This window comes from Hymenobacter montanus, from assembly GCF_014699115.1.
GTDB lineage: Bacteria > Bacteroidota > Bacteroidia > Cytophagales > Hymenobacteraceae > Hymenobacter > Hymenobacter montanus.
In genome coordinates this window covers 56,614-152,290 of record NZ_JACXAD010000012.1, presented here as the reverse complement: position 1 = coordinate 152,290, position 95,677 = coordinate 56,614, and the positions used below count along the sequence as shown (strand labels likewise).

General features: G+C 61.2%; 93 protein-coding genes, 1 pseudogene and 1 riboswitch (1 of these 95 cut by a window edge). Of the genes and pseudogenes, 55 read left to right on the top strand and 39 right to left on the bottom strand.

Features of this window, described 5'->3' with window-relative positions:
- Positions 1–74: 74 nt before the first annotated feature.
- Entirely contained in the window at positions 75–512 is a 438-nt protein-coding gene (locus IC235_RS12480) for a PaaI family thioesterase (protein WP_317173569.1), read from the bottom strand.
- Between the two features lie 546 nt (positions 513–1,058).
- On the opposite strand from IC235_RS12480, the gene IC235_RS12475 reads away from it, so the two are divergent.
- The 16 genes from IC235_RS12475 (at position 1,059) to coaD (ending at position 17,706) form a co-directional block, all read left to right on the top strand.
- Entirely contained in the window at positions 1,059–1,577 is a 519-nt protein-coding gene (locus IC235_RS12475) for an NUDIX domain-containing protein (protein WP_191005504.1), read from the top strand.
- A 322-nt stretch (positions 1,578–1,899) separates the two neighbouring features.
- Positions 1,900–3,372, top strand: a complete 1,473-nt coding sequence (locus IC235_RS12470) for a cobyric acid synthase (RefSeq protein WP_223847254.1) — start codon at positions 1,900–1,902, stop codon at positions 3,370–3,372.
- Between the two features lie 19 nt (positions 3,373–3,391).
- Positions 3,392–4,420 (top strand): pyridoxal phosphate-dependent aminotransferase, encoded by a 1,029-nt coding sequence (locus tag IC235_RS12465; RefSeq protein ID WP_191005503.1) that lies wholly within the window; start codon positions 3,392–3,394, stop codon positions 4,418–4,420.
- Entirely contained in the window at positions 4,399–5,358 is a 960-nt protein-coding gene (cbiB, locus tag IC235_RS12460) for an adenosylcobinamide-phosphate synthase CbiB (protein ID WP_191005502.1), read from the top strand. Before IC235_RS12465 ends, cbiB begins: the two co-directional genes overlap by 22 nt.
- A 253-nt stretch (positions 5,359–5,611) precedes the next feature.
- Positions 5,612–6,145 (top strand): AAA family ATPase, encoded by a 534-nt coding sequence (locus IC235_RS12455; RefSeq protein ID WP_191005501.1) that lies wholly within the window; start codon positions 5,612–5,614, stop codon positions 6,143–6,145.
- 41 nt (positions 6,146–6,186) lie between these two features.
- Positions 6,187–6,387, top strand: a riboswitch (cobalamin riboswitch).
- A 30-nt stretch (positions 6,388–6,417) separates the two neighbouring features.
- Positions 6,418–7,632 carry an ABC transporter substrate-binding protein gene (locus IC235_RS12450; RefSeq protein ID WP_191005500.1) on the top strand — a complete coding sequence of 405 codons (1,215 nt, stop codon included), beginning with the start codon at positions 6,418–6,420 and terminating at the stop codon, positions 7,630–7,632.
- Positions 7,629–8,720, top strand: a complete 1,092-nt coding sequence (locus tag IC235_RS12445) for an iron ABC transporter permease (protein ID WP_223847253.1) — start codon at positions 7,629–7,631, stop codon at positions 8,718–8,720. The genes IC235_RS12450 and IC235_RS12445 overlap by 4 nt, the downstream gene beginning before the upstream one ends.
- Positions 8,721–8,726: 6 nt before the next feature.
- Positions 8,727–9,758, top strand: coding sequence for an ABC transporter ATP-binding protein (locus IC235_RS12440; protein ID WP_191005499.1), 1,032 nt, complete (start codon positions 8,727–8,729; stop codon positions 9,756–9,758).
- Between the two features lie 61 nt (positions 9,759–9,819).
- Entirely contained in the window at positions 9,820–12,036 is a 2,217-nt protein-coding gene (locus IC235_RS12435) for a TonB-dependent receptor (protein WP_191005498.1), read from the top strand.
- Between the two features lie 90 nt (positions 12,037–12,126).
- A complete protein-coding gene (locus tag IC235_RS12430; protein ID WP_191005497.1) occupies positions 12,127–12,630 on the top strand; it encodes a bifunctional adenosylcobinamide kinase/adenosylcobinamide-phosphate guanylyltransferase in 504 nt (167 codons plus the stop codon).
- 92 nt (positions 12,631–12,722) lie between these two features.
- Positions 12,723–13,331 carry a cob(I)yrinic acid a,c-diamide adenosyltransferase gene (locus tag IC235_RS12425; RefSeq protein WP_191005496.1) on the top strand — a complete coding sequence of 203 codons (609 nt, stop codon included), beginning with the start codon at positions 12,723–12,725 and terminating at the stop codon, positions 13,329–13,331.
- Positions 13,331–14,380, top strand: a complete 1,050-nt coding sequence (gene cobT, locus IC235_RS12420) for a nicotinate-nucleotide--dimethylbenzimidazole phosphoribosyltransferase (RefSeq protein ID WP_191005495.1) — start codon at positions 13,331–13,333, stop codon at positions 14,378–14,380. Before IC235_RS12425 ends, cobT begins: the two co-directional genes overlap by 1 nt.
- A 213-nt stretch (positions 14,381–14,593) precedes the next feature.
- Positions 14,594–15,397 (top strand): adenosylcobinamide-GDP ribazoletransferase, encoded by an 804-nt coding sequence (locus IC235_RS12415; protein WP_191005494.1) that lies wholly within the window; start codon positions 14,594–14,596, stop codon positions 15,395–15,397.
- Positions 15,394–15,966 carry an alpha-ribazole phosphatase family protein gene (cobC, locus tag IC235_RS12410; RefSeq protein WP_191005493.1) on the top strand — a complete coding sequence of 191 codons (573 nt, stop codon included), beginning with the start codon at positions 15,394–15,396 and terminating at the stop codon, positions 15,964–15,966. The genes IC235_RS12415 and cobC overlap by 4 nt, the downstream gene beginning before the upstream one ends.
- 341 nt (positions 15,967–16,307) lie before the next feature.
- Positions 16,308–17,174, top strand: a complete 867-nt coding sequence (locus IC235_RS12405) for a DUF3822 family protein (protein WP_191005492.1) — start codon at positions 16,308–16,310, stop codon at positions 17,172–17,174.
- Between the two features lie 64 nt (positions 17,175–17,238).
- Positions 17,239–17,706 (top strand): pantetheine-phosphate adenylyltransferase, encoded by a 468-nt coding sequence (gene coaD, locus IC235_RS12400; protein ID WP_191005491.1) that lies wholly within the window; start codon positions 17,239–17,241, stop codon positions 17,704–17,706.
- 46 nt (positions 17,707–17,752) lie between these two features.
- Here the strand turns inward: coaD and IC235_RS12395 are convergent, their stop codons facing one another.
- Both IC235_RS12395 and IC235_RS12390 read right to left on the bottom strand, forming a co-directional pair.
- A complete protein-coding gene (locus tag IC235_RS12395) occupies positions 17,753–18,490 on the bottom strand; it encodes a LytR/AlgR family response regulator transcription factor (RefSeq protein WP_191005490.1) in 738 nt (245 codons plus the stop codon).
- Positions 18,487–19,605 (bottom strand): sensor histidine kinase, encoded by a 1,119-nt coding sequence (locus IC235_RS12390; RefSeq protein ID WP_191005489.1) that lies wholly within the window; start codon positions 19,603–19,605, stop codon positions 18,487–18,489. The genes IC235_RS12395 and IC235_RS12390 overlap by 4 nt, the downstream gene beginning before the upstream one ends.
- A 274-nt stretch (positions 19,606–19,879) precedes the next feature.
- On the opposite strand from IC235_RS12390, the gene IC235_RS12385 reads away from it, so the two are divergent.
- Together IC235_RS12385 and IC235_RS12380 are read left to right on the top strand one after the other, a co-directional pair.
- Entirely contained in the window at positions 19,880–20,518 is a 639-nt protein-coding gene (locus tag IC235_RS12385; protein WP_191005488.1) for a YceI family protein, read from the top strand.
- A gap of 13 nt (positions 20,519–20,531) precedes the next feature.
- Entirely contained in the window at positions 20,532–23,006 is a 2,475-nt protein-coding gene (locus IC235_RS12380; RefSeq protein ID WP_191005487.1) for a TonB-dependent receptor, read from the top strand.
- Positions 23,007–23,212: 206 nt separating this feature from the next.
- Here the strand turns inward: IC235_RS12380 and IC235_RS12375 are convergent, their stop codons facing one another.
- From IC235_RS12375 to IC235_RS12365, 3 genes are all read right to left on the bottom strand, one after another.
- The gene (locus IC235_RS12375) at positions 23,213–23,857 is read right to left on the bottom strand and encodes an FMN-binding negative transcriptional regulator (protein WP_191005486.1); all 645 of its coding nucleotides are present in this window, start codon (positions 23,855–23,857) and stop codon (positions 23,213–23,215) included.
- A 3-nt stretch (positions 23,858–23,860) separates the two neighbouring features.
- The gene (locus IC235_RS12370) at positions 23,861–24,340 is read right to left on the bottom strand and encodes a DUF1203 domain-containing protein (RefSeq protein WP_191005485.1); all 480 of its coding nucleotides are present in this window, start codon (positions 24,338–24,340) and stop codon (positions 23,861–23,863) included.
- Positions 24,341–25,153: 813 nt separating this feature from the next.
- Entirely contained in the window at positions 25,154–25,858 is a 705-nt protein-coding gene (locus IC235_RS12365) for an NUDIX hydrolase (RefSeq protein ID WP_191005484.1), read from the bottom strand.
- 134 nt (positions 25,859–25,992) lie between these two features.
- On the opposite strand from IC235_RS12365, the gene IC235_RS12360 reads away from it, so the two are divergent.
- On the top strand, positions 25,993–26,496 hold the full coding sequence (locus IC235_RS12360; RefSeq protein ID WP_191005483.1) for a metallophosphoesterase family protein: 504 nt from the start codon (positions 25,993–25,995) through the stop codon (positions 26,494–26,496).
- 162 nt (positions 26,497–26,658) lie between these two features.
- Here the strand turns inward: IC235_RS12360 and IC235_RS12355 are convergent, their stop codons facing one another.
- Positions 26,659–27,090, bottom strand: coding sequence for a hypothetical protein (locus IC235_RS12355; RefSeq protein WP_191005517.1), 432 nt, complete (start codon positions 27,088–27,090; stop codon positions 26,659–26,661).
- Positions 27,091–27,323: 233 nt separating this feature from the next.
- Here IC235_RS12355 and IC235_RS12350 point away from each other — a divergent pair, with 233 nt between their 5' ends.
- The 3 genes from IC235_RS12350 to IC235_RS12340 all read left to right on the top strand — a co-directional run bounded on the left by IC235_RS12350 (position 27,324) and on the right by IC235_RS12340 (position 29,776).
- A complete protein-coding gene (locus IC235_RS12350; RefSeq protein WP_191005482.1) occupies positions 27,324–28,397 on the top strand; it encodes a threonine aldolase family protein in 1,074 nt (357 codons plus the stop codon).
- Between the two features lie 64 nt (positions 28,398–28,461).
- Complete coding sequence (locus IC235_RS12345; protein ID WP_191005481.1) at positions 28,462–29,151, top strand: metallophosphoesterase; 690 nt, start codon at positions 28,462–28,464, stop codon at positions 29,149–29,151.
- Complete coding sequence (locus tag IC235_RS12340) at positions 29,144–29,776, top strand: DNA-3-methyladenine glycosylase family protein (RefSeq protein ID WP_191005480.1); 633 nt, start codon at positions 29,144–29,146, stop codon at positions 29,774–29,776. Before IC235_RS12345 ends, IC235_RS12340 begins: the two co-directional genes overlap by 8 nt.
- A gap of 214 nt (positions 29,777–29,990) precedes the next feature.
- Here the strand turns inward: IC235_RS12340 and IC235_RS12335 are convergent, their stop codons facing one another.
- The gene (locus tag IC235_RS12335; protein ID WP_191005479.1) at positions 29,991–30,623 is read right to left on the bottom strand and encodes a 2'-5' RNA ligase family protein; all 633 of its coding nucleotides are present in this window, start codon (positions 30,621–30,623) and stop codon (positions 29,991–29,993) included.
- Between the two features lie 2 nt (positions 30,624–30,625).
- Complete coding sequence (locus IC235_RS12330; RefSeq protein WP_191005478.1) at positions 30,626–31,183, bottom strand: DUF1572 family protein; 558 nt, start codon at positions 31,181–31,183, stop codon at positions 30,626–30,628.
- Between the two features lie 525 nt (positions 31,184–31,708).
- Between IC235_RS12330 and IC235_RS12325 the strand changes: the two genes are divergently transcribed.
- Complete coding sequence (locus IC235_RS12325; RefSeq protein ID WP_191005477.1) at positions 31,709–33,604, top strand: ABC-F family ATP-binding cassette domain-containing protein; 1,896 nt, start codon at positions 31,709–31,711, stop codon at positions 33,602–33,604.
- 35 nt (positions 33,605–33,639) lie between these two features.
- On the opposite strand, the gene IC235_RS12320 is transcribed toward IC235_RS12325, so the two are convergent.
- From IC235_RS12320 to IC235_RS12305, 4 genes are all read right to left on the bottom strand, one after another.
- Positions 33,640–35,469 carry a cytochrome c peroxidase gene (locus IC235_RS12320; protein WP_191005476.1) on the bottom strand — a complete coding sequence of 610 codons (1,830 nt, stop codon included), beginning with the start codon at positions 35,467–35,469 and terminating at the stop codon, positions 33,640–33,642.
- Between the two features lie 2 nt (positions 35,470–35,471).
- Positions 35,472–36,380, bottom strand: coding sequence for a leucine-rich repeat domain-containing protein (locus IC235_RS12315; protein WP_191005475.1), 909 nt, complete (start codon positions 36,378–36,380; stop codon positions 35,472–35,474).
- A gap of 20 nt (positions 36,381–36,400) precedes the next feature.
- Entirely contained in the window at positions 36,401–38,077 is a 1,677-nt protein-coding gene (locus IC235_RS12310) for an alkaline phosphatase PhoX (protein ID WP_191005474.1), read from the bottom strand.
- 385 nt (positions 38,078–38,462) lie between these two features.
- Positions 38,463–39,434, bottom strand: coding sequence for an SRPBCC family protein (locus tag IC235_RS12305; RefSeq protein ID WP_191005473.1), 972 nt, complete (start codon positions 39,432–39,434; stop codon positions 38,463–38,465).
- Positions 39,435–39,557: 123 nt separating this feature from the next.
- Here IC235_RS12305 and IC235_RS12300 point away from each other — a divergent pair, with 123 nt between their 5' ends.
- The 3 genes from IC235_RS12300 (at position 39,558) to IC235_RS12290 (ending at position 43,052) form a co-directional block, all read left to right on the top strand.
- Positions 39,558–40,889, top strand: coding sequence for a type IX secretion system plug protein (locus IC235_RS12300; RefSeq protein ID WP_191005472.1), 1,332 nt, complete (start codon positions 39,558–39,560; stop codon positions 40,887–40,889).
- Positions 40,890–41,084: 195 nt separating this feature from the next.
- Complete coding sequence (locus tag IC235_RS12295; protein ID WP_191005471.1) at positions 41,085–42,509, top strand: M48 family metalloprotease; 1,425 nt, start codon at positions 41,085–41,087, stop codon at positions 42,507–42,509.
- Positions 42,510–42,656: 147 nt separating this feature from the next.
- Positions 42,657–43,052: a GxxExxY protein gene (locus tag IC235_RS12290; RefSeq protein ID WP_191005470.1), complete on the top strand. Its 396-nt coding sequence runs from the start codon at positions 42,657–42,659 to the stop codon at positions 43,050–43,052.
- Between the two features lie 106 nt (positions 43,053–43,158).
- On the opposite strand, the gene ychF is transcribed toward IC235_RS12290, so the two are convergent.
- Positions 43,159–44,259: a redox-regulated ATPase YchF gene (ychF, locus tag IC235_RS12285; protein ID WP_191005469.1), complete on the bottom strand. Its 1,101-nt coding sequence runs from the start codon at positions 44,257–44,259 to the stop codon at positions 43,159–43,161.
- 101 nt (positions 44,260–44,360) lie between these two features.
- Between ychF and IC235_RS12280 the strand changes: the two genes are divergently transcribed.
- Positions 44,361–44,516 (top strand): hypothetical protein, encoded by a 156-nt coding sequence (locus tag IC235_RS12280; protein WP_191005468.1) that lies wholly within the window; start codon positions 44,361–44,363, stop codon positions 44,514–44,516.
- Positions 44,517–44,525: 9 nt separating this feature from the next.
- Here the strand turns inward: IC235_RS12280 and IC235_RS12275 are convergent, their stop codons facing one another.
- The gene (locus tag IC235_RS12275; RefSeq protein WP_317173568.1) at positions 44,526–44,894 is read right to left on the bottom strand and encodes a DUF3276 family protein; all 369 of its coding nucleotides are present in this window, start codon (positions 44,892–44,894) and stop codon (positions 44,526–44,528) included.
- Between the two features lie 307 nt (positions 44,895–45,201).
- Here IC235_RS12275 and IC235_RS12270 point away from each other — a divergent pair, with 307 nt between their 5' ends.
- The 4 genes from IC235_RS12270 to IC235_RS12255 all read left to right on the top strand — a co-directional run bounded on the left by IC235_RS12270 (position 45,202) and on the right by IC235_RS12255 (position 48,073).
- Entirely contained in the window at positions 45,202–46,122 is a 921-nt protein-coding gene (locus IC235_RS12270) for a DUF58 domain-containing protein (RefSeq protein WP_191005467.1), read from the top strand.
- Between the two features lie 365 nt (positions 46,123–46,487).
- The gene (locus IC235_RS12265) at positions 46,488–47,153 is read left to right on the top strand and encodes a hypothetical protein (RefSeq protein WP_191005466.1); all 666 of its coding nucleotides are present in this window, start codon (positions 46,488–46,490) and stop codon (positions 47,151–47,153) included.
- Positions 47,154–47,361: 208 nt separating this feature from the next.
- Positions 47,362–47,826 (top strand): hypothetical protein, encoded by a 465-nt coding sequence (locus tag IC235_RS12260; RefSeq protein WP_191005465.1) that lies wholly within the window; start codon positions 47,362–47,364, stop codon positions 47,824–47,826.
- A 76-nt stretch (positions 47,827–47,902) separates the two neighbouring features.
- On the top strand, positions 47,903–48,073 hold the full coding sequence (locus IC235_RS12255) for a hypothetical protein (RefSeq protein WP_191005464.1): 171 nt from the start codon (positions 47,903–47,905) through the stop codon (positions 48,071–48,073).
- Between the two features lie 97 nt (positions 48,074–48,170).
- On the opposite strand, the gene IC235_RS12250 is transcribed toward IC235_RS12255, so the two are convergent.
- The 4 genes from IC235_RS12250 to IC235_RS12235 form a co-directional block, all read right to left on the bottom strand.
- Positions 48,171–49,142, bottom strand: coding sequence for a deoxyhypusine synthase family protein (locus IC235_RS12250; protein WP_191005463.1), 972 nt, complete (start codon positions 49,140–49,142; stop codon positions 48,171–48,173).
- 158 nt (positions 49,143–49,300) lie between these two features.
- The gene (hslV, locus tag IC235_RS12245; protein ID WP_191005462.1) at positions 49,301–49,840 is read right to left on the bottom strand and encodes an ATP-dependent protease subunit HslV; all 540 of its coding nucleotides are present in this window, start codon (positions 49,838–49,840) and stop codon (positions 49,301–49,303) included.
- Between the two features lie 390 nt (positions 49,841–50,230).
- Complete coding sequence (locus IC235_RS12240) at positions 50,231–51,952, bottom strand: pyruvate dehydrogenase complex dihydrolipoamide acetyltransferase (protein WP_191005461.1); 1,722 nt, start codon at positions 51,950–51,952, stop codon at positions 50,231–50,233.
- A 112-nt stretch (positions 51,953–52,064) separates the two neighbouring features.
- Complete coding sequence (locus IC235_RS12235) at positions 52,065–52,784, bottom strand: histidine phosphatase family protein (RefSeq protein WP_223847252.1); 720 nt, start codon at positions 52,782–52,784, stop codon at positions 52,065–52,067.
- Positions 52,785–52,883: 99 nt separating this feature from the next.
- Here IC235_RS12235 and IC235_RS12230 point away from each other — a divergent pair, with 99 nt between their 5' ends.
- The 18 genes from IC235_RS12230 to IC235_RS12145 all read left to right on the top strand — a co-directional run bounded on the left by IC235_RS12230 (position 52,884) and on the right by IC235_RS12145 (position 68,637).
- Positions 52,884–53,315, top strand: coding sequence for a hotdog fold thioesterase (locus tag IC235_RS12230; protein ID WP_191005460.1), 432 nt, complete (start codon positions 52,884–52,886; stop codon positions 53,313–53,315).
- A complete protein-coding gene (locus tag IC235_RS12225; RefSeq protein WP_191005459.1) occupies positions 53,315–54,544 on the top strand; it encodes a chorismate-binding protein in 1,230 nt (409 codons plus the stop codon). Before IC235_RS12230 ends, IC235_RS12225 begins: the two co-directional genes overlap by 1 nt.
- Before the next feature lie 111 nt (positions 54,545–54,655).
- Positions 54,656–56,374, top strand: coding sequence for a 2-succinyl-5-enolpyruvyl-6-hydroxy-3-cyclohexene-1-carboxylic-acid synthase (menD, locus tag IC235_RS12220; protein ID WP_223847251.1), 1,719 nt, complete (start codon positions 54,656–54,658; stop codon positions 56,372–56,374).
- A 100-nt stretch (positions 56,375–56,474) separates the two neighbouring features.
- Positions 56,475–57,299, top strand: coding sequence for a 1,4-dihydroxy-2-naphthoyl-CoA synthase (gene menB / locus IC235_RS12215; RefSeq protein ID WP_191005457.1), 825 nt, complete (start codon positions 56,475–56,477; stop codon positions 57,297–57,299).
- Between the two features lie 313 nt (positions 57,300–57,612).
- Entirely contained in the window at positions 57,613–58,479 is an 867-nt protein-coding gene (locus IC235_RS22645; RefSeq protein WP_317173567.1) for an AraC family transcriptional regulator, read from the top strand.
- Positions 58,480–58,546: 67 nt separating this feature from the next.
- Complete coding sequence (locus IC235_RS12205) at positions 58,547–58,828, top strand: SRPBCC family protein (RefSeq protein ID WP_191005455.1); 282 nt, start codon at positions 58,547–58,549, stop codon at positions 58,826–58,828.
- Between the two features lie 212 nt (positions 58,829–59,040).
- Positions 59,041–59,241 carry a hypothetical protein gene (locus tag IC235_RS22140; protein ID WP_223847250.1) on the top strand — a complete coding sequence of 67 codons (201 nt, stop codon included), beginning with the start codon at positions 59,041–59,043 and terminating at the stop codon, positions 59,239–59,241.
- Between the two features lie 507 nt (positions 59,242–59,748).
- A complete protein-coding gene (locus tag IC235_RS12195) occupies positions 59,749–60,720 on the top strand; it encodes a sodium-dependent bicarbonate transport family permease (RefSeq protein WP_191005454.1) in 972 nt (323 codons plus the stop codon).
- Positions 60,721–60,962: 242 nt separating this feature from the next.
- Positions 60,963–61,154 (top strand): hypothetical protein, encoded by a 192-nt coding sequence (locus tag IC235_RS22835; protein WP_394355267.1) that lies wholly within the window; start codon positions 60,963–60,965, stop codon positions 61,152–61,154.
- 55 nt (positions 61,155–61,209) lie between these two features.
- Positions 61,210–61,905: a hypothetical protein gene (locus IC235_RS12185; RefSeq protein WP_191005453.1), complete on the top strand. Its 696-nt coding sequence runs from the start codon at positions 61,210–61,212 to the stop codon at positions 61,903–61,905.
- Between the two features lie 130 nt (positions 61,906–62,035).
- On the top strand, positions 62,036–62,491 hold the full coding sequence (locus IC235_RS12180; RefSeq protein WP_191005452.1) for a hypothetical protein: 456 nt from the start codon (positions 62,036–62,038) through the stop codon (positions 62,489–62,491).
- A gap of 61 nt (positions 62,492–62,552) precedes the next feature.
- A complete protein-coding gene (locus IC235_RS12175; RefSeq protein ID WP_191005451.1) occupies positions 62,553–63,659 on the top strand; it encodes an AMP-binding protein in 1,107 nt (368 codons plus the stop codon).
- Between the two features lie 360 nt (positions 63,660–64,019).
- A complete protein-coding gene (locus IC235_RS12170) occupies positions 64,020–64,463 on the top strand; it encodes an ABA4-like family protein (protein WP_191005450.1) in 444 nt (147 codons plus the stop codon).
- Positions 64,464–64,561: 98 nt separating this feature from the next.
- Positions 64,562–65,410, top strand: coding sequence for a hypothetical protein (locus tag IC235_RS12165; protein WP_191005449.1), 849 nt, complete (start codon positions 64,562–64,564; stop codon positions 65,408–65,410).
- A 159-nt stretch (positions 65,411–65,569) separates the two neighbouring features.
- The gene (locus IC235_RS12160; protein WP_191005448.1) at positions 65,570–66,589 is read left to right on the top strand and encodes a sensor histidine kinase; all 1,020 of its coding nucleotides are present in this window, start codon (positions 65,570–65,572) and stop codon (positions 66,587–66,589) included.
- A gap of 112 nt (positions 66,590–66,701) precedes the next feature.
- Positions 66,702–67,166: a DoxX family protein gene (locus IC235_RS12155; RefSeq protein ID WP_191005447.1), complete on the top strand. Its 465-nt coding sequence runs from the start codon at positions 66,702–66,704 to the stop codon at positions 67,164–67,166.
- A 15-nt stretch (positions 67,167–67,181) separates the two neighbouring features.
- Positions 67,182–68,012 carry a LytR/AlgR family response regulator transcription factor gene (locus IC235_RS12150; protein ID WP_191005446.1) on the top strand — a complete coding sequence of 277 codons (831 nt, stop codon included), beginning with the start codon at positions 67,182–67,184 and terminating at the stop codon, positions 68,010–68,012.
- 40 nt (positions 68,013–68,052) lie between these two features.
- Positions 68,053–68,637 carry a Uma2 family endonuclease gene (locus tag IC235_RS12145; RefSeq protein WP_191005445.1) on the top strand — a complete coding sequence of 195 codons (585 nt, stop codon included), beginning with the start codon at positions 68,053–68,055 and terminating at the stop codon, positions 68,635–68,637.
- A 31-nt stretch (positions 68,638–68,668) separates the two neighbouring features.
- Here IC235_RS12145 and IC235_RS12140 read toward each other — a convergent pair whose 3' ends face one another.
- The 7 genes from IC235_RS12140 to IC235_RS12110 form a co-directional block, all read right to left on the bottom strand.
- On the bottom strand, positions 68,669–69,466 hold the full coding sequence (locus tag IC235_RS12140) for a LytR/AlgR family response regulator transcription factor (protein ID WP_191005444.1): 798 nt from the start codon (positions 69,464–69,466) through the stop codon (positions 68,669–68,671).
- 213 nt (positions 69,467–69,679) lie between these two features.
- On the bottom strand, positions 69,680–70,810 hold the full coding sequence (locus IC235_RS22640) for a sensor histidine kinase (protein ID WP_191005443.1): 1,131 nt from the start codon (positions 70,808–70,810) through the stop codon (positions 69,680–69,682).
- A gap of 90 nt (positions 70,811–70,900) precedes the next feature.
- Entirely contained in the window at positions 70,901–71,599 is a 699-nt protein-coding gene (locus IC235_RS12130) for a hypothetical protein (RefSeq protein ID WP_191005442.1), read from the bottom strand.
- A gap of 52 nt (positions 71,600–71,651) precedes the next feature.
- Positions 71,652–71,984: a hypothetical protein gene (locus IC235_RS12125; protein ID WP_191005441.1), complete on the bottom strand. Its 333-nt coding sequence runs from the start codon at positions 71,982–71,984 to the stop codon at positions 71,652–71,654.
- A gap of 247 nt (positions 71,985–72,231) precedes the next feature.
- A complete protein-coding gene (locus IC235_RS12120) occupies positions 72,232–72,864 on the bottom strand; it encodes an HNH endonuclease family protein (protein WP_191005440.1) in 633 nt (210 codons plus the stop codon).
- 12 nt (positions 72,865–72,876) lie between these two features.
- The gene (locus tag IC235_RS12115; RefSeq protein WP_191005439.1) at positions 72,877–74,115 is read right to left on the bottom strand and encodes an AAA family ATPase; all 1,239 of its coding nucleotides are present in this window, start codon (positions 74,113–74,115) and stop codon (positions 72,877–72,879) included.
- A gap of 132 nt (positions 74,116–74,247) precedes the next feature.
- Positions 74,248–76,455 carry a TonB-dependent receptor gene (locus tag IC235_RS12110; protein WP_191005438.1) on the bottom strand — a complete coding sequence of 736 codons (2,208 nt, stop codon included), beginning with the start codon at positions 76,453–76,455 and terminating at the stop codon, positions 74,248–74,250.
- A 369-nt stretch (positions 76,456–76,824) separates the two neighbouring features.
- On the opposite strand from IC235_RS12110, the gene IC235_RS12105 reads away from it, so the two are divergent.
- A complete protein-coding gene (locus IC235_RS12105; RefSeq protein ID WP_191005437.1) occupies positions 76,825–77,793 on the top strand; it encodes a quinone oxidoreductase family protein in 969 nt (322 codons plus the stop codon).
- A 166-nt stretch (positions 77,794–77,959) separates the two neighbouring features.
- On the opposite strand, the gene IC235_RS12100 is transcribed toward IC235_RS12105, so the two are convergent.
- From IC235_RS12100 to IC235_RS12075, 6 genes are all read right to left on the bottom strand, one after another.
- The gene (locus tag IC235_RS12100; RefSeq protein ID WP_191005436.1) at positions 77,960–78,727 is read right to left on the bottom strand and encodes a TatD family hydrolase; all 768 of its coding nucleotides are present in this window, start codon (positions 78,725–78,727) and stop codon (positions 77,960–77,962) included.
- A gap of 398 nt (positions 78,728–79,125) precedes the next feature.
- Positions 79,126–80,232, bottom strand: coding sequence for a glycosyltransferase (locus IC235_RS12095; RefSeq protein ID WP_191005435.1), 1,107 nt, complete (start codon positions 80,230–80,232; stop codon positions 79,126–79,128).
- Positions 80,229–80,909 carry a polysaccharide deacetylase family protein gene (locus IC235_RS12090; RefSeq protein ID WP_223847249.1) on the bottom strand — a complete coding sequence of 227 codons (681 nt, stop codon included), beginning with the start codon at positions 80,907–80,909 and terminating at the stop codon, positions 80,229–80,231. The genes IC235_RS12095 and IC235_RS12090 overlap by 4 nt, the downstream gene beginning before the upstream one ends.
- Before the next feature lie 5 nt (positions 80,910–80,914).
- On the bottom strand, positions 80,915–81,457 hold the full coding sequence (locus IC235_RS12085; protein ID WP_191005434.1) for a hypothetical protein: 543 nt from the start codon (positions 81,455–81,457) through the stop codon (positions 80,915–80,917).
- Between the two features lie 76 nt (positions 81,458–81,533).
- A complete protein-coding gene (locus IC235_RS12080) occupies positions 81,534–82,682 on the bottom strand; it encodes a glycosyltransferase family 4 protein (protein WP_191005433.1) in 1,149 nt (382 codons plus the stop codon).
- 107 nt (positions 82,683–82,789) lie between these two features.
- Positions 82,790–84,292 (bottom strand): oligosaccharide flippase family protein, encoded by a 1,503-nt coding sequence (locus tag IC235_RS12075; protein WP_191005432.1) that lies wholly within the window; start codon positions 84,290–84,292, stop codon positions 82,790–82,792.
- Between the two features lie 110 nt (positions 84,293–84,402).
- Here IC235_RS12075 and IC235_RS12070 point away from each other — a divergent pair, with 110 nt between their 5' ends.
- The 3 genes and pseudogenes from IC235_RS12070 to IC235_RS22830 form a co-directional block, all read left to right on the top strand.
- Positions 84,403–85,485, top strand: coding sequence for a GumC domain-containing protein (locus IC235_RS12070; protein WP_191005431.1), 1,083 nt, complete (start codon positions 84,403–84,405; stop codon positions 85,483–85,485).
- A complete protein-coding gene (locus IC235_RS22635) occupies positions 85,482–86,966 on the top strand; it encodes an O-antigen ligase family protein (protein WP_191005430.1) in 1,485 nt (494 codons plus the stop codon). The genes IC235_RS12070 and IC235_RS22635 overlap by 4 nt, the downstream gene beginning before the upstream one ends.
- Before the next feature lie 175 nt (positions 86,967–87,141).
- Positions 87,142–87,273: pseudogene (locus tag IC235_RS22830) on the top strand (DUF1877 family protein); the annotation flags it as partial.
- Between the two features lie 694 nt (positions 87,274–87,967).
- Here the strand turns inward: IC235_RS22830 and IC235_RS12055 are convergent.
- Genes IC235_RS12055 through IC235_RS12040 form a run of 4 tightly spaced genes read right to left on the bottom strand, consistent with a single transcriptional unit; the run spans position 87,968 to position 91,352 of the window.
- On the bottom strand, positions 87,968–88,537 hold the full coding sequence (locus tag IC235_RS12055; RefSeq protein WP_191005429.1) for a DinB family protein: 570 nt from the start codon (positions 88,535–88,537) through the stop codon (positions 87,968–87,970).
- A complete protein-coding gene (locus IC235_RS12050; RefSeq protein WP_191005428.1) occupies positions 88,537–89,838 on the bottom strand; it encodes a PP2C family protein-serine/threonine phosphatase in 1,302 nt (433 codons plus the stop codon). The genes IC235_RS12055 and IC235_RS12050 overlap by 1 nt, the downstream gene beginning before the upstream one ends.
- A 48-nt stretch (positions 89,839–89,886) precedes the next feature.
- Positions 89,887–91,086: an ABC transporter permease gene (locus tag IC235_RS12045; RefSeq protein WP_223847248.1), complete on the bottom strand. Its 1,200-nt coding sequence runs from the start codon at positions 91,084–91,086 to the stop codon at positions 89,887–89,889.
- Between the two features lie 8 nt (positions 91,087–91,094).
- Positions 91,095–91,352 carry a hypothetical protein gene (locus IC235_RS12040; protein WP_191005426.1) on the bottom strand — a complete coding sequence of 86 codons (258 nt, stop codon included), beginning with the start codon at positions 91,350–91,352 and terminating at the stop codon, positions 91,095–91,097.
- A gap of 98 nt (positions 91,353–91,450) precedes the next feature.
- Between IC235_RS12040 and IC235_RS12035 the strand changes: the two genes are divergently transcribed.
- The gene (locus IC235_RS12035) at positions 91,451–92,203 is read left to right on the top strand and encodes a phosphodiester glycosidase family protein (protein ID WP_223847247.1); all 753 of its coding nucleotides are present in this window, start codon (positions 91,451–91,453) and stop codon (positions 92,201–92,203) included.
- On the opposite strand, the gene IC235_RS12030 is transcribed toward IC235_RS12035, so the two are convergent.
- The 3 genes from IC235_RS12030 to IC235_RS12020 all read right to left on the bottom strand — a co-directional run bounded on the left by IC235_RS12030 (position 92,163) and on the right by IC235_RS12020 (position 94,995).
- The gene (locus IC235_RS12030) at positions 92,163–92,684 is read right to left on the bottom strand and encodes a c-type cytochrome (protein ID WP_223847246.1); all 522 of its coding nucleotides are present in this window, start codon (positions 92,682–92,684) and stop codon (positions 92,163–92,165) included. The genes IC235_RS12035 and IC235_RS12030 overlap by 41 nt on opposite strands.
- A 101-nt stretch (positions 92,685–92,785) precedes the next feature.
- Entirely contained in the window at positions 92,786–94,054 is a 1,269-nt protein-coding gene (locus IC235_RS12025) for a glycosyltransferase (RefSeq protein WP_191005425.1), read from the bottom strand.
- Positions 94,051–94,995: a lysylphosphatidylglycerol synthase domain-containing protein gene (locus IC235_RS12020; protein ID WP_191005424.1), complete on the bottom strand. Its 945-nt coding sequence runs from the start codon at positions 94,993–94,995 to the stop codon at positions 94,051–94,053. The genes IC235_RS12025 and IC235_RS12020 overlap by 4 nt, the downstream gene beginning before the upstream one ends.
- Positions 94,996–95,253: 258 nt before the next feature.
- Here IC235_RS12020 and ruvC point away from each other — a divergent pair, with 258 nt between their 5' ends.
- On the top strand, positions 95,254–95,677 hold the 5' portion of the coding sequence (gene ruvC, locus IC235_RS12015) for a crossover junction endodeoxyribonuclease RuvC (protein ID WP_191005508.1). 158 nt of this gene lie beyond the right edge of the window; 424 of the gene's 582 nt are visible here — the first part of the coding sequence; it begins with the start codon at positions 95,254–95,256; the stop codon falls past the right edge of the window.

Below are 95,677 nucleotides of genomic sequence, written 5' to 3'. Positions count from 1 at the left end.
GCCAACGCCGCCCATGCCCGGTCACTGATTTCATCCAGATTGCTCACGAACCCAAAGATAATTGTCCGTACAGCCTAACTCACTGGTTCAACCACCGCCATCGTAGCGCTGGCCTTGGCAATGAGCAAGTCGTCGCACCATACTTCGGCTTCGCAGAAGTGCAGGCGCCGGCCGGCTTTCAACACCCAACCGAGGGCTTTTAATTTCTGCCCGACGCCGGGGTGCAGGTAAGACACTCGCAGATCGGCCGTTACCACTCCAAAATTGTCGGGCACGAGAGTGACGGCGGCAAACCCGGCCACCAAGTCCGCCATGGTTGCGATGAGCCCGCCGTGGGCAAAGCCGCGCTGCTGCTGGTGCTGCTCCCCCATAACTAGTTCCGCCTCGATGCGACCGGGTGTGATGATGGTCAAATCAGCCCCCACCAAGTGCATAAACCGCTGGCCGGCAAGCTTGGCGCGAATTCGGGCTTCAAGATCAGGGAAAGCAGAAACAGCAGGATTAGGGTTCACAGACACAGTAAATGCAGGGTTACTTAAAGCGAGCCAGTGGCTACACCGTATTTTGTACTAGTTTATACTCTGGGCCAGGATCTAGAACTCTGGAGTGCTTAAAAACTGCCCTGACTGCCAATAACAAGCGGGTTGTTGGTTTACCAGCCAAAGGTAATGGCTTCGCGACAGCCCGGCTTTTTGGCTCCGTTACTCGCTCCTTGCCAAACTAACTACCAGCCCAGCCTGGTCAGCATCGCATACACCGAGCAAGCCGGCCTTGACCCGCAAACTATTGAGTTTGTGAAAGTCGAAAACCAACCAATGACAATTCCGAGAACAAAGCCCAAAAGCAGCCAGAGCCGGGCTCGCTCCACAGAAAATGCGCAAAGCAAAGCGCCGGAGCTGAGCCTCGGGAGCTGCATCCACGCGGCTGGAAACTTCCCTCCTGCCAGCCAGATTTGGCCTGTTGTTAATAATTTAGAAACAATGTTGAGAGCTCGTCGTTAGGCGTACGACAATGCCCTTTAACCTGCTAGAGCGATCACGCTCTTAGCATAGTACGCCATGCTCGATTTATCAACTGTTCCTTCCGAACCCTTGCTTGCAGAACCCTTGCTCGAGGCATATTCCGGCAAAGTGCGGGTGCGGGTCGGGGGGCTGCTGCTTCGCAACGGTGCCATGTTGCTGGCTGCCCACCGCGGTCTGCTTCCCCAGAATGCCGCTTTTTGGTCGCCTCCGGGGGGCGGCTGGCAATTTGGTGAGAGCATCCGGGCGGCGTTGGTGCGGGAGTTTCAGGAAGAAACCGGCCTGACCGTACGCGTAGGCCGCTTTCTGCACCTGCACGAGTTCAGCAGCGGGAAACTCCAGGCGCTGGAGCTTTTCTTCGAAGTGCTGGCCGACGAAGCCGACCAACCGCGTTTGGGCCACGACCCGGAGCATGCGCCTAACGAGCAACTCCTCACCGAGCTGGCGTGGCTTACCCCGCGTCAGCTACTGCAATTGCCCCCGGCCACCGTGCACCCCGTACTGCACCTGATGCTCAGCCCCGATGATGTGTACGTGCCGCAAACGCGCTTCGTGTGAGCGAATGCGGGGTGGTTTAGCTCAACTGCACCCGCTTAGCCTTCTTGAATTAAGTGTTCTTCCTGGGCATCTGGCTAGTAGGGCTATCCTACACACGCGCCACACGCCCCATCATCCTAGCGCCTTATTTTAATCCATATGCCTACTAGCTGGCTCCCCTCTCCCAGAGGAGAGGGGTCGGGGGTGAGGTTAAACGGATTCGCCCTTTTCGTTGCTCCTGGAATGGCTCCAGGCAGGCTCGGAACGAATAAGGGCCGCGGCCTGAATTTAGCGGCGGGGCCCGGGAGCGCGTAGTTTTGTGCTTCGCAACCATCCGCTCCATATGCTCCGTTCCATCATGTTTGTCGGCACTGCTTCCGACGTGGGCAAGAGCATTATCGCGGCGGGGTTCTGCCGACTTTTCCGGCAGGATGGGCACCGGCCCGCACCGTTCAAGGCCCAGAACATGTCGTTGAACAGCTACGCCACGCCCGAGGGGCTGGAAATCGGCCGGGCGCAGGCTGTGCAGGCGGAAGCGGCCGGTATTCCCTGCCACGTCGACATGAACCCCGTGCTGCTCAAGCCGACTTCCGACCAGGCCTCGCAGGTGGTCCTCAACGGCCGGCCCATAGGTACGCAGTCGGCTTACGAGTACTTCCGCGAAAACGACCGACACGAGCTATTCACCGCCGCTACCCGGGCCTACGACCGCCTGGCGACGCGTTTCGCACCCATTGTCCTGGAAGGGGCAGGCAGCATCTCGGAGCTGAACCTGAAGCGCCGCGATATTGCCAACCTGCGTATGGCCCGCCACGCCGGGGCCGCCACCTACCTGGTTGCCGACATCGACCGGGGCGGCGTATTTGGTAGCGTCTACGGCACGCTGGCCCTACTGGAGCCCGAGGAGAAAGCCTGCATCAAGGGCACCATCATCAACAAGTTCCGGGGCGACGCCCGCCTGTTTGAGGACGGACGCCAGCAGCTGGCGGCGCTAACCGGGGTACCCGTGGTGGGCGTGCTGCCTTATTTCAACGACATCTTTTTAGAAGAAGAAGATTCCGTAGCCCTGGCCCGCAAGCCGCGCGGCCCCGGCGCGGCCGGCCTCGTGCGGGTGGCCGTGGTGCTGCTGGCCCGCCTCTCAAACTTCACCGATTTCGATGCCCTTGGTCAGGACCCGCGGGTGCAGCTGTACTTCACCCACGATGCGGCCGAAGTCGAGGCCGCCGACATCGTCATCCTGCCCGGCAGCAAAAATACCATTGGCGACCTGCTGACCTTGAAAAATAACGGGCTGGCTGCCGCCATCGTGCGAGCCCACCGCGCCGGCAAAACCGTGGTGGGCATCTGCGGCGGCTACCAGATGCTGGGCCGCTCGGTAGAAGATCCGGACGGCGTGGAAAGCCCCGTAGCGGCCATCGCCGGCCTGGGTCTGCTGCCCGTCCGCACGGTTTTACGGGGCGAGAAAACCACCCGCCAGCGGCGCTTTGCCTTTCGCGATGGCACGGAGCCCGATTGCCGGGGCTACGAAATCCACCTGGGCCAGACCACCGTTGAAGGGCCGCAGCAGCCCGTGGCCACGCTCGCCGATGGCACGCCCGACGGCTACTTCGCCGGCCCCCGCTGCTGGGGCACGTACTTGCACGGCATCCTCGACAACCCGGTGGTTATCGACTACCTGCTGGCCCCCTACACCGCTCAGCAGGCCGACGTCCCGTTTGATTTCGCCACCTTCAAAGACCAGCAGTTCGACCGCCTGGCGGCACTTATCCGCGAGCACGTGGACGTGGCGCAGATTTACGCCGCTTTGCACCGCTGATTCACCCCTCCCCTCTCCCATGCTACACGGACACGGCGACGACGGCTACCGCCACTCCCGACCTATCGTCGCCGATTTCAGTACCAACGTTTGGCACGGCGGCGAGCCGGCGGGCCTGAGAGCGTACGTTTTCGAGCAGTGGCCCACGGTGAACCGCTACCCCGAAGTGCTGGCCGAAAGCCTGGCCGCCCGTGTGGCGGCCCACCACGGCGTAGCCCCCGTGCAGGTGCTCGTTGGCAGCGGCACCACCGAGAGCCTCTACCTGGTGGCCCAGGCCTGGGCCGGGCGGCGCAGCACCGTGCTCACGCCCAGCTTTGCCGAGTACGAAGACGCCTGCCGGCTGCACCGCCACGAGCTGCGGTTCCGGGCCTGGGATGAGCTGCGGCCCGACACGGTGTTGAATAGTGAGCTGGCCTTCGTTTGCAACCCCAACAACCCTACCGGGAGCGTGCTCGAACCCGGCGTGCTGCCCGCCCTGCTGGCTAATAACCCGGGCACGGTGTTCGTGCTCGACGAGGCCTTTATTGAGTTCACCACCCACGCCCAAACCGCCATTCCCCTGCTGGCCCAGTTCGATAACCTGCTGGTTATGCGTTCGCTGACTAAGGCCTACGCCATTCCGGGCCTGCGGCTGGGCTACGCGGTGGGGCCGGCCGCGCTCATTGCCCGGCTTACCCACCAGAAGGCCCCGTGGGCCGTGAACACGCTGGCAGCCGCGGCGGGCCACTTTATCTTCGCCAACTACGCCGCCGTGCAACTTCCCCTGGCCCAGCTGCTGGCCGATAAAGCGAGTTTGGTCGCGCAGCTGGCCGAAAACCCCGGCCTCGACAGCTGGCCCAGCCGTACGCATTATTTCCTGGGGGCTACGCGGCGCGGTACGGCCGCCGCACTAAAGCGCTGGCTGCTGGACCGGCACGGGCTGCTGATTCGGGACGCCGCCAATTTCCGGGGCCTTACCCCGGCTCACTTTCGCATCGGCACCCGCAGTGCAGCCGATAATTCCTTGTTGACAAACGCCTTGGCTGAATGGACTACTTCGCTCGCTTAGCCGCCCCGCTCGCCATCGGCTACGCTCTCGACTTGTGGCTGGCCGACCCCGAGGGCTGGCCCCACCCCGTGCGCGCCTACGGGGCCCTTATTGCCGCGGGCGAGCGCCGCCTGAACCACGGCCCCCACCGTTTCGCCAAAGGCGCCCTGCTGGCCGGCGGGCTGGTTGGCAGCACCTTTGCAGCTTTTGCGCTACTGGATAGGACATTGCGGCTACTCCCACCGGTAGTAGCGGGGGCCGTCCGCAGCGCGTGGGTATTCTACGGCCTGGCCAATACCGGGCTGGTGCGCGAGGGCCGGGCCGTCTTCGACGTGCTCGAACGCGAGGGCCTGGAAGCCGGGCGCCGGCAGCTGGCCCGCATCGTGGGCCGCGACACGGCCCGGCTCGACGCCCCGCAAATCCGTACGGCCGTGCTCGAAAGCCTGGCCGAAAATCTCAGCGATGGTGTGGTAGCGCCCCTGCTGTACTACGCGCTGGGGGGCGGGCCGGGCCTGATGGCCTACAAAATGGTGAACACCCTCGACTCGATGGTCGGCTACCGCAACGCGCGCTACGAGCAGTTTGGCAAGTTTGCGGCCCGCCTCGACGATGTGGCCAACTTCGTACCGGCCCGCCTCACCGCAGGCTTACTGGCGGGCCTGGGCGGCAGTGGGCGCAGCTTTCGCTTCATTTGCCAATACGGGAACCAGCATAAGAGTCCCAATGCCGGCTACCCCGAAGCCGCCCTCGCCGGCGTGCTCAACTGCCGCTTCGGCGGCCCTAACTACTACCACGGGCAGCTCGTGACCAAGCCCTATATCGGCAATAACCCGCGGCCGATAGCGGCCACCGAAATCAACCGCGTGGCCCGCCTCAACCATGCCGTCTGCGCCGTGGTGGTGGCCGGCATTCTGGGGCTGGGCTGGTGGCGCGAGCGCCGGCGGCTCAGCCGCACCTAAGCCGCTCCGGTGCAGCCACTTAGGGGTTTTGCGAGCGTGCGGTGGCTAACCGCCATTGAGTTTACAAACGAGCGGCACGGTCATGGCCCAAGCAGCGCCTAAACTTTGGGGTTTGTGCAGGGATGCAGCGACCGGACCTCATCGCACCCCAGCAAGTTTACGCTACGTCTTCAGTTCTCGTATCGGAGGAAGGAATTAAAAATATGCTGGTCAATTTTTTAATTCTTCATTTTTAATTTTTAATTCCTAAAAAATGGCGCTGTACGTGATTTCGGGCGGCCCCGGAGCCGGCAAAACGACGCTGTTGGCGGCCCTGTGCCGGGCCGGGTTCGCGGGGGCCGGGGAGGTGGCGCGCCAACTGATTCAGGAGCAGGTGGCCCAGGGCAGCGGCCTGGTGCCGTGGCAGAACCTGGCGGGCTTCGCCGAACTGGCCCTGGCCCGCATGGTGGCCCAGCACGAGGCCGCCCGCCGGCGCGGCGGCGTCACGTTTTTCGACCGGGGCATTCCCGACATCATTGCCTACCTGGAAGTGGCGGGCCTGCCCGTACCACCGGCCTACCTGGCCGTTGCAGCCGCGCACCCCTACCAGAACCCGGTGTTGCTGGCCCCACCCTGGGCCGAAATCTACGTGAATGACGCCGAGCGCTGGCAGACCTTCGCGGAGGCCGAGGCGCTGTACCAGGCCCTGCGGCATACTTACCAGCGGCTGGGCAGCACGGTGCTCGACTTGCCCAAAACCACGGTAGCGGCGCGGGTTGATTTTGTGCGCTCCACCCTGGCCCTGTAGCCCCTTGGGGCAGCAAGCGCCGGCAACTAGCATTTCTGCCTACCTTTGCCACTGCGATTGGCAGTCGTTTCCGCGGTGCGGGGCGACTTTAAAAGGGAATCCGGTGTAACTCCGGGACAGTCTCCGCTGCTGTAACCCCCGCTAAAAGCCAGCCGATACTTGGCGCCACTGTTCCTGCGGGAATGGGAAGGCCATCGGCTGGTGGGGGAAGTCAGAAGACCTGCCACTTGCTTCATTCAGTCACAGCTTTCGGCAGAAAAGCTCGTTGTACCATGCCCCACCCTTCGCCCCCCGGCCGTGCCGGGGGTACCCCTCTGTTTTTTCTGGCCGTTCGCGCCTGCGGGCTCGCGGCCTGGCTCCTGGCGGGCGCCGGGCCCAGCGTGGGCCAGGCCGCGTTGCCCAAGGCCCCGGCCCCGAAAGCGACGCCGGCCCCCCAGGGCCGCACCACGGTTAGCTTTGCCCAGGGCTTCACGATTACCTACGCGGGCAACTGCAAGGTGGTCACCATCCGCAGCCCGTTCGAGGCCAAAGCCCGGGCCACCTCCTACCTGTTGGTGCCGCGCGGCACGGCCCGGCCAGTGGGCTACCCCGGGGCCATCGTGATTCAAACCCCCATTCGCAGCCTGGTGGGGCTCTCGTCGATGCACGTGGCCTTGGCTGACTTCCTCGGGGCGGCCGATTTGCTGGTGGGCCTCGGCAGCCTCAAATACGCCTCGGCCCCGCGGGTGCGGCAGCGCATCGCCGAAGGCAAGGTTTTCGAGGTCGGCGAGGGCAAGGAGCTCAACAACGAGTTCCTCATCGCCCGGCACCCCGACCTGGTGATGAGCACCGGTTGGCCCGGCGAAAACCTCGACCGGTTCCAAACCCTGGCCGCCGCGGGCGTGCCGGTGATGATTAACTCGGAATGGGTGGAAACCACGCCCCTGGCCCGCGCCGAATGGGTGAAAGTCATGGCCGCGCTGCTGGATAAGGAGGACCTGGTTAACCGAAAGTTCGACCAGGTGGTACGCGACTACCAACGCTTGGCCGCCCTGGGCCGCCGGGCCACCAAGCGGCCGCGGGTGGTGGTGGGCCTGCCGTTCAAAGACGTGTGGTACGTGCCCGATGCCGACAGCTACCTGGCCCAGTTCCTGCGCGACGCGGGCGCCACCTACGCCTGGGACCAGACCAAGGCGCCGAACGGCAGCTTGGCGCTGTCGTTCGAAACGGTAGCCCCGGTGGCTCTTACTGCCGACTGCTGGCTGCAAACCGGCGCGGCCCGCACCCGGGCCGAAATTTTGGCCCAGGATGGCCGCTACGCCGCCTTCGCCCCGCTCAAAAGCGGCCGGGTGTACAACAACAACCGCCGAACCAACGCCCAGGGCTCCAACGACTACTGGGAGTCGGGGGCAGTGCGGCCCGACCTGGTGCTGGCCGACATGCTTAAGATTTTGCACCCCGAGCTGCTGCCCACCTGGCAGCTGTACTATTACCAGCAGTTAAAATGAGTACGCCCCTGCTTGTGATGCCGTCCCCCGGGCCGGACCTTGCGGCCGGCCGGCCGCGCCGCGCTTGGCTGCTGGCCCTGGTGGGGCTGGTGGCGGTTGTTTTTGTGCTCGATATTGCCCTGGGCCCGGTGCGCATTCCGCTGCGGGCAGTGGTCAGCATTCTCGGGGGCGAGGTCGCCGATTCGCCGGCCTGGGCCTTCATCGTCCGGCAGATTCGCCTGCCTAAGGCCCTGACGGCGCTGACCGTAGGCAGTGGACTAGCCGTGAGCGGCTTGCAGATGCAAACGCTGTTTCGCAACCCCCTGGTGGGCCCCTCGGCGCTGGGCCTGACGGCGGGCGCGGGGCTGGGCGTGGCCGTGGTGATGCTGGCCAGCGGCAACGCGGTGGGCGGCTGGGCCATCCGGGCACTGGGGGTGGGCGGCAGTTGGGGACTGGTGCTGGCCGCGACCGCCGGCGCGGCCTTGGTCATGGCCCTGGTGCTGGCCCTCTCGGCCCGGGTGCGCGACAACGTGGTGCTGCTCATCGTGGGCCTGATGATTGCCAGCATCACGGGCGCCGTGGTCAGCCTGTGGCAGTACTTCAGCGCTCCGGAGCAAATTCAGGAGTACCTGCTCTGGACCTTCGGCTCGGTGGGCGGCGTCGGAGGTAGCCACCTGGCGGTGCTGGCCACGGTGGTGGGCGGGGGCCTGCTAGTAGCTTTTGCCTCGGCCAAGCCGTTGAATGCGCTGCTGCTGGGCGAGAACTACGCCCGGAGCATGGGGCTGGCGGTGGGCCGGTCGCGCACGCTCATCATTGGCAGCACCAGCCTGCTGGCGGGGGCTATTACGGCCTTTTGCGGGCCCATCGGCTTCGTGGGCATTGCTGTGCCGCACCTCACGCGGGGCCTGCTGCGCACCACCGACCACCGCCTGCTGCTGCCCGGCACCTGCCTGGTGGGAGCCGCCCTCACCCTGGGCTGCGACTGCCTAGCCCAGCTGCCCGGTAGTCAAACCCCGCTGCCGCTGAGCGTGGTGACGTCGCTGCTCGGGGCGCCGGTGGTGCTGTGGGTGGTGCTGCGCCGCCCGAACGTTCGCTCTTTGTTTTCCTGAAGCCCGATGCCAACCTCCGCGCCGCTGCTGACCGCCGACGACCTGACGGTGGGCTACTTCCTCGCTAAAAAAGCGCCCCGGCCGGTGGCCCAGCCCCTGCGCGTGGCTCTGTGGCCCGGCGAGCTGGTGTGCCTGCTGGGCCCCAACGGCGCCGGCAAATCGACGCTGCTGCGCACGCTGGCCGGCTTGCAGGCGCCCCTGGGTGGCCGGCTCGATCTCGGCGGCGGAGCCCTGGCCAGCCTGAGCGCCGCCGCGCGGGCCCGCCAGCTGAGCATCGTCCTAACCGACCGGGTAGAGGTTGGCACGCTCACCGTGCGCGAGCTGGTGAGCCTGGGCCGCCACCCCCACACCAACTGGCTGGGCCGCCTCTCGGCTCACGATGAGGCCCGGGTGCAGGCCGCCCTGGCCGCCACCAATACCAGCGGCTTCGCCCAGCGCCCGGTGGGCGAGCTGAGCGACGGCGAGCGGCAAAAGGTGCTGCTCGCCCGCGCCATTGCCCAGGACACGCCCATCGTGCTGCTCGACGAGCCCACCGCCCACCTCGACCTGCCCAACCGCGTGGCCCTCATGCGCCTGCTGCACGGCCTAGCCCGACAAACCGGCAAGGCCATCCTGCTTTCGACCCACGAGCTGGACCTGGCCCTGCAAGCCGCCGACCGGGTCTGGCTGCTGCCCGCCAATGGGCAACTGCGCACCGGCACCCCCGAAGACCTGGTGCTGAGCGGGGCCTTTGCGGCGGCCTTCGCCCGGGAGGGGCTGGCCTTCGACCCGGCCACCGGCACCTTCGCCCTGCACGCGCCCACGGGCCCCACCGTGCAACTGGTGGGCGACGGGGCCCCGGCCTTCTGGACGCGGCGGGCCCTGGAGCGCGAGGGCTTAGTGCCAACGACCAGCCCCGCTGCCCTGCGCGTGACCGTGGCCCCGGCCGGCGGGCAGTGGACCAGCCAGGCCCCCGGCGGCCCCGCTGAGCAGCACGCCACGGTGGAGGATCTGCTCCGGGCGCTCCGACTTATCATCAAAAACCAATTGCCGAGCTAACCCGCCAATCACTAAACTTTTCAAACCTCCTTTTCTCACCCAACTCCCGCACAACTTAATGATGAAACGTTCTTTACGCCGATACGCGAAGGTTCACCACCCCAAGTGGGGGCTCATCCTGGGGCCGGTGCTGCTGGCCGGCGCCGGGCGCGGGGCCCACGCTCAGGAGCTGGCCGACACCCTCAGGCGCCAGCACCTGCGCGAGGTGGTGGTAACGGCCACCCGCTCGGCCACCACGCGCGATAAGGTGCCCCAGCAAATCCAGGTTATCAGCCGCCGGGAGATGGAGCAGACTCCGAGCCAGGAGTTCACCGACGTGCTCAAGAAAAACGCCTCGGTTGACGTTGTGCAGTACCCCAGCTTGCTGGCCGGGGTGGGCATCCGGGGCTTTCGCCCCCAAACCGGCAGCCTCAACCAGCGGACCCTGCTGCTGGTGGATGGCCGCCCAGCCGGCACCAGCAACCTGGCCACCCTCGACCTGGGCAGTGCGGAGCAGGTAGAAGTGCTGAAAGGCCCCGCCTCGGCCCTCTACGGCTCGCAGGCCATGGGCGGCGTGGTGAACGTGCTGACGCGCAAGTCGCGCGGGGCCGTGCGCTCGTCGTTGGCGGCCGAGTACGGCAGCTACCAGACGATTAAGCTGAGCGGCACCACGGGCGGCAACATCACCCGCGCCCTGGACTTTGACTTGTCGTTCGCGCAGTCCGACCGGGCGACCGACTACCGGCTGGGCGGGGGGGGCGTCTTCCGCCGCTGGCTCGGGGGTGGCAGCGCCACCAAAACCTACGCCGACGGCTCCACCCAGGACACTGACGACAGCCGGGCCGACGGCCAGACACGCACCTTCAGCAAGCTTAACCACTACTCGGGGGCCCTGCGCCTGGGCTACCAGCTAAGCCAGCGCTGGCGCGTGGACGTGCGCGGCGAACGGTTCGTGGCCCGCAACGTGCAGGCTCCCAACGATATCAGCTACGGCGACCTAGGCTACAGCAGCAAAGATCTGGAGCGCCAGAACCTCGACCTGAGCGTCAGCGGCGACTACGCGCAGCACCAACTGTTGGTGCGGGGCTACACGGCGCAAGAAATCAACGACAATAACAATCTCTTCAGCGGCAACACGCGCATTGCGCCGTACCGCTCGTTCCAAAGCCAATACCAGTGGAAAGGTATTCAGGCTAAAGATGTTATCCAGCTCGGCACCCAACACCTCAGCGTGGGTGTCGACTACAACGCAGCGACCAGCAACTCGCGGAGCTTCGACCCAACCGGGGCCGACATCGCGCCATTCAGCCCCAACTACGAGCTGAATACCACCGGCCTTTACGCCCAGGGCCAGCTGAGCCTGCTGCAGGACCGGCTGATTGTCACGCCCGGCGCCCGCTACGATTTTATCACGTACAAGGGCAAGCCGACCGATTTGCTGACCACCTTCACCCCGGGTAAAAAGACCAATCCGTTCTTCAGCCCCAGCCTGGGCGCCCAGGTGGAGCTAGCGGCGGGCCTGCGCCTGCACGCCACCATCGGCCGCGCCTACGTGACGCCCGACGCTTACAACGTGGCCGGCTACTCGCAGACGACGCCCACGAGCGCCAATAAGGTATCCATCATCCGCGGCAACCCGGACCTGCGCAACGAAAGCAGCGTGACCTGGGATGCTGGCCTGCGCTTCGAGCGGGCTAGCACCGGCTTCTCAGCCGACCTTACCTACTTCGCGACCAGGGTAAAGGACCGCATCACTACCCGCACCACCAACCCCGTGGGCGAAACCACCCCCGAAGGCTACGTCGTGGCCGCGCGCACCACCTATGTTAACGCCAACGACAGCCGCATTCAGGGCCTGGAGGCCGAAGCCGGCTATGATTTCGGCGCGCTGGCCGAAAACCGCTATTCGCTCCGGGTGTTTGCCGGCGGCACCGGCCTTTTCCAGGCCGAAGACGTAGCCAACAACCCCGACGGCTCGCAGACCAAGCGCGCCATCTTCAACGTAGCTAAGCTGAGCGGCAATTACGGCGTGGCCTTCGACAATCAGCACGGCCTGCGCGCCCGCCTGAGCGGCCGCTACGTGGGCTCGCGCAACGACACCGATTTCACCGACCTCAAAGCGCCCCAAATCAAATACCCCCGCTACATGACCCTGGATTTCTCAGCCGGTTACACCTTCGCCAACAAGCACACCCTTGCGGTACTGGTGAACAACCTGACTGATGAAAACTACTACGAGAAGCGCGGCTACAACCTGCCCGGGCGCAACCTATCGGCCCGCTACACGCTGGCTTTCTAGCCGGGCCAAGCTGGTCCCTTGGGCCCGGCCTGACGCACGGGGCAATCCATCCACCGCTCTCCACCGCTCAATTCCTGTAAATTACTAGCCGTGCTCTACTACATTTCCGGCGGGCAGCGCTCGGGTAAAAGCCGCTACGCCCAGGACCTGGCCCTGCAGCTCAGCCCCGCTCCCGTGTACCTGGCCACCTCCCGGGCCTGGGACGACGACCACCGCCGGCGCATTGCCCGGCACGTGGCCGAGCGCGACGCCCGCTGGACTACCCTGGAAGAAGAGAAATACCTCAGCCGCCTCGCCCTGACCGGCCGCACCGTGGTGCTGGACTGCGTGACGCTCTGGCTCACTAATTTCTTCGACGACGCGGGCTACGATGTGGAACAAGCCCTCCAACAGGCCCGGGCAGAGTTCGATAACCTGATGCGTCAGGACTGCACGCTGCTGGTCGTTTCCAATGAAATCGGAATGGGCCTGCACGCGCCCACCCCAGCCGGCCGCCAGTTCGTAGACCTGCAAGGCTGGCTAAACCAACACATTGCCCAACGGGCCGACCACGCCATTTTCATGGTTTCGGGCCTCCCCCTAACCGTGAAATAAGAACCTAGAACTGAGAGCCTAGAGCTGAGAATCAAGAATGGAGTATCAACAACCGAGCACCAAGCACCAACAACCAAGCACCAAGCACCAAAATGAAAATCTACACTAAAAAGGGCGATGCCGGCACCACCGGCCTGTTCGGCGGGCAGCGCGTGCGCAAGGACGACGTGCGCGTGGAATGCATGGGTGAGCTCGACGAAGCTAATTCTACCCTGGGCCTGTTGCGGGTGAAGCTAGAGGCGGGCCACCCCTGGCAAACGCGGCTCCACCGCATCCAGAAGGATTTGATGGACATGATGTCGCACTTGGCCCGGCCCTCGACAGCTAAACGAACTAATTCCAACCCCATGCCGGCCGACGGGGCCCGGTTTTGCGAGGAGTGGATTGACGAGTTAGAGGGACAAATGACGTCGCCGTCCGACTACTTCCTCTTGCCCGGCGGCAACGAAATCTCGGCCCTGTGCCACGTGGTGCGCACCCAGATGCGCCGCGGCGAGCGCCGCCTGGTGAGCCTGATGGCCGCTGACGCGGTCGACCCCGCCATTCCGGCTTACATCAACCGCCTGTCCGACCTGTTTTTCACCCTGGCCCGCGCCGAGATGGATAAGGCCGGTGTGGCCGAGGAAAAATGGCAGCTGTTCCTCTACAAGCGTTTCAAACAAGCCGACGACGCCCCTAAACCCGAAGAACCCGCTGCCTAATGCTCTGGAACATCACCCCGCCCGACCCTGCCCTGGCTGAGGCCATCAGGCACAAAATTGACACCAAAACCAAGCCTCTGGGGGCCCTGGGGCAGCTGGAAGCGCTGGCCGGCCACATTGCCCTGGTGCAGCAAACCCTGACCCCGCAGCTGCGCCGGCCCCACCTGCTGGTCTTTGCCGCCGACCACGGCATTGCCCAGGCCGGGGTGAGCCAGTATCCACCCGAAGTGACGCACCAGATGGTCCGCAACTTCGCGGCCGGCGGGGCGGCCATCAACGTCTTCTGCCGCCAGAACGGGTTGGCCCTGAGTATTGTCGACGCCGGCGTGCGCGGCAGTCTGGCCGACTTGCCCGCGGTGCGCAACGAGAAAATAGCCGAGGGCACCCGCAACTTCGCCCATGAGCCCGCCATGAGCCCCGCCCAGTGCGTCGACGCCCTGCAACGCGGGGCCGGCCTGGCCGACGAGCTGCACGCCAGTGGCTGCAACGTGTTGGGCGTGGGCGAGATGGGCATTGGCAACACCTCGGCCGCCGCCGTGCTGATGCACCGCCTCACGGGCCGGCCCCTGGCCGAGTGCGTGGGCCGTGGCACCGGCCTCGACCCGGCTGGCCACGCCCGTAAACTCGCCATTCTCACGCAGGCCGTGGCGGCGCACCCCACCGTAGATGAGGCCCCGCTGGCCGTGCTGGCCACGTTCGGCGGCTTCGAAATCGCGCAGATGTGCGGGGCCCTGCTCCGCGCCGCCGAACACGGCATGCTGCTGCTGATCGATGGTTTCATTGCCTCGGCGGCGCTGCTGGTGGCGGCCCGGCTCGCGCCGGCCGTGCTGGCTTACTGCGTCTTCTGCCACGAATCGAGCGAGCAAGGGCACCGCCTGCTCCTGGCCGACCTGGGGCTGAGCGGCCCGCCCCTGCTGCGCCTGGACCTGCGCCTGGGCGAGGGCACCGGCTGCGCGCTGGCCTACCCGCTGGTGCAAGCCGCCGTCAATTTCCTCAACGAAATGGCCTCCTTTGAAAGCGCGGGCGTGAGCGACAGCTCCGGCGCGTAACACCTTTTCGCCCCTAAGCCGCTGTTCGCGCCAGATTATTTAGAACGGAGAGCTTAAACCGAAGAAAAGAACCTGCTTTGAGCTATATAACTCAAGGAGTACACTGTCTGCTTTACGTTCTAGGCTCTACGTTCTTGGCTCTATGTTCTGTTCTCAGTTCTAACTCAGAAACAGCTAACGTAAACAGCCGCTCACCCGTTTCCCTACCCGCCCATGCCTGATTCCTGGCCCCGCTACCACCTGCGCCTGCTGCTTACGGCGGTGATGTTTTACACCCGCCTGCCCTGCCCGCGCTGGGTCGGCCACGAAGCGGAGCAGCTCAACCGCGCCACGGTCTACTTCCCCCTCATTGGCTGGCTGGTGGGCGGCGTAACGGCCGGGGTTTACTGGGGTGCCGCCCTGCTCTGGCCGCCGCTGGTGGCCGTCCTGCTGAGCACCGGTGCCGGGGTACTGCTCACGGGAGCTTTTCACGAAGATGGACTGGCCGACGTGTGTGATGGCTTCGGGGGCGGCTGGACGCGGGCGCGCATCCTCGAAATTATGAAGGACAGCCGCGTGGGCACCTACGGGCTGGTGGGCCTGGGCCTGGTGCTGGCCACGAAGGTGGCCGCGCTGGGCGGAGCAGCTACCCGGCCAACTGGGGTCAATCTTACGGTGCCGGTGCTGCTCGCGGTGGCCCACCCCCTGAGCCGCCTCACCGCGCTTTCCTTCGTGCGTACCCTCCCCTACGCCCGGGCCGACTTAGCCGATGGCAAAGCCAAGCCCGTCGCCCAGAGCATGCCGAATGGCCGCCTGGCGGGGGCGGCCTTGCTGGGGCTGGCGCCGCTGACCGCACTGGTGCTGTGGCAACGGCAGCCGGCGCTGCTGTGGGTGCTGCTGCCGCTGCTGATTTTACAGCTGGTGCTCGGCCGCTGGTTCAACAAATGGCTCGGGGGCTATACCGGTGACTGTCTGGGGACAACTCAGCAGCTGGCCGAAGCGCTCATCTACTTATCCCTGACCGTGCACCTACCATGACCGTTTACCTCATTCGCCACACCGCCGTGCAGGCCACTGGCATCTGCTACGGCCACCACGAAGTGGCCTTGGCCGATACCTTTCCGACCGAGGCGGCCCAGCTGCGGGCCCGGCTGCCGGGCCCGCCCCCCGGCGGCTACCTTACGTTCAGCAGCCCCTCGGCCCGGTGCCTGACCCTGGCCGCCGAGCTGGCCCCCACCATCACCCCCGACGAGCGGCTGCGCGAAATGCACTTTGGCCGCTGGGAAAACCAAGCCTGGGCCGACCTTCCACCCGCCGAAACGGGCCCCTGGATGGCCGACTACGTAAACCTGGCCCCGCCCGGCGGCGAAACCTTTGGCGCGGTGCAGCAGCGGGCCGCCACTTTTCTGGCTGAACTCACGGCATTAGAACCCGCCGAAGATGCCCCCGTGCTCGTGGTCACCCATGGCGGCACCATCCGGGCGCTGGTAAGCCACTGCCTCGACATTCCGCTAAGCAACGCATTTCAGCTGCACATCGACTTCGCCTCCATCACGAAACTACAATGGCAGCACGGCCGCTGGAACCTGCTAGTTCTCAACGGATAAGGCTCCACCCCGATGTGGTGCCACGAATCCCGCGCAGCGGTTCGTGGTACCACTAAAGCCACTAAAGCCGCTTTGGAGTCGACGTACCCGGCGCGGTCGAGAGAACCTCACGGGCCCCAGATAGAGCGAGCCCCCGTTCGCTTGAGGCGCGAAGCCCATAGAGAGGGGGAGCCAGACGCTAAGTACATTACTTGACAAACTGCTTAGTGGTGCCACTGTTGTACCAAACTTCCCCCTAGCTCTGAAGTGAGCGAACCGGGCCTGCTCCTCTCTTCCAAAGCCAGTAAACACGCCGCCGCGTATCTTTAGCCCCGCCCATTGGGCCCGTTTAGCTTCGATTCGTGTCTGCTTCCGCTCCTTCTGCACCTCCGGCCACGCCGTCGCCCTTGCTGCGACTGCGCGACGAAACGTTTGACCCCGCCAACCCCGCCGCCTACAACCTATACCTGCTGGCGAGCCCCACCCGGCTTCGCTTGACGGCCATCGAAGTTGCCCGGCAAAAGTTCGTGGCCCTGGAAGATTACAGCCTGCCGGTGGGTGGCGTGCCGGCCCTCGCTGCCCAACACGATTTCCTGGGCGTGCGGGGCTGGAACGTGGTGCGGCTGGCCGTCACGGGCCGGGCCTTTACGCTGCTGCCCGCGCCCCTGTTTCGGCCGGGCGATGAGGCCGCGGCCCTGCGCTTGCACCACACGCCCACCTCCACCGAAACCGTGCGCCACACCACCCATCCCGGCCTGGATCTGGTGAACGTATTTGCCGCCGACCTGGCCCTGGCTACCTGGTTCGCCGCCACCCACGGCATCACCGGCCGGCTGCTGCATCACACCAGCGCCCTGCTGGCCGGTGTGGTGCAGCAGCGGGGCGCGGCCCCTCCCCGCCGCCTCTACCTCAACCCCGGCCAGCAGGAACTGACCCTGGTGGTGCTGGGCCAGCGTCTGGAGTACTGCAATGTTTTTCCCTGCTCCACGGCCGAGGACGTGGTGTACTACACCATTCTCGTCATGCAGGAGCTGGGCCTTGACCCGGACCAGGACGAGGTCACCGTCTGGGGCGAGCTAACGCCGGACTCCGCGGTTTTCAGCCTGCTCCGGACCTACGTGCGCAATGCCCGGTTTGGCACCCGCCCCGGGCACGTGCAGTACGGCTACCGGCTCAATGATGTGTTTGAATACCGGTACTTCGACTTGTTTAGCCTACACTTTGTCTGAGCCAGCGAGCGGGTCACCCCGTCACTGGGACCCTCGTGATTTCTTGTTCCTCATTACTTCCAAAATGCCCCGCATTGCCCTCTTTCCCGGCTCATTCGACCCCTTTACTAACGGGCACCTCGATGTGGTACGCCGCGGAACCGCCCTGTTCGACCAGGTAATTGTGGCCATTGGCACCAACAGCAGCAAGCAGCGTTACCTACCCGTCGAAGAGATGCAGGCACTTATTGCCGACTTATTCAAGGACGAGCCGCGGGTTACGGTCTGTACCTTTAAGGGACTTACGGCAGAATTTGCGCGTGAAGTAGGCGCCGCCTACCTGTTGCGGGGCCTGCGCAACAGCTCCGATTTTGAGTACGAAAAGTCCATTGCCTACGGCAATCAGCACATAACCCCCGGCTTGGAAACCGTGTTTCTGCTCACCTCTCCCACGTTAGGGGCCATCAGCAGCACCCTCATCCGCGAGATTCACCGCTTCGGCGGCAACGTCGATGCGTTCCTGCCCTTCCTACTACCGCCAATCGCTAAATAGTGCTTTAACCAGAAACAGGCTGTGTAACATCAACTCTATAATGGCGTTAGCGCAGCCCCCAAATGCCGCTTTGGCGCAACCGGGCCCACACTTCCTCCCGGTTGAGGCGGCTGAGGGTGATGTGCGCGCCGCCCACTTCCAGCACGTTGCCCTCAATGGCTCGCACGTGCTCCAGGGCCACGAGGTAGGACTTGTGCACGCGCACGAACCGGTCGGCGGGGAGCTGGTCGGCCAGGCCTTGCAGCGTGTGGTAGGTGACGAGCGGGCCGGTGCGGGTGTGTACGCGCACGTAGTCCTTCAGGCTTTCCAGGTAGAGAATGTCGGCCAGCGCCACCTTCACCAAGCGCTTGTCGACGCGCAGAAAAATGCCCGCTTCCGGCTTGGCGGGCGCGGCCACCGGCGCGGCGGGCGCAACCGCCCCGCCGGGCAGGCGGTGCAGCACCCGGTTCACGGCCTGGGTGAAGCGCGGGAACGAGACGGGCTTGACCAGGTAGTCGACGGCGGCCAGCTCGAAGCCTTCCACGGCGTACTCGCGGTAGGCCGTGGTGAAGATGACGGCCGGGGGCTGGGCTAGGCTGCGCAGGAATTCCAGGCCGTTGAGCAGGGGCATTTCAATGTCGAGGAACAGCAGGTCCACCGGCTGCTGCCGGAGCGCGGCCAGCGCCGCCGGCGCGTGGGCGCAGGTACCCACCAGGACCAGGCCGGGGGTGTGGGCCACGTAGGTTTGCAGCACCTCCTGGGCCAGGGGTTCGTCGTCTACAATCAGGCAGCTTAGGGGCGTCATGCGAGGGGCACTTCCAGGGTGATGCGGTACGTGTCGGCGGTGTCGGCCACGGTCAGTTGGTGGGCGTTGGGGTAGAGCAGGGCCAGGCGGCGGCGCACGTTGCGCAGGCCCACGCCGCCGTTCCGGCCGATTGGCGGCGCGGGGTTTTTGGGGTTTTCTACCACCAGGCGCAGCACCTCGGCCTCTATTTCCAGGGCAATGCGGATGTCCAGCAGCTGGGGCGGGGGCGCGCCGTGCTTGAAGCTGTTTTCCACGAAGGGCAGCAGCAGCAACGGGGCCAGCTGCTTGCCGGCGGGCTCGCCCGTTACGTTCATCGCCAGGTGCAGGCGGGTGCCGTAGCGCAAGCCTTCCAGGGCCAGGTAGTTGCGCAGGCACTCTATTTCCTTGGCCAGGGCCACGAGTGGTGCATCGGCATCGTAGAGCACGTAGGACATGAGGTCGGCCAGCTTGAGCACGATTTCCGGGGCCAGGTCTGATTTTTTGAGCGTGAGCGAGTAGAGGTTGTTGAGCGTGTTGAAGAAGAAGTGGGGCTGAATCTGGGATTTGAGAAAGTTCAGCTCATTTTTCAGGCTGAGCCGTTCCACTTCCTGCAGGGCCTGCTGCTGGCCCACCCAGTTTTTGCCCAGCTTAAGGCCGGTGGCCAGCCCCACCAGCGTAAGCACGGGAAACAGTTGGCTGAGGGTATTTCGGGGGCTGAACAGCAGGGGGGTGGTGTATTCGGCCGTGCACACGTCGTCGGGGCAGAGGCGGGCGTTTACCAGGAGGTTGAGCATAATTTGCATGAGCACGGTGAGCACCAGCAGCCCGCCGGCCAGCGCGCCCGCGTAGGCCAGGTAGCGCCGCTGCGGCAACAGGCGCGGCAGCAGGTAGTACATATTGCCATAGCAGGCCACCAGGTACACCGGCAGCCGCACGCTGTAGTCGTAGAACGCGTAAGGGTAGTCTTTAGTGAGGTAGCCCTTGTACACGGTATTGAAGAGGTAGAGCACGGTCCAGAACGCGGCGTGGTAGGCCCACGGGGCTTGCAGCCAGCGTAGCGACGGCGGCAGCAGGCCCATCGCGGCGGGCCGGGGCACCGAAAAAGCAGGAAGGGCCAAGGGCCGGGCAGACTCCATGAGGCGAGGAAAAATGGCGGCGGAATACCCGCAAAGGTCTGCTTATAAGCGTAAGTAGCCACTTTTTTTAGACCAACGACGCATTCACCCCGCTTATCGGCAAAAGGCCCCGCCCCGGACCTACTTCGGGCGGCCTTGGTTGTTGGGCGCGGTGCGGGGGTTGATGAGCTAAAAAACTTGCGGCCGGCGGCAGCCCGGCGGTGTTTTGCGGCATCCCCCGGCACCCAAAGCGTGGGCCAGTCGCCGGGGCCTCACCTCTTTCCCCCTTCCCCTCATGAACTTCGCCTTTCTGTTGGTAAGCCTCGGGGCGGCCTTGCTGGCTCCCCCCTATCCCGCGCAACCCCAGCCACCGGCCGCCGGGTCAGTCGCCGACCAGCAGCTGCGCGTGCTGCCGGAGCGCAGCCGCCTCGGCTGGGAGGGCAAGGCCGTGGGCCACGGCCACGAAGGCACCGTGCAGCTGCGGCCGGGCGGCAGCTTGCAAGTGCGCGGCCAGCAGCTAGTAAGCGGCCGGGTTGAGGTAGACATGACGACACTCCGCGTTACCGACATCGCCGACGCGGAAGAAAACCAGCACCTAATCGAGCACCTGAGCAACGCCGACTTCTTTGCCATCAAGCAGCACCCGCGGGCCATGTTCGTCATCACACGCGTAGTGCCGCAGCCGGAGGCGTCGCCCACCGCCGCCAATGCCACCGTCACGGGCCAGCTCACCATCAAGGGCCAGACGCACCCGCTCACGTTTCCGGCGCGGGTGAGCGTGCGCAACGGCCAGGCCACCGTGCGCGGCACGGCTCGCGTCGACCGCACCCGCTACGGCATCCGCTACGCCTCGGCCTCTTTCTTCCAGGCCATCGGCGACCACGCCATTGCCGACGAGTTCACCCTGCGCTTCGCGCTGGTGGCGCAACGCTAACGTGTCGGCGCTGATGAAAAACGTATCCGTCCACCTCCTTGCTTTTCGGCCCGGCCGCCAGCTGGGCAAGATGCTGCTAAGCGCCTTGGTAGGGCTACTGCCCATCACGGGGCTCGGCCAAAATTCGTCGGGCGGCCCGGTCAGCGGCCGGGTGTTGGACGAGCGCGCCGCGCCCGTGCCGTTTGCCACCGTCCGGCTGCTGCGCGCCGCCGATTCCACGGTAGTCGACGGGGCGGTGAGCGACTCGGCTGGCCGCTACGTGCTGCCCCGTGTGGGAGCGGGGCGCTACCGGCTGGCGGCCTCCCAGCTCGGCTACCGACGCGGACTCAGCCCTGCGTTTGAGGTGGCTGCGGGCGGTTTTTCGTATGATTTCCGCCTGGCTCCCGACGCCCAGGCGCTCGGCGAAGTGCGGGTGCTAGGCCGCCGCCCCTTGGTAGAGCAACGCCTCGATGGCACGGTGCTGAACGTTGAGAACAGTATTGTGGCCGCCGGCACCAGCGTGCTGGAGGTGCTTAAGCGCGCGCCCGACGTGGCGGTGGACGCCAGCGGCAACGTCAGCCTCCGGGGGCAGGCCAACGTGCTGGTGCTGCTTAACGGCAAGCCCACCTACCTGGGCCCCGAGCAGCTGGCCCACCTGCTGCGCACCATGCCCAGCAGCCAGGTGGCGCGGGTGGAGGTGTTGCCCAACCCACCGGCCCAGTACGATGCGGCCGGCAGCGCGGGGGTCATCAACATCCTCACCAAGCGCCCGCTGCATGGCGGCTGGAACGGCTCGCTCACCGCCAGCTACGGCCGCAGCCGCTACCCCAAGCCCACCAGTGGCGGCCAGGTCAGCTTTCGGCGGGGGCGCTGGAACACCTGGGGCGCCTACGACTTCGCGGCCGACGAAAACACTTCCTTCGGCGAAACCACGCGCCGTTTCCAGGGGCCCACAGCCAGCGTGCTCACGCAGGAGTCGCGCTACCAGGGCCGGGAAGGCACCCATACCTACCGCGTCGGCGCCGAGTACCTGCTGCGGCCCGCTACTACGCTGGGGCTGCTGCTCGAAGGAGTGGGCAACACGTCGGACTACCGCGGCCGCAACACCGCCGACCTGCTGCCCGGAGGAGCAGCCCTGCCCGCGGGGCCACCGCACGTGCTGACCCTGGACCACACCAGCGGGCACTGGCGCAACCACAGCCTGAACGTGAACCTACAACATGCCTTCGATACGCTGGGCCGCACCCTGAGTGCCGATATCAATGCCGGCCGCTACGCCCAGGCAAACACCCAGGTGTTCGACACGCGCGCCTTCACCGAACAAGGCCAGGCGCAGGGCGCGCCGGACTTTCTGCGCATCGAGTCGCCGGGCACGGTGGACCTGGGCAGCGTTAAGCTCGACTACGCCCAGCCCCTGGGCGCGGCCACAAAGTTGGAAGGCGGTGCTAAGCTGAGCCGAATAAGTCTCGACAACGACGCCCAGTTCTTCGTGGGCCAGGGTCCGGCCGAACGGCGCGACCCGGGCCGCAGCAACCGGTTTACCTACCGCGAAACCGTGGTGGCAGGCTACACCCAGCTCCGCGGCTCCCGGGGCAAAACCGACGTCCAACTGGGCCTACGAGGCGAGCAAACCGACTCGCGGGGCCGGCAGCTCACCTCCGATTCGGTGGTGACGCGCCGCTACTTTCAGCTCTTTCCCAACGCCGCCCTCACGTACACGCCCTCCAAGCAGCACCGCTGGCGGGTGGCCTACAGCCGCCGCATCGACCGGCCCGCCTACTCCGATCTCAATCCCTTTGTGTACTTGCAAGATCCTTTTTCCTTCGATACCGGCAACCCCTACCTGCAGCCTCAGCTAACTCACGTGGCGGAGTTGGGCCACGATTGGCGCGGTGGCCTGCTCACGGCCACCGTCTTCCACCGCCGTACCAGCCAAGTGCAGGAGCGCGTACCGCGTCAAAATGACGATACCCGCGTGACGCTCACCCGCCCCGAAAACCTGGGCCGCCGCGACCAAACCGGCCTGACTGTGGCCACCAGCACCCCGCTCACCGCCTGGTGGACCCTGAGTGCCAGTGGCACCATCGCCTGGACCCGGTACACGGGCAGCATCGAAGGCGGGGCACTGGACAACGCCCGGCTAGGCACTGTTCTCAATACTACCCAAACCTTTACGCTGCCCCGCGGGCGCAGCGCCGAGGTATCGGCCCAATACTCCTCGGCCACCGCCGCCGGCCTGGGGGTGCGCCGACCCACGGGGCAAGTGGCGGTAGGCGTGCAGCAAACGCTGTGGGCTGAAAAAGCGACCCTGCGCCTGGGAGTACAGGATCTGTTCTATACCTCCCGCTTCGGCACCCGCACTCAATACCAGAACCTGGACGTGGCCACCGCCTGGCGCCGCGACAGCCGGGTGGTCACGCTCACGGCCAGCTACCGGTTTGGCACCCGCACCGCCGCGCCCAGCCGCGCCACGGGCCTGGAAGAAGAGCAAGCCCGCCAGGGGCGGTAGGTACTATTGCGGGCAGTACGTGAGGGGATGTTGAACAGCTTCCTATCCATTCAACTGCTCCCGTCGGCCAGCCGATAAGATGTAAACCCATTGGCCTTGCCCCCTACAAATGCCTTGGGGGCGGCCCTGTAGGCGAGTCACCCCTACTGCAATTGCTTGTAACAAATGATAAAGTTAAGTAGTTGGATACCCTCTGTTAACACTTCCTAGTGGCCGACCGGGCACTGTGGAGCCTGCCTCATGCTGATCATCGCATCGGCCATAAGCCGAGCACCAGGCGTTTGCAGAGCTTGTAGTTCCTGAATAATGCTTTGATAATCGGTCGCGTGCCGGTTCTGGCTCATTTTAAACGATGCCTGCACGTGGTCGAGGGTAATTTCGAAGCCTACGATACCTTGCATCTGCTTTTGCACCGCGGCCGGTAATGTGTCGAGCGCCACGGGGCGACGCGCAAACTGCTGCTCGTAGCGGTCCGTGAGCCGGCTCACCGAGTCCCAGAGTGCTTGGCCTTCGATGATGGAAATATTCCCGACGATGTGCACGCTCAAGTAGTTCCACGTTGGGGCATTGGGATGGTCGTACCACGAGGAAGAAATGTAGTGCTGCACGGGCGACTGAAAAATGGCCAGCACCTGCGCATGGGCCGCAAAATCATGCCAGTGGGGGTTGGCCTTCGCCATGTGGCCGCGCAACAGCGGTACCCCGTCGGCCGTGGTTTCCCACTCCAGGGGAATGTGCGTGGCCACAGGATAGTCTGAGCCGCGGCTCACGAGTGTAGCCAAGCCATTATCACGGACAAACGCCTCAACCAACGCCCGGTTCTCGACCTGAAAGTCTTTCATTACCCACATGGCTCAGGCACGGTTAATCTGGCAGATAAAGCACTGGGCCTCGGCGTTACGGGCGTGCAAATAAGCGATATCGGGGTTCGTGGCCAATACCTCCTCGATCAATTCATCCACATCGGCCTCGCCCACGAGGCGGGTGAAAACCATGCGCTGGTCGGCGCTGTAGCCCACCAGCGAAAGCGGAAAATTCACCTTGTCCGCCTTGATTTCCGGCGGGAACTGGTCCGTTGTGGCGTAGGGCTCAACTTCGGAGGCGGCAATGAAGACAGGCCCGTTTTGGTTGAATGCGTTGGCGAGAGCAAAGGGCGAGTAGCTGAAGAGCAGGCGCCGATCCTGACCCGGGGCGAAGGGCCGCAGCGAGACGCGGCATGGGCCGTAGCCAGTGGCCAGTTGCTCGACCACGGCGTGGCCGAAGTCGTCTTGACGGGTGGTCCGGATGCGCTGTGCGGTCTCGGCCGACAACGGTACAATCTGAAAATTAGACATATAAAGCGTGCAGTTGATGGAACAATACAAAGGTTCACCCATCCCCCCTACGCCGCAACCCGATTCTTGCGGAGTTGGTGGCCCGTGTCGCCAGTCTCGATGAGATGGGACCCACTGCGCGGCTTCCCAGCCCACCAGCACCTGTTTGACCGCTTCGTCCCAGCCGTAGCCGCCAAGCCGGCCATGAAGTTGAATCATTTGGTGGCAGGGAATGAGGTAGTTAATACTGCTCGCACCTACGGTTCGCCGGTGACCTGGCTGGCCCCGGGCCGGCCTGCGGCGGCAGCCTCGTCGTGCTATGAAACCCGATGGCCCGATGGAATGCGCAGTAACGCCTTCCATACCTTTATCCTGGGCGACTTTAGGAAGGGACAGACATGATGCGTTAAATCAGGGTGCGTACGCGCCAAAGGTGTCGGCGATTTGTGGCAGAAGCTATCTGATTCTTGCGGTATTGCGGCCAAGTAAAAGCTCAAAGTAATTTTATCCGCTGCTGCTACGAAAAGCCGTATTGTCTAAGCAGTTATGCCACATACAGCAGTAACTCCATCGTTGACCAGAGCGAGCAGGAGGTTTACCTACGGCGGCCTGCGGTTTGGCTCCACGGACGCCAGAGAAGCAGGGCCCACCCTATACGTTTATGTATGATTGACTGCTTATTGCCCCGAACACTCACCGCGGGCTGCAGCGTGGTGTACGATATTGTTTAAGGGTTATGAATCACAGCCAACCTCGCTACTTCAACCCAATAGCCCACCCTTGCAGGCCCAATGATATTGGTCAGCTAGTAGCCTTCCACTCCGCAATATCGTACTACTTTCCGGTGGTGGGCACTTCCTTGGCAGACTTGCCGGTGAGGCTAGTCAGGTAGTGCCGTACCACCAGGGCGATGGACGCGTAAGAATCTTCTAGCTTGGCGAGGGCTTCCTGGGGCGACATCCACCGCACTTCCTCGATGTACTCCTCGGTTTGAGGCTTCATCAGGCTATCATCCAGGCACTTCATCAAGTACCAGTTGGTCTTCTTCAGCATTTTGTTGCCCTTGTAGGCGTAGCTGTGCCAGGTGCTCGGCAACTTTTCGAGGAGCTCCACCTTGATGTTGGTTTCTTCCTCTACCTCGCGCACCGCACCAGTGGCCGGATCCTCATCGCTCTTCAGCTTGCCCTTGGGCAAATCCCATTTGCCCAACCGATGAATCATCAGCACCTGGTCGCCTTTTACCACCAGGCCACCACCGGCTTTGGCAATTTTGAACTGGTCTTTTAAGTGCAGGATGACGTGCTTTTTCTTCTTCACCAACATGGTCAGCGACTTCAGCTTTTTTAGCTTCTTCACTTCCATGAGGCGCAGCAGTCGGTCGAGGAACAGCGGGCTGGCATCGCGTACCAATACGTCGCCTACCAAGTCCTTTGAGGTAAAATCGTCATCAGGGCTGAGAATCAGATCAAACTTATGCTTGTATACTTTTTCGCTGAGCTTCTTGATGACCAGCGGAATGTCGTTGATGAAAATATTCATCGGGAGAAGCAGATTGAGATGATGACGGGAAAGGAGAGCTGCCGAAATTGATAATTTATTAATTGTAGCGCCTCGGGCAACGCCCGCAAGATACGGGAACGGGTCGATTTGCCGGCCGGCTACATCTTTGCGGCATGACTAGAATAGGCCTGCTCTCGGATACCCACGGCTACCTGGACGACCGAATAGCGTACCATTTGCGCGACTGTGATGAAATCTGGCACGCCGGGGACTTCGGCGACGCCAGCGTGGTAAACGAATTACAGCGCTTGGCACCGCACTTTCGGGGCGTGTACGGCAATATCGACGGTTCGGACGTGCGCCGGACCCAGCCATTGGTGCAAGATTTTGTGGTCGAAGGCTTGCGGGTGGTCATGACGCACATTGGCGGCTACCCGGGGCACTACGCGCCCGCGGCCCGGCCCCTGCTGGCCAGCACGCGGCCGGGGCTGTTCGTCACCGGGCATTCGCACATTTTACGGGTAATGCCAGACAAGAAGCTGGGTCTGCTCCACCTCAACCCGGGGGCTGCGGGGCGGCACGGGTTTCACCAGGTGCGCACGCTGCTGCGGTTTGGGCTGGCGGGCGGGCAGGTGGTGGATCTGCAGGCCGTGGAGCTCGGTAAGCGGGCCGGCTAAGGGGGCGTTTATTTTCGAAGCCCGAGTGTTAAGCGCAAAAAACAAGCCCCGCAACCTGCCGGGCAGGAAACGGGGCTCATGATCTTTATAGGGGCTGAGGCTCAGAAAAAGAAGCTCACGCCTCTGCGGCGCACTATCGTTTTTCTCGCCCAGCCTGGCGTCTTACAGCGCGATTTCGGGCTTAGGATGCTCGCCTTCCTGACCGTCTTCGTTAACGGGCTTGGTTACGGCTTCGGCGTCGTCGAAGGCGGCGGCATTGGCGGTGGTTGCGTCGGCTGCGGAGTTGGCGCCGGAAACGGCTTCTTTTACTTTCTCAACGGTGTCGCCAACTACGGACTTGGCTTTTTCAACCACGTCGCTGTGGGCGACACTGGCGGCTACCGCCTGCACTTTGTCGGCGACGGCGCTGGCGGTATCTTTCACGGCGGCTACGGCCCCGGCCACCCCACCGGTGGTGGTAAAGCGCGACTTCAGCTCTTCCAGGTCCACATTCTTCAGAACGGGCGTACGGAGCAATTCCTTGATGATGTGCTGCTTGTTGTTAGCGCGGGCAATGTTCTTGCGGTGTTTGCGCTTGAGGCGGGTAACGGACATGGTGCCGGAATGGTTAAAGGCTAGGGCTTACGAAACGGAGGGCAAAAGTAAGGCTTTCATTTTGAAAGTGCAAGCCCATGAGGCATTTTGCTGGATTACGGCGCCTTGCACTGGGCAATAGCCGGGCCCCCTCGGGTGCTACTTTTGCCGCGGCGCGCCCACTCCCGCCACTGGGGCCCGGGGCCCAGCCTTTTCTTCGCTATTCCACCATTATCTGCCTTACCTGACTATTCATGACCGCCGAATTTGCCGCCCTGCCCGTTGTTGACTTACGCTCGGATACCGTAACCCGGCCCACGCCCGCCATGCTGGCCGCCATGACGGAGGCCCTGGTGGGCGACGATGTGTACGACGAAGACCCCACGGTGCGCCGGCTCGAAGAGGCCGCCGCCGCCCGCTTCGGCCTGGAAGCCGGCCTGTTTTGCCCCTCTGGCACCATGGCCAACCAGATCGCCATTAAAGCCCACACCGAGCCGCTGAGCGAGGTGATTTGCGAGCAAACCGCCCACGTGTACCTGTGGGAAGTGGGGGGCATCGCCTTCCACTCCGGTGCCTCGGTGGCGTTGCTGGCCGGCAACCGCGGCCGCCTGACCGCCGCCCAGGTGGAAGCCGCCATTCGGCCCGAAAACCTGCACTACCCCACCACCCGCCTGGTATGCCTGGAAAATACCCACAACCGCGGCGGGGGCAGCTGCTACGGCTGGGACGATCTCGCCGCTATCAGCGACGTGGCCCGGCAGTACGGCCTGGCCCGCCACCTCGACGGCGCCCGAATTTTCAATGCCTTGGTGGCCACCGGGCAGCGCGGCGAGGACTACGGGCAACTGTTCGACTCGATTTCGGTATGCCTGTCGAAAGGCCTGGGAGCCCCCGTGGGCTCGGTGCTGCTGGGCTCGGCCGATTTTATCAAGAAAACCAAGCGCATCCGCAAAGTAATGGGCGGCGGCATGCGCCAAGCCGGCTACCTCGCCGCCGCGGGCCTCTACGCGCTCGAACACCACGTGACGCGCCTGGCCGACGACCACCGCCGCGCGGCACGCCTGGCCGCGGTGCTCCGCCAGCAGCCGTACGTGACGGAGGTGCTCGATCCGGAAACTAACCTTGTCATCTTCCAGCTACACGAGCGCGTGCCGGCGGCCGCTTTTCTGGCGCACCTGGCCCAGCAGGGCATTCGGGCCAGCAGCTTCGGGCCCCAGTGGATCCGGTTCGTCACCCACCTCGACGTCGACGACCAGATGCTGGCGCGGGTGGAGGCAACGCTCTTGTCGATGGAGGAAGAGCCGATGGGGGCAGAAAAGAACGGGTAGGAACGCGACTGGCCTCGCGTTCGTTAGGCGGACCCAAGTTATCCATTTTGACGTTGCTGGACGCATGAACTTATTTATCATTGGCGACGTGCACGGCTGCTGGCACACCCTGGAGGAGTTGCTGACGCATTGGCGGCCGGCCACCGACCATCTCATCCAGGTGGGCGACTTGGTGGACCGGGGCCGCTACGTGCCCCAAACCGTAGAGCTGGCCCGCCGACTTCACGAACAGTATCCCCGTACCACCGCTTTCCTGAAGGGCAACCACGAGGCCGAGTTCCTGCTCCACTACGGCCCCGATGGTCCTAACCCCCATTGGCTGAACTGGGGCGGACGCACTACGGTTAAGCAGTACTGGTCCTGCCCCGACCTGCTGGCGCAACACCTCTCCTGGCTGGCCCAACGGCCGCTGCTGTGGCAAAACGAGCACGTACTGGTCAGCCACGCCGGCCTGGCCGACTCGCCCCACGCCCGCGACCCCGAGCATCCCGACGGCCTGCTCTGGCGGCGCGGCCCTCTCCAAAAGCTCGATCAGCTACAAGTGGTGGGCCACACGCCCACCGACACCGGTGAGCCCCGGTTTGACGCCGACACCCATACGCTATACCTCGATACCGGCGCTTATCTGGGCCGCAACCTGGCCGGCGTACGCCTCGCTCCTACCGGCGAAGTGCTCGACACCGTGCTGGTCGCGACCCACGAGCAAGACCTCACCACCCCCGCTTCGCACCCCGCCCGCCCGCTCCATGAGTAACCAAGCTGCCATTCAGCACCTTTCCGCCGCCGACCCCATCCTGGGCGCCGTTATTGCCCGCGGCCGGGACATCCCCCCGCGGCCCCACGAAGATTTGTACCTGTCGCTGCTGCGCGCCATCGTCAGCCAGCAGATTTCGACCAAAGCGGCGGCGGCCATCTGGAAGCGGTTTCAGGGCTTGTTTCCGCCCGAAGGTTACCCCGAGCCGCGCGAGGTGCTGACCATGGACGAAGACCTCATCCGGACGGCGGGCCTCTCGCGCCAGAAAGTAGGCTACCTCAAAGCCATTGCCGAGTACAACGAGCGGGGCCTGCTCGACTACGCGCACCTCAGCAGTCTGTCGGAAGAAGCGTTCACCCAGCACCTAACCGCCATTCGGGGCGTGGGGCGCTGGACGGCCCAAATGCTGCAGATGTTTGCCCTGGACCAGCCCGACGTATTTTCCGAGGGCGACCTGGGCGTGCAGAACGCTATGCGCAAGCTCTACGGCCTGGAGGAAACCGGCCGGGCCCTGCAAAAGCGCATGCTCGCCATTGCCGAAAGCTGGCGGCCCTACCGCTCCCTGGCCTGCAAGTACCTGTGGCAGTCACTGGACCAGGGCACGCAAATCCCGCCCACGGTGTGAGCTGCTGAAGGCGGCAGCCATGCCGAACGGAGCCGAGGTATCGTATATCGCGCTCGCTTCGCCAGGCTCCCCTCTCTGCTGGGGCTTCGCGCCTGAAGCGAACCAGAGTCGTACCCAGTAGGGCCGGCCCTGCCGGACACGACCCGACAGGGGGCACGGGAGGTTTAACGAGGTGGTCGTTATGCCTTGGCTCCAGTCAGCATGAGGTTCGTTCTCACCCCATCACCTTTTCCTTCAGCCTGAATACCTCTTCCCGCACGAACAAGTCGCCTTCCTGGCGCAAAATGGCGAGGTTGTCGATGGTTATTTCCAGGTTATACGTTTCCTCATTCAGGTGGCGAAGCACGGGGCCCAGTAAGTCGGGAGTGGTGTCGTGCAGGGCCAGGGAAATGTGCGGCAGCCAGCAATCGGGGGTGCTGAACTTATCAGTGGCCACGCACAAGGGCGCCGTCGCGGCCAGAATGCGCTCGTGCAGGGCATTGAGCGCATTGGAGCGCAGCACGGGGATATAGATGACGGGGCGCTCGCCCGGGAACACCCCCAAGCCGGTGGTAAAGGCCGGGAATGGCTCCGTGCTGGCCGCTACCTCAGCCAGCACACTCTTTAACGCGCTCAGCTTTCTTACCCCGGCGAGCTGGTAAGTCAAGTGCGGGTCGAGAGTGGCCTGGACGTCATCGATGCCGAATTTTTCTTCCAGACTCTTAATAATGCTGTTAATGTGCGCGGCGTGGGGCGCACTGAGCAGGGAGGTAATGGCAAGCATGGGGCTGATACGCTCGTTGGCGGCTTCGAGGTGGATGGTGGCCTCGCCCGCCCAGATGAGAGGCCGGCTAGCGGAGTTTTCCATGGTCAGCGCGGACCGGCCATTTTCTGGTTGAACTGCTCGCTCTGCCCGCGCGGGATGCTCAAGGACTGAAATTCCGCCGCCCGTATAATCTTAGCCAGCTGCACCAACTGCCCGGCGTGATAGGCGTAGTGCGCCACTTGGCGCTGCACGGCCGCCAGCACCGTGTGGGCCTCGCCCCGAATGGTGACAGTGCGCAGCAAGTCTTCGGGCCGCAACTCGTCGAGTAGCGCGAACAGCACGGCCCAGGCCGCTTCCCACTCTTGCCGAAGCGCCGGGATGGCTTCGGGTGTGCGGGGCTCTTCAAACTCTTGGTCGCGCTGGCGGGTAGCTTTTTCGCCGTCGGAGGTCAGGAAATCGGTGAAGCGGGAGCGCAGGTTACCGACCAGATGCTGCACGATAACGGCGGCGCTGTTGCTGCCGGGCGCGGGCACGTACAGCCACTCCGCATCGGACACCTGAGACAAAGCACGTTCAGCCAGCACTTTATAAGCCTGAAAGTTTTGGCGGAACGCGGCCAGCAGGCCAGCGCCAACCGAGTCGGAAGATACAGGTGGAAGCATGGTTCAAAAGTAAGAAGCAGGACCTAAGCGAGGCGAATACCCGACGCAGTTGGCTCGAATGGCGTACCAGACGTAATTAATCGAGGGATTGTCCTGCGCGGGATTAGGGCCGGCAGCTGATTCTGCTCAACAAGTTGCGTAGCCGCGATAAAAAAGCCTCCCCTCAACTACCCCAGGTTGAAGGCGGTGGTTATCTACGATGAGCACCCCGCAGCGGCAGCTTCGGGCGGACGCCAGGCTCCGCCGGCAAGTGCTCTATGGTATTCACACGCTGGCACCGGGGCATCGTGAGCTGCCTGTTCGACAAGGCGGGCACTAAAGCGGGCCCGGAAGCTCCGCTAACTGAATGAAGGAAGCGAGCCCGGGCTCAAACACGCTCGGTCGACCGCGACGACGCCTGACTAAAAACGACCTGCCCCGGGCTTTTTATTTACTCTCAGGGAAGTATTAAGCTGCCGAAGGTGTTTTCCGGCAGCGGGGCCAACCACGCAAGCCGTACCTTTGCCCTGCTATACCGCTGCTTACATGATTTCCATTTCCGACCTCGACTTCCACTTTGGTTCCCGCACGCTGTACGACGGAGCCAACCTGCACATCAAGCCCAAAGATAAAATTGGCCTCATTGGCCTCAACGGCACCGGCAAATCGACGCTGCTGCGCCTGCTGGTGGGCGAATACAAGGCCGATGGCGGCTCGATTTCGATGAGCAAAGACGTGACCCTCGGCTTCCTCAATCAGGACCTACTGAGCTACGACACGCACGAGAGCATCCTGCACGTGGCCATGCAGGCCTTCGAGGAAGCCCTGGAGTTGCAGAAAAAGATTGACGACATCCTGCTCCAGTTCGAAACCGATTACTCCGACGACTTGGTCGACAAGCTGGCCAGCATGCAGGAGCGGTTCGAGGCCCTGGGCGGCTACACCATGCAGGCCCGCGCCGAGGAAATTCTCGAAGGGCTGGGCTTCACCACCGAGGAGCTGGCCAAGCCCCTGAAAACGTTCTCGGGCGGCTGGCGCATGCGCGTGATGCTGGCCAAAATTCTGCTGCAGCAGCCGTCGCTGCTGCTGCTCGACGAACCCACCAACCACTTGGACCTGCCCAGCATCAAGTGGATCGAAAACTACCTGGCCGACTACGAGGGCGCCGTTATTATCGTGTCGCACGACCGGGAATTCCTGGACCGCACCACCAACACCACCGTCGAAGTCACGGGTGGCAAGCTGGTGCCCTACGCCGGCAACTACTCCTACTACCTCGAAGAAAAGGAGGAGCGCAACGCCATTCAGAAAGGAGCTTTCGAGAATCAGCAGTCGCAAATCCGCCAGGCCGAGCGCTTCATCGAGCGCTTCAAGGCCAAGGCCAGCAAGGCCAAGCAGGCCCAGAGCCGCGTAAAGATGCTCGACAAGCTCGAGCGCATCGACGACGTGGCCCAGGACGCGGCCAAGATCAACATGAAGTTCCAGTTCAAGGTGGAGCCCGGCCGGCACATCCTGCGCATGGAGCACGTGCTGAAGAAGTACGACCAGAAGCTGATTTTCCGCGACACCCACGTGCACATCGAGCGGGGCGACAAAATTGCCCTCATCGGGGCCAACGGCAAGGGTAAGTCGACGCTCATGCGCCTGGTGGCGGGCACCGAAGCTCCCACGGCCGGCAAGCACCAGCTGGGCCACAACGTCATTATGTCGTTCTACGCCCAGCACCAGTTGGAGTCGCTCACGCTGGAAAACGAAATCATTCAGGAGATGAACGAAGCCGGCTCGAAGCGCAACGAGATGGAGCTGCGCTCGGTGTTGGGCTCCTTCCTGTTCACGGGCGAGGAGGTATTCAAGAAGATCAAGGTGCTGAGCGGGGGCGAGAAAAGCCGCGTGGCCCTGGCCAAAACCCTGATCTCGGAAGCCAACTTCCTGCTGCTCGACGAACCAACCAACCACCTCGACATGGTGTCGGTCAACATTCTGATTCAGGCACTGGAACAGTACCAGGGCACGTTCATCGTCATCAGCCACGACCGTTTCTTCGTGGAGAACGTGGCCACCAAAATCTGGTACATCGAAGACTATCAGCTGAAGGAGTATCCCGGCACCTACGCCGAGTACGAGCAGTGGCAGGAAGACCGGGAGAAGGCCGCGAAGAAGGCGGGACTGCTCAATCCCACGGTAGCTCCCAAGCCAGCCGCGGAGCAGCCGAAAGTGTTGGCAAACGACCACGGCCACGACGCTAAAAAAGCGGCCCGGGAATTAGCCGAAGTTGAAACCCGCATCACGGCCCTGGAGAAAGAGCTGGCCCTCTACGAAGCGCAGCTGGCCGATTCGGCCACTTACGCCAATGCCGCCCAACTGAAAGACGCTACGCTGAAATTTGAAGCGGTGAAGAAAGAATTAGCCGCCCAAACCAAGCGCTGGGAGGAGCTGGTGTAGCCCACAGTAGCCGGCAAGTAAATGGTGAATACGCCTTAATACGCCGCTGCTGGCAGGTCGTTCAAGGACTTGATGAAAGCGATGATGGCCTGTTGCTCGGCCTTGCTCAGGTGCAGGCGGTCCTCGGCCAGGGTTTGGGTGGGCACGACCAGGCCCAGGCCCAAACCGCCGCCGCGATTGTAGAAGTCGAGCACTTCCTCCAGGGTCTGGTACACGCCGTTGTGCATGTAGGGCGCGGTGAGGGCCGCGTTGCGCACGGTGGGTGTTTTGAAGGCATATTGCTGATGGGCAATGCCGTGGAGCAGGTACTTGCCCTGGTCAGCGTCCAGCACGGGATGCAAGGTATCGGGGGTAGCCGGCACGCCCAGCACTTCGCTTTCGGTCTTGTCGTAAAGCGGTGGCACCGTGCCGTTGAACAGCGGCAGGTAGTGGCAGGTACCACACTGGGCCTTGCCCATAAACAGGTTAAAGCCCCGCACTTCCTGCGCGCTAAGCACAGTAGAGTCGCCGCGCAGAAACTGGTCGAAGCGGCTGTTGAGGCTTACCAGCGCGCGCACGTAGGCCGCCACCGAGCGGCGAATATTACGCTCGGTCACGGGCTGGCGCTCCGTGGCAAAAGCCTGGGCAAACAGCCGGACGTAGGTACTCCGCTTGCGCAGCAGGGCCGGCGCCTGACTCAGCTGCCCGCCCATCTCCGACTTGTTCGACACCACGGCGTGCACCTGGTCTTCGAGGAAGTGGACCCGGCCGTCGTAGAACTGGTCGGGCTGCAGGGCGGCGTTAAGCAGCGTGGGCGTGTTGCGCTCGAGCGCGGTACCGGTCACCAGGGAGGTATTCACGCGCAGGCCGTCGGTGTAGGCACGACTGGGCACGTGGCAACTGGCGCAGGAGCGCCCTCCCCGTCCCGAGAGCAGAGGCTCCTGAAACAAGGCCGCACCCAGAGCCAGCACGGCCGGCGTGGGCGGGGCGGCATCGGCGGGCGCGAAAAACGCGGCGTCGAAGGCATTGGCCTCGAAGAAGCTGGCGGCCCCGGCTCGCACGGCGCGCCGGGCCGTTAGTGGCGCGATGCCCCGCTCAGCCTGGGCCTGCCGCAGGGCGGCCAGCGCGGGGTTGAAGTAGCGGCGCAGGAAGGCGGCCCGGTCGAAGCCATCGAACGTCTGGCCGGGCGCCGTCAGGGCGGCGACCCCGCGGCGGAGGGGCCCCGTGAGCGGAGCCGGCACCTCGTACAGGGTCAGCACGTCGCGGGTGGCTTGCAGGGTGATGGCGGCCTCGGGCAGCGCCGCGTGGGCCGCCGGCGAGTCAAACCCCGAAATGCCCTTGGCGGCCAGTCGGTACAAGTTCAGCCGCAGGGCGTCGAACACTTCGGCATCGGTAAAAGCCAGGGTTGGGGCCTGCTGCTCCAGCGCGCGCACCTGCGAGAGCAGGTTGTCAAGTTCCTGGTGGATCAGCTCGCGGGTGGCGGGGGTGGTCGGGGTGGCGTACACGTGCTCCTCCAGTACCTGGAAGCCAGTGGGTGGGATGACCTCGCCCGGCTCGCCGGCCTCGGTTTCGGGCAGTGCGGCGCCGTTGAGGCGCTGGGCTACGTGTGGATAGTGGTATTCAATGGCGAACTCCAGGCGCTTGTACTCGTCGCGGCAGGTGGCCAACTGCGCCCGCAGCGCCGGGCTATCGGCCTGGTAGGCCAGCTCCTGAAAGTGCGTCAGGGCGGCGTGCAGCCGCTGCAGGCGGGCATCGTAGTAGTTCTTCACCTGCTCGGCGGGCGTGGGCAGCAGCACGGCAAACGAGAACAAGGCCCCCGCAAGCAGCAACAGCAGCAGTTGGCCCGAGCGGCGCAGGGAGCGGAAACGAACGAGGCCCAGGCGCATGGCTATTGAAAATAAAATTTGGTCCCCGGCAGCGCGGCTTCGGCCCGGCGGCGGGCTTCGGGCGTAAAGGCGTTGCGCTTCACGATAACGGTTTTCAGGTGCTTGAGCCGGCCCAGGCTCCTGGGCAGGGCCCGCAACTGGTTGTCGTTGGCAATCAGTATCTCTAACTTACGCAACCGGCCCAGGCTCTTGGGCAGCGTCCGCAATTGGTTGCCCGACACGGTGAGCATGCGCAGCTGCTGGCAACCGCCCAAGCTCTCGGGCAGGGCCTCCAGCTGGTTGTTAGCCAGGTTCAGCTCTTGCAGGCGGCCCAGCGCGCCGAGCCCGTCGGGCAGGCGCTGGAGCTTGTTGTCGTTCAGGTACACGTAGCGCAGCGCGCGCAACTGCCCGAGCGAGGCGGGCAGGTAGAGCAGTTGATTGTACGACCCGTCGAAATATTCGAGGCGGCTTAGCTGGCCCAGCTGCTCGGGCAGGGAGGCGAGGTTGTTGTGGGCGACCAGCAGGAAGCCCAGGCTGTCGAGCCCACCGATGCTGGGCGGGAGCTCGGCCAGCAGGTTCTGGTCGACTTGCAGCTGCCGCAGCCGGCGCAGCTGGCCCAGGGTGGGCGGCAAATCCAGCAGGGCGTTCTTGTTCGCAAACAGCACCCGCAGGCTGTCGAGCCGGGTTACTTCCTCAGGCAGGTGGCGCAGGTGGTTTTCGTGAACTAACAGCTGCCGCAGCCGCGGCAGTTGGACCACGCTGGGCGGCAGCTGCTCCAGGCCTTGGCCGCGCAGGTTCAACTCCCGGATTCCCGCGGGCCGGCGCAAGGCCTCGGCCAGGGTAAAAGCGGCCGGCGGGCCACCAGAAGTAGCCTGCGCCAAACATGTGTTGCCCTGCAGAGCTTGCAGGGCAACACTTAGGATCAGAAGCAAGGAAAGGGAGCTTCGGCGCACTACTGCTTGATGAAGGAACGATTGGTGGTGGTGGTAGCCGTCTTAATCACCAGATTGTAGGGGCCGCCGGGCAGCTTGCCGACGGGCACCGGCAGGGTGTTTACGCCCGCGTTCAGCACTACCGACTGCTCCAGCACGCGGGCCCCGATGGAATTGAATACCTGCAACGTAGCGGCCTCCCGGCGGCCGTGGGTCAGCGCGATGGTCAGCTCGGCGCCGGGTACCGGATTCGGGTACACGTCGGCGCGGGCTAGCTCGGTTTTGCCGCTCGTCGTGCTCAGGGCCGTGCCCAGGATGCCTTTGCGGGCGATGACGAGGGCCGACGACTTATTGAATACTACCGATTGCCCAGCGGCGTCCAGCGTAGCCAGCGTGTTGGTAGTGCTGGGGTGCTGGATGGAGATAAACATGAACTGCTCGTCGGGCGAGAAGGTCATGCCCGTGGGCTCGCTGCCGGCGGGGGTTACGGCGAAGACTTCTACGGCGGGAGCGGCCTGGGTGTGGCAGGGCTTCACCAGCCACACGTGGTTGCGCCCACCATCCTGCAACACGTAGAGGTTGCCCTGCGAGTCGAAAGTGAGGTTATCGTTGCCGGTGCCCCAGGGCTCGTTGATGGTACCGGTTCCGTAGTTGATGGGGTACGTCCGGTTGGCAACACCGGGCGAGTTGCCCACGAAGACCTCGAAGCCGCTAATGGTGGTACCGGTGGGACCGGAGTCGGTGAAGCGGTACGTCGTGCCGGGGCCCTTGGCCGTGAAGTAAACCTGGCCGGTTAGCGGGCTGATTTCGATGTCCTCCACCCCATTGAAATTAGTGGCCCCCAAAGCAGTGGCCAGGGTTGTCGTGGTGTTGCACTCGGTGGCCGTGGTGTTGGGCACCAGCACCCAGGTGCCCGTGGTAGCCGTACCGATGGGGCCGGCCAGCACCAATACGTACAGGGTGCCGGTGCCGAGTTGGCCAGCCGTGTTGGCCACGTACTTATACACGTAGCTGTTCGAGCCTTCATCGGCGCCTTCGTATACGGTGCGGCGGTCGGCAGCGACCACTACGTTCTCGTGCTTGAAACGGCCCATGCGCCAGAGCTTATCGGGCGTGCCATCGCCGTTCTGGTCCTTTACCGTGCGCGTAACCGGGTCTACCTCCACGGTCCACCCGAAATCCAGGTAGCCGTCGCCATTGCTGTCGGTGGGCGCCGTCGGAGTATTTTCCTCGCAGGTTATCACAGTACTCCAAGGAGTTACGCTACCCGAGCAGTTATTGTAAGTGCCCACCACGGGCCCGAAGTTCACCGGGTTTTTAGCCGTCACGTTCCACAGCTTGGTGGTGGCGTTGAAGTTCAGCCCCAGCATGCTTACGCCGGACGTGGCGGCCGACGAGCCCTCGTGGTTGATGGACAAGTAACCACCAGCACCGCCCGGGCCCGCCGACACGTAGCCGGTGAAGTCGAAGGACTCTTTTACCAAGCCATCAGCGGCCGTGGAGTAGGGCATTCCACTCTGCAGCAGCAGTTGGAAGGTATGGGTGGACGGGATACGCAGGTCCTGCGGCTGCGTAGAAGGCAGCACTGAGGTAAACCGGCTAATGTGGTTGGCAGGCAGCGGTGCGCAGGGGCCCTGCGCCAGGGCCGGCCCGCCGCTCAGCAGCGCGGCGAATAACAGAGTAGCGGTATTTTTCATGGTACAGATTGGATGGTTGAATCGCGGCACAAACGTAGCGGCACACTGTGCCCTGTTGGTCACGTCAACGTTACCGCTAGGTAAAGTCTGCGCCGGCCGGTGTCAGCTTGATTCTTAAAATCTCGCTCTACACCCGTCCTCATGCTCACCTTTTCGCCTACGCCCTTTTCTTCTCCGGCTTGGGAGGCCTTCGGCATGACCGGCACCAGTCCCTCTCGGGCCAGCAAAATCCCCTGGAGCACCACGCCGACCAAGCTCTGTGTTGTATTGTATTCCATTGGGGTTGCCGGCATTATGGCTTTGTCTATTAGCGACCTGCCATTGCCCCATCTTCAGCGGCGGCTACTTTATTGCGGGGGTTCCTTTCGTCAGCGGCGCTCCTACCCTATTTGGTTGCTCTCCTGCTCGCCACGAGTCGCTCGCTGCGGCGCTTCACCACCTCCAGGATCATGGTATTGAAGTCGTCGAGCACGAAATCGGCCCACCAGCGGCTGTAAGTAGGTAGATTGGTCGTGATGCGGTAGGTGCAGGTGAGGGTAACCAAACAGTGCCCCGGGCCAGCCGGAGCCAGGGCGTAGCTGCCGCGCACGACGTCGAAGTACTCGCCGCCAATCATCACGTGCTCATCGAGCGTGGCGGGCGGAATGGAAGCCGGGTCTACATGGATGTCGTAAGCAAAGCCCGTGCTGTCGTGCCAAGCCGTTATCTTTTCCTCGAACCGGATGCCTTTTTCCCAGGTAATGCGCCGGATTCCGCCAATGCCTTCGCGGTCGAGCGCCCCATCAAGCGGCTTCGGTATACCCATGATGTGGACGAAATGCGGGGCTATTTCCCCCGCCTTGATGGCGCGCACGTTCTTGATATTGGGCCACACCTGGGCCCGTGCAGCGTTGATTCGTACCGACGTGACGACGGTGTGAAACTGGTCGACTGGACGAGTAAAACGCTCCATAAACAGTGCCAAAAAAGGCAGTAGCAGCGAGATGTATAGCCTGGTGCCACGGGCCTCATTGCGGAGCCGGATGAGCTTGGCAATAAATGCTCCGAGGCTGCCTAGCAATACAAAAGGCGCCACAATAATGACCAGGCAGATCATGCCCTCGAAGCCATTGATAAAGCACAGGAAAAAGAATGTCAGCACAATGCCCCACGGCAGTAGCAGATAATCCTTATAGGCCTGCAGTTGCTCACGAGTAGAAAACAACACCGGTACGGTTCCCAGCACCAGCGGTAGGACGTAGATGTACGACAGTGAAACGCCTTTCTTATTGGCCGAAACCACCAGCATTGCCAGGAAAGCGTAGGCCACTCCCACAATTAACCCAATGAGCAAGGTTCTGATTCTGGATGGTTTCACTGAACTGGCCGGTTAAGCGGTTTCTCTTTTGAAGTAAAAGTAGTGGCGGTTGGGGTAGTGCAGAAGAAAAGGAAAAATACCGCCAGAGCAAAGGAAAAGTACCGCTAGCGTACCTTTCGGCCCATGCGCGTACTTCCTCTTCTCCTCCTGCTTCTAGCCCCGGCCTGCGTGCCCCTGGGCACCCCCATCACCAGCACCAGTTCTGCCCCAGGCCAGCAAAAGCCCCCGGAATACTACGCCGATAAAACCCTGCGCTACCAGGACTATACCTACACGCCCGAGGTGCGTAGCGTGCAGTGCTACGTGGCCACGGGCCAGCCCAACGAAGTATTTCAGCCGCCGGTGGTACCGCTGGGCCAGAGCCCGGCCATCACCCTGGAGTTCGACGTGCTGGGCGAGCAGAGCCAGCGCTATACCGCCAAGCTCATTCACTGCGACCTAAACTGGCAGCCTTCGGTGCTGACCGACATGCAGTTTCTCAACGAGATAAATGAGTTTCCCATCACCGATTATCGGGTGGGCGTCAACACCAAAGTGCCGTACTTCCACTACCGGCTGCGGGCCCCGGCCGTGAAGCTGAGCGGCAATTACTTGCTGCTAGTACAGAGCCCGGGCGGCGTACCAGTGGTTTCGCGGCGCCTGCTGGTGTACGAAAATCAGGTGCAGGTGGGCCTCAAGCCGGGTCTGGTGATTGGCGGACAGGAGCGCTACGCCCTGCAGCAGCTCGACTTCGGCATCAGCTACGCCAGCGTGAATCTGGTGAACCCGGCCGTCGAAGTGAAGGTGGTGCTGCGCCAGAACTTCCGCTGGGACAACGCCAAGTATAACCTGCGCCCCACCTTCGTACGCGACGCCGAGCGTCGGCTCGAGTATCAGTACTTCGCCTTCGAAAACGCCTTCCCCGGCCTGAGCGAGTACCGTTTCTTTGATACCCGCTCGGTGCAGTCCAACGGCATTGGCGTGCTGCATCTCGACCCCCGGACCTCTCCCGTATCCGTCACCCTGCAGCCCGAAGAAACGCGCAACAAACAGGCTTATAACCAGTACCAGGACACCAATGGCCAACGCGTATTCGAAAGCCGCGAGTTCGGCAACGGCGCCACTAACGCCGACTACACCAACGTGACCTTCCAACTGAAAGCCGCTCAGCCGGCTCCCGGCCCGGTTTACGTGCTGGGAGCTCTCACCGACTGGCAGCTCAAGGATGAGTTTCGGCTGAGCTACGACGAAGCCAAACAGCTTTACACCGGCCATGCCCTGCTCAAGCAAGGGTATTACAACTATGATTTCGCCGTGGCCGGCACCCCGGGCAGCGCCCCCGATGAAATTTACTTCGAGGGCTCTCACCGGGAAACCGAGAATCAGTACGACCTGCTGGTGTACTACCGCCCACCGGGCTCCCGCGCCGACCTGCTCATCGGTTACCAGACCGCGGCCGTAAACAGCCGGCTGTAGGCAGATTTTCGTAAGCTGGCAGGAAAATGGCTACGCCCTGGCTTACGCAGCGCGAATCCGCCGGCGACGCCAATCAGAAAAAGGGCTGGCGTCGCCGCGGCCGGACCCGGCGTAACCCGTCGGGCCCGGCCGCGTTGCAAGTTCATCCGCTGTGCCTCAGCGCCCAAGCTCGCTTTATTTACTCTCATCATTCCTATGAATTTCTCTTTTCTTCCCAGTCTGCGCACCGGCGCCTTCTTGTTATTATTGGCGCCCCTGGCCGGTTCTTCCAGCATCACCAACTGGGCGCGGCCCCTGCAAGGTGCCAAGCCCGACCCCGCGGTGCTGGCCCAGTTCGGCCTCTATAACAGCCCCCCATTGCAAAGCCTCATCAGCACCAAAGGCAAGCAGATGACGGCCATTTCGGACCGCCCGGGCGACTATGGCTTCACGGTGGTCGATTCCCCGGTGATCAATGCTTTCGCCACTCCCGACGGCCACGTGTACTTCACGCGCGGCATCATGGCCTACTTCAACAATGAAGCCCAGTTTTCGGGGGTGCTGGGCCACGAGCTGGGCCACATCACCGCCCAGCACGGCAAAAAGCAGCAAACCCGCTCCACCTTGGCTGGCCTGGGCATGATCCTGGGGGCGGTGATTGCCCCCCGCGTGATGCAGTCGGTGGGTGGGCTCGTGCAGCAGGGGGTCGGCCTGGGCATGCTCAAGTACGGCCGCGACGACGAGAACGAGGCCGACGGCCTGGGCGTGAAGTATTCGACCAAGATTGGCTACGACGCGGCCCAAATGGCTGACTTCTTCCAAACCCTGCAGCGCACCGAGGCCCAGAGCGGCACCAGCATTCCCACGTTTCTTTCTACCCACCCCAATTCGGCCGACCGCTACACCCGCGTGAAAGGCCTGGCGGCCCAAGCCAAGCGAACAGTCGGCAACAAGCCCCTGGCGGTTAACCGCGACTCGTATCTGCGCTCCATTGAGGGGCTGATTTACGGCGAAGACCCCCGCCAGGGCTTCGTGGAAAACAGCACGTTTTACCACCCCGACCTGAAGTTCCGCTTCCCCATTCCCGCGGGCTGGAAATCCCAAAACTCGCCCGAGCAGTTCCAGATGGCGGAGCCTAACGGCAAAGCCTTACTGGTATTCCTGGGTGTCAATAGCAGCTCCCTCGAGGCCGCCAGCCAGAGCCTGGCCAAATCCATTGGCGTGCAATCGGCCAACGCCCAGCAAACGACCATCAACGGCTTCCCCGCCCTCGTGTTCGAAGGCGACCAAGCGGCGCAGGACCAGCAAAGCAGTCCGGCTCACGTGCTCGCCCAGCTCATTCAGGAAGGGAAAAGCATCTATGCTTTCGTGGGCCTCGCCGCGCCGGCTTCGTTTGCTACTTACTCTCCGCAATTCACTCAGGCGGCCCAAGGCTACGCCCGCCTCACCGAGGCCAGCAAGCTGAACCGCCAGCCCGAGCGCATTCGGATTAAAACCGCCACTTCCGCCACCACCCTCGCCTCGGCCCTCGCCGCCAACGGCATTCCATCCAAACGCTACGAAGAGCTAGCCATTCTCAATGGCATGTCGACCAATGACCAGCTCAGCAAAGGCATGCTGTATAAAGTGGTGGGCAAGTGAACCACGGACCACGGATTCGCTCGGATTTTTCGGATTGCACGGATTTTGTGAATGGCGCGATCAGATTTGGCCTTATTATTTAATTTAATAGTTTAATATTTAATTTGTGGCGGAGCTACCTTTTCCGTTGGTAGCTCCGCCATTTTTATGTTGATCGATACTCGCTTTAATACACTTACTCACCAGATTATTGGGTGCGCCATGACGGTGCACCGAATGCTGGGGAATGGATTTCAAGAGGTCGTTTACCAGCGCAGCTTGGCACTTGAATTACAGAGTGCGGGCTTGCTTTTTACGCGTGAGGTCGAAATGCCTATCTTCTACAAAGGAGTTGATGTAGGCTCGCGGCGCGTCGATTTCCTAATAGCTGATACGGTGCTTGTCGAACTCAAAGCAGTAAGCGAACTGAATAACTCGCATTACGCCCAAACAATAAATTACCTGGAAGCCTATCAATTAGAGGTCGGCTTGCTAATCAACTTTGGTAACACCAGCTTGAGTTACAAACGCTTCCTCAAAAACCAACCCCGCCCCAGCCACTAAGCTGAGCCCCCTATCAAAGCATTCCAAGCAGCTCCCCCAAATCTAATCGCGCCGTCCACAAAATCCGTGTAATCCGAAAAATCCGAGCGAATCCGTGGTCCGTGGGTCAGACGTTGAACCGGAAATGCATGATGTCGCCATCCTGCACCACGTAGTCCTTACCCTCCACGGCCATTTTGCCCGCTTCCTTGATTTTCACCTCGGTTTTATACTCCTGGTAGTCCGCGAGCTTGATGACTTCGGCACGAATAAAACCCTTCTCAAAATCGGAATGAATGACGCCGGCCGCCGCGGGGGCCTTATCGCCCCGGTGGATGGTCCAGGCGCGCACTTCCTGCACGCCCGCGGTGAAGTACGTAATCAGGTTCAGCAGCTCGTAGGAGGCCCGGATGAGCTTGTTCAGCCCCGACTCGGTAAGGCCGTACTCGCTCAGGAACAGGGCTTTCTCCTCGGGGTCTTCCATCTCGGCAATCTGGGCCTCAATGGCCGCGGATACCAGCACCACCTGGGCGCCTTCGGCTTGCACGTGCTCGCGCAGCGCCTCCACGTGCTGGTTGCCGTTGGTGGCAATGCTGGCTTCGTCGACGTTGGCCACGTAAATCACGGGCTTGATGGTGAGCAACTGCAGGTCGGCTACGGCCTCTAGCTCCTCGGGGGTGGCGGCCACGGACCGAGCGTTCTGGCCGGCTTCCAGCGCCGCCTTGAAGCGCTGCAGGGCAGCTACTTCCTTCTTGGCTACGGCATCGCCACCCTTGGCACTGCGCTCCGACTTCACCAGCTTTTTGTCAACGCTTTCTAAGTCTTTGATTTGTAGCTCTGTATCGATAACATCCTTGTCAAAAACCGGGTCTACCCCACCGGCCACGTGCACGATGTTGGGGTCGTCAAAGCAGCGCACCACGTGAATGATGGCATCTACTTCGCGGATGTTGGCCAGAAATTTATTGCCTAGGCCTTCGCCCTTGCTGGCTCCTTTCACCAGACCGGCAATGTCGACAAACTCGATGATGGTGGGCAGCACCCGCTTGGGGTTCACGAGGCTCTCCAGGATCTGGAGCCGCTCGTCGGGCACGGTGATGACGCCCACATTGGGCTCGATGGTGCAAAAAGGGTAGTTGGCCGATTCGGCCTTAGCGTTGGAAAGCGCGTTGAAAAGAGTGGATTTACCGACGTTCGGCAAGCCGACGATACCGCAGCGGAGGCCCATTGGGGAGTGTTGAGGGTTGGGTTTTAAAGAGCGAATTGCAGCCAATTCATCCACAAAGGTACGGCAGGAGCGCGCAGCCTGGGCCGCGCATTGTGCGCGTAGTGAATAGGAACCCCGCGACCAACCTAACCCTGGCTGGCGCCCTGGCACTCACGAGCAAGTACGCGCAGCTTTGGCTGCCCGCCACTTCGGGCCCGTTGAACCACAAAACGGCGCGGGCGAATTCGCATCCACTCGCGCCGTTCGGGCTGCCCTAGGCCGGAAACCTAGTAGTTGTCGCTCCTTAGGTTGGGGTCGAAACCAGGCCGTTCGAACTCTGAGCGGGGCTTGTCGCGGTCGTCGTACTCGCGGGGGCGGTCCAGCTCCGCCACTTCTTCGGGCGTCAGCAGTTCTTCGCGCACGTAGTCCACCGCGTCCTGCAAGGCGTCCACGAACTTGAGAAAGTCTTCCTTATAGAGAAAGATTTTGTGCTTTTCGTAGGACACCGAGTCGTCGCCGTTCTGGCGGCGCTTGCTCTCGGTGATGGTCAGGTAATAGTCCTGGCCGCGGGTGGCTTTCACATCGAAGAAATACGTGCGCTTACCGGCTTTAATACGTTGGGAGTAAATCTCTTCCTGGTCGTGACGGTCGTCCACGGGGATGGGGCTGGGGTATGAGTGTGAAATAAATTATTGGTTGATTGAAGCGCCTAACTTACGAAGGACCAGGCAAAGGTAAATGCCCACCCCGGGGTGGAGGGCCACATTAAAGGTCCACACCCGCTGCTACCTATCCGACTCAGGCTTAGCTTATCGGCGTCGGCGGGCTCCGGCGGTGGGGTCCGCTGGCCACTCAGGGGCCGCCCGGCACTAGCTCGGAGCCGGGCCCGGGACAAGCAAATCCGGTGTCCGGAACTTTGGCAAGCGCCGCATTACGTTCTTTATAGTCTCCAAAGCCCTCCCGATGCCTATCGACCTCGCCGCCATCCGCTCCTTCGAGAACCTCGAATTCCTTGCCCGCCAGCTCGTTGATGGCTTTATTACCGGCCTGCACCAGTCGCCCTACCACGGGTTTTCAGTCGAGTTTTCCGAGCACCGCCTGTACAATCCCGGCGAAAGCACCCGCCACATCGACTGGAAGGTCTTTGCCCGTACCGACAAGCTGTTTGTGAAGCGCTACGAGGAAGAAACCAACCTCCGGGCCCACCTGCTGCTCGACGTTAGCCCGAGTATGTACTACCCCGCCCCGGGCTACGACAAGCTCAAATTCAGCATTCTGGCGGCCGCCGCCCTTACCACCCTGCTCACGCGGCAGCGCGACGCCGTGGGCCTCGTCACCTTTGCCGAAACGGTGGAGCTGCAAACCCCAGTGCGCTCCACCAGCACCCACCGCCACACCCTGCTCCTGGTTCTGCAACAGCTGCTCGAACGCGCCCCCGTCCCTAAGACCGGGCGCGGTGGGACCGATGTTGCGGGCACTATTCACGCCATCGCCCAGCAGATCCCTAAACGCTCCCTCGTCATCCTCTTCAGCGACATGTTGGGGCGTAGCCCGGCCGAGCAAACCGCTGCCCTGGCCGCCCTGCAGCATCTCAAGCACCAGCACCACGAAGTACTACTCTTCCACGTGCTCGACCGCGCCACCGAAGCCGATTTCGACTTCGCCGAGCGGCCCTACATTTTTGAGGACATAGAAACCGGGCAGGAAATCAAGCTGCAGCCGTCCCAAATCAAGGAGCAGTACCGAGCGGCCATGACGGCCTACGAGCAAGAGCTGGCCCTGCGCTGCGGGCAGCTACGCATCGATTTTGTACCCGTCGATGTGCGCGAGCCCTTCGAAAAAGTACTCTACGCCTACCTCGTGAAGCGGGGCAAGGTGCGTTAACCGCCTACGCAAGGCTGGGGCAGCTATTTGCGGCATAGCTATACCACCCGTGCTGTTCATCAATACCTTTCTCGCGCCTACCGAGTTGGTTTTTGGCCCTTCACTGGTAGGTAACTCGCCACTCGCCACAGGTGGTTGTTTTAGCGCTAGTTTGGGGTGGACGTTGCCTTACCTTTTCCTTCAGCGTGTATCGACTAGGTTCATATAGGTTATTCAAAAAATGCTCAATATAAAACACTTAAAACCGCACGCAACACGGGTCGTACAGTAGGTAGGCTAACCTAGGACTACGGAGCTTTATGCTCCAATTTTCAATCGGCACCAAGCCATGAGATGTTGGATACTATTTTAAATAATGACTACGAATGTTTACAGAAATCAGACTTATAACTAAACGAGGTAACATAGTTCAGGAGCCGAACCCTGATTGGAGCTCGAAGTCCAGGATACATTGTGCTTGTTGTTTAGAGATCGGATTTGGCGACAAAATAATTTGGCTTAAAGGGAATACAATTCGTTTATCCTCTTTAATTGATTTCTATAATAAGCTCGCCCAGTCAGTAACTAATCCTGACAACGATTTTCATAAATATGAATTTTATCACAATGACGGTAATATAGCCTTTGAATGGGCTAGGATTGGTTCAACTACATTTAAGTTTACAGTGAAAATAAGGCATTTTAGCGATAGCAAAATTTTGATAGATAAATACTACTGGTCAGGTCATTTATATGACTACAGGCATGCCTTTTTTCTGTATATTATGTCTATACTGACTCAAAGGACAAATGAGGCTGTATGCATTGCAATTGGTGAAACGTTCTCTGAAAAACAAGAACAAAATAACTATGAATTTAAAATCGGCCAGAAAATTAAAATAAAAGCAGGAGGCAATGTAAAAACCATCAGAGAGGGCTATATTATTAATAGATTTTTTCATCACAGAGAAAAAAGGTCTATGTATCAAATATTAGAAAATGGAAAGAAGTTGAAAAAGCGATGTTATGCATCTGATTTCGAAATACAATAAAGTTTGTTAAGCCTCTAAAGGTGGCGTTCAAGGCCCGACGGGCAGGGCCAGCGGTGCCGAGGGTAGCTTGGACAGGGCGCGACGTTTACCCGTTCGTTGTTATGTTCGTGGCGCACCGAGACAAGCGGGAGCCGGCGCTTCAAACCGGCGCTTAAGCAGCAAAGTGCACTAACTATCTGATTTTATTCTCATTCACCTTTTCCTTTTCATGTCTGCTTACTCCGTTCTTCTCGTGTTGCACTCCTGGTCCCGCTGGCTGGTGGTAATATTTGGCCTCATCGCGCTTTACCGCGGCTACGTGGGTTGGACCGGCCGGCGGCCCTTCCTGGGAGCTGATAACGGCATGGGGGCGAGCTTCGTGGGCTCGATGCATTTGCAGGTGCTACTGGGCCTGGGCCTCTACTTTGGTTTAAGCCCCTGGGGCCTCAACGCCATGAAGCAAGCCGGGGCGATGAAAGACCCCACGGCCCGCTTTTTCGGGGTCGAGCACATCGCCGTCATGCTATTGGCCGCGGTGCTGGCCCAAGTTGGCCGCAGCCTTTCGAAAAAAGCCCCCGACGATACGCTCAAGCACCGGCGAGCTTTCACGTACTATGCCATTGCCCTTATCCTCGTGCTGCTTATGATTCCGTGGGGAATCTGGAATCCGGCGCGGCCACTATTTCGTTTTTAAGTTTTAAGCATTAAGTTTGGGCCGCTGGGCAATAGGCTCAGTTACTATTTTATCTGATTTTATTATTATCCACCCCGTGTCCAGCACGCCAAAACGTTCCTATTCTGTGGAGGACTTCTCCGACTTAATCAACTCGCGCCTCAAGGCCCTCGAAGGCCGACAAGAAGCCCAACAGCGCTACGGCACCCTGCTCGCGGTAATGCGCCAGCAGGTTGACTCTTACCGCATGGGCCGAACCCGGAAATAACCTAGTCTTCGGGCCCCCGTTCCAACAATAACTAAAAACGCCGACTGGAAAGCAATCCAGTCGGCGTTTTTGTGCTCCGGGTAGAGAGAGGCGGTACCTACTGCCCCAGCACAATGGCAAACACCAGCGGGGCCACAATGGTCGCGTCGCTTTCAATCACGTATTTGGGCGTGTGCTCGCCCAGCTTGCCCCAGGTGATTTTCTCGTTGGGCACCGCCCCGGAGTAGCTACCGTAACTGGTAGTGGAGTCCGAAATCTGGCAGAAGTAGCCCCACAGCGGTACCTCATGGCGCTGCAAGTCCTGGTGCAGCATGGGCACCACGCAGATGGGGAAGTCGCCGGCAATACCGCCGCCAATCTGGAAGAAGCCCACCTTGCTTTCTTCGGTAGCGTTCTGCGTGTACCAGTCGGCCAGGTACATCATGTACTGGATGCCGGTGCGCATGGTATGCACGTTCTTCACGTCGCCGGTCATCACGTGGCCAGCGTAGATGTTGCCGAGCGTCGAGTCTTCCCAACCAGGACAGATGATGGGCAGGTTTTTCTCGGCGGCGGCCAGCATCCAGGAGTTTTTGGGGTCGATCTGGTAGTACTGCTCCAGGTCGCCCGAGAGCAGAATCTGGTAGAAAAACTCGTGCGGGAAGTACGACTCCCCGGCGCGGTCGGCCTTCTCCCAGAACTTCAGCACGGTGTGCTCGATGCGGCGCATAGCCTCTTCTTCGGGAATGCAGGTGTCGGTCACGCGATTCATGTGGCGCTTGAGCAGCGCGTGCTCGTCGGCCGCCGTGAGGTCGCGGTAGTGCGGCACGCGCTCGTAGAAGTCGTGGGCCACGAGGTTGAAGATGTCTTCTTCGAGGTTGGCGCCGGTGCAGCTGATGATTTGCACCTTGTCCTGCCGAATCAGCTCGGCTAGCTGAATGCCCAACTCGGCGGTGCTCATGGCCCCGGCCAGGGTGATCATCATCTTACCGCCATCCGCCAGGTGCTTGTTGTAGCCGTCGGCAGCGTCGATGAGCGCGGCGGCATTGAAGTGGCGGAAGTGGTGGCGAAGGAAATTGGTTACTTGCATTTGTTAGTGCTGAGTTATTTTGGTGCTTGGTTGTTGGTGCTTGGTGCTTGGCTGTCAATGCATGGGGCCGGATTATTCTAATCTGGATAAAATAAAAGTAGGCTTTGCGGCAAGCGCTTGGTGCCAAGCACCAACAACCAAGCACCAGGCACTAAGTACTAAATGGGCTGCTCAATCATCAGGTTATGATTGGTGTAAATGCAGATGTCGGCGGCGATGTGCAGGGCATCCTCCACCATCTGCCGAGCTGATAAATGCGGAGCGTGCTTTTTTAGTGCCAGGGCCGCCGCCTGGGCGTACATGGCGCCGCTGCCGATGGCTGCCACGTCGGAGTCCGGCTCCAATACGTCGCCGGTTCCGCTGAGGATGAGTAGTTCATCGCGGTCAGCCACCACCATCATCGCTTCGAGCTTGCGCAAGTATTGATCTTTGCGCCATTCCTTGGCCAGTTCGATGGCGGCCCGCTTGAGGTTGCCACCGTAGCTGGTGAGCTTTTCGTCGAACTTGTCGAGCAGCATAAAGGCATCAGCCGTGGAGCCGGCGAAACCGGTCACGATCTTGCCGTCTTGCAGCTTCCGGATTTTGCGCACGTTGCTCTTGGCCACGTGCTTGTCCATGGTTGCCTGGCCGTCGGCGCCGAGAGCAATCTCACCGTTGTGGCGAATGCCCAGAACGGTGGTAGAACGAATTCTAGTCATTTATAGAAAATAATACGCTGGTGCGGCGCGACGAAATGAGCGCGCAAAATTACGCCTCACCACTTAACCAAACCGCCCCGTCCGCAACGAGCAAGCGGCGGGGAGTGATAACCCGCAGAAGCTAAACGCCTTAAAAGCGGGCCTGCCTTTTGCAGCAGCCAAACCCATCCTTGCCCACTGGCTCCCACCTGCACCGGGCTCCAAGCACCATCAGTTTCAGGGCCCTGTCGGTTGAAAAGAGTGAGATCCCCAGTTAAGCAGTTAGCACACAGAGCTTGCTTCCTAAGCTCCATCCCTGTTACGACCATACCCCGGGCTCTGGAGCACAAAAAAACCAGCCCGGGGTCCACACTGGCTGGGGCTGGTTTTTGATATGTACTTCGTTAAGGCTTAAATGAGCATCCGCATGGGGTCTTCCAACAGCCCTTTTAGAGTCTGGAGGAACGCGGCGCCGGTGGCGCCATCTACCACGCGATGGTCGCAGCTCAGGGTCACTTTCATGAGGTTGCCGACTACGATTTGGCCATCCTTCACGACGGGCGTTTGCTTGATGCCGCCCACGGCCAGAATGCAGGCGTCGGGCGGGTTGATGATGGCCGTGAACTCGTCGATGCCAAACATGCCCAGGTTGGAAATCGTGAAGGTGCTCCCCTCCCACTCGGCGGGCTGCAACTTCTTGGTTTTGGCTTTGCCGGCCAGCTCTTTCACCTCATTGGCAATTTGCGAAAGGCCTTTCTGGTCGGCATTACGAATTACGGGTACCAGCAGGCCCTCATCGACAGCCACGGCCACGCCGATGTTGATGACGTGGTTCTGCCGGATTTTATCGCCCAGCCACGAGGAATTCACGACCGGATGCTGGCGCAAGGCCACGGCGGCGGCTTTCAGCACCAGATCATTGAAGGAAAGCTTTACCGGCGACAGCTCGTTGAGCCGGCCGCGCGCTTCAATGGCCTGGTCCATGCTGATTTCCATCGTGAGATAGAAATGCGGCGCCGTAAACAAGCTCTCGGAGAGGCGCTTGGCAATCACCTTGCGCATCTGCGACACGGGCGTATCGGTGTAGGCGCCGGCGGCCGCGGCGGGTTGTTGCAGGCTGGTAGCTGGTTGGCCCGCCGGGGGAGCCGACGAGGCTGGAGCCGCCGGAGCCGTTGGTGGCGCAGGCGTCTGGAGCGCCGGCACGGACTGAGGCGTAGCCGCGCCGGGCTGGAAGTTCTCCACGTCGCGCTGCACGATGCGGCCGTTATCGCCGCTCCCAACCACCTGGGCGAGGTTGATGCCTTTTTCTTTGGCGATGCTCCGGGCCAGCGGGGAGGCCAGGATGCGGCCACCCGGCGCAGCGGACCCTGACTGGGCGGGAGCCGCCGCGGCAGCGACCGACGGGGCTGGAGCGGCGTCGACTGCCGGGGTTTCGGCGGGCGCGGCAGCGGGCGCAGCCCCACCGCTTTGCCCCCCCAGCAGGGCTTGAATATCGGCTCCTTCCTCACCAATGATGGCCAGGATGCCGTCGACGGCCACGGCCTCCCCGGCCTTGGGGCCCGTGTAGAGCAGGGTGCCGTCTTCGTAATTTTCCAGTTCCATGGTGGCCTTGTCAGTCTCGACTTCGGCCAGTACATCGCCCGATTTTACTTTATCACCCACTTTTTTCAGCCAGGCGGCGATGGTCCCTTCGGTCATCGTGTCGCTCATTTTGGGCATGCGCACCACGGTAGCCTTCTTGCCATTCGCGGGGGCGGCCGGCGCAGGAGCCGCAGGAGCGGCGGCTTTGGGGGCCGGAGTGGCTTCCGGCGCGGGAGCGGGGGCGGCAGCCTTGGGGGCTTCGGCAGGCGGGGGGCCGCCCTGAGCCTGGGCCAGCAGGGCGGAGAAGTCTTCACCCTCCTTGCCAACAATGGCCAGTACTCCGTCGACGGCCACGGATTCCTGCTCTTTCGGCCCAATGTAGAGCAAAGTGCCGTCTTCGTAGTTCTCGAGCTCCATGGTGGCCTTGTCGGTCTCGACTTCGGCCAGGATATCACCGGACTTCACTTTATCGCCCACTTTCTTGAGCCAGGCCGCGATGGTCCCTTCGGTCATCGTGTCACTCATTTTGGGCATTTTTATGATTTCGGCCATGGGATTTGTCGCGCTTGAATTGAGGAGGCCAAAATTAGTCGGAAATTATTTGCAGGCATTCAAATAATCTTGGCGGAAGCCCGATGAATTCGCGGAATGATTTCCGGCCGATCTACGGGGCTTCGGCGGACACCTGTAAATGTGAGATATCCAGGAAATTTTTCACCGTGAACATCGTGCCGGTGAACTCCAGCTTGTACAGGCATAAGTTGCTGTGCTCAAACCCCTCCATGCAGCGGAGCGGATAGTTCAGCAACTGGCAGAGCAGCACGCGCAGGGCCCGGCCGTGCATGCAGACAAGAACCTTCTGTTCGTCGGGTCGGGATTTCAGCAGCTCAATAAAGGGGCGTTGGCGGGCAGCTACTTCGTCGGGGCTTTCGCCGCCCGGCAGGCGCTCGTTGGTGCGGCCGGCGCCCCAGTCGGCCAGTACCTGGCGGTATTCGGCATCCTCCTCCAGGGTGATGGGGGTGCCCTCGCGCACACCCCAACTGATTTCGTTGAGGCCGGCGTGGGCTTCGTGGGGCCGGCCGGCGTCCAGGAAATGCTGGACCGACTCGCGGGTACGGCGCAGGGTAGAGGTGTATATTTTATCGAATGGCACGTGGCCGTAGGCCGCGAAGAACTGGGCGGCCTGGTGCCGGCCGGTGTCGTTCAGGCTCGAATCGACTCCGCTGCCCTGCACGATGCCCTGCACGTTAAAGTCGGTCTGGCCGTGGCGCAGAAGAAAGATGGTCCGGGGCCTCACGTTAGGTGGTAGTTTTGCGCAACGATACGTCAACAATTCATCGAAGTACGAAGTTTGAGCGGGAGTGGTTGGTAGCCAGTGGTTCATTGTTGGTTAGCTACTTGTTCCCGCGTTTCCAGCAACTGTTTTTCAATGAGTACTCGTACTAACCGCTAGCCCTCAACCACTAGCTCCCCAACCAGCACCATGACTCTGCAAGAAGTTCAGCGTTGGACGGCCTCCCGCCCCACCCTGGTCGATGCCCTTGGCATAGAAATAACCGAGGTAACGGCCGACTACCTCGAAGGCCGCATGCCGGTGGATGGCCGCACCCACCAACCCGCGGGCCTGCTGCACGGCGGGGCCTCCGTCGCCCTGGCCGAAACCCTGGGCAGCCTCGCCGCCGCTCTGCGCGTCGACCGCACCAAGCAGGCCTGCGTGGGGCTGGAAATCAATGCCAATCACCTCAAGGGCGTGCGCGAGGGCTGGGTGCGGGGCCGCGCCACCCCCGTGCACGTGGGCCGCAGCACCCAGGTTTGGGAAATTCGCATCAGCCACGAGGAAACGGGCGCGCTGGTGTGCATCAGCCGCATCACCATGGCGGTGATTGACTTGCCCGCCGCCGAAAGAACGACCTGATGCCCACCAGCGAACCCCGCTACCTCCGCTGGCCGGCCGTGGCCGCGGGCCTCGACACCCGGGCCCGGCTGCGCCACCTGGTGGCCGGGGCCCTGCGCACCGGCCGCCCCCTGGCCCTGTGGCGCGAGCCCGGCGCTGAGCATGCCCGCCTGCTGGTGGCCCGCTCCCTGGAAGCGGCGTACACCGGCTTGCCGCCCGCCCTCGACGCCCAGGCGCCGGCGGGCTTTGCCTTCTTCCCGTTCCGCGACTCCGACCACAATCCGGCCCTGTTTCTGCCCGCCGACGTGCTCTACGACCTCGCCCGGCCCGACACGGTACCCGTAGCCGCGGCGGCCCGCGATCTGGTGCCGGCCCTGACGGCGTGGCTGGCCACTACTCCGGCCGCCTCCCTGAGCTGGCACCACAGCGCGCAACCCGTGCCCCACGCCGCCACCGAGGCCGAATACACCCGGCTGGTGCGCACCGGCGTAGCGGCCATCGAAGCCCAGGAAGTGGTGAAAGTGGTGACCTCGCGGGCGGCCCGCCGCCGGCTGCCGCCCGGCTTCGACCCGCTGGGGGCCTTTATGGAGCTAACTCAGGAGTACCCCCGGGCCTTCGTGTCGTTGGTGAGCGTGCCGGGCGTGGGCACCTGGCTGGGCGCCACCCCGGAAGTGCTGGCCGAAGTATCGGCCGATGGTATTTTCCGCACCATGGCCCTGGCCGGCACTCAGCCGCTTACGCCGGATGTAAGCCCGCGCACGGCCATCTGGCGCCAAAAGGAGATTGAGGAGCAAGCCCTGGTGGCCCGCTACATCGTGAATTGCTTCAAGCAGTTGCGCCTGCGCGAATACCACGAAACGGGGCCCCGGACGGTGATCGCGGGCCAGCTACTGCACCTGCGTACCGACTTTGAGGTGAATCTCCGGCACGTGCCGTTCCCCTCGCTGGGTACCGACATGCTGCGGCTGCTGCACCCCACCTCGGCCGTGGGTGGCATGCCGAAAGCCGCCGCGCTGCAATTCATCCAAGCACACGAAGGGTACGACCGCGCTTACTACAGCGGCTTTCTGGGGCCGGTGAACGTGGCCGCACCGGGCATCGCCCGCCTCTACGTGAACCTGCGCTGCCTGCAGCTGCGCGCCGAAGAAGCCATCCTCTACGCCGGCACCGGCCTCACCGTGGATTCGGACCCGGCCCGGGAGTGGCAGGAAACCCAAATGAAACTGCGCACCGTAGGCAGCGTCATCTAGTCAGTAAACAGCTTCCATCCCTGTAGCCCTTTTGCTTTGGCGCTCTTCCTCCTTTTTACTGCCTGGTTCGGCTCCGGCCTCTAAATGTTAATTGATAATTGTGGAATGAACATGCAGGCCGTTTATAACATCGCCGAAATCTGCGCTCAGCACGGGATTACCGACGTGGTGCTCTCGCCCGGCTCGCGCTCGGCGCCCCTTACGCTGGCCTTTGCCCGCCACCCTAGCCTGACGGTGCGGGTGGTACCCGATGAGCGGGCCGCCGCCTTTATTGGCCTCGGCATCGCGCAGGCGCAGCGGCGGGCAGTGGCGCTGGTGTGCACCTCGGGAACGGCCGGGCTAAACTATGCCCCGGCCGTGGCCGAGGCTTTTTTCCAGCACGTTCCGCTGGTGGTTTTTACCGCCGACCGGCCGCCGGAATGGATAGACCAGCTCGATGGGCAGACGATTCGGCAGCGTAACCTTTACGGAGCGCACGCCAAGGGCGAGTTTGAGTTCCCGGTTGACACCTCGGCGGCCGATGCCAAGTGGCATTCGGCGCGAATTGTGAACGAGGCAATTAACCTGGCGCAGGCCGCCCCCGCCGGGCCGGTGCAGGTGAACGTGCCGCTGCGGGAGCCGTTTTACCCGAAGGCTGGGGAGGAAATTCGGTATGAGAAGGATGTGAAGATTATTCGGGAAGTACCTTCTCTTACCGTTCGTGCGGGCAGTGATTTACCTGATTTATTCTCGGCATTAAAACGCAAGCATCAGGTTACCATCGTCGTAGGGCAAATCGGTCATAAGCCTCAATTGGTAGCTGCTTTACAAAAAGTTTCCAAGAACTTATCGATTCCTGTTATTGGTGATGCCATCTCAAATCTGGAAATCGACGCGGCGCAAGGAATGCCGGCCTTCATTAGTCATCACGATATTTCACTGGCTGGCTTGGGCGCTCCGCGCAAACTAGAGTTGCGGCCTCATTTACTCATCACGCTTGGCAACTCCCTTATATCCAAAGCACTCAAGCTATTTCTGCGGGAAGCAAACCCGGCCTCTCATTGGCACCTGCAGCCCGTAGGCGTCGCACCGGATACTTTCCGTTCGCTAACTCATTTGGTACGTACGGACCCAACCAAACTGCTTGAGCGTTGGGCTGAAGCAGTTCCACAACCGCGGTCGGCTTACTTCACGGCTTGGCAGCAAGCTGAAGTCAAAGCGGTTGATTTTCTCAAAAACTTCTTCTCCGACGGCACCCAGCCATTCAACGAGTTCTCGGCCTTCCGTCATGCTTTGGCGGCTCTGCCGGGTACTACGGCCCTGCACCTGGCCAACAGCATGGCCGTGCGCTACGCCAACATTCTGGGCATTCCGCCGGGCCGGCAAATTGAAGTTTTCGCCAACCGCGGCACCAGTGGCATCGATGGCTGCAACTCCACGGCTGTAGGGGCGGCTCTGGCTCAGCCCCACCGACCGGTGGTTCTGCTCACCGGCGACGTGGCGTTTTTCTACGACCGCAACGCCTTCTGGCACAACTACCCCACCCCCAACCTGCGGGTGGTGCTCTTCAACAACCACGGCGGTGGCATCTTCCGCATCATCGACGGGCCGCGGCAGCAGCCGGAGCTGGACGAGTTTTTTGAGACGCGCCAGCTGCTCACGGCCGAGAACACGGCCCGAGATTTTGGCCTGCGCTACTTCTCCGTTGCCTCGTTCGACGAACTGGAAGCCGCGTTGCCGGTTTTCTTTGCAGCCGAAGGTGGCGCGGCCCTGCTGGAAGTGATGACCGACAGCAAGACCAACGCCGCTTTCTTTGAGGACTACCGCGCCGCGGTGAAAGCCGCTTTTTAGCGCAAGGTCTCGCGAAGTTTAAAACGTAAGTTTCGCGAAGGCCAATAACGATGAAACTCTGCGAGACTTAATTTTTAAAACTTAGCGAAACTTTGCGCTCATGACCGAACCCATCACCTGGACCCCCATCAAGGAGTTCCGCGAAATCCTCTTCTCCCAGTACGGGCACATCGCTAAAATCAGCATCAACCGGCCGCAGGTGCACAATGCCTTCACCCCGCTCACGGTGCAGGAAATGATTGAGGCGATGAACATCTGCCGCGACCGCACCGACCTCGGCGTCATCATCCTGACGGGGGAAGGCGGCCGGGCCTTTTGCTCGGGCGGCGACCAGAGCGTGCGCGGCCACGGCGGCTACGTGGGCGAAGACGCCATGCCCCGCCTCAACGTGCTCGATTTGCAAAAGCAAATCCGCTCCATCCCCAAGCCGGTAATTGCCATGGTGGCGGGCTGGGCCATTGGCGGCGGCCACGTGCTGCACGTGGTGTGCGACCTGACCATCGCGGCCGAAAATGCCCGCTTCGGCCAGACGGGCCCGAATGTGGGCTCATTTGACGGGGGCTTCGGGGCCTCCTACCTGGCCCGCATCGTAGGCCAGAAAAAAGCGCGCGAAATCTGGTACCTCTGTGACCAGTACGACGCCCCGGAAGCCCTGGACATGGGCCTGGTGAACAAGGTAGTGCCGCTCGACAAGCTGGAAGAAACAACCGTGGCCTGGTGCCACAAAATCCTTCAGAAAAGCCCGCTCGCGCTGCGCATGCTCAAGTCGTCGTTCAACGCCGAGCTCGATGGGCAGGCCGGCATTCAGGAGCTGGCCGGCAACGCTACGCTGCTCTACTACCTCAGCGACGAGGCCAAAGAGGGCCGCAACGCCTACATGGAGAAGCGGCAGCCCGACTTCTCGAAGTTTCCGAAGTTTCCGTAAGCGGCGACGTGGGCGGCCCCTAAGAGCAGGCCCGTCGTGCCCCGCGGCATGACGGGCTTTTTTATCCATTCGGCACCATGCGTGGCCTGAACAAAATAAAACTTGATTGGCAGCGGGCGAAGGCTCCGAGGGTAAGTAGTTGGACGACTATATTGTCGTAACCTGGGCTGCGCTGGCCCCGAAAGCTTCATTGGGTAGGATGACGCTACTACCTTGCGTGCTAAGGACTGCTTGACAATACCTGCAAGCAGTCCTGTAACATCACTACGGATGTTGGCGATAATGGTAAAAACTAACTTACAGACGATAAATAGTGGGTAAGACAGAAGAAATATATCTTAAAAGTCGCAACAGGGCAATTCAATTTATAGAGCGCAATCTTGACAAGAAAATTCTCTTGAAAGACATTGCTCAAGAAGCGTTTTTATCAGAATATCATTTTCACAGAATTTTTAAGTCTTTGACAGGTGAAACTGTTAAGGAGTTTTCGCTCAGACTGAAGATTGAAAGAGCAGCCATAAGATTAAAGCACTCAAAAGATACTATTGGACAAATTGCCTCTGAAAATGGCTACGAAAACCACGAAACATTCACAAGATCTTTCAAGAAATATTTTCAATTAACACCGCAGGAATATAGAGACTCTATTCAGCAAATCACAATTAGAAAGCAAACAGATTATCGAAGTAAAGAGATAAGCTTAGAGAAATTGCAAATTATCGAGCCAACTGTAAAGCACTTGCCCGATCTGCACTTAGCATACATCAGGCATACAGGATCCTACGAAAATGTAGCTAGTTCGTTTCAAAGGCTAATGGTTTGGGCAGCCACGCAATTAATCTTAAAGTTAAAACCTACAACAATAGGTATTGTTCACGACAACCCCGACTTGACAGATGAAGAAAAAACACGCTTTGATGCCTGTGTAGTGTTAAACAAGGAAATCAAACCCAAAGGCGAAATAGGGTTTAAAAAAATTGAAGGCGGAAAGTTTGCTGTATTTAGACACAAAGGCAATTATGATAATTTTTATACCATTTATGACTATATATACAATGTTTGCCTTTTTGATAAAGGTTGGGAATTAGCAGACAAGCCAGCGCTGGAGTGGTATATCAAATCACCACCTTTTACCAAGCCCGAAAACTATATAACAGATTTTTGTATACCAATCAAATAGCAAGAAACATCAAACAGCGCACAAACTACGAGGGTAATTTTGCAACATCATTCAATCATTTGCTAGAATGAAAAGAAAAATGGCAGTTGCAGTTGTATCCAGCTTGGCAGTCGTTGCCTTATTTTTTATTACTGGGCTTCTAATTCCCAAGCAACGTGAATTCGTGAAGCAAGCTGAATTTAATAATCCGCCTGAAAAAGTTTTTCAAGTGGTAACGGATGTAAAAAATCAAGCTTTATGGCGAGACGATGTACAGAAAATCAAAGTAATCGACTCAAACACTTGGACGGAAGTTCCTAAAAAAGGCACACCAATCACTTTCCAAACTAAGCAAAATATTAAAAAATAAAATTTTTAAAATATAAATTATTGAACCTAAATTTTTTAATGGCTATTGGATTGGCACGTTTGAAAAGAATCAAACAGGAACAAAAGTTATTTTCAAAGAAGTTGTGATTATTAATAATCCGTTTTTCAGGGTTTTGAGCACCATGTTCGTTGATCTTGACAAAACAATGTCATTATATATAAATAACTTGGGAAAAAAATTAGGGGAGTGATATGACAAAGAAGAAAAATTGGCTTGATAAGCTAGCTGAAAAGAAAGAGGTACAGGTAAAACAGATTGCAATGGACTTTGCGGACATTCCCGCAGGAAGTAATATGCTTATTGCCACACCGCAACTCATTGAGCAATATATTCAAGAAATTGCTTTGGGAAAGCGAATTGACGTAAAGACTTTAGTCAAGACCTTGCGTTAGAACATAATGCGGACTACACCTGCCCAGTAACCACAGGAATATCTTTAAGAATCGTAGCCGAAGCTAATTATGAAAAGTTACAGCAAGGACAGCCAATTGACGAAATCACGCCCTTTTGGAGAGTGATAGAACCTAATAGCTCATTAGCCAAAAAACTTACCTTTGGGCAGGATTTTTTAGTGCAACAAGTTGAAAAAGAAAGCGAACAACAAGAAATAATATCATCAAAATCAGTCTCCCATAACGGTGGCTGATATGCTTTCATGCCAGCTCAGTATTTAACCAAAGGTCAGTATTTCTATTAAAATTTTATACTACCCCCATTGCGACAAGCCGAGAATCGTTGCTAGACAAATAGCCATTTAGCCACTGCTAAAGCTTCCGCTGCGCCGAAGGATTCAGAAACGGTAGGTGGCTTCCCCTATCAATCTTATACCTACTCGGCAAAATTCTCCCAAGCGCCGTCTTTGCCCTAAACTTGTGGCCGCATTCTTCTTCTCGCGCCGCATGGATTTCCCCTTACTCATCGCCAATCTTACTAACCCCACCCTGCTGTTTTTCGTGCTGGGCATTGTGGCTACGGCCGTCAGGAGCGACCTGGAGATACCGCCGCCGACGGTCAAGTTTATCTCGCTCTACCTGCTGTTTTCCATTGGCTTCAAGGGTGGGCAGGAACTGGCGCACAGCACTTTCAGCAGTGAAATTCTGTACTCGCTGGGCTTCGGGCTGCTCATTGCCTCGCTCATTCCGCTCTACACCTTCTTTATTCTGAAACGCCGGCTGAGCATCAGCGACTCGGGGGCCATCGCGGCGGCTTATGGCTCGGTCAGCGCCGTTACGTTCGTGTCGGCGGTGTCGTTTCTGGAGACGCAGCAGCTGACTTTCGGGGGGCACATGGTGGCGGTGATGGCGCTGATGGAGTCGCCGGCCATTATCATGGGCGTGATCCTGATGATGCGCCACGAAGCCCCCGCGGCCAACGACAACGCGCAGACCAGTCTGCGCTCCGTGGTGCAGCACTCTTTCACTAACGGCAGCGTGCTGATGGTACTCGGCAGCCTGGTTATTGGGTTGGTGGCCGATACCAAGCAGGCCGACGGCATCAAGCCCTTCACCACGGATATCTTCAAGGGCTTCCTGGCTATTTTCCTGCTTGAAATGGGCATGGTCACGGCCCGGCGCTTTTCGGCCTTCACCCGGTACGGCTGGTTCGTGACGCTGTTCGCCGTGCTCATCCCGGTGCTCAATGGCTGCCTGGTGGCCGCCGCCAGCCACCTGGTTACGGAGAGCATCGGCAACCGCTTCATCTTCGCCATCCTGGGGGCCAGCGCCTCTTACATCGCCGTGCCGGCCGCCATGCGCCTGGCCGCCCCCAAGGCCGACCCCGGCCTGTACATTCCGATGGCGCTGGGCGTCACCTTCCCCATCAACATCACGGTGGGCATGCCCTTGTACTTCGCCATCGTGCAGCATTCGTAAGGAGCCATGACCGATGCTGATTTTCACCAAGCCCTCGGGCGCATCCGACGGCTGCACTGCTGCCACTACCCAGCGCGACTGCGATCGAGGGCTTCGTCGCCGACGCGGTTCTTTTCAGCTGCCCGCTGCGGCTTTCCCTTATTCGTCGCTAATCTCACCAATCCTACCCTACTGTTTTTCGTGCTGGGCATCGTGGCTACGGCCGTTAGGAGCGAACTGAAGATACCGCCGACGGTCAAGTCATCTCGCTCTGTCTGCTGTTTTCCATTGGTTTCAAGGGTGGGCAGGAACTGGCACACAGCTACTTAAACGTCAGTGGCGTCGTCTCGTTGGTACTCAGGATGAGAATACTACCTTACGTTTACGTACTCTTAGGGTGCTTGGCGTTATTAGCTAGTAGCGCCCATTTCAGCTTTTGCGTTAAAATTCAGTAGGCAGAATTCTAATTTCTCACCTGCACAAATTCATAAATCGTTTTGTGTCACATTTATGCGAACTCTTAACGACATCTTCTCAGTACGTAAATTAAGAAAGTCTGACATTGCCAGACTCAGTAATGAAGCAAGAGCAGTTTCTATTGACTGCGGTAAGGCAGGCGTAGATAAGGAGCTCTCACCAGAAGCATGGGATTTGTTTGCCGAAATTTCTGACGAAATTTGGTACTCAACAAGCAGCAACTCTCAAAAGATCTCATTAGGCTTTCAAGTTTATGAGATGTTTCCAAGCTACTATCATTCTTTGCTGCCATTCTATCGTGGAATAAGATACGAAAAAATTATTGACAGCACTGAGAAAAACATCATCTGGAAGCACTTTATGAAATATTTAGCTTCTGAAAATTATTATGCCGATCCGGTTGGCCATGTTTTATGGGTCGAGTTTTTCGAAGATGAAACGACCGTGAGAGATGCCTGGCAGGGATTAGTAAGTAACTACTCCGATAAGGCGGCCTTGCTTCGTTTATTAAAATACGCTGGCCCTGTACCTTTTTCCTTAAAGGCGATGCAGTATGACGCCTTAATTGTTGACAAAGAAAATCATGAACATATTTTCAATAGCTTGCTGTATAGTGCACATGATTTGTATGGCCAAATTGACAAAGAAAAAGCTCTTAACATATTAGCTAAACTAAAAATCGACACTCAAACGGAGAAATATAATTTATTGAAAGAAAAACTAAAATAGTACAAATACGACATGAGCTTAGCAGAGGCCCAGCGCTTTTCGGCCTTCACCCGCCAGGCGTCACCTTCCCATCAACATCACGGTAGGCATGCCTCTGTACTTCGCCATCGTGCAGCATTCGTAAGGAGCCATGACCGATGCTGATTTTCACCAAGCCCTCGGGCGCATCCGACGGCTGCACTGGTTCCATTACCCAGCGCAGGCCCTGCTGATGGGGGCCGGAGTGCTGCTTGCCGCCCGCCGGGCCGCGGTGGGGCCCACCGTTGAGCCGCGGCTGGCCACTTGGCCGGTTCTGCTGCTGCTGCTCCTCCTGGCCCTGGTGCCCCTGGCAGGGCTTTTTTTATACCTGGTGTATCGGCGCATGCAGCCCAACCTGCGGCGGCCCGCCGAGTTGAACCTGCGCGTTTACCAGGGCCGGATATTCCTGCGCAACAGCTTGTTGGGCCTGGTGGGCTTGCCCCTGCTCGCTTCCTACGTATTCACTCACGCGGTATTCGACCTGGTGGCTTGCGGCGCTATGCTGCTAGCTTTGAGCTGGCGGCTGGCACCCTCGGCCCAGACCTACCAACGCTGGCTGCTCAGCTAGGGCGGCCGTATCGCAGCCGGCCGAATGACTGGTTGATTTCCTGACTACGCTCTTAACTCCAATGGCTCTTCCCCGCACCCTGCCTACTTCCCTCCTGCTGAATGGCCGCGAAATCACCTACGCCGCTATTCAGCAATACCCCGCCCAGCTGGAGGTGCCCGTGAACGGCTACGAGGCTAAGGTGCTGGACTTCGTGCGGCAGTGGCTCACGGGTACCCAGGAATTCAGCCTGACCACCTCCGGCAGCACGGGCGCCCCGCAAGCCATTACCCTGCGGCGGCGGCAGCTGGAAGCCTCGGCCCGCCGCACGGGCGACTTCTTCGACCTCGGGCCCGGCGACCGAGCCCTGGTGTGCCTGAATTGCGAGTACATCGGGGGGCTGATGATGCTGGTGCGCGGGCTGGAACGCCGCCTGCACCTGACCATCGTGGAACCCCACGCCGACCCGTTTGCCCACGTAGCGGCCACGGCCGAATTCGACTTCGCCGCCTTCGTGCCCTTGCAGCTGCAGGCAGTGCTGGCGGCCGGCCACGGCCCTCGTCTGAACCGGATGAAGGCCCTGCTGGTGGGCGGCGCCCCGGTTGATACCCGCTTGCAGCAGGAGCTGCAACGGCTCGACGCGCCGGTGTATCTAACCTACGGCATGACCGAAACCTGCTCGCACGTGGCCCTGCGCCGGCTCAATGGCCCGGAGGCCACTACTCACTTTCGGGTACTCACCGGCATCGTGGCCGGCCAGGACGAGCGCCACTGCCTGACCCTGCGCGGCGACGTGACCGATGACCAGCTCGTCGTCACCAACGACCAGGTGAACCTGCTCGACGTCCACACCTTCGAGTGGCTGGGCCGGGCCGACTTCGTCATTAACTCCGGCGGCGTGAAGGTGCCGGCCGAGAAAGTGGAGCTGGTGCTCGATGTGGCCCTGGCCGAAATCGGGGAGTCGCGCCGCTGCTTCGTGGCGGGCCAGCCCGACGAGCGGCTGGGCCAAGCGGTAACGGCATTTATTGAGGGCCCCGCCCTTTCCTCGGACCGGGAGCAACAACTGCAAGGGCTGCTGGCCCAGCGGCTAAGCCGCTACGAGCAACCCCGGCACCTGCGCTACGTGCCGGCCTTTCAGACCACTGCCACGGGCAAGCTCAACCGGCTGGCTACGCTGCGGAGCTTATAGCATTCAAGTAGTCAACAGGTTCGAAAATGGGCATGCCACGATAAACGCGCCCCGAAAGCTGCGGGCCCGGCGGCTACTGGACGGCCTCGCTCTTTCGGGCGGGCCAGGCGAATAAATACGGCCGCCATCCCAGCCCCACGCTCACCCCCTGAAGCGTGCGCCGGGGCTCGCCCCGCTCGGTTTGACCACGCCGCCGAACTTCCAGGGTGTTTGGGTAAGGTTGCCTGGGCGAGTCACCCCAGCATTTCGCCTGGTCAGTTCCGCTGGTTTAACGCGCTGCTTTGCTGCTTCACCCGGAAACGGCTGCCCTCCACGTACCGAAGTGCCCTAGCTTTGGCTCATTCTCTAGCCCCAATACCCATGTTACGTCCCGATTTCCTGTTCCAGGTGGCTAACCAGGTCGCCTCCGCTGGGTGGTTACTGCTGCTGCTGGCCCCACGCTGGCGGGGCACCCGGGCCGTGGTGCTGAGCGGCACCCTGCCGCTACTGCTGGCGGCGGCTTACGTGGGCCTCATTGGCTATCAAACCTTCGCTCATCCGGCGCCCGGCGCGGGGTTTGGGTCGCTGGCGCAGGTGGCCGCCCTGTTTCGGGAGCCGTGGGCGCTGCTGGCCGGCTGGGTGCACTACTTGTGCTTCGACCTCTGGGTGGGGGCCTGGGAAACCCGCGATGCCCAGCGGCGCGGCGTCCCGCCCTGGGCCCTGATTCCGTGCCTGCTGGCCACCTTCCTGCTGGGCCCGCTCGGCCTGCTGCTGTACAGCGGCGTGCGGCGGCGGTATCCCCAACAGCAGTTGTCCGCCAAATAATTCTTCAGCTATCGACTCTTCAGCTATCGACGGCTAACAGACCACCGCCGGCAACGAACAATCCGCAACGAATAACCAACCATTAACGAGCCACTCAAATGAAAACTGCTTTGCTTCCGGGGGCTTTCCGCTCCGACGTGGCCGGCACGGAGTCGCCGGTACGCACGGCCCTGCGGGTGTTGCACGGCGCCAACCCCGTGCTCTCGTGGCTGGGCTGGGCCAACGTGACCCTGGCCGTGCTGGCCCTGGCCCTGCTGCCCTTCGACCAGCGCCTGGTCACCGGGGCGCTGGTCTGGATTAAGCCGCTCAAGTTCGCGCTTTCCATTACGGCCTTTAGCTGGACGCTGGGTTGGCTGCTGGCCGACTTGCCAGCCCCGGCCCAGAGGGGTGTGCGCCGCCTCAGTTGGGGCGTGGCCGTGAGTATGGCGGTGGAGCAAGGCGCTATTTTTATTCAGGCGATGCGGGGTACTACCTCGCATTACAACGTGGCCTCGCCGTTAGATGGTCTGTTGTTCGGGTTGATGGGACTATTCATCATGCTGAACACGGTGATGACCCTCTGGGCCCTGTACTTGGCGTGGCGCTACCGCCCGTATGGACCGGCGGGCTACGTGTGGGGCCTGCGCCTGGGGCTGCTGCTATTCGTGGCAGGCAGCCTGCTGGGGGGCATGATGATTCACCTCAACCAACACACCGTGGGCGGCCCCGACGGCGGCCCCGGCCTGCCCGGCCTGGGCTGGAGCACGCGCGCCGGCGACCTGCGCATCGCTCATTTTCTGGGTATGCACGCCCTGCAGGTAGTGCCCCTGCTGGGTTGGGTTCTGGCCCGCTGGGCGCCGCGCCGGGCGGTGCTGCTCACGTGGGTGGGCGCCGCCCTGTATGCCGCGGTCGTAGCCGGATTATTTGCCCTGGCCCTGGCTGGTCGGCCGTTGCTGGCGGCTGGCTAGGAGCGCGGCTGCTACGTTAGAACGGAGAGCTTAGAACCTAGAACGGAGAAATGAGGGCCTAGAACACAGCTTTTTCAACCCAAATTCGGTTCCTTCATAACTTCTAGGTTCTGAGTTCTAAGCTCTCCGTTCTAAAAGATTGGCCCCTGCTCAACCACCATGAACGACCGTCTCTTTCGCCTGTGGGGCATTCCGGCCCTGGCCCTGCTTATTACCCTGTCCGATGGGCCCTACAACGGGCCCGGCGCGGGCATACGCTTCATGATGAACGGGGCCTTCTCGCTGGGCTTCACCGTGTTCTTTTGGCTGGGTAACCGGGCGCTGTGGGGCTGGCTGCTCCGGCGCCTGCCCCGCGTTGAGCAAACCCCTCGCCGCTTGTGGATGCTGGCGGGGCTGTCGGTTGCCTTTACCGGCGCGGGCACAGTGCTGCTCACGCTGGCCCTGAACACGGTGCTGCCTAAGTGGTTTCCGGTGCAGCCGGCCGCGCTGTTTCAGCAAATCCGATTCAACCTGCTGCCCACCATAGTCGTCCTCACCCTTTACGAAGCCATCTATTTCTTTCAGCAGTGGGAGCAGAACGTGCGCCGCGCCGACCAAATGGCCCGCGCCACCACCCAGGCGCAGCTCGATGCCTTACTAAGCCAGCTCGACCCCCACTTTCTGTTTAATAACCTCAACACCCTTTCGGCCCTCATCGAGCCCGGCAACCTGCCCGCCCAGCAGTTTGTGGAACAGCTAGCCGACGTGTACCGCTACGTGCTGCTGGCGCAGGGCCAGCCCACCGTGCCCCTGGCCGAGGAGCTGGCCTTTGTCGAAACCTACCTGGCCTTGCACAAAGTGCGCTTTCGGGAGAACCTGGTGGTGGAGATAGCGGTGTTGCCACCCGCCCTGGCCCGGCGGGTGGCCCCGCTCAGCGTGCAGGTATTGGTGGAAAACGCGCTGAAGCACAACGTAGCCTCGCGCGAGCACCCGCTGCACCTGCGGCTGGCCACGGCGGCCGACGCCCCTCACGTGCTGCTCGTGGAGAATACGCTCCGCCCCCGGCTGGCCGGACTGGTGCCCGGCACGGGTACCGGCCTGCCCAACGTGCGCCGCCGCTACGAGCTGCTGGGGGCGGCCCAAGCGGTAGAAGTACAAGAAGAAGCGGGCCGCTTCATCGTCAAACTGCCATTGATTTGAAACCTATCCGAAAAATAAAACCCGTCCCGGCCGGACCTGTGGCATCTTAAGCCCCTGTCCAGGGTCTTTCGGATGAGCTCTTCCTACCCCTCCTTCAATTAGAACAAGTCCTATGAAACCACTCCTGGTATTGCTCGTCGCGTTTGCCCTGCTATTAGGGGCGACCCACCTGGGTGGTGGATCTGCCAATTACTTACTCGCCGGCAACGGCGCTATGGCGGCCATGCTGCTTTTCACTGGCCTGGGGCACTTCGCCTTCACCGAGGGCATGAGCCTGATGCTGCCCGAGTGGGTGCCGTTTCGGCGCGGCTGGGTGTACCTGACCGGCGTGCTGGAAATAGGGGCCGCGGCGGGGCTGCTCTGGCCGGTGGCCCGGCCATTCGCGGCGTGGGGGCTGCTGCTGTTTTTCCTCGTGGCACTGCCCGCTAACATTCACGCCGCCCGCACCAACCTCGATTACCAGCGCGGCCAGCCTACCGGGCCGGGCCTGCGCTACCTTTGGTTTCGGGTGCCGCTCCAAGGGCTGTTTATGGCCTGGACCTGGTACTTTGGCTTACACCTCGCAAGCTTGCCCTAACGTACGCCCTGCTGCATGACCATTCTGCTGCTCGAAGATGAGTACCCGGCGGCCGAGCGCCTGCAGCGCCTGCTGCTGCAAGCCGTACCGACGGCCACCGTACTGGCCGTGCTCGACACCGTGACCGGGGCCCTGGCCTGGCTGGCGGCCAACCCCGCGCCCGACCTCATCCTGTCGGACATTCAGCTAGCTGACGGGTTGAGCCTCGAAATCTGGGAGCAGGCCGTAGTGCCCAGCCCAGTCATCTTCACCACCGCTTTCGACGCCTATGCCATCCGGGCCTTCCAGGCCAACAGCATTGCTTACCTGTTGAAGCCCGTGAAGCTGCCGGAACTGCAAGCGGCTTTGGCCAAGCTGCACCAATGGCCGGGGAGGGAATTAAAAATTAAAAATGAAGAATTAAAAATTGTTCCTGATGAGTCCGTTTCAACTTTTAATTCTTCATTTTTAATTTTTAATTCCCCGATTGAGCGTCTGCTCGATGCGCTGCCCCGCCCCGGCCGGCCCTACAAAACCCGGTTCCTGGTGCGCCAGGGCGAGCAGCTGCGGCCGGTGCCGGTGAGCGAAATCGCGTGGTTTCTCAGCCGCCACGAAACTACCACGCTGGTGGCCACCGACGGCCGCCGCTTCGTGGTCGACTACACCCTCGAGCAGTTGGAGGGCCTGCTCGACCCCGCGCAATTCTTTCGCCTCAACCGCCAGGTGCTGGCCCAGCTAGGCGCCGTGCAGCGCCTGCACCCGTATTTCAATGGCAAGCTGCTGGTGGAGCTGCACCCCGCCGCCAGCGAAGAAGTGCTGGTGAGCCGCGAGAAAGCCAGCGCCGTGAAAGCCTGGCTGGAAGGCTAGCTCCGGCCTGCGTATCTTGTTGCTGTAATCCCTGCTACATATGACCGCCATTAAGCTAAAGAGCCCCGTGCTCGAAGGTCTCTCCGACGAGGAGTTCTACCTTTTCTGCGCCGCCAACCGCGACTTGCGCATCGAGCGCGACGCCAACCATCAGATTACCATCATGCCGCCGACCAATTCCGAAACCGGTTCATCGAACAGTGAGCTAAACCGCCAATTAGCGAACTGGAATGTCGATACGGAGTTGGGTAAGACGTTCGATTCATCGTCCGGCTTCACGCTCCGTACGGGAGCCATGCTCTCGCCCGATGCCAGTTGGATTGCCCAAGCCCGCTGGGACGCCCTCAGTGCCGACGAGCGGCGCGGCTTCGCTCGCATCTGCCCCGATTTCGTGGTGGAGCTGCTCTCCCCCACCGACCGGCTGACCGATGCCATGCGTAAGATGGAACACTGGCTCGAAGCCGGGGCCCGGCTAGGCTGGCTCATTGCTCCCGACACCGAATCGGTGTACGTTTTCGAGCCTGAGCAGCCGGTGCGGCCCGTAGTTGGCTTCGACCAGAAATTAGTGGCCGGCCCGCTGCTGCCCGGCTTTGAGCTGGAGCTCCAACGGCTGCGACTGAAGTAGCAGAAAAAACGTTCTGCTCCTCGCCTTCCCACTACCTATCCAGCCACCCTTTGAACACGTTTACTTTTTCGCGGCTCACCAATACCTGGGCATCGGGCGGGGCGGGCTTGAGTACGGTTTGCAGGCGGGAGTTGGTATAGTGAATGATGTCCTGAATGGCAGTTTGCTGGGCCAGGTAGGCCCGGTTGAGGCGGAAGAAGCGGCGGGGGTCGAGCAGGCCTTCGAGCTGGTCCATGGTGTAGTCGACCACGAATTTGCGGCCCTCAGTGGTTTGCAGGAAGGTGGCTTTTTCCAGGCTGAAGAAGTAGGCAACCTGGTCTACCGGCACTACCTTCAGGTGCTCGCCCACGCGCACCACAAACTGCGCTTTGTAAGTAGCGGCGGGCGCGGCTTGCTGCATTTGCTGCACCAGCTGCACCAGCAGCGCGGGGTCGAAGGCGGGGGCCTGGGCGGCGGGGACCCCTGCCGGGTACGACCGCTCGCGCAGCTTGTGCAGGGCCGCCGTTAGCTCGTCTTCGTCGATGGGTTTGAGCAAGTAATCCACACTGTTTACCTTGAAGGCTTGCAGCGCGTACCGGTCGTAGGCCGTGGTGAAGATGACCGGACAGCGCACCACGGTCCGCTCAAACAGCTCAAAGCTGAGACCGTCGGCTAGGTGAATGTCCAGAAACAGCACGTCGGGCAGGGGCAGGCTTTCGAGCAAGCTCACGGCCTGCGCTACCGACTCGGCGGTGCCGAGTACCTGCACGGGCAGGGGCGCGCGGGCCAGCAGGTCGGCCAGACGCCGAGCGGCGAGGGGCTCGTCTTCGACGATGAGGGCACGGAGCATGAGGGGAATTAAAAATGAGGAATTAAAAATTAAAAGCTTTCTCGGCGGCTGGCAGCGCCGGTCTTGATGAGCCACCCAGAGCCGTTGCTACTCGCGAACGTCGTACGTAGTAGCACCGCCGGCCGTGCTCGGTTACTCAGCAGGACATTCTTCCGGATTGATTGCGCATACGTGGGTTCTTCGGCCGGCTAGTTTTTCGTTTTTAATTCTTATTCAAATAACGAGCAGCGGCAGGGTGACCACGAACTCGTCGCCGTCCGGGCCAAAGGCTAGGGGTTTATCGGTGAGGAAGGCGTAGCGGGCCGCCAGGTTTTTCAGTCCCAGCCCCAACGACTCACCCGGGGCCAGGCGGCGGGGACGGCGGGTGTTGCGCACGGTGAGCGTAGCGGCGGCAGCATCCAGGGTCACGCGCAGGCGCAGCGGGTTAGCTTGAAAGGCGGTGTTGTGCTTGATGACGTTTTCAAGGAGCAGCTGCAGGGCCAGCGGGGGCACGTGGAACGGCGCTACCTCGGCAGGCGGGAAGCTCATTTCTACGACCAAGGCATCGCTGAGCCGCGTTTTTTGCAGAAAGAGGTAGCTTTCGGCAAAGGTCAGCTCCGCGGACAGCGGCACCAGCTCCTGGCTTTCGCTGTCGAGCACGTAGCGATACACTTTACTGAGCTGGCGAATGAAGCGGACGGCCCGGGTGGGGTCTTCTTCTACCAGGCTGGTGAGGGCGTTCAGGGAATTGAACAGGAAGTGCGGGTCAACTTGCCGGCGTAGGGAATCGAGGCGGGCCACGGCCGTTTCCTTCTCCAGGCGTTCGGCGCGCACGGCGGCCTCGCGCCACTGAAAGAAGAAAGCCCGGCTGTGATTGAACAGCGAGATGATGACCGTGACCATAAGCGGCAACAGCAGCGACCAGTACATCTCCCTCGAAAAAAGCTGACTCACCGGCTTGCCGCGCAGCAGTAGCAGCAAGGCGTTCATCAACAAGATTACCAGGATGGAGCCACCGAGCGACACGGTCAGGGTAAGGAGCAGGCGTCGGCCAGGCTGCACCGTCCAGGCATAGTGGCGGTTCAGCCATTCCACCACAAAGCCGTTGGTTAGCCACAAGCCGGTGCTATACATAAGGGTATAGCCGTAGGTAATGGTGAAGATCGACCAGCTGTGCAGGGCGCTAGGGTTCGCTAAGATGCTAATACCAAGCGAAAGCACCAGCACGATGCATATTGCTTTCACTAAACTACGCCGGGAGCTAGTGGGCAGGTAGCCCCCGGCCCGGGGCGGGCGCTCTGCAGCTACTGCGGCCTCCATCAGGGCAGCAGGCCGGGTGGCGGAAGTTTCGAGAGCAGCAGACACGGCGGAGGGCATGGTGAAATTGATTAGTTAAAGTTATGAACGCAGGGGCCCGCCGCCCGGCCGACGGCGAGCACTCCGGACAAGCAAGGCTTATTTGGCAGCGGTCGGGTCGTACTGCTTCAGACGCCCCAGCACCTGGCGCTCGCCCCAACTGGGCACCAGGGAGTTGGCGGGCTTGGCTACCGCAAATTTCGCCTTGGCTTGTTCGTAATACGGCTTGGCCGCATCGGCCCCACCCCCGAACATCTTGGGCGTGTAGTACAGGTTGTTGGCTTGCACCAGGTAGATGCGGGGGTTGTTCGGGTTGTGCTTCTTGGCCTCTTCAAGGGTTTGGGTTACCATGCTCGGGTACTTCATGGAGCGCATCATGGGCGAAACGCTCAGGCGAGCCTGGTAGATATAGGCTTGCAGCACCAGCAGCTCCGAGGCATCGCCACCTTGCTTACTGGCCCGGGCCAGGGCTGCCTCAGCCTGGTCGAGGTACTTATCCTTTACATCCCCGTCTTCCTTGCTTTGAAAAGCGGTTAACATCAGTGCGTAGGACTGGTAGTACGGAGGCAGCCAATCAGCCGGAGCCACGGTACCAGCCCGCTCGAACTTGCTGGCCAGTTGCTTGAGTTGGGCGGGGTCGCCGGTACCGAGGAGCTCGGTGATGGTGGCCGCCATCAGGTCGGCGTAGCCGGTTGAGGCGGCAGCAGCCGGGCGGGCAGCCGAAGCCAGGGCGGTGGCTTGAGCGGCGGCCGAGAACGAGGCGGCACCCAGGGCGAGCGCGAAGAGCATGGTTTTCATAGGAAATTTTAAGGAGTGATGATGTGGAGGTTGATTTCGCTGTTTGAATGACTCAAAAGTGGTGGCCGACCCGGCCGCCGGAAAATGGCGGTTGCCGAAGCGTCGTTTGGAACGGATGAAGTGTGGCGGGGAGCGGTTCTGCTGTTCGCCGCTCCGGCTCGGGCCGGTTCAATAAAAAAGGCCGCCCCGGGTTGGGGCGGCCTATTGGCGCAGCGGCAAGCTGCCGACTCAGGCGGGCGTGGGTCGTGACCTGGGTCTGGGCGTAGGTGAGCACCGCCACTTGGGCCGCGCTTTGCGCCGCGTCGGCCAGGAAGACGGTGGCAGTTGGCCACAACTGGCGGGCGACCTCCGGCTGGGGTAGAAAAGTGCCATCTGGCAGCCACAAAAACCAGGCGCCGGAAAGTGGATGCTGAAAGCCACAGGCTCCTGCCCGGCACTGTCGCTGCCGCAGTCGCAGCGCCTGCCACCCGGCCCGCAAGCCCTGGCGGCGGGTGGTGCGGTATATATGGCGCGAGCAGCTTTGCTCAATCCAGCAACCTCGGCGGAATGGTCTTGCGAACGAAGGGCAAGGATCGCATGAGCATTGTAAAGGAAGCCTTGCGTGAGAGCAATACTCGCAGTTCAGCCTCGGTCTAGGCAATTTCCTGTGCATCGTCTTCGGCACGGGCACGGTTGTACTCTCCCCACGCCAGGAGGAGCTCCTTGTAGCGCTTTTCGATAAGGTAACGCAGTTCGCGGGTGCTGGCTTCTCCATTGGCGCTACCCGTGCCGTTATGTACCTTATCGAGCAAGGCAGCTGTGTTCACTGCCTTCTGATTAGTGGGGTCTTTGGCTTTGAAACCAGGCTTTTCACCCATCGCCGCCAATGTGTAGCAAATGTCGTTCTCTACATCTTCGGTAGCGCTACAGGGGTCAAGCAGCCCGCCGGGGGGAAGACGCTTGTCGCGCAGAAGATTGGCCTTATGGGCAATGGGCAGTAAGTTATTCCAGTCGAAAACCCGGCTTGGGTCGTCAGCAAACGGAACAAAATGGTCTACATCCATCTCCCAGGAACTGGCAAACTTTTGTTCCGTGAGGTAGCACTTCGCGTAGAAGTGCTCATCAAACGCCGTGAGCAGGTCCGAACTTCGGTAACCATTGGGCCGGTCAGGGGCAGTGGTAGCGGTTGGATTAGCCTGGTAATTGGCGTAGGCGGCAAGGTAGCGTTGCACAGCGGGCGCCGACAGGGCGGCCGGCGCCACGGCAGGACGGTTGAGACGTATCATTGGAGCAGCGGCTTATTCTTCGACCTCTAGTCCGATGAGCTGAGCTTCGACCTCTAGCCGCAAAGCCGGTGACATATACCGGCCTTCGCTTACCAGTAATGCCTGAAGCTGTCGGCGAGCGTCGGCCTTGTCGGGCAACTGAGCCAGTTCGTTGATGCGCTTGATGATAGCATCGGCCACGTTGGAGTACTCATTTTCGACGCCAAAATGCGTTTGCATCAGCTCCGAATAGCTACTGCCCGCGGCTTGGTCGCCGGTGGCCTGCCCCGTACTTAAGTCAAATACCGTGGCATTTTTGATGCTGGACGCAACGGCCGGGGAGTGCGTGGCGACAATGAACTGCAGATTAGGAAACAGCTCCGTGAGTAGCGGCAATATCTGGTACTGCATTTCCAGGTGCAGGTGCGTTTCGGGCTCGTCAATCAGTACGAAGCCGCAGGGGTCGTAGGTGTAGTCGTTGGCCTGCTTGCGCAGCAGGTCGGTGCGCATCAGCAACTCGGTGAGAATACTGAGAAAAGCCGAGAAGCCCGCGGAAAGCTGGTTGAAGGTGAAGCGCCGACCATCGGAAAGGTTGATATAGAACTCGAAGCTCTCGCGAACGAATTCGAGTTTGGTACCGGGGTCTTCAAATATTTTAGCTAGGGTTTCTTCGAGCTTGGCAAAAAATTGCTCCTGTTGTTTTGCACCTTCGGAATTGCCTTCCATTGTGTCAAAGACTTGGAAGACTTTTTTGTTGACAAGGTATTGCTTGAAATATTCGGCAGGGGACTGATTAGGTTGAGGCTGTAAAAGCTGTTTTTCTAGTTCGTCTTCACGCGCAATTGTTGCTACGTCCTTAACCTGGACTTTACGAGTTGCCTCAAAGAATGCAATGATAATTTGAGTATAAACCCTAGCGAATCCAGCATAAGGACTATTTCTATTGTTAGTAAATAGCGCTTCAACTGTACCTAGTTTATCAACTGCTCTTTGCCAGCTTTCGATGATTGATTGTGCACTATCTCCATCTGAGATAGCATTTCTTAGTCGGGGAACTACGTATCTAGCTATTTCCCCATTAGTAGAATCGTGACGCAATACCTCTACTAATCCTTTTAATACCGTCGTCTTCCCCGACCCATTCCGCCCCGTCAGAATTAAATGTTTAAACTCCCCTCCTTCCTGAAATACCGGCACGGTCAGGTTTTTGACGGCGTAGGCATCATCGATAATAAGGGATTGCAGATAGGGAAATTCGTGACGACTTATCATATGAGAGCAAGATAAAAACGGAGCCAATCAGGTCAGCTGCGAAACTACGCACCACTATTTGGAATAGTTGATGCTGCTCACTAGAGCTTAAAAGACCGAACAAGCAGCATATATAGTACCCAGCGGTTTACCTCAATCCGGCCGCGCATTTAAATCCACCTTCGTCGTTTTGTTGATCGAGATGAACACGCCTACGAACAGCATCCGGGGAGCGGGTGGCAGCACGGCCACGCGGGGGAACTGGCCGCTGGCATCGGCGGTGCTGGCGTAGTTGTAGCCGTAGATATTATTGCGCCCCAGCACGTTGGAGGCCGATACGTAGACGATGGTGAACTGCCCGAACCAGTGAGTGAGGTAGCTCGCGTTCAGGCTCAGATCCTGGTAGCTGGGCAGGGTGCTTTGGTTGTAGCCGGGCTGGTTGGGGTCGTGGTAGGGGCGGCCGCTGCCGTAGCTGTAGGTGAAGCCAAACTGGGTGTGGAGCTGCCGCACGTAATATTTGCCTACCACGCTCAGGTTGTGCCGGGCGGCGAAGGTAGGCACGGCCGGCACCGGGTCGGCCCGGAACTGCCGGCGCGTATCGAGGTAGCCGTAGCTCACCCAGTAATCAGCCATTCTGAAGGTGGTGCGGTCCCGGAACAGCACGTCGAGCCCCCAGGCGTAGCCGCGGCCGGCATTCTGATAAGCACTGGGGTTGAATACATTGTTGGGGTCGTAGGTGGTGAGCTGGGTGTAGTCCTTCTGGTACACTTCAGCCCGCAGCGTGCGGTTCTTCACCAGGCGCTGGTAGGTGAGCAGGTAGTGCGCGGCCCGCTCGAACCGCAGGGATGGGCTGACGCGGAGCAGGTCGGTGGTGGGGGTCTGATAAAACCAGCCCCAGGCGGCGGAAAGCTGGCTGTTAGCCCCGGTTTTGTAGGCCAGGCCGAGGCGCGGCGCCGCGTTCCAGCGGCCCAGCAGGGCCGAATACTCGGTCCGCAGCCCCGCCCGGCCGGCCAGCCGGTTGGTCAGCAGCAGCTCGCTTTCGAGGAAGCCGGCCCCCCGCTGCTCATCCAGCCCCAGGGCCCGCAGCGGGGCTCCAACGGCGGCCTGGTAGTGCTGGCGATAACGCTGGGCGTAGCCTTCCACCCCCATTTTCAGGTTGAACCAGGTGCCGGCCGAGTCGTTGGTGAGCACCACGCGGGCCACGGCCGACTGGTCAAGGTCGCGCACGGTCTGCCCGTCAGGGTGTATGGTGTTGTCGTCCTGGGTCAGGGCCAGGCCGGTGTTCAGGCTCCAGCCCCCGTTGAGCGGCGTGCGGTAGGTGGCGTTGAGGTAGGCGTTGTCGTTGGCCAGACCAATGCGGTGGCCGGTGGTGGCAAACTCGGGGTTGGCATCGGGCTGGCGCAGGGCCAGGCGCTGGCGGCTGTAGGTGCCGTAGAGCTTGAGCATGCCGGCCGCGCCGGTGCGGTGGGCCAGCTTCAGCGAGCCGCCCAAGACGAGGGGGGCCTGCTCCCAGCCCAGGCTTTGCGGCACCAGATGATAGTAAGGCGCCAGGTTGGTGTAATCTGCCGAGACCGCCAACGAAGTCCGATCCCAGCGCTTGGTGCGCGACGCGCTGCCGCCCACGGCCATCAGCGAAAGCCCGGTCTGCGTTTCCGGCGCCAGGTCGGTCGAGTTTTGCACAACCACTGCACTCAGCGCCTGCCCGTACTCGGCCGAGTAGCCGCCCGTGCTGAACACCAGGCCCTTGAATAGAAAAGGCGAAAACCGCCCCCGGGCCGCCACGTTGGGCACCGAGCCCGCGTAGGGCGTTTGCACGGGCAGGCCGTCGAGGTAGTACTTGGTTTCCGAGGCAGCCCCGCCGCGCACGAATAGCCGGCCCTCCTCCCCCACCCGCGTGGTGCCGGGCAGGGCATTCAAGGCCCCGGCTACGTCGCCCAGCGCCCCGGCCGTGGTTACGATGTCAAGCGGCTTGAGCACGCTGCCGCGCTTCTCGTCGCTGGCCTCGAAGGCCCCAGCCGTCACCACCACGTCGCTGAGGGCGGCCCGGCTGGCTTTGAGCCGGAGGTTGGGCAGCGTGATAGCGCCCTGGCCCAGCGTCACGGGCAGTTCCAGCGGCTCATAGCCGACGAAGCTTACCACCAGCGTCAGCGAGCCGGCCGGGTGGTCGGTGCGGAAGTCAAACCGGCCCAGGGAATCGGTGCTGGCCCCGTCGAAAGTTGTTTTCAGGAACACGTTCACGCCCGGCAGGGGCTGGCCCGCGGCGTCGCGCACAGTACCGGAAAAGCGGGTAGATACGGGGGCGGTTTGAGCAGTGGCCGCCGTAGCGGCCAGCAAAAGCAGCGAGAGTAGGAATGTTTTCATAAGGACCAGCAGGTAAGCACTGATCCAAAGGTGGCTGGTAACCCTACCGGGGTCCCATTTTGTGTGACTGAAGCTTCGAAAGCAACTGATGAACCACCGAAGTTTCCCGACCTGGCCTTACGCTCATGGCTCGCCAAACAGCTTTGTGCTAACTGATGCGCTCAACTCAAGGCCCGGCCTCACCCCCTGCTCGCGCTGGGCTGGCCGGGTTAGTGGTGCCCAGTTACAAACCGGTGTATTATTGCCGGTGGTCGTTCCGGCGCTTTGCGGCGACGTTGCTTTCGGCTAAAATGCCTCCGCGCGCCGCAAAAGCCCGCCACTACCTGCCGTAGACCGAACTTGCGCCATATTTAGCTCCCTTTCTCTGTTATGAAAGCTCTCTGTTTCGATACCTTCGGCGGGCCCGACGTGCTGTACTACGGCGATGTGCCCGCCCCAACAGCTCCTGACCGGGGCGAAGTGTTGGTACGTACGCGCGCCATTGGCTTAAATTTCGCTGATGTGTACCGTCGCCAGGGCCACTACCACTTGCTGGGACAGCCGCCATTCATTGCCGGCTACGAAGGGTCGGGAACCATCGAAGCGGTGGGAGACGCCGTACCAGTTCTTAAAGTCGGCGACCGGGTGGCCTTCGCCGACGTACCCTTTGCCAATGCTGAGCTGGTGGCTGCCCCGGCTGATAAAATCATTCCGCTGCCCGCCACAATTTCGTTTGAGCTTGGCGCGGCCCTGTTGCTACAAGGCCTAACGGCCCACTACCTCAGCCACGATAGCTACCCTGTAAAACCCGGCGACGTGGTGGCGGTGCACGCCGTAGCCGGCGGCGTGGGCCAATTATTGACCCAACTAGTGCGCCAGCGCGGTGGCCGGGTGCTGGGTCTCACTTCCTCGCCTGAGAAAGCCGAAGTAGCCCGCCAGCTCGGGGCCGAAGCCGTGTTTCTCTACGCCGACGATTGGGTGTCCCAACTGCGCGCTCACACCGCCGGCGGTGGTCCCGATGCCATCTACGACAGTGTAGGCAGCACCCTGCCCCAAAGCCTGGAAGCCGTGAAAACACGCGGCACGGTGGTGTTCTACGGCATGGCCGGCGGCAGCCCCGCCCCCGTCGACCCGCGCTACCTGATGGATGCATCCAAAACCCTAACTGGAGGCGACTTGTGGAACTATCTGGATTCGGCACAGGAGCGCCAGCACCGGGCTACCGTCCTGTTCGAGCTAGTGGCTGCGGGGCAGTTGCAAGTTCACATCGCTCGCCAGTTTGCCCTGGCCGATGGCGCGGCGGCGCACCGCTACCTCGAAAGCCGACAGAGCACCGGCAAGGTTTTGCTGATTCCTTGAGTGAGCCCGAAGTAACCGTGCCGGCAGCCCCGCTCCTCTCCCGCGGGGCGGAGGTGAGGTAACCGGTGAGGTCGTTTAATCTGCGCAGTATGAGTTGTTCGAACGATTCATCCACCGACGAGACATGACCCGAGTTCACCCACTTGGCCCAGCATTATGAAGAAGCTTACAGCTTGAACAGCTCCGCCGCGTTGCGGGTAGTGGCAGCGGCTACTTCGGCTGGGTCCTTGCCGAGCAGCTCGGCCACCCGGTGTAGCACCAGCGGCAGGTAGGCCGGCTCGTTGCGCTGGCCCCGGTGCGGCACGGGGGCCAGGTAGGGGCAGTCGGTTTCCAGCAGCAAGTGCTGCAAGTCGAGGCCGGGCAGTACTTCGTCAGCCCCCCCGTTTTTGAAGGTGGCGACCCCACCAATGCCCAGCAGAAAGCCCAGCTTGATGACCTGCTCGGCTTCCTGGGGCGTACCCGAAAAGCAGTGAAACACCCCGCGCAGGGTGCCATCCTGCGCCGCTTCTACCAGGGCGACGGTTTCGGCGAAAGCCTCGCGGGTGTGCAGCACGATGGGCAGTTGGTGCCGCTTGGCCAGCTCCAGCTGAATCTTGAGCGCCTCCTGCTGCTCGGCCAGCCGGGTTTTATCCCAGTGTAAGTCCAGTCCGGCCTCCCCCACGGCGGCAAAGGGCCGGCGGCCCAGCCAGGCTTCCACCTCGTACAAATCCTGCTCGAAGCGGCGCGTGACCGAGCACGGGTGCAGGCCCATCATCGCGAAGCAAGTTTCCGGGGCCTGCGCTTCGAGCTCCAGCATGGCGTCGATGCTGGAATGGTCGATGTTGGGCATCACGATGGTTCGCACGCCGACGTCCTGAGCGCGGCGCAGCGCCTCGGGCCGGTCGCGTTTAAACTGTTCAGCGTAGAGGTGAGCGTGAGAATCGGTGAGGTGCATGGTGGCGCAAAGGTCGGCGTGAGCGCGGCGGAAACAAGCATTTTCCGGGCTAAATCCTTATTTACCGGGCCAACCGCCGCCGTAAAATGCACAGGAGCCGGGGCTTTGCGGGAATGTTGCTGATAGGTCTTTTTGAGCTAGGGAATCGTGCCATAGCCAAATGGCGCAGCCCAGCGCGCCTAGTAGCCCTACCGTCGGCAGAAAGCGGGCTCAGCCGAAATGGCCTGCTCGCAGCCAGGGCTGCCGCCGGTCCCAGGTATGGCCTCGTTCCACTCTACTTCGGAAACATGGTCCAACCCAATTAGCTTGTCCTGAATAAGTTGGTTGAAGTCTTTATCCCTCATAGTGAATACATACCGTTTTCAAATAACACCCTTGAAACACCGCCGGCACCATACTCAGTCGTAGCGCCGGCCCTTCCACACCACGGCTCCGCCAAACACCTGGAACGCAAAGATGCTGAGGGTCATGGCCAGCGTGTATAATTCGAACGCGGGCAGCAAGTGCCACGGCAGCCGCAGCCCCGCCCGGCGGTGCGCCGCATAAGCCAGTCCGCCCTGGACGAGCATCTTCAGCCCCCACACCCCCAGGGCGACGGCCGGTCCGGCTACCAGCCCCAGCCCCAGCAGCGCCGGCCAGAAGCTGCTGAAAAACAACAGCTCCAGCCGCAGGCGTAGGGGCAGCAACGCCACGCCGCGCAGCCAGCGGCGGCGCTGTCTCAGCAGGGCCGGCCAACTAGCAATGGGCAGCGAATCGGCCCGCACTGCCGACGTAAATACCTGCCGAAAGCCGTAGCCGCGCGCCAGCACGGCCTGAAACAGGACAAAGTCTTCGGTCACGGAAAAAGGTAGCTCCTCGTAGCCACCCGTGGCCTCGTAGGCGGTACGCGTCACCAGCATGTTGTTGCCCATGGCCGTGACGGGCCGGCCCAGGTCACTCACCACCTGCACCAGGCCAAGCGAGAGCAGCCAGTCGATGCCCTGCAGCCGATGCAGCAGCCGCGGCCCGCGCACCGTCGTAATGCCCGTGACGGTGCCCACCCCGGGGGCGGCGTGCGCCAGCAGGGCCGTAATCCAGGTAGCGGGCAGGCTGATGTCGGCATCGGTGATGAAGAAAAAGTCAGTGGTGGCCTGGCGGGCCAGGTGCGCCAACACGTTGGCCTTGCCGCGGGCCCGGCCCCGGGTTTCGGTAATGGCCAGCACCTGGAACTGCCCTCCATACCCTTGCATGGCCGCCGCCGCTACGGCGGCGGTAGCATCGGTGCTGGCGTCGTCGCCCACCAGAACTTCTATCAGTTCCGGTGGGTACTGCAAGGCCCGCAGGCTGGCCAGGCAGCGGGGCAGCGCCGCTTCTTCGTCGCGGGCCGCAATGAGCACGCTCACTCGCGGCAGCGGCGTCGGCAGCGGCCCCGCCGGCGGGGCCCCGCGTCGGGTGGCTAAGCACCCGGCGGCATAAGCCAGGCCCAGCAGCCAGAGCCCCAGAAAGCTTAGCAGCAGGCCGCTCACAGCGTCGAAAACTGAAACCCCCGCTCGGCAAAATGCGCCAGCAGCCGCGGCAACACGAACCGCAGCCGGGCGCTGGCCTTGTGGCTGTCGTGAAACACGATAATGTCGCCCGGCCTCACCGCCGCCAGCGTGAGCCGCAGGCAGCTTTCGGGGCTTAAGTCGGGGTCATAATCCCGGGTGAGCACCGACCACATCACCACCCGAAACGCCGGCCGCAGGGCCCTCAGCAGGGGCCAGGTTAGCCGGCCGTACGGCGGGCGAAAAAGCATTTCTGAGGGCTCGCCAATGCGCTGCCCGACCAGGGCGTCCTCAACCAATACCGCCTGGCAAGCCGCCACGCCCGCCAGGTACTCGGGCCGGGACGTGGCCCAGGCGCTGCGGTGCCGGTGGGTGTGGTTGCCCAGCCGATGCCCCGCAGCCAGGGCCGCCTGCGCAATGTCCGGGAACCGCTCCAGGTTCTCGCCCACGCAAAAAAACGTGGCCTTGGCTTGAAAGAGGGCCAGTTGCTCCAGCACCCAGGGTGTTTCTTCCGGGATGGGGCCGTCGTCGAAGGTGAGGTACAGCACCGGTATACCGGCCGGCGTGCTGCGCGGGCCAGTCCATTCGCAGCCCGGCATTAGCGTGTGCAGCAGCCGGGGCGGGCGGGTGAGTAGGGCCGCATCAAGCCAGGTACCCATCGGCATCAGGAGCGTACCACGCGCATAAACGGCACTCCGGGGTCGGGCAGGGGCCCGAGCACCGACGCCAGGATTTCGAGAAAGGCGGCGGCCGTACCGGGCTGCCCCCCACCTGGGCCGCGGCCCAGGTGGCGGTGCACTTCGCCAGCCCACTCTCCTATCATCGTCGGGGTGCCGGCGGGGCCACTCAGCCCCAGCGTAGCTTCCAGGGTAAAGTAGCGGGGGCGGGCTTCTTCGGCTTCGGTTTCGAGGGGCTCTTCTTCTTCGTACACGAGGGCCGAGTAATACGCTTCCATGGTGGCCTGGGGGAGCGGCAGGTGAAACAGGGCCGTGACGCGACCGGCTACCTCGTGCCAGCTCAGGCGCAGGCCCTTAGGGGGCACGGTCTCGGCGGCGGGTAGGTTCTCGGCTGCCTTTTCCCAAATGTATTGCAACAGCTCCCGGGCCAGGTAGGGGTCGCTCAACTCCCGGCGCACCGCCGACGGCCGGCGCCAGGCCAACTGCGGCAGCAGCACATGAGCGAAGTTATACGGGTGCGAACGAGCCATAGCTAGGCAAAAGTAACGGCACGCTTTGCTTCATGAAAGAATACGGAATGAAGAATGAGCCAGGCGCACGTCCTGCTCATCTCTCCTCACTCATTGCACTCAATATAGCCGTCCACAAAACCTCGGCGCTGCGCTCCCACGAAAAGCGGCTGAGGTTCTGGTGGCCGCAGGCTATGAGCTGCTGGCGCAGGGCGTCGTCGTGCCAGAGGCTAGTGAGGCCGGCCGTGATGCTGTCAACCGCGAAGGGGTCGACCAACACGGCCCCACCCTCCCCCGCTACTTCCGGCATGGAACTCGTATTGGCCGTGAGCACGGGGCACCCACTGGCCTGAGCCTCGACGATGGGAATGCCGAAGCCTTCGAAGTACGGCACGTACACCGTGGCCCGGGCCGCGGCGTAGAGCCCGGCCAGCTCCTGGTCGACGACGCGCCCCGTGAAATGCACCGCCGACTGGTGGCGCATCTGTTGGTAGGTCGTGAGAATGGGACCGGCTTTCCAGGCCTTGCGCCCCACGATGAGCAGCTGCGCCTCGGCCACGGCCGCCCCCCCGGCGGCCTTGAAAGCATCGAAAGCCCGCAGTAGGTTGCCCAGGTTCTTGCGCGGTTGCAAAGCGCCCACGAATAAGAAGTAGGGCCGCCCCTGGCTGAAACGGCGCCGGACCTCCTGCTGAACGGCCGTCGGCTGGGGCTTAAATAACTCGGCCGGCGCGTTGTAAGCCACGCTGATTTTTGCGGGCGCCAGGCCGTACGTCCGCACGATATCGGCTTTGGTAGCTTCGGATACGGCTACTACTTGCCGCGAAGCCCGAGCGAAGCGGGGCACAAAGAAGTGGTAGTACTTGCGCTGCAACAGGCCGACATCAAGGGGGAAATGCTCGAAGGCCAGGTCATGCAGGACGGTTACGCGGGGTACACTGGTGTTGAGCGTTGTAAAGCCATCGGGACTGAGGAAGGCCGCGGGCCGGTGCCGGGCCAGCCACCAGGCCACCGCGCCTTCAAACCAGGCCACGAACAGCAGGGGGTGGCGCGCGGGCGGAAGTAGCACGTGCGCCACCACGTTGGGGCCGAACAAGTAACGGGCGTCGTACGCCCGGTCGAACAGAAAGTGAAACGTCACCTCCGGATGTTGGGCCACCAGCCGGCTCAGCGTTTCATAGCTAAAGCGGCCAATGCCCTCCAGGTGGTCGCCGGGCAGCAGGAAACGGGTGTTGACGGCAATGTGCAAAATGAGAATTAAAAATTAAAAATGAAGAATTAAAAATGAAGAGGAAATCATCCTCCGTCAAGCAGGTGCTGCTCTATTTTTCATTTTTCATTTTTAATTCCTGATTTTTAATTCCCCTTAGGCAGCAACTGGCTTAGCTCTTTCTTGCGCACCAGCCCAGTGCCCAGCACTATCAGCCCGAACAGGCCGGCCATTAGCCCTGCCTCGACCCACCAGCTCAGGGTTTTATTCAAGCCTACCTGCACCACATACCATCCCCCGCACAGCAACCCGAAGGCCAGCAGCAGCCGGGCCAGCAAGCGGCCGGGTACGCCCACCTTCGTGCGCCGCAACACCAGCACCAGGTAGCCTCCCGATACGAACACCGCACACAGCAGGGTATCGACCGAAGCGGCCACCGCCCCGTAGCGAGGCAGCAAAAACAAGTTCAGCCCAATGTTGAGAGCAATGCTGCCAGCCACCAGCCAGCTCACGGCCCGCTCGTGGGTGGTGCTGGTGAGCAGCGTGCTGTAGATGGCGAAGAAGGCATGCATCAGCACGTTGATGAACAGTATTTTCAGGCACAAAACCATGCGGCTCACTTCGGTGGGGCTGCTGTGGCTGAACTGCCAGAACAGCACCTCGCCCCGAAACAGCACAAAAGCCACTACGAACAGCAGCGGCAGGGTAACGACCCGCTGCCCAAACCACAGCAGCTGGCGCTGGGCCGCCGCCTCGTGCGGTACGCTGGCGAATTTGGCAAAAAACAGCGGCAGCACCGTCCAGACGTACATCATCGTGGCATCGACCCAGCGGTAGGCGCCCGCGTAGTAGCTGGCTTCGGTGGGCGAAGCCAGACGTTCGAGCATCACCATGTCGACGCGCTCGTTCACACCGTAAAGCAGGGTCATGAGTGCGAAGGGCAAGCCGGCCCGCAAGGCAGTACGGGCTACGGGGCTTTTCCAGCGGTACTTCACGTGGCCAAAGAAGCGCGTCATCAGGCCGTAAAGCAGCACAGTGGTGAAAGCAGCCGCGCCCAGCCGTGCCCCTACGTAGCGCGGCAACGTAAGACCGGCTGGTATCAGAGCCAGCAACACGGCCAGCAGTAAAAACTTCTCCACCACCGACAGCACGGCGTCGGTGTTAAATTTTTGGCGAGCTTGTAGCGTGCCGCGCAAAAACTGCCCGTACTGGGCCAGTAGCGCGGCGGTGCCTACGGCGGCGAGTAGCCCCAGATCGGGGCCACGGTAGCCTAATACCCAGCCCACGACCAGCATGGCCGCTAAGGCCACGGCATTGAGGGCCCCGCGCAGGGGCAGCAGCGTGGGGAAGGTTTCTGCCATGAAGCCAGGCTCGGCCGCTACGCGCCGTACAGAGTAGGGCGTCAGACCTAAATCGAAAAGGGCGGCCACAACCAAGGTGAGCGCCGACAGCGCCGTGACCAGCCCAAACGTGGCGTGGCCGAGCCGGTCCTGCACCAGGTTTTCGACCACTACCCAGCCGGGTTTTACCAGCAGGTTGAGCAGGACGACGAAGCCGATATTACCAAAAAATCGTTTGATGCCGACGAGAGAGTTAAGTGCTAATAAGGCCAAGCCAGCGCCGGGCGCGGGAGTCGCAAAGCTACGCACCAAGCCGGGGCAGCCGCGCAAGAGGCCATTTTCTGGTTATCTTTGCCCGCCAGCTTTCCGATTTGTGCCAACTAAATTGTTGGCCGCGGCCATTGGCTTTCCTACTCTCTATGTTTGTACCTTCTTTCTCGCTGTTGAGCCTGGGTCCGATTATCAACCGCTGGAAACGCCTTGTGGGCTGGGCCGTGGGGCTAGCGGCCCTGGTTAGCCTGGTGGTGTCGCTGTTACTTCCTAACATATACCGCTCCACGGCTATCTTCATTCCAACCAACCCGCAAGCCGCCGACCCAGACCGACTACTGGAGGACAATGCGCAGGTGCGCGGCAAGTTGGAGCTGGGTGGCCGGGCCGAAGACCTGGACCGGGTCATCAGCATTGGCGAGTCGCAGCCGGTGGCTGAACTGATAATTAAGAAATTCGACCTCTACCGGCACTACAAGGTCGGCCCGCCCGGCGACGACGACCACGACAATGCCGTATTGAAGGAGTTCAGTGACAACCTCGGTATTGTACACAACGACCGCGACGCTATTGAGCTGACATTCATGGACAAGGATAAAAACCTCGCGGCGAACGTGGCCAACGCCATGGTCCACGTCATCGACTCGGTGAACCAACAGCTGACCTTTGAAAACCGCCGCACCGTGCTCGACCTACACCGCAAGCGCTACGAGTTTCTTAACACCAACTTCGAGCGCAGCCGCCGCGAGTTAGTAAAGGCCCGACGCCACTACGGCATCTACGGCCTCGAAATGCAGGGCCGCTACATGGCCAAGCAGATTATAGAAACTGAAGCAGCCCTGCGCAAGGCCGAGGGCGGTGGCGGCGATGTCGCTGGGCTCCGACGCGCCCTGCGGGGCCTCACCCGGGCCGACGGCGGCAACGTCATTAACCTGGAACGTTTCGTGCAAGGTGCCGACTCGCTCAACATGTTCGCCAACCGCGTGGCGGACTTGGGGTCCCGTCTGGTTTCGGCCCGCGCCACTTACGAAAGCGCTGAGCTAACCCTAAAGGGACGTATCTCCAGTATCTACAAGGTGCAGAAAGCCTACCCGGCCACCCGGAAAAGCAAGCCGTTTCGCTCGCTCATCGTGCTGGGCTCAATGCTAGTGACTTTTGCGCTCTCCGTGGCCTTCATCACGCTATTAGAGTTCTACCGCCACAACCGGCCCGACGCCGCGCAGCCAGCGTGAACCCGCCCGTAAACCAACTGCTGGCTCGGCTCCGCCGTTCCTTCGATGATGCCCAACTCCTCTTTATGGGGTTTGTGCTACTGTTGCTGGTCAGTGGTACCATAGCAGCACTGGCTAAGCTGCCGGCACTGCTGCTGCCGAGCCTGCTGGTAATCGGAATAGGGGTAGCGCTGATAGAATGGCGGTGGCTATACTATCTGCTGTTTCTGCTGCTGCCTTTCACCGAAGAAATCGGCTTATTCGGCGGTTTGAGCATGGATGTGCCTTCCGAGCCGCTGATGCTCGCCCTCACCGGCTGCGTGGGGACCATCTTACTGCTGCGCAGAGGGCATTTGTCGCGCCGCGAATGGGGGCATCCCCTGGTGCTGATACTGGGCCTGATGCTGCTGTGGACCGCAGTGAACATAATAACCTCGGTTGATGCCCTGAAGTCCTTTAAGTACCTACTGGCCAAGGTGTGGTACATCACGCCGTTTTTGTTAGGCACCCTGCTTATTGTCCGGCGGCCCAACGATACCTGGCGTTTCGCGGCCTGGTACACGGCGGGCGCCTGCTTAAGTGCGCTCTACGTCATCAGCCGCCACGCGACTATGGGCTTTAGCTTCGGGACCATTAACCTGGCGCTGCACCCCTTCTTTCGCAACCACGTTATCTACGCCACCATGCTAGCCTTGCTGATACCGTTTGGTTGGCTAGCGCTGCGGGCAACCCAAAAAGCGGGTACTCGCTGGGCGTGGCGGCTGGCCCTGGGCCTTTTACTGTTCGCGCTTTTCACTTCTTACACCCGGGCGTCCATCCTTTCGCTGCCCATTGCCGGGCTATTTTACTGGACCATGCGCCTGCGTCTGACCCGGGTGCTGCTAGTAGTCGTCGCTGTAGGCACCACCCTGCTGGTGAGTTACTTCGTGAATGACGATAAGTATATGGAATACCGGCCCAACTACGAGCGCACGGTATTCAATGGCGGAAACTTTGAGAAGCACCTCGAAGCCACCTATAAATTGCAAGACGTATCGGGCATGGAGCGGGTGTACCGCTGGGTGGCGGCCGCCCGCATGATTGCCGAAAAGCCCATGACGGGCAGCGGCGCGGCTACTTTTTACCCCGAGTATAAGCGGTACACGGTCAAAAGCTTCCGCACTTACGTGAGCAACAACCCCGAAAAGTCTACTACTCACAACTACTTTCTACTACAGCTGGCCGAGCAAGGCATTCCGGGATTCTTGCTGTTTGTTATCCTCATTGCCACGGCCCTGCTGTTGGCCGAGAGTCTCTACCACCGCGCCCGGCACCAGCCCGAGGTGCAGCGCGTAGTGTTGGCGGCGACGTTCTCGCTGGTGGTCATCATTTTCCACCTCGTCCTTAATGAGTTGGTGGAAGTGGATAAGATTGGCCCAGTGTTTTTCGTGTGCCTGGCCTTGCTGATTCGGGCGGAGTCGTGGCTGGCGGAAGCGCCTGAGGGAGCAAATACGCTCACCTAGCTAAAATCAAGTGCCAACTGGGTAGTTAAGGACTTTCAGATCATTGCTGCTTATAATGGACCGATTTACAAAACCTCGGTAACAGACTTGGCCTTGAAAATTGTCTCTTGAAAACTATTTGAAAGACAGCTCCTTATTATAAGCTCGGGCTTACAACGACGATGATGAGTCTGAAGCAGGCGACCACAGACTAGCAGATATTGATAAATATTGGGATGGAATTATATTTTTGCTCACAGGACGAAACTTTGGAGCTACGAACTATCCTCTTGTAAAAATTTCATTCAGCAGACAATTAATTGCTTAATAGCAAGGTATAGCTGGGGCTAAGCTATTATTTAACACATGAACCAGTTCAAGATTTGAATAATCAATTTCAAATATTTCACTCGCTAACTTAAAATAGTAATTCAATCCTAAATAAATAAAAAAATTAGCGTTTCATCCTGAAATTTGGGGTGAGTATGCTGAAGCGTTCAACTGTGTCGCGCGCGGATTTCCGACATTGTAAGAAATTTATGCTGATCTATCAAAAAAATTATAAATAAATCATAATATTCTTTAATTAAATATAAGTAGTAAACTGCCTTCTGTGCATTAATTTTTAGCGGGTCAACCTGGAAGGCGGTAAGTTTATGCGTAACAACAGGAAGAGGCACAACCTGAGAAAGGCTGATTCGATCAACGCTTGTTTTGAGGGCTTACTTGTCGGATTCCACCAGTATAAAAATGCTTAACCGAAGGAGTCCTATTCCGGAACCAATAGAGAGAAGCTGATTGCTCATCTGGTGCGATCCGATAACTAGGGCTTCCCTAACGCCTGCACACATCGCAAGGCTACAAACTGCGCCTCTGACAACTCCACTGCAGCACACTTCCATAGAAGTATCTCGATAGTATACGTGCTGTCACTGATTCCATCTTGTTGGCAAAAGGCCAGTATCTGACTCAGGCAATCGTGGCTGACAGCAGCGCCTGAAACAACTCCCGGAAAAGTCAAATCAGCGGTTTAGCACCTGGTATTCAGCCGCAACTTGCTCGATCTGGGTAAGGTGACGCTCGGCGTGTTTCGCTAGAAAATAGACCAGCTCGTACACGTTAATTTTTCCCAAGGCATTCACGCTCATAGTAGTGCGATACAGCAGGCCTTCCCCGTTTGGCAATTGACGTAGAATTTCTTCGCATTGCCCCAACTGCTTACGTAACGTTTGCGAAACTTCGGTAACAGTTTGAGCTCCTTTCGGCTCCATGTGTTCGGGGCGTATCCACGCAAATGACTTGTGCTGCCCTATCTCGTCTAGTTTTGCCCTGGCGAACTGGTAGCTGCCCAATTCCGTGGCCAAGTCCAGATTGTTGATGTTTTTGGCGGCTTTGGCAGCTGCTTTGTTAATAAGAATCAATAAATAATGATTCGTCAGCGCTACGTGCTCTAGGATCTCATTAATAGTCCAGCCGCCATTTAGGGGCCGGAATGCCCGCAAGGATTCTGACACCCCAAACCATTCGTCAAGTTTGGCAAAGGTTGCCGTGAGCTTTTGCTTGATTTCGACGATTAGCGCGTCCACTTCCATTACTTAAACCGGCAACTGAGAATGGTCACGTCGTCGGCGAACTGCGAATTGTGGGCGCTAAAGGCATTGATACTGCTCAGCAGCTCCTGGTGCAGCTTGGGCAGCGGCAGGTAGCGGTTACGCTGCAGCACCGCCAGCACGCCTTCTTCGCCAAACTCGTTGTTATCAGCGTCGAATACTTCGGTGAGTCCGTCGGTGTAGAGCAGCAGCAGCGAGTGAGACGGAATCTCAACCTCCCCGACCCGCAGCAGCGGCAGCTCTTCCATAATACCGAGCATGACGGTGCCGTGCGTCAGGGTTTGCACGGCCCCGTCGTCGGTAATGAGCAGGGGGTCGTTATGGCCGGCGTTCACGTAGCGGAGACAGCGCGTACGGCGGTCGTAGATGCCCAGGAAAGCGGTGATGAACTTCTCGCCCCCGGAATTACGAAACAGCAAGTGGTTGAGCTCGGGCACAATGGTCGCTAACTCTACTCCCTGGCGCAGCAGCGTGCGCAGCCCGGCCTGGAAGTTGGACATCAGCAGGGAAGCGGGCACCCCTTTGCCGCTCACGTCGGCCACGCACAACAGCAAACGGTCGGCGTCAATCTCCACCACATCGTAGTAATCGCCCCCGACTTCGGTGTGCGGCACGTAGCTGCGCTCAATCACCAAATGGCCGTCGTTGGGCAGCTGGCGCGGAAAGAGCAGGGCTTGCACCCCTTGCGCGATTTCAATTTCCTTGCGCACCGCGGCATCAGCCACCCGCTGGGCCTGCAGCCGGCGGTTTTCCACGGCCCCAATCAGCGTATTAGCCAACGAGCCCAGGAAAGGAATAAGCTGTTGGCGGTCGAAATCGTTGCGCAACCCGCCCACGAACACGTAGGCAACGACTTGGCTCTGCCGCAGAATCGGGATAACGAGCTCGTACCGGTCCCAGTCGGAGCCCAGGTGCAGGTCTTCCACAGCTTGGGGCTGCGTTACCCCGCCGGCGAGGAGGTGCTCGGAAAGCGACATCTTTTCGGCCTCAATCAGGTCGCAGCCCAACGCAATGCGGGCCCGAAAACCTTCCTCTTCGCGCGCGAAAAGCAGCAGCTGGACCACGTTGCGCTGGCCTTGCAGGGTGAGGCGGAGCATGTGGTAGAGCTCGTCGACGGTGTGGTCGCGGGTGGTCATGTCGTGGGCCACCCCCAGAACAGTATCCAGCTCGAACTGCTTGAGCAACAGTTCGCGCTTGAGCTGCTTTATCTGCTCGGTGTAGGCAGCGGTCTCGTCAGCCAACGGAGCCACGGGTTTAATAGAAGAAGTCGGAGCAGAGGGCATAAAGCAAGGTAATCAACGCGGGGTAAACACGTGCTCGGCCCCGCAAACTTAAGCGGCTATGGGCGTTTGAGGGTCGTAGGCGTCGCGCAGACCATTACCGAGCAGGTTAAAGCTCAGGACGAGCAGGGAGATGGCGGCCCCGGGCAAGAGCGTAAGCCATAGCCCGGCCTCGGTGCCCAGCAGGTCGTAGCCTTCCTTCACCATGAGCCCCCAACTAGGCGCCGGCGGCTGCACCCCGAGCCCGAGAAAGCTCAGCCCCGCCTCGAGCAGAATGGCCGCCGCGAAGTTGCTCGTGGCCAGCACAATGAGGGGGCCCCGCATATTGGGCAGCAGGTGCCGGGCAATAAGGCGCGGGGTGGGCAGCCCCAACACCCGCCCGGCTTCCACGAACGTAGCCGAGCGCAGGCTGAGCATCTGGCCGCGCACCACACGCGCCACGTCGACCCACATGGTCAGGCCCACCGCGACGAAGCTGACCCACACTCCTTTGCTGTCGAGCGCCAGCGAAATGGCAATCACCAGCATAATGCCCGGAATGCTCCACACCACGGTCATCAGGCCCAGCAGAATGGAATCGACCCAGCCGCCAAAATAGCCGGCCACCGCGCCCACAGCCATCCCCAGCACCAGCGAGATGAGCACTGCCACCAGCCCGATGCCCAGCGAAATGCGGGTGCCTAGCAGCAGCCGGCTCAGCTCGTCGCGCCCGGCCTTGTCGGTACCGAGCCAGTAAGTGCGGGTGCTGAGGTGGCCTTGCTCAACCAGCCGCTGCAATTCCGCCCGGGGCCCGGGGTGCCCCACCACGGCAGCCAGGGCCAGGCGCCGGAACCGGCCCGCCTCGGCCGAGTGCGCGCCCAGGGGCTTGAGGATAATGGAGTCGCCCGCGAACTCGTACCCACCAATAGGGGTTTCCTGCACTTCCGGCTCCCGTCCGTGGAGCCAGGTGCTGAAGACGTTGGCGGGGTCGGCGGTATTGCGCGCCGAATCGGGCAACGGCTGGCGCAGCAGCTGCACGCGTAGAGCCGGCCTTTCTTTTTGAATCTGCACGAAGCCGTGGTTGGCGTTGGGCGAGTTGTCGGGCAGCACCCAGTAGCCCAGCAGCGCCACCAGGGTGCAGAGGGCAATAAAAGCCAGGCCGAACACGGCGGGCCGGTTCTGCCACAGGCGCCGGCGCACGTAGTAACCCGGCGACCGGGCGGCGGCAATTGCGCTCGGCGAGGCGGCCGCGGCGGCTGTCGAAACTGCCAATGCCACCGCTAGCGAGTATTGTGTTGCAGGAGCCCTTCTTTGGAAGCCAGGTAGGAGGCATCGCGGGCAATGGCCCCGAACGAGGTGGTTTCGTAGGCCAGCTCGGTGTCCGGGTCGGGCCAGAAGCTGCGCACGAGTCCCTGCTCCAGCAAGCTGCGCAGCTGGTCTTCCAACTCGGAGGCGGGCAGGCCGGTTTTCTGGAGTAAGGTGCGAAATGGGGTGACGAAGTACAACTCGTCGAGCAGGTCGAATTCGGGGTCAGTCACTAGAAAAGCGCAGATGAAGGAAGTAGGGCAAATGTAAGCCGGGCAACTGCTACATTTGCTTGGTTCGTCCGGCAACCTAATTGCTATCTTTCGGCAAGTTGAGCAAACTCAAATCCCGGCTCGCCTCCCTGCTGGCACTGATGGTGGCAACCCTGGCCACCGGGGCGGGCCCGCAACCCAAGCCGTCCCTTTTTGTCAGCTACCGGGTGGATTTGCGGCGCACGACCTGCCAGTTGTATTGGAAAGATGATAAAAATCGACGCTTCCAGAGCCTGCGAGGGCTGAAAAGCTGGCTCGACGCCCGGGGCCAGAAGCTTCTTTTCGCGATGAACGCGGGCATGTTCGACGCCGCGTACGCACCCCAGGGCCTCTTTATTCAGGATGGACGAACAATAAAGCCCCTGGATACGGCCACCGGCCACGGCAACTTCTACCTGAAACCCAACGGGGTCTTTTACCTCACTACCAAGGGGTCCGCGCGCATTTGCAAAACCGAAGATTTCCTGAGTACGGGCGCCGTTACCTACGCGACCCAATCGGGGCCCCTGTTGGTTATCGATGGCGACATTCACCCGGCCTTCCAGCCGGGCTCGGCCAATGTGCAAATCCGTAATGGCGTCGGCATCCTGCCCGACCAGCGGCTGCTGTTGGCGATGTCGAAAGCCCCCATTAATTTTTACGACTTCGCCAATTATTTCAGGCGGGCCGGCTGCCGCCAGGCCTTGTACCTCGACGGATTCGTGTCGCGGACCTACGCCCCCAGCCAAAACTGGACGCAGCTAGACGGTGATGTTGGCGTGATGCTCGGCGTTACCGTGCCAGCGCTACCGCCGGGGCCGGCTGGGCATTGACGTAGGCAAAAATCGAGGTGATTTCCTGGTCGGAAAGGGCAAAGGAGGGCATCTGCTGCTTGTTGTACTTGGTGTAGACAGCTACGGCGTACTCGTCGCCGCTGGCCACTACTTTGCTGGAGTTCTTCACCCAGGGAATCAGCCAGGAGATGGAGCGCCGCTTGGTGATGCCCGCCAGAGCCGGGCCCACCACCTGCTCGTTCACCGCGTGGCACTGGGCGCAGTTGGCTTTAAACAAGGCATCGCCCGCGGCCACTCGGGCGGCTTCCTCGGCCGAAAGCGCCGGCCCGGCGCCATCGGCTTTCGTCAGCGACATAATGGAATCCTTGCTTACGGGCTTGTCCGGCGCGGCGGGCCCTGATGCAACGTCGTCGGCCGCGAAGCCCACCAGGCTACCCGCACTCAATAACGTGAAGCCAAACAGCACGGCAATCAAAGCCATGCCAACCGAAAGAGCGAAACCAACCGGGTTAGAGCGCATAAGGAACGGGGCTAGGGTGTAATATATATGCGGCAAATTTACTAATCAAGCCCGCCCGCTGACTTTTTTTGCGATATTTTTGTATCCTACCAGCGGCCCGCCTACCGCACGGCCCGTCCCTTCCACCGGTAGCCGCCCCGCCAGCCAGCTGCCCCCACGGCCAGGGCGTACGGGGCATACAGCACCTGGAGCGCCAGCAGGCCCCACAGCCACTTGCGCCGGCCAAAGAACCCGAGTACCGGCGTTAAAAACCAGGCATCAGCGCTTAGCTTGAGGGCCCAGGCGGCTCCCACCCAGGGCCAGAGGGCAGGCCAGCGCAGCCCCGCTCCCACCCCGGCCGCCAGGGCCACGTTGGCTCCCAGCACCAGCAGGGCCAGCCGGCGTGGCGCGGCGCTTTGGTAGTGCCGCCACTTGCTGGCCCAGCGCACCCGCTGCGTCAGCAGGGCCCGCAGCGTATCCGGCGCGGCCGTGCGCACGATAGCCGCGGCATCGGCCAGAAAATACGCCGAGCCGGGAAAGCGGGCGTGCATTTTATGCAGCAGAAACTCGTCGTCGCCACTGGCCAGGTGCGCGTTATCAGCAAAGCCCCCGATGGCCTCGAACGCGGTGCGTCGGTAGGCCAGGTTGGCGCCGTTGCACATGGTGGGCTGCTGGCGGGCCAGGCAGGCGGCCCCCACCCCCACTAGGCCGGCAAACTCCAGCCCCACCAGCGTATTCAGAACAGTAGCGGGCCCAGTGAGCAGCACCGGGCCGCTGAGGAAATTGGCGGCTGGAGTGCGCGCCAGCCGCGCGGCGTAGGCCAGCAGCCAGCCGGGCCCCACGCGGCAATCGGCATCGGTGCACACCAGCCAGGGTGCCCGGGCCGCTTGCTGGGCCAGGAGCAGGGCCGCTTTCTTGCCCGTCTGGTGGGCGGGTAGGCCGAGCAGCCGTAATGAAACCCGCAATTGCTCGGCCGCGGACCTTACCAGCGCCGCCGTGGCGTCGGTGGAGTGGTCATCGGCAATGAGCACCTCGAACCGGGTGGCCGGCAGGATCTGTGCGGCCAGATCCTGGAGGAGCTGGGGCAGGGTGGCGGCTTCGTTGCGGGCGGCGATGAGGACGGAGAAGAGCGGAACGCCCGCTATGGGCACCTCCGCCTCTGCCTTCTCCCTGAGAGAAGAAAACCCGGCTGCCGGCTGAAGCATGGAGTCTTTCGGCCGGCTTAAACTGAACCCCTCAAAACCAGCGGAGGCGCCCTCTGCTCCGGGCGCTAAGCGGCCTGGAGCCTCGAGCCGTTCGGGGAGGTTCCGCTGCCACCCGCCGCGCAGCCACGCCAGCAGCCCGGCGTAGAGCGCGGGCAGCACCAGCAAGGCTCCCCCCGCCAGCATCATCGGCCCACGGGCTTTTCGCGTAGCACGCGTAGCCCCGGCACCAGCAGCAGCCCGGCGGCGCTGGGCAGGGCAATATTAATGACCCACAAGCTCAGGCTGGCACTAAGGACCGGCAGAGCGGGCTGCCCCAGCAGCCCAAACAAGTGCGTGGCCGACAACTCGCGCACGCCCACGTCGGCCAGCGCATTGAGCGAGGGCACCAAGGACTTGAGCAAAAAAGTACCTGCCACCGCCGCTACGGCTGGCCCCGGGGCCGACGCCACGCCGTAGGCGCTCAGCAGCAGCAAAAACTGCCCGCAAAACACGCCGTAGCGCAGCCCCGAGATAGCCAGCACCGTGTGCAAGGCCCGCGCCGGGTAGGTGGGCATGATGGCCAGAGCCGGCCGGAAACGCCGCAACGGCCGCCAGAGCCCCAGCGCCGCCAGCAGCAGCCGCGACCGGTAGAGGGGCACGAGTACTACCCCGCTAATCAGCAGGGCCGACGCCACTACTCCCAGGCCGGCCGCCGGGTAGCCTCGCAAGTAAAATTTCAGCAAAAAGTACAGCAGCCCCGCTACCCCGGCCAGGACCGTGGCCACGAGCTGGCAGTAGCGCCCCAGGAAAACGGCCCCCAGCGCACTCACCCGACGGCTTTTGAGCTCGATGATGCGGCCGGCGTAGTCGCCCACCCGGTTGGGGGTGGCAAAGCCCAGGGTAAGGCCCACGAACACGGCCCGCAGGCTGCGGCCGAAGGTGACGGGCTCGAGGTGCCGGGCCAGGCGGTGCCATTTCCAGGCTTCCAGGCCCCAATTGATGGGCACCAGGGCCAGGGCCAGTAGCACGGGAGCCCGCCCGGCCCCGCTGAGCGTACTGCGGAGCAGGGCCTGCCAGGCCGCCGCCGTATCGGGGGCGGCAAAAACAGAATGATACAGCAGGCCCAGGGTAAGCAGGGTGACGAGCACCTTGCCCCCCCAGACGAACCGGGCCCATTGGCGGTCCGGGGGACCTTTTTCGGGGCCGGTTTTGCTTTTGCTAGGAAGAACCGGTGAGGCGGGTTGTTTTGCCGCCCACGCCTGACTAGTATCGTAGCTTTGTAAAGGAAGCGTGCCGTCGGCTCTTTGGTTGTCGCCGCCGGCTCCTTGCCTTCCACTCCCGCTATTTTGCCCGCTCCCCTTCGCCCCCGCCCCGTTGCCCCCCTCGAGCTGCTGCCCAAAATCATCATGGGCGTCGACCCGGGCACTCAGATTATGGGCTACGCCCTGATTGAGGTGCGCGGCCAGCGGGTCGACGTGTTGTGCTACGACGTAATTAATATGAAGGCGCTGGGGTCGAATCACGCCGTAAAGCTAAAGCGGATTTTCGACCGCATGCTGGAGCTGATCGACGAATACCTGCCCGACGAGCTGGCCATTGAGGCCCCGTTTTTTGGCGTCAACGTCCAGAGCATGCTGAAGCTGGGCCGGGCCCAGGGCGTGGCCATTGCCGCCGCGCTCAGCCGCCAGATTCCGTATGTGGAGTACGCGCCCACTAAAGTCAAGCAGGCCGTGACGGGCTCGGGTGCGGCCACCAAGGAGCAAGTGGCGCACATGCTGCGCCAAACCCTGAAGCTGCCGCCCATTGCCGAAGCCAGCAAGTTTCTGGACG

Excerpts from the sequence above, each read along its gene's own strand:
- IC235_RS12475 (WP_191005504.1), top strand. The coding sequence starts at position 1,059 with ATGCTCGATTTATCAACTGTTCCTTCCGAACCCTTGCTTGCAGAACCC.
- IC235_RS12470 (WP_223847254.1), top strand. The coding sequence starts at position 1,900 with ATGCTCCGTTCCATCATGTTTGTCGGCACTGCTTCCGACGTGGGCAAG.
- IC235_RS12465 (WP_191005503.1), top strand. The coding sequence starts at position 3,392 with ATGCTACACGGACACGGCGACGACGGCTACCGCCACTCCCGACCTATC.
- cbiB (WP_191005502.1), top strand. The coding sequence starts at position 4,399 with ATGGACTACTTCGCTCGCTTAGCCGCCCCGCTCGCCATCGGCTACGCT.
- IC235_RS12455 (WP_191005501.1), top strand. The coding sequence starts at position 5,612 with ATGGCGCTGTACGTGATTTCGGGCGGCCCCGGAGCCGGCAAAACGACG.
- IC235_RS12450 (WP_191005500.1), top strand. The coding sequence starts at position 6,418 with ATGCCCCACCCTTCGCCCCCCGGCCGTGCCGGGGGTACCCCTCTGTTT.
- IC235_RS12445 (WP_223847253.1), top strand. The coding sequence starts at position 7,629 with ATGAGTACGCCCCTGCTTGTGATGCCGTCCCCCGGGCCGGACCTTGCG.
- IC235_RS12440 (WP_191005499.1), top strand. The coding sequence starts at position 8,727 with ATGCCAACCTCCGCGCCGCTGCTGACCGCCGACGACCTGACGGTGGGC.
- IC235_RS12435 (WP_191005498.1), top strand. The coding sequence starts at position 9,820 with ATGAAACGTTCTTTACGCCGATACGCGAAGGTTCACCACCCCAAGTGG.
- IC235_RS12425 (WP_191005496.1), top strand. The coding sequence starts at position 12,723 with ATGAAAATCTACACTAAAAAGGGCGATGCCGGCACCACCGGCCTGTTC.
- cobT (WP_191005495.1), top strand. The coding sequence starts at position 13,331 with ATGCTCTGGAACATCACCCCGCCCGACCCTGCCCTGGCTGAGGCCATC.
- IC235_RS12415 (WP_191005494.1), top strand. The coding sequence starts at position 14,594 with ATGCCTGATTCCTGGCCCCGCTACCACCTGCGCCTGCTGCTTACGGCG.
- cobC (WP_191005493.1), top strand. The coding sequence starts at position 15,394 with ATGACCGTTTACCTCATTCGCCACACCGCCGTGCAGGCCACTGGCATC.
- coaD (WP_191005491.1), top strand. The coding sequence starts at position 17,239 with ATGCCCCGCATTGCCCTCTTTCCCGGCTCATTCGACCCCTTTACTAAC.
- IC235_RS12395 (WP_191005490.1), bottom strand. The coding sequence starts at position 18,490 with ATGACGCCCCTAAGCTGCCTGATTGTAGACGACGAACCCCTGGCCCAG.
- IC235_RS12390 (WP_191005489.1), bottom strand. The coding sequence starts at position 19,605 with ATGGAGTCTGCCCGGCCCTTGGCCCTTCCTGCTTTTTCGGTGCCCCGG.
- IC235_RS12385 (WP_191005488.1), top strand. The coding sequence starts at position 19,880 with ATGAACTTCGCCTTTCTGTTGGTAAGCCTCGGGGCGGCCTTGCTGGCT.
- IC235_RS12380 (WP_191005487.1), top strand. The coding sequence starts at position 20,532 with ATGAAAAACGTATCCGTCCACCTCCTTGCTTTTCGGCCCGGCCGCCAG.
- IC235_RS12375 (WP_191005486.1), bottom strand. The coding sequence starts at position 23,857 with ATGTGGGTAATGAAAGACTTTCAGGTCGAGAACCGGGCGTTGGTTGAG.
- IC235_RS12370 (WP_191005485.1), bottom strand. The coding sequence starts at position 24,340 with ATGTCTAATTTTCAGATTGTACCGTTGTCGGCCGAGACCGCACAGCGC.
- IC235_RS12365 (WP_191005484.1), bottom strand. The coding sequence starts at position 25,858 with ATGAATATTTTCATCAACGACATTCCGCTGGTCATCAAGAAGCTCAGC.
- IC235_RS12360 (WP_191005483.1), top strand. The coding sequence starts at position 25,993 with ATGACTAGAATAGGCCTGCTCTCGGATACCCACGGCTACCTGGACGAC.
- IC235_RS12355 (WP_191005517.1), bottom strand. The coding sequence starts at position 27,090 with ATGTCCGTTACCCGCCTCAAGCGCAAACACCGCAAGAACATTGCCCGC.
- IC235_RS12350 (WP_191005482.1), top strand. The coding sequence starts at position 27,324 with ATGACCGCCGAATTTGCCGCCCTGCCCGTTGTTGACTTACGCTCGGAT.
- IC235_RS12345 (WP_191005481.1), top strand. The coding sequence starts at position 28,462 with ATGAACTTATTTATCATTGGCGACGTGCACGGCTGCTGGCACACCCTG.
- IC235_RS12340 (WP_191005480.1), top strand. The coding sequence starts at position 29,144 with ATGAGTAACCAAGCTGCCATTCAGCACCTTTCCGCCGCCGACCCCATC.
- IC235_RS12335 (WP_191005479.1), bottom strand. The coding sequence starts at position 30,623 with ATGGAAAACTCCGCTAGCCGGCCTCTCATCTGGGCGGGCGAGGCCACC.
- IC235_RS12330 (WP_191005478.1), bottom strand. The coding sequence starts at position 31,183 with ATGCTTCCACCTGTATCTTCCGACTCGGTTGGCGCTGGCCTGCTGGCC.
- IC235_RS12325 (WP_191005477.1), top strand. The coding sequence starts at position 31,709 with ATGATTTCCATTTCCGACCTCGACTTCCACTTTGGTTCCCGCACGCTG.
- IC235_RS12320 (WP_191005476.1), bottom strand. The coding sequence starts at position 35,469 with ATGCGCCTGGGCCTCGTTCGTTTCCGCTCCCTGCGCCGCTCGGGCCAA.
- IC235_RS12310 (WP_191005474.1), bottom strand. The coding sequence starts at position 38,077 with ATGAAAAATACCGCTACTCTGTTATTCGCCGCGCTGCTGAGCGGCGGG.
- IC235_RS12300 (WP_191005472.1), top strand. The coding sequence starts at position 39,558 with ATGCGCGTACTTCCTCTTCTCCTCCTGCTTCTAGCCCCGGCCTGCGTG.
- IC235_RS12295 (WP_191005471.1), top strand. The coding sequence starts at position 41,085 with ATGAATTTCTCTTTTCTTCCCAGTCTGCGCACCGGCGCCTTCTTGTTA.
- IC235_RS12290 (WP_191005470.1), top strand. The coding sequence starts at position 42,657 with ATGTTGATCGATACTCGCTTTAATACACTTACTCACCAGATTATTGGG.
- ychF (WP_191005469.1), bottom strand. The coding sequence starts at position 44,259 with ATGGGCCTCCGCTGCGGTATCGTCGGCTTGCCGAACGTCGGTAAATCC.
- IC235_RS12270 (WP_191005467.1), top strand. The coding sequence starts at position 45,202 with ATGCCTATCGACCTCGCCGCCATCCGCTCCTTCGAGAACCTCGAATTC.
- IC235_RS12265 (WP_191005466.1), top strand. The coding sequence starts at position 46,488 with ATGTTTACAGAAATCAGACTTATAACTAAACGAGGTAACATAGTTCAG.
- IC235_RS12260 (WP_191005465.1), top strand. The coding sequence starts at position 47,362 with ATGTCTGCTTACTCCGTTCTTCTCGTGTTGCACTCCTGGTCCCGCTGG.
- IC235_RS12250 (WP_191005463.1), bottom strand. The coding sequence starts at position 49,142 with ATGCAAGTAACCAATTTCCTTCGCCACCACTTCCGCCACTTCAATGCC.
- hslV (WP_191005462.1), bottom strand. The coding sequence starts at position 49,840 with ATGACTAGAATTCGTTCTACCACCGTTCTGGGCATTCGCCACAACGGT.
- IC235_RS12240 (WP_191005461.1), bottom strand. The coding sequence starts at position 51,952 with ATGGCCGAAATCATAAAAATGCCCAAAATGAGTGACACGATGACCGAA.
- IC235_RS12235 (WP_223847252.1), bottom strand. The coding sequence starts at position 52,784 with ATGAACCACTGGCTACCAACCACTCCCGCTCAAACTTCGTACTTCGAT.
- IC235_RS12230 (WP_191005460.1), top strand. The coding sequence starts at position 52,884 with ATGACTCTGCAAGAAGTTCAGCGTTGGACGGCCTCCCGCCCCACCCTG.
- IC235_RS12225 (WP_191005459.1), top strand. The coding sequence starts at position 53,315 with ATGCCCACCAGCGAACCCCGCTACCTCCGCTGGCCGGCCGTGGCCGCG.
- menD (WP_223847251.1), top strand. The coding sequence starts at position 54,656 with ATGCAGGCCGTTTATAACATCGCCGAAATCTGCGCTCAGCACGGGATT.
- menB (WP_191005457.1), top strand. The coding sequence starts at position 56,475 with ATGACCGAACCCATCACCTGGACCCCCATCAAGGAGTTCCGCGAAATC.
- IC235_RS12205 (WP_191005455.1), top strand. The coding sequence starts at position 58,547 with ATGAAAAGAAAAATGGCAGTTGCAGTTGTATCCAGCTTGGCAGTCGTT.
- IC235_RS22140 (WP_223847250.1), top strand. The coding sequence starts at position 59,041 with ATGACAAAGAAGAAAAATTGGCTTGATAAGCTAGCTGAAAAGAAAGAG.
- IC235_RS12195 (WP_191005454.1), top strand. The coding sequence starts at position 59,749 with ATGGATTTCCCCTTACTCATCGCCAATCTTACTAACCCCACCCTGCTG.
- IC235_RS12185 (WP_191005453.1), top strand. The coding sequence starts at position 61,210 with ATGCGAACTCTTAACGACATCTTCTCAGTACGTAAATTAAGAAAGTCT.
- IC235_RS12180 (WP_191005452.1), top strand. The coding sequence starts at position 62,036 with ATGACCGATGCTGATTTTCACCAAGCCCTCGGGCGCATCCGACGGCTG.
- IC235_RS12175 (WP_191005451.1), top strand. The coding sequence starts at position 62,553 with ATGGCTCTTCCCCGCACCCTGCCTACTTCCCTCCTGCTGAATGGCCGC.
- IC235_RS12170 (WP_191005450.1), top strand. The coding sequence starts at position 64,020 with ATGTTACGTCCCGATTTCCTGTTCCAGGTGGCTAACCAGGTCGCCTCC.
- IC235_RS12165 (WP_191005449.1), top strand. The coding sequence starts at position 64,562 with ATGAAAACTGCTTTGCTTCCGGGGGCTTTCCGCTCCGACGTGGCCGGC.
- IC235_RS12160 (WP_191005448.1), top strand. The coding sequence starts at position 65,570 with ATGAACGACCGTCTCTTTCGCCTGTGGGGCATTCCGGCCCTGGCCCTG.
- IC235_RS12155 (WP_191005447.1), top strand. The coding sequence starts at position 66,702 with ATGAAACCACTCCTGGTATTGCTCGTCGCGTTTGCCCTGCTATTAGGG.
- IC235_RS12150 (WP_191005446.1), top strand. The coding sequence starts at position 67,182 with ATGACCATTCTGCTGCTCGAAGATGAGTACCCGGCGGCCGAGCGCCTG.
- IC235_RS12145 (WP_191005445.1), top strand. The coding sequence starts at position 68,053 with ATGACCGCCATTAAGCTAAAGAGCCCCGTGCTCGAAGGTCTCTCCGAC.
- IC235_RS12140 (WP_191005444.1), bottom strand. The coding sequence starts at position 69,466 with ATGCTCCGTGCCCTCATCGTCGAAGACGAGCCCCTCGCCGCTCGGCGT.
- IC235_RS12130 (WP_191005442.1), bottom strand. The coding sequence starts at position 71,599 with ATGAAAACCATGCTCTTCGCGCTCGCCCTGGGTGCCGCCTCGTTCTCG.
- IC235_RS12120 (WP_191005440.1), bottom strand. The coding sequence starts at position 72,864 with ATGATACGTCTCAACCGTCCTGCCGTGGCGCCGGCCGCCCTGTCGGCG.
- IC235_RS12115 (WP_191005439.1), bottom strand. The coding sequence starts at position 74,115 with ATGATAAGTCGTCACGAATTTCCCTATCTGCAATCCCTTATTATCGAT.
- IC235_RS12110 (WP_191005438.1), bottom strand. The coding sequence starts at position 76,455 with ATGAAAACATTCCTACTCTCGCTGCTTTTGCTGGCCGCTACGGCGGCC.
- IC235_RS12105 (WP_191005437.1), top strand. The coding sequence starts at position 76,825 with ATGAAAGCTCTCTGTTTCGATACCTTCGGCGGGCCCGACGTGCTGTAC.
- IC235_RS12100 (WP_191005436.1), bottom strand. The coding sequence starts at position 78,727 with ATGCACCTCACCGATTCTCACGCTCACCTCTACGCTGAACAGTTTAAA.
- IC235_RS12090 (WP_223847249.1), bottom strand. The coding sequence starts at position 80,909 with ATGGGTACCTGGCTTGATGCGGCCCTACTCACCCGCCCGCCCCGGCTG.
- IC235_RS12085 (WP_191005434.1), bottom strand. The coding sequence starts at position 81,457 with ATGGCTCGTTCGCACCCGTATAACTTCGCTCATGTGCTGCTGCCGCAG.
- IC235_RS12070 (WP_191005431.1), top strand. The coding sequence starts at position 84,403 with ATGTTTGTACCTTCTTTCTCGCTGTTGAGCCTGGGTCCGATTATCAAC.
- IC235_RS12055 (WP_191005429.1), bottom strand. The coding sequence starts at position 88,537 with ATGGAAGTGGACGCGCTAATCGTCGAAATCAAGCAAAAGCTCACGGCA.
- IC235_RS12050 (WP_191005428.1), bottom strand. The coding sequence starts at position 89,838 with ATGCCCTCTGCTCCGACTTCTTCTATTAAACCCGTGGCTCCGTTGGCT.
- IC235_RS12030 (WP_223847246.1), bottom strand. The coding sequence starts at position 92,684 with ATGCGCTCTAACCCGGTTGGTTTCGCTCTTTCGGTTGGCATGGCTTTG.
- IC235_RS12025 (WP_191005425.1), bottom strand. The coding sequence starts at position 94,054 with ATGATGCTGGCGGGGGGAGCCTTGCTGGTGCTGCCCGCGCTCTACGCC.